Source organism: Ruegeria sp. D4 (assembly GCF_056534475.1).
Window position 1 is genome coordinate 281,713 of record NZ_JBQFPJ010000001.1, and the last position, 111,623, is coordinate 393,335.

Here is a 111,623-nt window from a genome sequence, read left to right on the forward strand (position 1 = left end):
CAATCGCGTTGTCCAGTTGAGGCAGAACCTCCGGCCCTCTGCCTTGTGCCAGCGAATAGGCAGCAGTCTGTGTGGTGACATGCGCTCTATGGACTTCAGTGCCGGGGGTCTGCATCAGATATTGCATGGCAATGTCGTACTGACGTTTCGCTTCCAGCGGGTCATCGAACTGGGCCATGCGGCCCAACAGATAGTGTGGGTAAGCGCGGCGATGATCTGTCCAGCCGCGCGCTTTTCCGATCCGCGCTGCGTTCTCGGCTGCCCGGACCTGTCTGGACGAGCCCTGACCCGGCCCAAGCGCCTTCTGTATCGCAACAATCCACTCGCGCGGCGTTTCCGAAACGGGTTGCTTCGGCAATCTGTCACCGCGTGGGTTCAGGCGGCTCAGAACTCCGGGCAGGGCGGCCGCGACCTGTTCAGGGGTCATGCCGTTGCGCAGTTCGGGCGCGTAGGCGGTGCGCAGGATCAGCATGTCAAAGCCGGTCAGGACGGTGTGGATATTGTCGTCGTTGAAAACCGAATCCGGCAGGTGATACAGGTCATTCAGCGGCCCCAGCGCTTGCGCCAGTTCCTCGTGAAGGCAGTCGCGCATTTCCTGTGGGCTAACGTCGTATGGGATGAAAATCCCCAGACGTTCGCGCTTGCGCAATTCGGTCCAGTTGCTTTTGCGTTTACGCCGGTCGCGGCGGTATTCTTCAAAACTGGATGCGTTTGGCACCACAAAACAGGCGGCATTGGGCAAGATGCTGTGGATTTGTTTCTGACCAACCGCCTCGATGGTAATGTTGGCCTGACCGTCCCTGATCTGACGGATGTCGATCCCGGCTTCACGTTGCAGGCGGGTCAGCAACCTGGTCAGATCGCGTTGCATGCTGGCGGTCGGAGTGCCGGTCAACCGGACAGTGACCGGACCTTCAAAGCGCGTGAACATGGGCAGAACCGCGCCGGATTCCAGTGCGAAATGCAGCGACATAAAATCAGCAGCGATGTTTCCGTTCGAGCGCGCGGGCGGCATCGGATAAGATCTTGTGAACATCTTTGCCGGGGGCAGCACGCTTTCCACCGCTTGCACCCGGGTCGGGGGTTCCGTCGTTTTGACAGACGCACAGCCCGCCAATGCGGCCGCCAGACAAAGAGCAACCCATCGCATCATGGACGCTGATACCTGATAAACGGAGTCTGCTTTCCAATGCGGTCGTAGAGTTTTCGGGCAGTATGATTGAAACCCTGGGTCAACCAGTAGACTGACGGCGCACCTTGGCGATCCGCCTCGTCATAGACCGCCTGGATTAGTGCCCGCCCGACACCCGTGCCGCGCGCTTCGGGGCGTGTGAACAGATCCTGCAGATAGCAAACCTGTTCAACCTTCCAGGCGTGGCGGTGAAACAGGAAATGAGTCAGCCCGATCAGTTGCCCGTCCAGTTCGGCAACGAAACAGGAAAAATCACTTGGGTCATCTCCCAGAAGACGGGAAAAGGTCGTGTCATAGACGTCGTCCGGAACCGATGTTTCGTAGAACGCCAGGTAGTCGCGCCACATGTCGGACCACTGATCCCGGTCCTCGTTACGCAAGGGGCGAACTGTTGGAGCGTCGGGCATCTGTTGCAGATCCTGTCAATTCATGTCGGTCTCGGGGCGCGATGCGCCGGGGCTGGCCGGAGTTATGCTGACATCCGGTCGGACCCAAGGCAACCCGCGATCACCCGATGTTCAGCCATATCGGCGGAATTACCGCTTGCTGCGCGCCATGAAAGCAAGGCGTTCGAACAAATGCACGTCCTGCTCGTTCTTAAGCAGTGCGCCATGCAGCTTGGGCAGAGCGTTGACACCATCACGCTTCAGGTCTTCGGCTGTCAGATCCTCGGCCAGAAGTAGCTTGAGCCAGTCCAGCACTTCCGAGGTCGAAGGTTTTTTCTTCAACCCCTGAGTTTCGCGGATTTCGTAGAACTGGGTCAGGGCCGTGGTCAGCAGCGCGTCCTTGATGCCTGGGTGGTGCACGTCGACGATCCGGCGCATCGTGGCCTCATCCGGAAAGCGGATGTAGTGGAAGAAGCAGCGGCGCAGGAATGCGTCGGGCAGTTCTTTTTCGTTGTTCGAGGTAATGATTACGATCGGCCGGTTTTTGGCGCGGATGGTCTCTCCGGTCTCGTAGACATGGAACTCCATCTTGTCGAGCTCCTGCAGCAGGTCGTTTGGAAACTCGATATCGGCCTTGTCGATCTCATCGATCAGCAGAACGACCTTTTCGTCCGTCTCGAATGCCTGCCACAGCTTGCCCTTGCGGATGTAGTTCGACACGTCGTGCACGCGCTCTTCGCCCAGCTGGCTGTCGCGCAGGCGGCTGACGGCATCGTATTCATACAGACCCTGTTGCGCGCGCGTGGTCGACTTTATGTTCCATTCGATCATTCTCAGACCCAGCGCACCGGCCACCTGCTTGGCCAGTTCGGTCTTGCCAGTACCGGGTTCACCTTTGACCAGCAACGGGCGTTCAAGGGTCACAGCGGCATTGACGGCGATATTGAGGTCGTCTGTGGCAACATATTCGGCTGTACCTTGGAAACGTGTGGTCATTGGGCCCCCGTGTCGTATCGTGCCCGTCATGGGCGGAATTTGCGCCCCTTGGGGTACAGAGGGCGGGCGGGTTTGACAACCCGCGCCGCTGCGTCCGTGCAGGCAAAATTGCAGCCCGGGAAGGCCTGGGAATTGATTCGCCCTCATCCTAAAGTTGCGCTGTTAACAAACTGCCCGGAAAAGGCCCGGAAAACTCCACAGAAAAACAAGGTTTTCCCTTGCAAAGTATCATTATTAGATACTGACATGATGACGGCGCAGCAGTCCGGGTTTTGTGTAGTGACATTCCCTGCGCCGTCGGATAAATGCTGCGCAGAGGGGGTGCCAAATGTCAGGTGAAACGACCGCGACCGACGTTTCTGGCCGTACCGAGGGAGCACAAATGAAACAGGAAGTTTTTCTGCCGGAAGATTATCGACCGGCCGAAGATGAACCGTTCATGAACGACCGCCAGCTTGAATATTTTCGACGCAAGCTGACCGATTGGAAGAATGAACTTTTAGCAGGCAGCCGCGATACCATCGAAGGGTTGCAGGGCAACACGCGTAACATCCCTGATGTCGCCGACCGCGCAAGCGAGGAAACCGACCGCGCGCTGGAACTGCGTACCCGTGATCGTCAGCGCAAGCTGGTGGCTAAGATCGACTCGGCACTGCGCCGGATTGACGAAGGCGAGTACGGGTATTGCGAGATGACGGGCGATCCGATCTCGCTTAAGCGACTGGATGCGCGTCCGATTGCGACCATGACGCTTGAGGCGCAAGAGCGTCACGAGCGCCGCGAAAAAGTCCACCGCGACGATTAACCGCCGGAATATTGCAATTCAAAAACGCCGGGGCCATTGGCTCCGGCGTTTTTTGTGCGGTAAGTCTGATTCATGAATACTCAGGGTTTGAAAATCGCGGTTGTGGGTGCGGGAATCGGCGGCCTTGCCGCTGCCACCGCATTGCGTCAGACCGGAGCTGATGTGGTGGTCCTTGAACAGGCCAGCGACATCAGCGAGGTCGGGGCCGGGTTGCAGATCAGTGCCAACGGCATGGTGGTGCTGAAAGCATTGGGTGCGGTGAGTGGCGCCATCGAATCTGGCCAGCGGTCCTATGGAACGGTTTTGCGTGATTACAAAACCGGCCGCTTCATCAGCCGAATACGGGAACCTTCGGCAGGTCCCACTTATTACTATCACCGGGCGGACCTGATTGAATTGCTGCTGAACTCCGCCCAGGCGGCTGGCGTGGAAATCCGTTTGAACAGCCAAGTTCAGGACATCCGGGAAGACGACGATAGTGTCGAGATCCGGATGGCAAACGGTGATCTGCTGACGGTCGATTGTCTGATCGCGGCAGATGGCGGCCGCAGCGCCATTCGTCCCTATCTGAACGGAGAAGAGATACCAGGTTTTTCCCATCAGGTTGCCTGGCGCGCGACAATCCCCTGGAGTGTCGAGCTGAGCGCACCCAAGGCGCATTTGACGATGGGGCCGGGGCAGCATGTCGTGACTTATCCCCTGCGGGATAAGAGCCTTATGAACATTGTCGCGATCGAGGAACGATCAGACTGGCAACAGGAAGACTGGCGCCTTGCGGGTGATCCGGAGGAATTGCGCCAACGGTTCTCGGATTTTGGCGGAAAAGTGCGTGAGATTCTGGGCGAAGTGCAAGAGACTTTTGTCTGGGCGCTTCACCTTCGGCCGGTTGCACGGAAATGGCAGAATGGACGCATTGCCTTGCTGGGGGATGCCGCCCATCCGACGCTTCCGTTCATGGCGCAGGGCGCCTGTCTCGCACTGGAAGATGCACTGATACTGGCGCGTTCGTTTCAGGCCGACAGTCTGGCGGATGCGCTTAGCAATTATGAAACCGCGCGCGCTGCGCGCGCCAGACAGGTAGTCGAAACGGCAACGGCCAATGCGCGCAACTTTCACCTGCGCGGACCGATGCGCGTAGCAGCACAGATGGCACTGACCGCGATGGGGCCGCGACTGGGGCGGCGGTATGAGTGGATCTACAGCTACGACGCCACGGCGTGACGACTTACAGATCGAAATCGACCCAGACCGGAACGTGGTCGGATGGTTTTTCCTGTCCGCGAACCTCGGCATCGATCCGGCAATCGCGCATCAGGTCGGCCGCTTGCGGGGTCAGCAGAAAATGATCAATGCGAATACCGTCATTCTTGTTCCAGGCCCCGGCCTGATAATCCCAGAATGAATAGTGGCCCGGCCCCTGCGTGCGTGCCCGAAAGGCCTCGGTAAAACCAAGGTTCAGGATCTTGCGAAACGCCGCACGGCTGTCCGGGCGAAACAGGGCGTCCTCGCGCCAGGCGTCCGGACGTTTGGCATCTTCGGCCTGAGGGATGATGTTGTAGTCACCGGCCATCAAGGCGGGCTCTTCACTGGCCAGCAGATCTTTGGCCCGCTCATAAAGCCGGTCCATCCACGCCAGTTTGTAATCGTATTTCGGTCCCGGAACGGGATTGCCGTTCGGCAGATACAAACCGCAAATGCGCACAGCCTTCTTGCCGACGACAGTCGCCTCGATCCAGCGTGCCTGTTCATCCGCATCATGGCCCGGCAATCCGCGGGTCACGTCCTCGAGCGGCAACTTGGACAGGATGGCCACGCCGTTGAAACTTTTCTGGCCGTGGGTCTCGACGTTGTATCCCCGCTCTTCGAACATTTCCCGCGGGAAATTCTCGTCTACCGATTTGATTTCCTGAAGAAGCACCACATCCGGTTGCGCATCGTCCAACCACCGGGGCAGCGCTTCGGCCCGCGCCTTGATGCCATTGATGTTGAATGTGGCGATTTTCATGCGCGGTCCTCCGTGGCTTTGAGCAACCTATCGCCCAGAAAAGGCCCTGCGGCAAGATCATGGGCGGATTTGCGAGGCTCGGCCTCGCCGTTCGAGGTTCTTTAGACAGAAGCAGAGCAGTGACCATGCTTCTTTTGTCTGCAAACACCTTGGGGGGGTGGGTCTTTCCCGGGGTGGGGGTAGAGCCCCCATTTGAGTCGCTACATTGAGAAAGATGTGCCGCAGCCACAGGAGGACGTGGCATTGGGATTATCAATCACAAACCGCGCCCCGATCAGTTCCTGCGAGAAATCGATCACCGCATTTTCAAGAAACGGCAACGAGACCGAGTCCACAATGACCTTCTGGCCTTTTCCTTCGAGAACAAGGTCATCCTCCGTCGGGATATCCAGCGCGATTTCGTATTGAAAACCGGAACATCCGCCGCCTTCCACTGCAACGCGCAGGGCCTGACCCTGATCTGCCGCGCCAATTTCGGCCAGTCGATCAAAAGCGCGTTCTGTAACTGTCGGAGGCAGATTCATGCCGGGCTCCAAAGGTTTATTTCCGCATTACCTTACAATATAGAAATTGCAAGGACAGGCGACAAGGACAAGACTATTGGAGCGAGCGTGTTTTGCCTCGGATCCGGGCCGCGCAAGGGGGCGGCTTGTTCCCGAGGAGGAAAGCAGTTTCCGGTCATGCTTTCAGCGCGACCGGGACAGGATCATTCATGCCAGCGCGTTTCGACGCCTCAAGCACAAGACGCAGGTGTTTGTTGAGCATGAGGGTGACAGCTATCGCACGCGCCTGACCCATTCCATCGAAGTCGCTCAGGTCGCGCGCACGATTGCTGGCGCGTTGCGGCTGAACCCCGAACTGACCGAGGCCGTCGCGCTGGCCCATGACCTGGGGCATACACCGTTCGGGCACACCGGCGAGGACGCATTGCACGCTTTGATGAAACCCTATGGCGGCTTTGATCATAACGCCCAAGCCATTCGGATCGTCACGAGGCTGGAGCGCCATTATGCCGAGTTTGATGGTTGCAACCTGACCTGGGAATGTCTGGAAGGCATCGCAAAGCACAACGGCCCGGTTGTCGGTGACCTGCCGTGGGCACTGGCGGAATGCAATCAGGGTTTCGATCTTGAACTGCACACACATGCAAGTGCCGAGGCGCAGGTTGCAGCGCTGTCGGATGACATTGCCTATAACAACCACGACCTGCTGGATGGCTTGCGCGCAGGTTTGTTTTCGGACGATGAAATCCTGCAACTTCCTATCGTCGGCGATTGCTACTCGGAAGTGGATCAAAAATACCCGGGTCTGGACGCGTACCGTCGTCGGCATGAAGCGCTTCGGCGGGTCTTTGGTGTTATGGTCGCTGATGTCATCGACACATCAACCAAACTGATTGCGGCTTCCGGCGCGCAATCGGTCGAGGATACTCGCAACCTTGGCTATCCGGTTGTGCGGTTCTCGGACGACTTGTGGGCGCGGCTCCGGGAAATCCGGGCCTTCTTGTTTTCGCGCATGTATCGCGCGCCCAGCGTCATGAAAGTGCGGGCCGAGGTCGGCAAAGTTGTCGAAGACCTGTTCCCCATCTACTTGAGCGATCCGAAACAGATGCCCGCGCGCTGGCACGAGGACATCGAAGCCGCCCAAGGTGAAACCGCGTTGGCGCGCATAGTCTCGGACTATATCGCCGGTATGACGGACCGGTTCGCCTTGCAGGATCACGCAAGGCTGACCGGTGTTTCAGCTACGAAGGACTGACTACTCGACCCCGATATAGGCCAGCGCCCAGACCTGTTGCCCGGATTGTGTCTGGGCTAGGTCGGCGTCATCGGTGGGCGGGAATACGATCATAGTGGGGCCATATCCGCCGATCCCCATTGGTGCGCCATCTGCGCGGGTTGCAACAATGGGCTTGTGGGCGGCGATGCTGTCCCACGCAATTTCGGCTTGATAGCCGTCCATGGCCATGGGCCTTGCTGTTCTGCCTTCCGCACCCGCCATCTTCATCACGTCCGACAGAAGCGGCCCTGAAAAGGCAATCTCTCGCTTGTTTCCTTCGCGGCCATAGGTGATTGAAATCTCGGTCTGTTCCAGCGCATCCAGCATTGCGGCATCAAAGCCTGCGCCGCCATCGTGCTGGACCTCGAGGTATCCCAGCAATCCGCCGTCATTTTCGCTGCGCGCGGGCAGGTTTGTCTGGGATACCGCACCGCCCAGGGTCAGCAACACGTGGCCTTGGGGCGAAGGCATATCCGCCCAAACCGGCAGGGATGTTGTCAGCAGCAGGGCAAGGGGCAGGGCAAGGCGCATAATTGGTACTCCTGTTGGTGGTTTTTGCCGACATTAGCCCGGTTCACGTCTAAACCAAGCCTAAACTGATCGCTTCCATTGACCTTGCCGCTTTGCGTGGTAAACCGCCGGGCAAGCAAAAGGACATCCGAAATGAACCTGTTTTCCGAGATCCGCGGCCTCGTTCTGGACGCGCTGGCACAGATGCAGTCCGAAGGCGCTTTGCCAGAAGGGCTGAGCTTTGACAACGTGGCGGTCGAACCGCCGCGTGACGCCGCGCATGGCGACATGGCGACGAATGCAGCGATGGTGTTGGCGAAGCCGGCCAAGATGAAGCCGCGCGACATTGCCGATGTGCTGGCCGGGAAACTGGCGGCGGATGACCGGATCACAAGTGCCGAGGTCGCCGGGCCGGGCTTCCTGAACCTGCGGCTGGCTCCCGCTGTCTGGCAGGGCGTTCTGGCTGCCGTGCTGGAAAAGGGCACAGACTATGGCCGTTCGACCATGGGTCACGGGCAGAAAGTGAACGTGGAATACGTGTCCGCAAACCCCACCGGTCCGCTGCACGTGGGCCATACGCGGGGCGCGGTATTCGGTGACGCTCTGGCAAGCTTGCTGGCCTACTCGGGTCATGATGTGACGCGTGAGTATTACATCAACGACGGCGGCGCGCAGGTCGATGTGCTGGCGCGGTCTGCCTACGAGCGGTATCGAGAAGCCAACGGACTGAGCCCCGAGATCGCTGAAGGGCTGTATCCCGGGGATTACCTGATCCCGATTGGTGAGGCGCTGAAAGACAAATACGGCGACAGCCTGATCGACAAGCCGGAAAGCGAATGGCTGGAAGAGCTGCGCGAGTTCGCAACCGATGCGATGATGGATCTGATCCGGGCCGATCTGAAGGCGCTGGGCGTCGAAATGGACGTGTTCTTCTCGGAGAAGTCGCTCTACGGTACAGGCCGGATCGAGGCGGCGCTGCAATCGCTGACTGACAAGGGCCTGATCTACGAAGGTGTGCTGGAACCACCCAAGGGCAAAAAGCCCGAGGATTGGGAACCGCGCGAGCAGACCCTGTTCAAGTCGACCGAGCATGGCGACGACGTCGATCGCCCGGTCAAGAAATCGGACGGCAGCTGGACCTATTTCGCCCCGGATATCGCCTATCACTATGACAAGGTGAGCCGCGGCTTTGATGCGCTGATCGACGTGTTCGGTGCCGACCACGGTGGCTATGTCAAGCGGATGAAGGCGGCTGTGTCGGCGCTGTCCGACGGCAAAGTGCCGCTGGATATCAAGCTGACCCAGTTGGTGAAACTGTGGAAGAATGGCGAGCCGTTCAAGATGTCAAAACGGGCAGGGAACTTTGTCACACTGCGCGATGTGGTCGATCAGGTTGGGCCAGACGTGACCCGCTTTGTGATGCTGACCCGCAAGAACGACGCGCCGTTGGATTTCGATTTCGACAAGGTGCTGGAACAGAGCCGCGAGAACCCCGTGTTCTACGTCCAATACGCCCATGCCCGGGTCATGAGCGTGCTGCGCCGCGCAGCCGAGGCGGCGATTGCCACGGATGACGCGACCCTTGCCGGGGCGGATTTGGGCAAGAACGACCATGCCTCTGAACTGACGGTCGCCAAAAAACTGGCCGAATGGCCGCGTCTGGTGGAAATCGCCGCGCGTACCAACGAGCCGCACCGGGTTGCCTTCTACCTGTACGAGCTTGCGGGCGACTTCCACGCGCTGTGGAACAAAGGCAATGACGAAACCCAACTGCGCTTTATCCAGGATGGCGATGTTGCCACAAGCCAGTCGAAAATCGCTTTGGCCCGGGCCGTTTCTGTTGTGATTTCAGCGGGCTTGGGTATTCTTGGCGTCACTCCGGCGCAGGAGATGCGGTAACCAACACCGCCCGAACCGCCGGATCGAGGCAGACAAGAAATGACCCGCGCGCCACGTATTAAGGCGCATTCGGGCGGTGAGGCGGAAATGACGAGTTACGATTACTCGGGGCAGTCAGGCCCCGGGCACATGCATTACACGAATCAGGCGCATCCCGAAGATGGCTATGATTTTTCCGACGACATGCAGGACTATGATGCCCCGCACAGTGCGGTTGGACTGGGCCGGATCGTCAATGTGCTTGGTGCGGTCGCCTCTCTGGCGCTGGTCGCCGGTGTCGCTGTCTGGGGTTACAAACTGATCATGCGCGATGTCAGCGGGGTCCCGGTGGTGCGCGCTGTCGAAGGACCGATGCGTATCCAGCCGGAAAACCCGGGTGGAACACCCGCCGATCACCAGGGGCTTGCTGTGAACGCAGTTGCCGCGCAAGGCTCGGCCGCCGCGCCGGCTGATCGCCTGATCCTTGCACCGCGTCCGGTTTCATTGGCGGACGAGGATGCTCCGATGGGCACCTTGAAGCCGACAAAGGCCGTACACCACATCGAAGAGCCGATCTCGGATCAAGAGGCCGCGCGGTTGCGGCAGGGCGCAGTTGACGCGCTGGTTGCCGAGCTGGCCCAGGAAGCTGCCAGTCCCGGTCAGGTGGAAGAGGGAGGCGTGCAATTGGCCTCGCTATCCACGCTAGATGACGAGCCCGCCATTGATCCGGCCGATCTGGCCGCACAATTGCCGGATCCAGAACTGGCGGTTCTGCCCGGCGTTCGCAGATCTCTGCGTCCGGTGGTGAGACCAGCGCGCGCGGTGCATCGCGGTGTGCTTGCGGACAGCCAGACCGAAGCCGCAATCAATGCCGCCGTCAAAGCGGCGGTCGGGTTGGATGTTGATCCGAATGCGCTGCCGAAGGGTACCCGGATGGCCCAGCTGGGGGCCTACGAAAGCGTTGAAGTCGCGCAGGCGGAATGGGGCCGGATGAGCGGGCGCTTTGATGAGTATATGGATGGAAAGCAAAGAGTTATCCAGAAAACCTCAAGTGGCGGTCGGACATTCTATCGCCTGCGCGTTCTGGGGTTCGACGATCTGAGCGACTCGCGTCAGTTCTGCGCGGCGCTCCAGGCACAGGGGGCTGACTGCATCCCGGTTGCAGTACGGTGACATTTGGTGCCGCGATCACCGATGCCGAAGGCCTGCGTCTGACGCCTGATGAAAAGAGCCTGTTCCGTCAGATGAACCCCTTTGGGTTTATTCTGTTTGGCCGCAACATCGACACCGCAGATCAGATCCGTGCCCTGTGCGATGATTTCCGCGAGGCGGTGGGCCGCAACTGCCCCATCACAATCGATCAGGAAGGCGGCCGGGTTCAGCGCTTGCGCTCGCCTTTGGCCAGGGAATGGATGTCCCCACTGGACCACGCCAGCCGCGCTGGCGATCAGGCCGAACGCGCCATGTACCTACGCTATCGTCTGATTGCGAGTGAGCTGTTCGAGTTGGGGATCGACAGCAATTGCGCCCCGATGGTTGACCTGGCCCGCGACGAAACGCACCCGTTTCTGAAGAACCGCTGCTACGGCACTGATCCTGCATCGGTTTCGAAAATTGGCAAAGCCGTGGCGCAGGGGCATCTGGATGGTGGTGTCCTGCCGGTTGTCAAGCATATGCCGGGGCATGGTCTGTCGACATTGGACAGCCACCATGACCTGCCGCATGTGGATCTGGAACAGGCCGAACTAGCACAGGCCGATTTTGCACCGTTTCGCGCGCTGAACGACCTGCCAATGGGGATGACCGCGCATCTGGTCTACGACCGGATCGATCCACAACCGGCAACGATTTCGCCGACGATGATTGGGCTGATCCGCAACAAGATCGGTTTTGATGGCCTGATCATGACCGACGATATCTCGATGAAGGCGCTCAGCGGCGCGCCCGAAGAAATTGCCGGTCAGGCACTGGCCGCAGGGTGCGATGTGGTTCTGCACTGCAACGGGTCTTTCGAAGCCCGCGCCAGTGTGCTTGAAGCCGCCGGAGAGATGACCGGGCAGGCGCAAACTCGCGCTGAACGGGCGCTGGCGATGCGCAAGGTGCCTCGGGAACTTGACATCCCCGCGGCCGAGGCGGAACTATCTGCCCTAATGGGCGGGCAGGTGTATGAACGATAACCTTTTCAGCGAAGACCCGGTCTCGGTCGCGGACCGGCTGGCAGCCGAGGCGCTGATCGTTGACGTCGACGGGTTCGAGGGCCCGTTGGACGTGCTGCTGACCTTGTCGCGGACGCAAAAGGTCGATCTGCGCAAAATCTCGGTTCTGGCGCTGGCGCAGCAATATCTGGCCTTTGTCGAAAAAGCCCGTGCGCTGCGGATCGAACTGGCTGCCGATTATCTGGTCATGGCCGCCTGGCTGGCGTTTTTGAAATCCCGACTGTTGTTGCCCCCTGACCCGGATGATGAAGGCCCCTCGGGCGAGGAACTGGCCGCCCATCTGGCGTTCCAGTTGGAGCGTCTGCAGGCCATGCGCGACGCGGCCGCGCGTCTGATGGCGCGCGACCAGCTTGGGCGCGACTTTTTCAAACGCGGGCAGGGCGAGGATGTCACCCGCATCCGCACCGTGACGTACTCAGCGACGCTGCTGGACCTGATGCAGGGCTATGCGCGTATCCGGACCCGCGACGAGTTCCGCCCGTTTGTGATGGACCGCGACGCCGTATTCACCATGGAGCAGGCGCTTGAGCGGATGCGTCCCCTGATCGCGTTCGCTGGCACCTGGACAGATATGGAGACCTATCTGCCCGAGGGCTGGAATGCCGACCCGATGCGGCGGCGCTCTGCCACGGCGGCAACGTTTGCAGCCTCGCTGGAACTGGTGAAAGAAGGACATATGGAGATCAAGCAGAGCGAAACCTTTGCTCCGATCCATCTGCGCAAGAGGACTGACACTCGTGACTGACGCCCCCGAAGACGAAGGCACCGGCACCCTGTTCGAAGCGCCGCCCCTGGCGGAACAGGAACGTATGGTCGAAGCCGTGCTTTTCGCCAGCGCCGAACCGGTGACCATCGCCGATCTTGAGGCGCGCATGCCTCACGGCAGCAACGCCGCGCAAGCTGTTGAATTGTTGCAGAAACGTTATGAGGGGCGGGGCGTGCGCGTGGTGCGTGTGGGCGAAGCCTGGGCGATCCGTACCGCCCCCGATCTGGGTTTTCTGATGCAGAAGGAAACGGTCGAGACCCGCAAACTCAGCCGTGCCGCGATTGAGACGCTGGCCATTGTGGCCTATCACCAACCCTGTACCCGAGCCGAGATCGAGGAAATTCGCGGCGTTTCGGTATCACGCGGAACCATCGACCAGTTGCTGGAAATGGAATGGATCAGGCTGGGCCGTCGCCGCATGACACCGGGTCGACCGGTGACATTTGTTGTGACACCGGAGTTTCTGGATCATTTCGGGCTTGAGAATGCCCGCGATCTGCCGGGCCTCAAGGAATTGCGCGCCGCCGGTCTGCTCGAGAACAGGCCCCCTCCGGGCACGATCCCGCTGGGTGAAGGGCGCGAAGAAGAGGCGGACGACGAGCAGACCGAGCTGTTCGAGGGCGAGTAGGCAGGACGCCCATTTGTTGCCGCATGGATCGACTAGGTTAAGGGCAGAAAACGGAGTTAAGCAATGAATGCTAATCGGATCATCGACATGATCGTGCGTCAGGTCATGCGCCGGCTTGTCACGCGGGGCGTGGACATGAGCTTTGATATGGCCGACCGGATGACCCGCAAGCCCGGGCAGACAAATGATGCGCCCCGCGACCCGGAGGCCGACCGTCACATGCAGGAAAGCGCCAATCGGCAGGCGCAGGGCATGAAACAGGCTCAGCGCATGACCCGGCAGATGCGCCGGTTCATGAAGTTCTGACCGTTAACCGACTGCTTTGAAATGCTTGGACAGTTTCAACCCCTGTCCTTGATAGTTCGAGGCGATCCCGGCGCCGTATAGCTGCGTCGGCATCTCGGACATTTTTTCGTACACCAGACGCCCGACGACCTGCCCGTGTTCCAGAACGAAGGGCGCTTCGTGGCAACGCACTTCAAGAACGCCGCGCGATCCTTCGCCACCGGCGGCGGCGTGGCCGAAACCAGGGTCGAAGAAGCCGGCATAGTGCACGCGAAACTCTCCGACCATCGCCAAGTATGGGGCCATTTCAGCGGCGTACATAGGTGGGATATGAACCGCCTCGCGACTGACGAGGATGTAGAATGCGCCCGGATCAAGGATGATGCAGCCATTTCGGGTCCGCACTTCTTCCCAGTAATCCTGCGGGTCATATTCACCGATGCGATCCAGGTCAATCACGCCGGTATGGGGTTTGGCCCGATACCCAACCAGATCAGTGTCCGGCAATTGCAGATCGACCGAAAAACCCAGCCCGTCCTGAATCACCGCAGGGCCATCGACCAGCGGCGATTCAGCGTGCAGCGCAGTCAATTCCGCGTCGCTCAGCACGGCCTGACCCTGACGGAAGCGGATCTGGTTCAGGCGCATCCCCGGACGAACGAGAACCGAGAACGAGCGGGGGCAAATCTCAGCATAAAGCGGGCCGGAATACCCCTTCGGAACCCGGTCGAACTCCGTGCCTTCGTCGGTGATGGTTCGGGTCAGCAGGTCCAACCGCCCGGTCGAACTTTTGGCGTTGGCCACGGCGCTGGTGTCGGCAGGCAGGGCCAGCGACTCCATCAGTGGCACCAGATAAACGCATCCCTTTTCCAGAACGGCACCGTCGGTAATGTCGATCCGATGCATCTCGAACTCGGCCAGACGATCCGCGACTGTGCGTCCTTCACCCGCCAGGAACGAAGCGCGCACCCGGTAAGCCACTGTTCCAAGACGCAAATCCAGGCTGGCAGGTTGGATTTGCGCTGGAAGGACATCGGGGTTGGCGGTAATCTCACCGCGCGCAATCATCGCCTCGATCTGCTGGTTCGGGCATACGCCTGTCATTCGGATCCCCCCTGATGCCAGAGCGGGATCTGGCCTGTCTGCCATAAACGTCGGTGTGATTTGGTCGGGCTAGCAGGACTCGAACCTGCGACCTTCCGTCCCCCAGACGGACGCGCTACCAGGCTGCGCCATAGCCCGACGTTGAGGTGTTCATAAAGACTTTCCCGGCAGGGGCAAGAGGAAATCATCGCCTTTTTTCTTATCCTGCCGATCGGTTTTCTATTCTGTTCAACAGTGCGCGCAGTTCATTTGCGACGGGGGCGATTTGCTTCAGCAGGTCCTCGTCAAACTCGGTCCTGTTCCAGGCTTGCGATGCGATACCGCCCAGCAAAGGTGCCTCATCCAGATATTCTGGTTCGGCCTGCCTAGCGGCTTCCGAGCCGTTTGTTGCCGGGGCTTCCGCCGCTTCGGGCCGGGCCGAAACTTCCGGGGTAACGGAATCGCCGTCGCCCAGATCAAGATCAATCTGACCGGATGGCGGGACGGGGGGAGCCGTGAACGGAACGACGGTGCCGTCCTGAGTGACCACATCCGCCTCGGCCGCATCCTCGAGCGGCTGAGACAGCGAGGCCACATGCGCGACACCCTGTTCGCGCAGGATACGCTGAACACCTTTGATGGTGGTCCCATCTTCGTGCAGAAGCTTCTTGATGCCACCCAGCAGCCGCATGTCATTGGGGCGGTAATACCGGCGGCCACCAGCACGTTTGACAGGTTTGACCTGCGTGAAGCGGCTTTCCCAGAACCGCAAAACATGAGCCTGAACGCCCAACCAGTCCGCAACTTCACTGATGGTGCGAAACGCGTCGGGGGACTTGCTCATAATCGTGGCGTCCTGAACTTACTTGCGATTCCCTGCGGCGACGCGATCTTTCATCAGATGCGACGGACGGAAAGTCAGCACGCGGCGCGGCTGAATGGGAACCTCTTCACCGGTTTTGGGGTTGCGGCCGATACGGGCGGTTTTGTCGCGAACGCTGAAGGTACCGAAAGATGAAATCTTCACCTGTTCGCCACGCACCAGTGCGTCGGACATGTGGTTCAGCACGCTTTCGACCAGCTGCGCGCTTTCATTGCGTGAAAGGCCAACTTCACGAAAGACGGCCTCGCTCAGATCCATTCGGGTCAGTGTTTTGTCGCCCATGCCATTTCCCCTGTTGATAACAAAGCATAGGGGTAGGGCAAATTCGCTGTCAATATCAATGAATTGCAAGCGGACATGTAAGCCGAATTGCGCCTGTTACCAGCGCAGGACTACAGCACCCCAGGCGAGACCGCCGCCAATTGCTTCGGTAACGATCAGGTCGCCGGGTTTGATTTGGCCACGCTTCTTGCCGACCGACAGGGCCAGGGGAATCGAGGCTGCAGATGTATTTCCATGATCCTGAACTGTGACAACGACATTTTCCATGGGCAATCCCATCTTCTTGGCCGTGCCCTGAATGATGCGGATATTGGCCTGATGCGGGACGATCCAGTCCACGTCGGCACTGCCAAGCCCGGCTCGCTCAAGCGCGGTGTTCGCTGTTCCGGCCAGCTTTTCGACGGCATGGCGGAACACCTGATTGCCTTGCATCCGCAAATGGCCGGTCGATTGGGTGGATACACCACCATCGACATAGAGCAGATCCTTGTAGCGCCCGTCCGAGTTCAGGTCGGTCGCCAGAATTCCACGGTCCTGCGCCGTGCCTTCACCTTCCTGTGCCTCAAGTATCAGCGCACCGGCGCCATCTCCGAACAGCACACAGGTCGACCGGTCGGTCCAGTCCATGATTCGCGAAAACGTCTCGGCGCCGATCACCATAACCCGCTTTGCCTGACCCGCCAGGATCAACGCGTTCGCATTGCCGAGCGCAAAAACAAAGCCGGCGCAGACAGCCTGCACATCGAAAGCAAAACCACGGGTCATGCCCAGTCCGGCCTGCACCATCGTTGCAGCGGACGGGAAGGTCAGATCGGCGGTCGATGTCGCCAGAACAATAGCATCGATATCATCGGCGGTCAGACCGGCATCATCCAGCGCAGCAGTTGCTGCCTTGATGGCCAGGTCGGATGTCGTCTCATCATCGGCGGCAAAGTGACGGCGTTCGATTCCGGAACGGGTTCGAATCCACTCATCCGTTGTATCCAGCGTTTTTTCGAATTCAGAGTTCGGGACCACGCGTTCCGGCAAATAATGCCCGATACCAACTACAACTGAACGGCCTGCCATTTTGTAGGTACTGCCTTTTTTGTTATTCTTCCGCCTGGGGCGGAGTATGCGCGGCATCTTGTGCAAGCTCGGCTGTGGATGCAACCCGTGCCGCCAATTTTTCAGCGAAACCCGACTCGGCCAGGGTAAACGCCAGTTTGACGGCCGCCGAGACACCCGTGGCATCCGCTCCGCCATGCGATTTCACGACGGTCCCGTTGAGGCCCAGAAACACTCCGCCATTCACCCGACGAGGATCAATGCGTTTCTTCAGACGTTGCAACGAGGTGATCGCAAGAACCGAGGCCAGCCGGGACAGGGGCGAATACTTGAACGCCTCGCGCAGCAGGTCGCCTATCAGGCTGGCTGTGCCTTCTCCGGTCTTGATGGCGACATTGCCGGTAAAGCCATCGGTTACAATGACATCCGCCTTGTCGCCGGGGATATCACTGCCTTCGACGAATCCCACAAATTCGAAATTCGCCTGCTCTGCGAATTCCGTAATCATCGTGTGGGCTTCTTTCAGTTCGGCGCGGCCTTTGTGTTCTTCGGTCCCCACGTTCAGCAGGCCGATACGGGGGCGACCAAGCGCCATGCCATTGCGCGCGTAGGATGCGCCCATCAATGCATATTGCAGCAGATCTTTGGCGTCGGCGCGGACATCCGCACCGACATCCAGCATCACGTTGAAACCCTGCGGGTTGCGCGAAGGCCACAGAATGGCGATGGCCGGACGGTTCACACCGGGCAATTTGCGCAGGCGCATCATCGACAACGCCATCAGCGCGCCGGTATTGCCGCAGGACACCGCGCCATGGGCATCGCCCTCGCGGACCGCTTCCAGCGTCGACCACATCGAGGTCTGCTTGCCGTTGCGCACCACCTGGCTGGGCTTGTCCTCCATCGTGACCACGTCCGGGCAATCACGAAAAACGACGCGCCCTTCAAGGACACGCCGTTTGGCAACCAGTCTGCGCAGCTCTTCTTCCGGCCCGTGCAGGATAAATCCGATGTCCGGGTTCTTACTTGCCGATTTGGCAATACCCGCGACAACGGCAGCGGGCCCTGCATCACCACCCATAGCATCAACCGAGATGATGATCCGGTCGTTTTGCGTGGGCTGATCCGTCATGCCTGGGCCTGCGTCCTGTCAGGCTTAGGCTGCGTCTTCGTCCAGATCGATTTCGTCGGCTTGTGCGACGACTTCGCGATCATCATAGTGGCCGCAGGATGCACAAACGTGGTGCGGGCGCTTCAGCTCACCGCAGTTCGGGCATTCGTTCGGGTTTGCAGCAACCAGAGCGTCGTGTGCGCGACGGTTGTTGCGACGCGACTTGGAAACTTTGTTCTGTTGGACGGCCATGGTCTCAACCTTTGTCTATTAAGGGCCGACAGATTCGCTGTGGCCGGGGTTTCATTCTTCGTTTTCTCGTGGTTTGACGCGCGTTTAGGGGACGAGCCCCGCAATGTCTAACCCAAATTCCGATGAGCGCGCGAAAATACTGCGATTCTCGTCATGTTCAAGCGATTTTTCTGAGCGCCTGCTATGACAGGAAATCGCCCTCGTGTCACTCGTCTTTTTTCATCGCATCGCGCAAACCAGCCAGTCCGGCGAACGGCTTGACGTCCTCATCCGTCATCGCCTGTTTGCCCGGCTCGGTATAGTCAGCTTGCCCCAGTTCCGCGCCGTCCTTGCGCGGGTATTGGGGCAAGGCCAGCGACAGCGCCTCGATCATGATCGCTTGCGGATCGATTTCGGCGCCCAGCGGTTCGGTTTCGTCCCCTTCGGGAATTTCGAACTCTTCTTCGTCCGGGTCACTCCAGTCGGCCAGAAATACTCGTGTGACCGGGAGATCGATCCGGGTTGTCACTGGATCCAGCGAGACGACACAGGGCTGAACGACCGTCGCGCCGAGCTTGCCTCTGACCACCCAGTCTCGCTTTCCCTGCGCGCGTACGTCTCCCTTGAAGCTGAGTTTGCGCAGCCCCAGCAGCCCAAGTTCGTCCTTGATCGCCGCCAAAGATTGGGTCCCGGGGCGCAAATCAAACGGCGTCGGCGTGTTTTGCGGCAGGTCGGCCACCCGCAGAGATGTATGGTTGCTCACTTCATGGCCCTTTCCTGTGTTGAACCGAGGCACCGGTTTCTGTAATCGGATAGAAGCCGCAAGAGGCCAAGGCAAGAGGGTGCAGATGTTGAAGATCGTGAACAGGTTCAATCCGGCGTCGAAGACGCTTGTCTTTGCTGCGTGCCTGGCAACCCTAGGTGCCTGTACGGCGACCTACAAAAACCACGGCTATATTCCACCGGCCGAAGAGCTGGCAGAAATCAAAGTTGGCGTAGACACCCGCGACAGCGTGGCCGAAGCGGTCGGCGCGCCCACCTCGACCGGTGTAGTTCGGGATTCGGGGTACTACTATGTGGCGTCGCGTGTCCGGTTTTACGGCCCCAAGAAGCCCGAAGTGGTATCGCGAGAGTTGCTGGCCATCAGTTTCGACCAGCGGGGTGTTGTGCGAAACATTGAACGTTTTGGCCTGGAGGATGGAATCGTAGTGCCGCTGGAGCGCCGCGTTACCGAATCCAACATCGAGGACCAAGGGCTTATTCGCCAGCTGATCGGTAACATTGGCAACTTCAACCCGGCCAACATCCCGGGGGCAACAAACTAAAGTTCCGCCAAACTTGCGATGGTCACACGACAGTCACACATTGCATGGTATCGATACGGCAAGTCGATTTCGGGTCAGCAACCGCGGATGATGCGACCATGGCACTTTTGCTCGGTAAGGGGCGGTATCGCGCCCGTCTTGCGCAGTCACCGCAGGACGTTGCGGCGGCGCAGCGACTGCGGACACTGGCTTTTGGAACGGGGCAGGCCGATCAGGACGATTTCGATCCGGTCTGCGCGCATATACTGGTTGAAGACGTGCGAAACTGCGGGCAATTGGTTTGCTGCTTCCGCATGCTGACAATGAACAGCGGCGCTGAAATTGGGCGCAGCTATTCCTCGCAATTCTATGACCTTTCGGCGCTTGAAGGTTTCAGCGGGCGGATGGTTGAGATGGGGCGGTTCTGCATACATCCCGACTGTTTCGATCACGACATACTGCGCGTCGCATGGGGGGCCATGACCACTTATGTGGACGAGAACGAGGTCCGGATGCTGTTTGGCTGTTCCTCTTTCGCAGGCACCGAGACGGCTGAGTACCTGGACGCATTCGCCATGCTCAAACATCGCCATCTGGCACCGAAGCGCTGGTTGCCCCGGGTCAAGGCACCGGATGTTTTCCGCTTTGCCGCGCGCCTGCGGCGCAGGCCGGATGTGAAGAAGGCGATGCTGCGGATGCCGCCTCTGTTGCGGACCTATCTGATGATGGGGGGCTGGGTCAGCGATCATGCGGTGGTGGATCGGCACATGAACACGTTGCATGTGTTTACCGGGCTTGAGATCGGAGCGATACCCCCGAGCCGCAAACGTTTGCTGCGAACCGTGGCCGGGTGATTTGAGTATTTTGGAAAAGGTGAAGCGGGGGCGTTGACGCGTCCCGTCAGCCGGTTTAGCTGGCGGGCATGGCGAGAATTCCTTTGTTGCAGATGTCCGGTATTTCCCTGACGTTCGGGGGTGATCCGGTGTTTTCCGGGCTTGATCTTGTGGTCCAGCCCGGTGATCGGGTGGCCCTTGTCGGGCGCAACGGATCAGGCAAATCCACATTGATGAAAGTGATGGCGGGTCTGGTCGAGCCTGATCACGGCGAAATCGTTGTGCCGCCCGGAAAATCGGTTGGGTACATGGAGCAGGACCCGACGATGGAAGGGTTCGCAACGCTGGGCGATTACGCGTCCAGCGGATTGGAGCCGGGCGAACTGTACAAGGTGGAACGCGCCGGTGAGGGGTTGAAGTTCGACCCGTCACGCGCGGTTGAGACCGCCTCGGGCGGCGAGCGGCGGCGGGCGGCGCTGGCCAAGCTGATGGCCGAGGCCCCGGATCTTATGTTGCTGGACGAGCCGACCAACCATTTAGATATCGAAGCGATTGGGTGGCTTGAACGCGAGCTGGGGTCAGCGCGGGCGGCTTTTGTCCTGATCTCGCATGACCGTGCCTTTTTGCGCGCGCTGACGCGGGCGACTTTGTGGATTGATCGCGGGTCGGTGCGGCGGCAGGAACAGGGGTTTGACGCGTTCGAGGTGTGGCGGGACAAGGTCTGGGAGGAGGAAGACCAGCAACGCCACAAGCTGAACCGGCTGATCAAGTCCGAGGCGAAATGGGCAGTTGAGGGCATTAGCGCCAGACGCAAGCGCAACCAGGGTCGTGTGCGTGCCTTGCAGGCGCTGCGGGCGGAGAAAGCAGCGCAGATCAAACGTCAGGGCGCTGCCGCCATGTCATTGGAATCCGGCCCGAAATCCGGCCGAAAGGTGATTGTGGCCGAAGGGCTGGCCAAGAGCTTTGGGGATACGCAGATCGTGCGAAATTTCGATCTGCTGGTTCAGCGCGGTGACCGTGTGGCCTTTGTCGGGCCCAATGGTGTGGGCAAGACGACGCTGTTGAAGATGCTTCTGGGACAAGAGGCGCCGGATGAGGGCGCGGTCAACCTGGGGACCAATCTGGAGATCGCGGTTTTCGATCAGACACGGGCGCAGCTTGATCCCGAAATGACCTTGTGGGACAGCCTGACCGGTGATCCGGACATGCGGGTGTCGGGCAAGGCTGATCAGGTTATGGTCGGCGGCCAGCCCAAGCATGTGGTTGGCTATCTCAAGGAATTTCTGTTCGACGAGCGGCAGGCGAGAGCAGCCGTTAAGTCTTTGTCTGGTGGGGAAAAAGCACGTTTGCTGTTGGCGAAGCTGATGGCAAAATCATCGAATCTGCTGGTGCTGGACGAACCGACCAACGATCTGGATGTCGAGACGCTGGACCTGTTGCAGGAACTGCTGGACGACTATGATGGCACGGTTTTGCTGGTCAGCCATGACCGGGACTTTCTTGATCGCGTGGCCACCACTACCATCGCGATGGAGGGTAATGGGCGCGCCACGGTCTATGCTGGCGGCTGGTCGGATTACATCGCGCAACGCGGCGACGTGACCGATAAGAAAGAAGAAAAATCAAAGCCTTCAAGGGCAAAGGTCAAGCAGGAGACGAAGCCGAAATCGGGACTGTCCTTCTCGGAAAAGCACCGGTTGGACAAGCTTCCGGCCGAGATCACGCGCCTTGAGGCTGAGATTGCCAAGCTGGAAGACCTGATGTCCGACCCGGAGCTGTTTACCCGAGAACCGGTCAAGTTTCAGAAAGCCACCGATGCGCTGGTCGAGCGGCAGGAGAAACTGTCCGCCGCCGAGGAAGAATGGCTGATGCTGGAAGAAAAGGCCGAAGGCACTTAGTACAGTTTTGTACGTCCCGGCATCCCGGGTGCGTTTGATTTGTACCAAATTCCTGCGGCCGTATTCGGTGCATCAGCGCATGCGCAGCGCGCCGTCGATGCGGATGACTTCGCCGTTCAGGTAACCCATCTCGACGATGAATCCAGCCAGACGCCCGTATTCACGCGGATCACCCAGACGGGGCGGGTTGGGCACGTCGGCGGCAAGCTGCTGCTGCACCTCTTCCGGCAACCCGGCCAGCATCGGGGTCATGAAGATACCGGGCGCGATGGTCATGACGCGTATGCCGGTCGAGGCCAGATCACGGGCCATGGGCAGGGTCATGCCCACCACGCCACCTTTGGAGGCAGCATAGGCGGCCTGACCTTTCTGTCCGTCGAAAGCCGCGATCGACGCCGTGTTGATGATCACCCCGCGTGCGCCGTCGGGTTCGGGTTCGTTCCGCGCCATCTCGGTTGCGGCGAGACGTGACACGTTGAAGGTGCCGACCAGATTGATGTCGATGGTTCGCTGGAACGCGTCTAGCGGGTGGGGGCCATCCTTGCCGACCGTCTTGATGCCATAAGCGATACCGGCGCAGTTCACGGCGGCCGTGATCTTGCCCATCTTGTCCGTGGCCAATGCGATGGCAGCAGAGACCGAGGCCTCGTCAGTCACGTCCGTATTCGCAAAGTGCCCATTGATATCCTTTGCCACCTGCGTTCCCCGATCAGCGTCCCGGTCCAGAATCGTGACCTGAGCACCGTTTTCCGCAAAATGGCGGGCAGTGGCTTCGCCCAATCCGGATGCGCCGCCGGTGACGATCGCGGCTGTGGTGGACAATTGCATGGCGGGCTCCTCTGCGGTGATTTGAACGTATGTTCATTTAATGGGAAGAGGCTATGCCTGTCCAGTCGTGTGTGCAGGAAGGTCCGTTTCCGTCTCAATTGGGTAGTTTATCGCCTGACGGGTGGTTTCACTCGGCGGCTGAGACGTCAGGAATGGTTGCTGTAACAACGTCCGAAGCTTTGATCTTGTAGACTGAAGGCGCGAGTTCGCTCTGAGACTGTCGGATGAAGATTTCACCTGTAACCCAAACCGGATCCGCAGATATGTCGACGCCTTCCGGATACTCAACAGAAATTACCTGATCAGGAAGTGGTGCGGTTGGATGCCGGCACGTCTGAGACAACAGAGGCACTAACAGGAAGTCTTTCACGTCCTTGAATTCAAACTCAACGGGATGAGCGTACCCGGCAATGAGAACAAGATCGCCTTCCAGGTCAGAGTTCCCCGGCACGCATTCGGCAATCTGCATCGATAGCATACGATCGCTTAAGTCTCTGGGCAGGCAACTTGGGTTTGACAGGTATTCATCCAAAAACTGAGCGCACTCGACAAGGCGGCCTTCGCGAAGATCTGACCATGAAATCTTTTGTGGCTCGGACTGTGCTGCCAAACCGGTCAGAGAAACAAAGAAGACTGAACAGACCGGAAGCCTAATTGTCATTCTGACCGTGTGAAACAGTGAGCGGGCTTTTGTAATCCGGTTCGGTCAAACCCTGTTTACGCATCGCAATGCCGGTCAGGCATTCCCTGATCGTTCGATTGGCATTCAAAGCCGAAACGTAGGTTGGGTCCATCAACGGAGCCAGTTCGACAATTTCGAACCCAATCACATTTGCCTCGGCGCAGAGACGACGAATTATCGGAAAGATTTCGCGCGGCATCAGGCCGCCAGGTTCGGGCGTTCCCGTGCCGGGGACAAATGCCGGGTCAAAAGTGTCGATGTCGAAAGAGATATAGATAAACTCCGGCCCGTCATTTGCTTCGACAATGACGTCTTCCATAACCGCGTCCCAGCCGCGATGTTCGATCTCGGCCATGGTATGATAGCGGAATTGGTTGGTGCGCATCCACTCAAACGCTTTTTCATCCGGGTAGTATCCGCGCAATGCGACTTGAATGAAGTTTTTGCCCTCGACCAAGTCTTCTTCGATCAACCTGAAAACAGGCATGCCATGGTTGATCAGGTGTCCAAAGCCATACTTTCCGGCATCGTAGTGTGCATCGAAATGAACGACGCCCACATTGCCTTTTCCATAAACGTCCGTCATCGCAGCGACGTTTGGGTACATCAGAGAATGATCACCACCAACAATAAAAGGTATCACATGGCTGCCGTCAGCGTGTTGCACTGCCGCTGCCTGACCAACAAAAGAACGGACCGCATGAATTGTGCGCTCGGTGCTCATGATGTCGTTCGGGGCGTTTCCGTAGTCAACAACTGTCATTTCCTGCAGCGGATCAACCATGACGTGCATATGCGGCTGCCGCGCCCCACGGCCGAGATACAACGAGGAGTTACGAACTGCATTCGGACCGCGCGACGCCCCGCGTGCGCCGGTCCCCATGTCAGTAAAGGCACCCATGATGGCGACGTCAACTTCAGCAGCGGCTAGATCGCCGGGCGTGAATGCTAACGGTTGGTGCAAGAAAGTTGGGAGTTGCATATAGCCTTGACCAGGGAAACGCTGAGGGTCGACAACCCCGGGTTCTCGTCCTTCACGCTCTCCTTCAAAACTTGGCAAAGGAGTGCGCCATGCATTGTAAGTTGGATCTTCAGTGTCCAAAGGAATAACGGGTTGTTCCCCCTCACGGATCGGTGCTTGGGCACCTTCGAATTCATGACCATAAATTTGAGCGTTTGCGGAACTTGCAAAGGCAACGCACAAAATAGCGAGCGTGAATTGGAGACTTTGAAACACCGGAGGCTCCTCCCTTGGTTTTGGCTGAACCGAAACTATCGCCGAAACTGCGGATTTTCGCAAATTCTGGCTCGGGCGTGTCCTTTGCACTGGGATTTAAGGCCTTTTGTCAGCATGTTTTTCCTCCTGCAAATCCAGAGTTTCTTTTCCAGACTTGCGACCTTGTCCACTTAGCTGGCGCTCCGCCCATGGTTAAGCTTGGCGGTCAAACGAAAACGGCCACCGGTCAGATGGCCGCTTCGAAGAATTGTATTTGTCTTCAGCCCAGCTGCACCAGCGCATGACGCTTTTTTCCGGCGCTCAGCTTGATCGGTGAAGACAGCGCGCCTGCGTCGATCATCAGGCCCGCATCCGTCAACGGTGCGTCGTCCAGTTTGGCGCCGTTTTCGGCGATCAGGCGTTTGGCTTCCTTGCCCGATTTTGCCAGGCCGGATTTCACGATGATCTGCACGATGGACATGCCGTCGCCCAGTTCATCCACGCTGAGGGTCAGGGTGGGCAGATCACCTCCGACACCGCCTTTTTCGAAAACCTCGCGGGCGGTGGCTTCTGCCGTCGCGGCGGCGTCGGCCCCATGCAGCAGCGTGGTGACTTCGTTGGCGAGACGGATTTTGGCCTCGTTGATCTCGGACCCGGCCAGCGCGCCCATGCGGTCGCATTCCTCGACAGGGAGTTCCGTGAAGATTTTAAGGAAGCGGCCCACATCTGCGTCGGTGGTGTTGCGCCAGAACTGCCAGAATTCGTAAGCGCTCAGCATGTCGCCGTTCAGCCAGACCGCGCCGCCCTGCGACTTGCCCATCTTGCGGCCATCGCTGGTCGTCAGCAGCGGCGTGGTCAGGCCGTAAATCTCCTGATCCAGAACCCGGCGGGTCAGGTCGATGCCGTTGACGATGTTACCCCACTGGTCCGAGCCGCCCATCTGCAGAACGCAGCCATAGCGGCGGTTCAGTTCAAGGAAGTCGTAGGCCTGCAGGATCATGTAGTTGAATTCGAGGAAGGACAGCGATTGTTCACGATCCAGCCGTGATTTCACCGATTCAAAGCTCAGCATCCGGTTGACTGAGAAATGCCGCCCGATATCGCGCAGGAAATCGAGGTAGTTCAGACTGTCCAGCCATTCGGCATTGTTCAGCATCAGCGCGCCGGTTTCGCTGTCGTCATAGGACAGGTATTTGGCGAAAACCTGCCTCATGCCCGCGATATTGGCGTCGATCTGTTCGGGGCCCAGCAGAGGGCGCTCGTCCGAGCGGAACGAGGGATCGCCCACCTTGGTCGTGCCGCCACCCATCAGGGTAATCGGCTTGTGGCCGGTCTTTTGCAGCCAGCGCAGAACCATGATGTTCATCAAATGGCCCACGTGCAGCGACTGCGCTGTGGCGTCATATCCGATATAGGCAGTTTGCACCCCGCTGATCAGCGCGTCGTCAAGGCCCTGATAATCGGTGCAGTCGGCGAGAAAGCCGCGCTCGATCATCGTGGCGATGAAATCCGATTTGGGGTGGTAGTTCATATCGTGCCCTCGGGGTTGATGTTGCGGGGCACTGTATAGGCGGCGGGATGAGTAAGGGAAAGGCACCTTTTTCGCTGAGATCGATGCCTAAGGGTCTTTCGGTTCAGGTGACTGGTCGACCGGTGGCAGGCTGAACGCGTATATCATTGCGATCAGGTTCAGCACCGCCAGCACGAAAATGGGCGTGACCGGGTCATGCAGATGCGCCACGGCGCCAAGAATGGCGGCGAACACGATGCCGACCAATCCGGCAATCACGTCCCCCAGCGCAACAAGGTAGGGACGTTCCTTTTCCTCGGTCAACTCGATCAGATAGAGGTAGCGACCGTAGATCACGCCATTACCTCCGACGGACAGCAGCAGGATCACCAGCGCGTAGAGCCAGACGTTCTGTGCGTAGCCCAGCATCGTGAACGCCAGCGCCAGAATGGCGGATATCATCGAAATCAGGCACCCTAGCCACATGACCGGCTTGACCGACATGCGCCCGCTGAGCCAGCCCCAGACGACCGAGCCGATCACGACACCTGCGCTGGCGGCCATGACGAAGTAGCTGAGCGAGTGTTTGGTGCCCACATGGTAGGTCGCCGCGTGGATGGTGTAGAACGGCATGGCCAGTTCCACCGAGATGAAGATCATACGGGCGGTCAGAAATTTGCGATACCAGCCCAGGGCCATGCCGGTTTTGAAGCCGGTGGCAAGCTCGGCAAGGGGCTTGGGCTTTTGTGCCGGTGCGGGTTTGGCAGCGTGTTCTTCCTCAAGCAGGCGGACACCGGCAAAGCTGATACCGGCGGCAAACATCGCGACAACACCGCACCACATGACGACGATATGGCGTTGCAGGGGTTCTTCTGAGGCCAGAAGATCCTTGGTGATCCAGACGATCACGATTGCCAGAACGCCCGAGATCGTGGCCTGGGCAAAGACCATCCGGTTGCGCTTGGCCTTGGGAACCGAGACGCCGTAGATCTGGCTGGTGCCGAGGCTGGTGATCCCCTGACACAGGCCCATGATGATCGCGGTAATCAGGAACAATGCGACCACCATGATCTGTGGCAGGTTGGTGGCAAACAACGCCACGACGGCCAGGATGGCCCCGGTCAGGATGTTTGGGATATAGACCGCCACTTTCGCGCGGGTCACGCGGTTGATGAAGGGCGAGACGAAGATTTCAGCGATCAGCCTTGCGCCGGTGACAAACGGCAGCAGCAGGCCTGCAACGAAGGTGGGGGCTCCAAGCGCAAGATAGAGGAATGGCAGAACCAGCCGGGGGTTGACCAGTTGCCCGCCGATCGTCGCCAGCGCGCCTGACCAGAAAATCAGCTGGTAGTTGCGGGCTTCAATCGGATTGGTGCCCTCGGGGGTGTCCGGTCGCTGCATCGGGTAATGACTCGGGTGTTCAGGTTTCGATACGGTTGTAACTTGCCATACTCGGTCACTTTTTCGCAAATCCCCCGAGTGTCGGAGTGCGGTGCCGGGCTGGATATAGATTTGAGGCAACGATTTCGGTTGCCTTGTGATCGGCGAATTTCATGCGGCTTGCTTTGTGCGGCTATACATGGGCAGGTTGAGCCTGACGCCGGGATTTCAGGCGCAGAATGAAGTTGCAGGAGAGACAAGGGTGGGGCAGGCCATCAAGAAAAACGGGTCCGTCAGAGCTTTGGGCGCCATGTCCGGAACTTCTCTGGACGGGGTGGATGCCGCCGTGGTGGTAACGGACGGGCGCGAGATTCTCGGGTTTGGGGAAAGCCTGTACCGCGCGTATTCGGATGAGGAACGCACGCTGTTGCGCAAGGCGCTGGGACGCTGGCACGGCCCCGAGGTCGACGCGGCGGAAGAGTTGGTGACCCGCGCCCATGCCGAGCTTCTGTCAGAGTTCGAAGAGGTGGACGTCATCGGGTTTCACGGACAGACCCTGGCCCATGCGCCGAAAACACAAGGGACGTTGCAGGTTGGCGATGGAGTTGGCCTGTCGCAGGCGCTGGGCTTGCCGGTGGTCTGGGATTTCCGCAGCGACGACGTGGCGATGGGGGGCGAGGGGGCGCCGCTGGCACCGTTCTTTCACTTTGCCTGCGCCAAATGGATTGGCGCGACCCGGCCACTGTGTTTCCTGAACCTTGGCGGGGTCGGCAACCTGACCTATGTGGATCCGGCCTGTGCCGGGCCAGAGACGCCGGGTGCATTGCTGGCTTTTGACACCGGTCCGGCCAACGCGCCGGTTGACGATCTGATGCAGGCGCGCTTGGGTCTGCCAATGGATCGGGACGGGGCCGTGGCGCGGGGCGGTACGGTGGAGACAGGCGCGCTTGAGCTGTTTCTGGCAGAGCCGTTCTTTGCCCGGATGCCGCCGAAATCACTGGATCGCAACGATTTTGCCGAGATGATTGAACTGGTCAGAGAGCTCGGCGATGCGGATGCAGTCGCAACCCTGACCGGAATGTGCGCGGCCGGTGTGGCGCAGGGGTTGGAACATTGCCCGAAACCGCCCGAACGGGTGCTGGTTACGGGCGGCGGACGGCGCAATCCGGTGCTGATGAAGATGCTGAGTGTGTCACTGGACTGTCCGGTCGAACCGGTCGAGGCCGTTGGATTGGATGGCGACATGCTGGAGGCGCAGGCGTTTGCCTATCTCGCGGTGCGCGTCGCGCGGGGGCTGCCGACCTCGTGCCCGGGAACAACCGGGGTCAAGGCGTTGGTGGGGGGCGGGATTGTATCCTCGCCGTCCCGTGGGGTCGCGGTTGGCGGGTAAGGGGCGCTGCCCCTCGGCCTTGCGGCCTCACCCCGGGATATTTGGGGCCAGATGAAGAACGGATCCTAACGGCTAAGGCTTTGGGCGTAGTCCGAGGTGAATTCGGCATAGCCGTTTGACGTGGATTTCAGATGCGCCTGTGTCCAGCGGTGCGGTTCGGGCAACTGATGGAACGGGACGTTCGGAAACGCGTGGTGTTCCGCGTGGTAGGGCATGTTCCAGGCGAGAAAGCGGATCAGCCTGTTGGTGAAGGTGGTGCGTGAGTTTTCCAGCATGTTGGCGACGGGCGGGCAGAGGCCGTGTTCGGCCAACAGGTAGAGACGCAGGAACGGCTGGCCGATCAGAACCGGAAGGATCCATAGCCAGAAGAGGGTTGGGGAAAACAACAGGCTGAGGACCGCGAGGGTGTAGAGGGACAGGAGACAGCGCGCCTCGGCCCGGATTGCGCGATGCTGGCGGGCGGGCAGGTAGGGCGCGTCGATCCTGCCGAAAGCGTTTCGGAACATCACCTGTGCCATGCCGGACCAGTATGGCCAGCCGCTGAGGTAGACCGCAAGGCTGCGCCAGTTGTCCGGGCGGGGCTTGCCGTCGAGCTCGGGGTCATTCTGCGGGTGATTGGTCCATTTGTGGTGGGCCAGGTGGAAAAAGCGAAACCATGTGAAGGGCAGCGCGATGGGAACCGAGACCACGTGGCCGACCGCGTCGTTGAGCCATCCGGTCCGGAACGGGGTTTTGTGGGTGCATTCGTGGCTGAGCGTGAACAGGAAGACAAGAAGAATGCCCTGCGGCAAGAGCAGAACGGGCCAGAACGGGATTTGTGCAGCGATGCCGGCACTGGTTGCAGTCAGAACCCCAAGATAGATCAGAAGATGTTTCAACCCGAAGATGTCCGAGCGCCTTTGCAGACGGTCCTTTGTGTCTGCCGGGATGGAAGAGACGAGTGCGCGGTGATCCATGAGGTCAGCCGCGCAGGATGTCGAAGCCGGGTTCGGCCAGTTCGAAGCCTTCGAACTGAAACCCCGGCGAGACCGTGCAACTGACCAATGTATAGGCGCCGGTGCTGCGGGCGGATTGCCAGTGGTTTTCCGGCACGATCAGTTGCGGCTCACCCTCAGACAGATCGGGGGTGAGCAGGTGATCGGTGGCCGGGCCGTGGCTGGTTGCGCTCAGCGAAAGGACCAACGGCGCGCCGGCGTGGTAAAGCCAGATTTCGGTGGCATCGACACGGTGCCAGTGGCTGCTTTCGTCTTGCTGCAGAAGGAAATAGATGCAGGTTCCAGTGGCGCGGCCTGAATTGCTGGCGCGCCAGGTTTCCCGGAACCAGCCGCCTTCAGGGTGGCGCTGCATTTGCAGGTGATTGATGATCTCTTGTGCGGTCATTTGATCCTCGGATGTTCGGGTCAATTATGCACGGGATGGCGCAATCCGCTATGGCAATCGCAGGCACAGGCCATATGTTTGGCGCATGACCCTGACGATCCCCTTCGACAATTCCTACGCCCGACTGCCGGATACGTTTTTTGCGCGGCAGGCGCCGGTTCCTGTTCGAGCACCGCAGATGATCGCGTTCAATGCCGATCTGGCCAAAGTTCTGCGAATTTCTGCGGGTGATGTGCAGGAAATGGCCGAGACCTTTGCCGGAAACGCCGTGCCTGCAGGGGCCGAACCGTTGGCGCAGCTTTATGCCGGGCATCAGTTCGGGCATTACAATCCGCAACTGGGCGATGGCCGCGCCGTGCTTTTGGGTGAGACGGTCGGCACGGATGGGGTGCGCCGGGACATTCAGTTGAAAGGATCAGGACCGACCCCGTTTTCGCGGCAAGGGGACGGACGCGCCTGGCTGGGGCCGGTGCTGCGCGAATACGTGGTGTCCGAAGCCATGCACGCGCTGGGCATCCCGACGACCCGGGCGCTGGCGGCAGTGGAAACGGGTGAGGTCGTTCTGCGGGAAGGCCCGTTGCCCGGCGCGGTTCTGACCCGGATCGCGCAAAGCCATCTGCGGGTCGGCACGTTTCAGGTCTTTGCCGCGCGCGGGCAGTTGGACAGTTTGAAACGACTGACGGACTATGCGATTGCGCGCCATTATCCCGACGCAGAGGGTCCGATGGGCCTGCTGCGTGCGGTTGTCGACGCGCAGGCGCAACTGATCGCGGGCTGGATGAGTGTGGGGTTTATTCACGGGGTGATGAACACCGACAATTGCTCGGTTGCCGGAGAGACCATCGATTACGGGCCGTGTGCCTTCATGGACAGCTATCATCCGAACACGGTCTACAGTTCGATTGACCGGATGGGGCGGTATGCCTATTCCAACCAGCCCGAGATTGCCGTCTGGAATGTGGCGCAACTGGCCACATCGCTGATCCAGCAGATAGAGGACAAGGAAGCCGCCGTCGAGGAGGCGACGGAGATCGTGCACGCCATGCCCGAGCTGCTGCAGGCGAACTGGTTGCGCCGGTTCCGGGCCAAGATCGGTCTTGCGACGGCAGAGGACGGCGACCTTGAAATGATTTCCGACCTGCTGACACGGATGGCCCAGAACGGCGCCGATTTCACTAATACCTTCCGCGCGCTGGGCAGCGATGCTGCACGGGACCAGTTCACCGAGCGCGAGGCGTTTGACGCCTGGGCCGAAGGATGGCATGCGCGTCTGGCACGCGAGGCAGACCCGAAAAGCGTTATGGCAATGGCCAATCCGGCTTTCATCCCGCGTAATCACCGTGTCGAACAGATGATTCAGTCCGCCGTGAAAGGAGACTACGCGCCGTTTCACCGTCTGAATAAGGTACTGGCGAACCCATACGTGGATCAGCCCGATGCGGCCGGCTTGATGCGGCCCCCGACCGAAAGTGAGGTGGTCCGGGCGACCTTCTGTGGCACGTGAGCGCAGAGGCTAGGGTTTCGCCTGATACGGGTTGATCGTGTCCGGCCAGCGCCGTTGGTACTGGGTGACCAAAAGCAACACATCCGATTCAGGTAGTGCGGTTCGTGCATCGCTGATCATACGCAGGTTCAGGGTGTCGATTTCGTTTGCAGTGACGGGGCGGCCCGGATCATAGTAGACCGTCACCAAAAAGCTGCGCCCCTGTTTTGTCACAGACATGTCCCGCAAGGTTCCGCCGTCTTCGGCGATGGCTTCGCGCAGGGCCCGGCGCGCGGTCGCCAGATGTTCCGGGTTTGCGGTGACATTCGCCAGTTCTCCCAAACCGCCCCGGAACTCGCGAAAATAGGTACCGACAGCCAGCAGACAGAGCACCAGAACGATGATCGAGTCCCCGATCGGAGCGATGGGCGCAAGGGGGCCATCGCGGAACAGGTAGATGGCACCCAGACCCAGTCCGGCGGCGGCGGTGATCATACCATCAAAAAGCGAAGCGCGGGCCTCCAGACGCAGGATCGAACTGTTCTTTCCGGTCTTGCGCCAGGTGAAGTGATGAAAGGCCCAAAGGAAAAGACAGGTGGCCCCGATCATTGCGAAATACACGAACATGGGCGCGAAATTCAGCGGCTCGGGATCAATGCCGCTGAGGTAGCTGTAGATGTTCTTGATTGCGTTTGTGATGGCGAACAGGACAAGCCCCAGCAGTGACAGGGCACGGAAGGTGGAGAAGATGGCCTCGTCCGCCGCATATCCGAAGGGACGCAGCTTGTCGGGTCCTGCGCCGACGCGCTGGCTGATCCGGCGGCCCAGAACGGCAGAGCCGAAACCGATCAATGAAAACAGGCCATCCATCATGATGGCATTGGAGTTTGACAGGATACCGGCCAGAATACCGGCCCCGGCCATGAACAGGTTGCCCCACATGGCCACAAGCAGCGACCGACCTTCGAGGCGTTTCTTCTTGTCTGTGTCCGGCATTGCCATCCCGTTTTACCCCGAAGTAACATCAATCCGCTGCACAAATAGTCAATAGCGTGCATTTCGCCAATGATTTGAACTGCGCGGATATTGCACCGAAAAACAAGCATTCCGGGGTTGCACACGGGAACGGGCGACGCAATCTTAGAAGTCTACGACAACCGGAAGCCCATGACCCGTTCGCCGACCCTTCGACTTGCCAGTTACAACATTCAGAAATGCGTCGGGCTGGACCTTCGGCGTCAACCGCAGCGTATCCTTCAGGTTCTGGAGGGAATGAAAGCGGATATCGTGGTTTTGCAGGAGGCCGACAAACGTCTGCCACCCCGGCCTGCGGCGCTGCCGCATTTCATGCTGGACGAAGCTGGCTGGAACATTGTCGACCTGGGCGGCGCGGGCAGCCTGGGCTGGCACGGGAACGCGGTAATCTGGCGGGGTGACGCCATACAGGTGCGCAGCGCATCCCATCACGAGTTGCCGGGGCTGGAGCCGCGCGGGGCCGTTCAGGTGGAATTCGATACTCAGATCGGTCCGCTTCGGGTTATGGGGATGCATCTGGGCCTGCTGCCCGCATCACGCCGCCAGCAGTTGACGCAACTCAGGCGCAGCGATGCGGGGCAGAACAGTATGCCGACTGTCTGGGCGGGGGATTTCAACGAATGGTCGCGTCAGCCCGTGCTGGATCACCTGGTTCCGGGCATGCGGTTTCTGCCTCCGGTCGCAAGCTTTCCGGCGGCGCAACCCCTGGGCGCGCTGGACCGAATCGCGCTGGGCGGCGGCCTTGAGGCAATGCTGCACGGTGTACATAACGCGCGGCCGGCGCATATTGCGTCGGATCATCTGCCGGTCTGGGCTGACCTGCGGTCTGCAGTCTAGGGCGCACTGGAAAATCACCTGTGGCGCGCGCCGTGCAGACGTACTAAGACAGAAACCCGAACACTTCTGGGGGTCATCATGCCGGATACGATCATCACCCGATGCGAAGCCAAAGGGCTGCGCATGACGGGGCAGCGCCGCACAATTGCCCAGGTGCTGGAGGAAAGCGAAGACCATCCGGATGTCGAAGAACTGTACACGCGCGCCTCGGTCGTTGATTCCGGCATTTCCATTGCCACAGTCTACCGGACCGTCAAATTGTTCGAAGAGGCGGGAATACTGGAGCGGCTGGAATTCGGCGACGGACGCGCGCGGTATGAGGACGCCGAGCGCGATCACCACGATCATCTGATCGACATGCAGTCGGGCGAGGTGATCGAGTTCGTTGATCCCGAGATCGAGGCACTGCAGGAAAAGATTGCCGCCAAGCTGGGCTACAAGCTGAAAGGGCACCGGCTGGAACTGTATGGTGTTCCGCTGGAACAGGACTGACCCATCACGAAAAGCGATTGGTCGCTTCAAATCAATTCATTAAACCTGTCGTAATCCGGCTTGCGACGTCGCGAATGTTCCGGTTTTGGTGACTCACAGGCTCAGATTTTTTCAGCCCACCCAAACGGACACGCGCATGAACAACGTAAACGGCATATTGCTGATCATTGGCTCGATGGCGGCCTTTTCGCTTGAAGACATGTTCATCAAGCATCTGTCGACCAGTGTTTCGACCGGCCAGATCATGATTGTTCTGGGGCTGTTTTGCAGCCTTGTCTTCGTGCTGATGTCGTTGGCCACACGCAAACGCATCCTTGATCCGGTGGCGTGGCAGCCGTTGCCTCTGGCCCGTGCCGCGACCGAAGCGGTGGGGGCACTGACCTTTGTTACCGCCCTGTCGCTTGTCGACCTGTCCACAGTTGCAGCCGTGTTCCAGGCGATGCCGCTTGCGGTGACAATGGGGGCGGCGCTGTTTCTTGGGGAACAGGTAGGCTGGCGGCGGTGGAGCGCGATTGGCGTTGGCTTCATCGGTGTTCTGATGATCATTCGTCCCGGACTTGAAGGTTTCCAGCCCGAGTCCCTGTTTGTCGTGGCAACCGTGATTGCCATTGCGGCGCGGGATCTGATCACGCGGAAACTTGATGTTCGCGTCGCGTCATCTGTTGTGGCGCTGCAGGCCTACATCGCGGTGGCGTTTGCCGGTGCGGTTCTGATGGTGTTTTCGGCTCAACCGGTCATTCCGCTGCAAACGGCGCAGATCGGTCCTTATCTTGGCGCGATCGGGTTTGGCGTTCTGGGATATTATGGCATCGTAACCGCGATGCGGATCGGTGAGGCGTCGGCCCTGACGCCATTCCGGTACACCCGCCTGGTCTTCTCGATTGCCGCAGGGATGCTGATGTTCGGCGAACGTCCCGACCAGATGACACTGGCCGGTGCCATGCTGATCATGGGTTCCGGCCTTTACACCTTTGTTCGCGAGCGCCGTCTGGCGCGTGCCATGGCGGTTGCGGCCTGACGGATCGTCGCAGGTTGGCGCAAACAGGATGCTGTTAGCCCTAAAGGCCACCTGATTAGCGTGTTAGCGATAACATGACCGGTTTACTTTTCACCCGGTGATGGTATGAGGCGTGCAACTGAACGCAGCCACAGGGACGGGCCTTATGAGCACCATCATCGACATCCATGCACGTGAAATTCTGGACAGCCGGGGCAACCCGACGGTCGAAGTGGACGTGATCCTGGAAGACGGCACCATGGGCCGCGCCGCTGTGCCCTCTGGCGCATCAACCGGCGCCTATGAAGCGGTGGAAAAGCGCGATGGCGACAAGTCGCGCTATATGGGCAAGGGCGTTCTGGAAGCCGTCGCCGCCGTGAACGGTGAGATCGCGGAAGAACTGGTGGGCTATGACGCGACCGAGCAGGTGGCGATCGATCAGGCGATGATCGAACTGGACGGGACCGAAAACAAGGGCCGTCTGGGCGCAAACGCAATCCTGGGTGTCTCGCTGGCGACTGCCAAGGCCGCAGCGGATTTCACCACGCAGCCATTGTATCGCTATGTGGGCGGCACTTCGGCCCGTGTTCTGCCTGTACCGATGATGAACATCATCAACGGCGGTGAACATGCAGACAACCCGATAGACATTCAGGAATTCATGATCATGCCCACCTCGGCCGCGAATATCCGCGAAGCCGTGCGCATGGGGTCCGAGGTGTTCCACACGCTGAAACGCGAGTTGTCAGCCGCTGGTCTGGCCACCGGTGTCGGCGATGAGGGCGGCTTTGCCCCCAATATTGCGTCCACCCGCGAGGCTCTGGATTTCATCCTGCAGTCCATCGAAAAGGCAGGCTACAAGCCGGGCGAGGAAATCCACCTGGCGCTGGATTGTGCGGCAACTGAATACTACAGGGACGGCAAATACGTCCTGTCGGGCGAGAATATCTCGCTGACGTCCGAGGAAAATGCCGAGTATCTGGCGGCGCTGGTCAAGGATTACCCGATCATCTCGATCGAAGACGGCATGTCCGAGGATGACTGGGACGGCTGGAAAGCTCTGACCGACATGATCGGCGACAAGGTGCAGTTGGTGGGTGATGATCTGTTTGTAACTAACCCGGCGCGTCTGGCCGAAGGGATCGAGCGCGGTTGTGCCAACTCGATGCTGGTCAAGGTAAACCAGATCGGATCGCTGACCGAGACCCTGCGCGCTGTCGATATGGCGCATCGCGCACGCTACACCAATGTGATGTCGCACCGCTCGGGCGAGACCGAGGACGCAACCATCGCTGATCTGGCGGTTGCAACCAACTGTGGTCAGATCAAAACCGGCTCGCTCGCGCGGTCCGACCGGTTGGCCAAGTACAACCAACTGATCCGGATCGAGGAGTCACTGGGTGAGGTCGCGGAATATGCCGGAGCATCGATCCTGCGCTGAGTCGGAGCCTTTCGGCAAAAATAATAAGAATCCTGACTGAAGATCATTGCGGAGTCAGATGCTTTGGCCCGCGTGTCAAAAAAAACATGTTCCTCCCTCGCCGATTAGGCGGGGGCACGCCATTTCAGTGATTTGCGGTTGGGTGCCTCGGACAAGAGTTCCCGTAGTCGCCCGGTTCATGCCATTCGGCAAACGGCTTGGGAAACATGATTGTTTGACGGGTTCTGGCCGAGTTGTGGGGCGCAGCAGTGTGGTAGAACCGAGCTGACCAGCAATCGGGTCTATCTTCGCCCATCCAGGGCTTGGGAGAACCAGAGCGGCGTCAAACAGGTGCCAGATCGGTTGCTCATTCTATGTGTTCCAAACGATAGGGCTTTTGATGGGGGGCGTTTTCAAGCTGCCGCCTTGCTGTCTGTCACTGGAGCATGTGGTGAAAATCTCAGTTCTCCGTATCGCTTTCAGGTTGTGGCAAAGGGGCGCGTTTTGTCGCGAAAGTGTAAATTTCGGGATGCGAGGACAGAAAATATTCAAAAAATCCGAGACGAAATTAGGAAAACGCTCGAAAAGTCCGATCGCTGGATCGTCTATGGTTATCAATGCTCTAGCAGTGAATATGCTGGTCAAAAGACCGCGAAAACAGACATATCGGCGGAAAATGGCCGAGAATTATATCGTTATGTGTGAACTTGTTCCTAACGGCGGTGTCTCAACATGAGTTATCCTGATTGCATTGCAGAAAGGAGCTCACGATGTCTGTATCAAAATTCCTTCTGATGGTTTCGGCCCTGTCCGTATCCTTCCTTGCGGCCTGCGCAGGACCCGATACCTACCCGATCACAGGGATGCAGGTGTCTCAGGATGACCCGGTTCAGGAAATGTATAACCCCGATGTGATCTTCCGCGGGGAAAGCCGCTAGAGCGTTCTGCTCATCAGCATATAGCGGTCGCGGGCCTTGAAGCCGCTGCGCAGGTAGAGTTTTTGCGCAGCGTCATTGGTGCGATCGACTTCCAGATGCAGGGCCGTCACTCCGGCCTCGGCAAGGGCTTTGGGCAGATCGTGCAGCACTTCGGAAGCGATACCGCGGCCACGCACGGCCGGGCGGATGTAGATTTCATCGACAAAGCCGTCCATGCCGCCGAACTCGACCGACCACCCGAAAGTCAGGATGATATAGCCCAGCGGAGCCCGGCCGGGGCCAATCAGGTATATGCACCCATGCGGGATTCCTTCCAGAAGGGGACGCAGAGCTTCGCGCCGCTGGTCGGCATCCTGTTCAATTCCGGTCTCGGCATGGAATGCGGAAACCAGCGTCATCAGGCGGTCCAGGTCGTCCGGTCGGGCGAGGCGGAGTGCTGCGGTCATAGCCGGGCCAGCCTTTCTGTAAGCAGTGCAAAGAAACCATCAGCGTCCACATCGCCCATGAATGTGGCGTTTGGTGCGCGGTCGGTCACGCCCCACCAATCTGCGACGGTCATGCCCATGGTCAGTTCCGAATGGGTTTCAATCTCGACATTGATGTGACGCCCGCTGAACAAGTCGGGACGGATCAGATAGGCGGTGACGCAGGGATCGTGCAGCGGAGCGCCTTCGCTGCCATATTTGTTTATGTCGAACCGCTCGAAGAAATCAGTCATTTCGGCCACGGCGATGCCGACCTTGTTGCCGAGCGCACGGAAGGCGTCATTTCGGGGTCTGGTGACAAGTGCCTTGTGAGTGACATCCAGCGGCATGACGACGATAGGCCTTCTGGATTTGAACACGATATCAGCAGCTTCCGGATCGACGTGAATGTTGAATTCTGCTGTTGGGGTGATGTTTCCGACCTCAAAATAAGCCCCGCCCATCAGGACAATTTCCTGAACGCGGTCGACAATGTCGGGGGCCTTCTGAAACGCCGTTGCGATATTGGTCAGCGGACCCAGCGGGCAAAGCGTCACGGTACCCGGTGCCTGTGTACGCAGGGTATCGATGATAAAATCGACCGCGTGGCCTTGCGCCAGCGGCATCTGCGGGTCGGGCAGAACCGGGCCGTCCAAGCCGGTTTTACCGTGCACATGTTCCGCAGTGATCAGAGGGCGGTTCAGCGGGCGGTCGCATCCGGCATAAACGGGCACTTCGGTGTGACCAGCCAGTTCGCAGACGATACGCGCATTCTTGGCCGTCAGTTCCAGCGGCACGTTTCCGGCGACGGCGGTGATGCCCAGAACCTCGACCTCTTCGGGGCTGGCCAACGCCAACAGGATGGCGACGGCATCGTCCTGTCCGGGATCGGTGTCGATTATGATCTTGCGGGCGGTCATGCTCTGCCTCCGGGGGTGGTGAAGGTCGGACACTGACAAGCTGAGCGTGTCTTGTCCAGTTGTTTCAGGCCCCGTTTGTTGCGCTTACCGGCGGGAGTTTGCCATTGGCGCGGTGTTCCTCGATTTTCACCTCGTCCCACAGCGCATCCATCTCGGCCAGATCACTTTGGGTGGGCGTCTTACCGCGTTCGGCCAGCCGGGCTTCGACCTTTTCGAAGCGGCGGGTGAACTTGGCGTTTGTGCGGCGCAGGGCGGCCTCGGGTTCGATGCCTAAGTGGCGGCCAAGGTTGACGATCACGAACAGCAGATCACCGAATTCGTCCTCGAGCGCGTCGGCATCCATGCTGTCGCGCGCCTCTTCCAGTTCAGCGGCCTCTTCCGTGATCTTGGCCAACACGTGGCTGGCATCGGGCCAATCAAATCCGACCCGGGCGGCGCGTTTTTGCAGTTTATGGGCACGCAGCAGGGCAGGCAGGTTGGCCGCAACCCCGTCCAACGCGCCTTTCTGTTTCTTGCCTGCACGCTCTGCCGCCTTGATAGTTTCCCAGTCCGCTGTCTGTTGTTCGGCGGATTTATCGCGGGACTCGTCGCCGAACACATGCGGGTGGCGGTCGACCATCTTGTCCGACATGGTGCGCACCACGTCCTGAAAGGTGAAATGTCCGGCTTCTTCGGCCATCTGCGCGTGAAAGACCGATTGGAACAGCAGATCGCCCAACTCGCCCTTCAGCTCGTCATACGCCTCACGTTCGATGGCGTCAGCGACCTCGTAGGCTTCTTCGATCGTGTAGGGGGCGATGGTCGCGAAATCCTGTTCGATATCCCACGGACAGCCCGATTCGGGGTCGCGCAGGCGGCGCATGATTTCCAGCAAGCGCTCGATCCCAGCGTCAGAGTCGGTGATCAGCGGATTTTCAGCCATTGCGAAGCCCCTTGTTCCGGTGTCAGATGCATCCATCCCGCAGCTTGGATCAGGAGTCCACCCCCGATGCCCGTCGTCAACCGAATTGCCGATTTCTCTGCCGATATGGCCGCATGGCGCCAGCACCTGCATAAAATCCCGGAACTGGAGTTCGAATGCCATGAAACTGCCGCTTTTGTTGCGGACCGTCTGCGCGAGTTCGGCGTGGATGAACTGCACGAAGGGATCGCCAAAACCGGCATGGTCGCCATCATCAACGGGCAGGGTGAAGGGCCGACCATTGGCCTGCGTGCGGACATGGATGCGCTGCCGATCACGGAGGAGACGGGTGTCGCCTATGCCTCGACGAATCCGGGCAAGATGCATGCCTGCGGCCATGATGGGCACACGACCATGTTGCTGGGGGCCGCGCGGTATCTGGCCGAGACACGAAATTTCCGGGGGCGGGTTGCGCTGATCTTTCAACCCGCCGAGGAAGAAGGCGGCGGGGCCGGCGTGATGGTGGAAGAAGGCATCATGGACCGGTTTGACATCTCGCAGGTCTATGCGCTGCACAACGCGCCGGGCATTGCCGAAGGGGCGTTCCACACAACGCCCGGCCCGATCATGGCGGCGGTCGACACGTTCGAGGTGCATATACAGGGCAGGGGCGGCCATGGCGCGATGCCGCATGAAACCCGCGATCCGGTGATGGCGGCCTGCGGTATCGCGCAGGCGATCCAGACCATCGTCAGCCGCAATAACTACGCGTTGGATGATCTGGTGGTTTCGGTCACGCAGATTCATACCGGAACCGTGAACAACGTGATTCCCGACACGGCCTATATAAACGGCACCGTGCGCACCTTTGATCCCAATGTGCAGAAGATGGTGATGGAGCGGATGGAGCAGATCGTGCAGGGGCAGGCGGTATCCTACGGTGTCGAAGCGCGGCTGGACTATGACGTCAGTTACCCGGCCACGGTTAACGATGACGCCAAGGCGGTATTTGCGGCTGAAGTCGCCCGCGAGGTTTCCGGCGATGACCGGGTCACGGCCAATAGCGGGCGCGAGATGGGGGCCGAGGATTTTTCCTATATGCTGCAGGCACGTCCCGGCGCATATCTGTTTCTGGGACAGGGTGAAGGTGCAGGATTGCATCACCCGAAATACAACTTCAACGACGACATCGCACCGGTCGGGGCCTCATTCTTTGCCCGGATCGTGGAAAAGGCGCAGCCGCTGGGCTGACAGGGAGAAGACATGGCACTGGAAGACGCAAAAAACCAGGTGGATGAGGCGTTCACCAATCCCGACCTCAAGGGGTTGTCCTACGAGAACACGTTCGGGGGCGCGACCTCGTTCCTGCGGCGGCTGTATACCAAGGACCTGAGCGGAGTTGATATCGCCGTGACAGGCGTACCCTTTGATCAGGCCGTCACCAACCGCCCCGGCACTCGTCTGGGCCCGCGTGCGATCCGCGAGGCCAGCGCACTGCAATCGCCCGATGCGCCTTATGGCTGGCCCTTTGATGCGCTCAGCGAACTGGCCATCGTCGACTATGGCGACATGGCCTATGACTACGCCAACATCCCGGCCTTTCCCGACACGCTGACCGATCATATCCGCACCATTCTGGAGGCGAATGTCGCCTCGGTCACGCTGGGCGGGGACCATTACATCAGCTTCCCTATCCTGAAGGCCTATGCCGAGAAATACGGGCCGATATCGCTGCTGCAATTCGATGCGCACACTGACACCTGGGCCGATGACGACATGTCCCGCGTGGACCACGGCACGATGTTCTACAAGGCGGTGAAATCCGGGATCGTGGACCCGAAGCGCTCGGTTCAGGTGGGGATTCGCACACACAACGAGGATACGCTGGGCGTCAACATCATCGACGCGCGCGAAGTGTATGAGTCCGGCCCTGCCGCCGTGGCGCAGAAGATCAAGGGTATTCTGGGCGACAGTCCCGTTTACCTGAGCTTTGACATTGATGGGCTGGACCCTGCCTTTGCCCCCGGTACCGGGACGCCTGTCTGGGGCGGGCTGACCTCGATCCAGACGCAGATCATTCTGCGCGACATCGCCGGGATCAACATCAAGGGCGGCGATGTGGTCGAGGTTTCGCCTCCGTTCGACACCTCCGGCGCCACTGCGATTGCCGGGGCGCATGTGGCGACGCAGATCATTTGCCTGCTGGGCTGGAACAAGCTGGCTCCGGTTTAACATTTGGTTAGTCATACTTCCGGTATTTGCTTGATTGTATGACCGGGCAGAAGGGACAACAGGCATGGCAGATTTCAACCAACCGATCAGCGGCAATGATCTGGCCCGGTTTTCCGGGCCGAACACGTTCATGCGCCTGCCGCAGGCGGCCTCGCTTGAGGGGCTGGATGTGGCGGTTTTGGGTATTCCAATGGATATCGGCACCTCGTGGCGGTCGGGCACGCGGTTCGGGCCGAAACAGATCCGAAGTGAAAGCGCGATGATCCGGCCCTATAACATGGCGACATTCGCCGCGCCGTTTGACAGTTTGCAGATTGCCGATATCGGCGATCTGGCGATCAATACGTTTTCGCTGGCTGACAGTCTGACGATCATCAAGGACAGCTATGACGGCATTCTGGCGCAGAACGTGACCCCGGTGGCGATGGGGGGCGATCATTCGATCACCCTGCCGATCCTGCGCGCGATTGCGGCAAAGCACGGTTCGGTCGCCCTGGTGCATGTGGATGCCCATGCGGACGTGAATGACGAAATGTTTGGCGAGCGTGAGACCCATGGCACCGTCTTCCGCCGCGCCTACGAAGAGGGGCTGATCGTTCCCGACAAGACCTTTCAGATCGGAATTCGCGGGTCCGGTTACGCCGCCAGCGATTTCACTGAAGCGAAGGGATGGGGTTTCCGCCAATATCCGGCCTGGGAACTGTGGCAGCAGAACCTGACCGAGATCGGCTCGCTTATCCGCAAGTCTGTAGGGGATCATCCGGTTTACATCACCTACGACATTGACAGTCTGGACCCGGCCTATGCGCCCGGCACCGGGACACCCGAGATTGCGGGGCTAACCACACCGCAGGCGCTTCAACTGATCCATGCGCTTGGCGGCATGAATGTCGTGGGCTGCGATCTGGTCGAGGTTTCGCCGCCCTACGATCCGTCCGGCAACACGGCGCTGACAGCGGCGAACCTGTTGTTTGAATTGATCTGCATCCTGCCCGGTGTGACGTCACGATAACCGGGGGCGCATATTGCCCCGCATCGCGATCCGGCTAGGGTTTGTCAAAGGGTTGGGATCGGGATGACAAAGATGGTGCTGTGGCTTTGTGTTGCGCTGTTGGTTGGACTGGCGGCTTTCATTCGGCTGGCTCCGTCCGATCCCGTGACATGGCATGTCGCCCCGGTTGGTAACACGGACCGGGACATGAAAGGCGGCGTGTTGCGTGTGGTTGAAACCGGTCCGGACGGGTTGGCGCGTTTCGATACCATTGCAAGGGCCGCTCCACGGACAACGGTTTTGGCCGGGTCGGTTGGTGATGGAATGGTGACATATGTCACCCGAACACCGACATTAGGGTTTCCCGATTACACAACGGCACAGCAAGACGGAGACATCCTGCGCATTCACGGCAGATTGCGGTTCGGGCGTTCAGATTTTGGGGTAAACCAGGTTCGTGTCGACCGGTGGTTGGCTTTGTTGCAGCCCTGAGGACAGGCACCCCTCCTGCACCTCGCGCCACATGGGGACGTTCAGTGACATCTGGCATTGGGCCATGAACATGCGGCCATCGACTTGCAGGCAGATCATCTCTCCCAGTTCGACGCGGGTGCCGGATTTATCGGTGCAATAACAATCCTGAACCTTGCCGCCGGGGCCGACCACATCGGCCATGGCAGGTGCCGCGCAGAGGGCAAGAACAAGCACGATCCGTTTCATGAATAACAGCTTAGCACAAGGCTTGCCCTTGACCAAAGCCCCCGGATGATAGACACCCCGCGCATGATCCCAGAAGAACGCCTTGAACAGATAACTCAGCGATTCCAGTACCTCGAAGCGGCCATGGCAGATGGCGCGTCGGGCGGTGATATTGCGGCATTGGCCAAGGAATATTCTGACCTCAAGCCGGTGGTTGATCAGATCATGGCCTGGAGACAGCTCGTGGCCGATCTGGCCGAGGCAAAGGTGATGCTGGCCGACCCCGACATGAAGGAACTGGCCGAGGAGGAAATCCCGGCGTTGCAGGCACGTATTCCCGACGCAGAGCACGCGTTACAACTGGCGTTGTTGCCGCGGGACGCAGCGGATGCGCGCCCGGCGATGTTGGAAATCCGCCCCGGTACAGGCGGGGATGAGGCCGCTTTGTTCGCCGGAGACCTGCTGCGCATGTATCAGCGCTATGCCGAAGCGCGGGGTTGGCAGTTCGAGATCATTGAGGAGCAGTCCTCCGATCTGGGCGGGATCAAGGAAGTGGTGGCGCATATCAAGGGTGACAACGTCTTTGCGCGCATGAAATACGAATCCGGTGTGCATCGGGTTCAGCGGGTTCCTGAAACCGAAAGCGGCGGACGAATTCACACCTCGGCGGCGACGGTGGCAGTTTTGCCCGAGGCTGAGGACGTGGATATCCAGATTGACGCGGGTGACATCCGCATCGACACGATGCGGTCTTCGGGGGCTGGTGGTCAGCACGTGAACACCACCGATTCGGCCGTACGGATCACGCACCTGCCCAGCGGCATCGTGGTAACCAGTTCCGAGAAATCCCAGCACCGCAACCGCGAGATTGCGATGCAGGTACTGAAAACGCGGCTTTACGATCTGGAGCGGCAGCGAATCGACAGCGAGCGTTCGGCGGATCGGGCCAGTCAGATCGGCTCGGGCGACCGGTCCGAGCGGATCAGGACCTATAATTTCCCCCAAGGTCGCATGACGGATCACCGTATCAATCTGACTCTGTATAAGCTGGATCAGGTGATGCAGGGCGATCTGGACGAGGTGATCGATGCGCTGACCGCAGATGATCAGGCGCGGCTTCTGGCCGAGATGGCGCAATGACCGGGGCGCAGACTGCGGCGCAGGCGATGGTGGCGGCAACTGCCCGGCTGCGCGCGGCAGGAGTTGAAGATCCGGCGCGGGACGCGCGGCTGTTGCTTGCTCATGCGGCCCGGATCGAAGCCAGCCGGGTCACTCTGATCGCGCCCGAGGAGCTGTCGCCGGATATCGCCGAGCGCTACGACCAGCTGATCTCGCTTCGGGCCATACGGATTCCGGTCTCGCACCTGTTGGGCGAGCGCGAGTTTTACGGCCGTCGGTTTCGCGTCAGCCGTGATGTTCTGGACCCGCGCCCCGAAACGGAAGTATTGATCGAAGCGGCCCTGAGCGAACCTTTTGACCGGGTGTTGGATCTGGGGGTCGGGTCCGGGTGTATTCTGATCACACTGCTGGCCGAGCGGCGCAGCGCAACCGGGGTTGGTGTCGACCTCAGCGAAGCCGCCTGTTTGCAGGCCAGCGCCAATGCGGTGCAACATCAGGTGCAGGCCCGCATCAATGTCTGGCATTCCGACTGGTTTGGGGCAGTTGATGGCATGTTTGACCTGATCGTTTCGAACCCGCCCTATATCTCGCTTTCCGAAATGGAGGAACTTTCCCCCGAAGTACGCGAACATGAACCGCGACTAGCGTTGACAGATGAGGGCGACGGGCTAGATGCGTATCGCCGGATCGCGTCATCGGCCTCGGATTTTCTGTCGCGGGGCGGACGTCTTCTGGTCGAAATCGGACCGACGCAGGCCAACTATGTGTCCGCGTTGTTTGATGCCGCCGGACTGGCGGAAATTCGTGTCATTTCCGATCTGGACGGGCGGGATCGGGTAATTGTCGCAAGAATGCCCGGTTAGGCCCGAAAACTGAGGCTGAAATGCGCCTGCGAAAGTAAAAAAGCTGCGAAATATCCGATAAACCCCTTGTCTGCGCGGGCAGGACATGCTTACTCAGAGTAGTCAGCGAGGCTGGCGCTTTTGCAGCGCACCCCTGACGCCAAGCCCAAAAAAGTCGATGACACGGTACGGGACAAGCCTCTGAGCAGCGTAAGGTACGGGTTGATCGACAGCGAATGACAAGGCTGACGTAAAATAAGATGAGATCTTCAAAATCCCGCTCGCGGGCCAAGAATAACCGCAATCGCCCTTCTGGTGGTAACGTCGTAAACCGGGTTTTCGACAGTTCAGGCCCCGAGGGCAAGGTGCGTGGCACGCCGCAACAAATCATTGATAAGTACAATCAGCTGGCGCGTGACGCTCAGTTGTCCAACGACCGCGTGGCGGCCGAAAATTTCCAGCAGCACGCCGAGCATTATCTGCGCATGCTGAGCGAAGCGCAGCGCGAGATTGATGCGCGCCGCGAAGAGCAGGAGCGCCAGAATCGCGAGCGCCAGGCCGAACGCGATCGCGAACGCGCCGAACGTCAGGAACGTGAAGCTGCCCGCCAGGCAGACCCGGCCGAGGCACCGCAGCCCGACGTGATGGATTTCGGTTCTGAGGAGGCAACGCCGGAATCGGGTCTGGTCGAGACGCCGGAAAGCAAAGAGGATGCGCCGGTCGCCGAAACGCCCGAGAAAAAGGAAAAACCCGCGCGCAAGCCCCGGGGCCGTAAGCCCAAGGCCGCGCCTGCACCTGCTGAAGAAGCGCCTTCAAGTGAAGGCGACGCGCCGGAAGCGGCTGAGTAAGCGCTCGTATCGGTTGAGAAGAAGCCCCGGGTTACGCCCGGGGTTTTTTGTTTCAGCCTTTGGAAACTTCACGCGCCAGCGCGCAGAAGGCTTCCAGAGGGACCTGTTCGGCCCGTTCCGTGGGCTGGATACCAGCAGCCAGCAGACGGTCCTCGATATCCGGGGCCACGCCTTTCAGCGAGGCGCGCAGCATCTTGCGGCGCTGGTTGAAGGCGGCGGCGACCACGCGGGACAGTGTTGCGGCATTTGCCGGGAAACGCGGCTCGGGCAGGGCGGTCAGGTGGACCACTGCGCTTGAAACCTTGGGCGGCGGAGTAAACGCGCCGGGCGGCAGGGACATGGCGATACGCGCCTCGGCCCGCCACTGGGCCAGGATAGCGAGGCGGCCATAGGCCTTGCTTCCGGGTTGGGCGACGATACGCTCGGCCACTTCGCGCTGGAACATAAGGGTCAGGCTTTGCCAGAACGGCGGCCATTCGGGCGGTGTGAGCCACCGCACCAGCAGTTCGGTGCCGACATTGTAGGGCAGGTTGGCCGCGATGCGAATCGGCGGGGTCAGATGGGCCAGAGGGTCGATTTCCAGAGCGTCGCCATTGATCACCTCAAGCTTGCCGGGATAGGCGGCAGCGATGTCGTTCAGGGCGGCGATACAGCGCGTATCTTTTTCGACCGCGACGACCTTGCGCGCGCCTTCGGACAGCAGTCCACGGGTCAGTCCGCCGGGGCCCGGGCCGATTTCCAGCACATCGCATTGGGCCAGATCCCCGGCCTGACGGGCGATCTTCGCGGTCAGGTTCAGGTCGAGCAGAAAGTTCTGACCCAGCGACTTACGGGCCGAGAGCTGATGTGTCGCGATGACCTCGCGCAGAGGGGGGAGGGTGTCGATTGCGCTCATGATCCGACTACCGTGGCGCGGGTTGGTGGGTAAGCGCCAGAGATTTTTTGCCTCCGGCGGGGATATTTTCGACCAGGTGAAGGATCAAGGGGTTTGTGCCATCTGTTGGGCAAGTTTCAGGGCCTCGATCAGGCTTGTGGGATTGGCGATTCCTTTTCCGGCGATGTCCAGTGCGGTGCCGTGGTCAGGCGACGTGCGTATGAAGGGCAGGCCCAGCGTTACGTTTACGCCCTTGTCAAAATCCAGTGTCTTGATCGGGATCAGGGCCTGATCGTGATACATGGCGATTGCGGCATCGTATCGGGCGCGGGCGGCGGCGTGGAACATCGTGTCGGCCGGATGGGGGCCGGTGACGGTGTAGCCGTTGGTTGGCAGGTCTTTCAGAAGCGGCGCGATCCAGTCCAGTTCTTCCATTCCCATTTTGCCGCCTTCGCCAGCATGTGGATTGAGGCCCGCCACCGCGATACGGGGGTGTGCGATGCCGAATTGACGGCGCAGACCGTCAGCCGTGATGGCAATGGTGTCGCGCAACAAATCTGGCGTCAGTTCGGACGGCACGCGGGACAGCGGGATGTGGATCGTGGCGGGCACGACGCGCAGATTGGAACTGGCCAGCATCATCACCGCGCGTTCCTGACCGGCGAGGGCCGCCAGAAACTCGGTATGACCGGGGAAGGAAAACCCGGCCCCGTCGATCAGGGCCTTTTTGTGAATGGGCGCGGTGCACAGGGCCGAAGCCTCGCCCGAGCGCACGAGGTTGACGCCCAGTTCAATGGCATCGATGATCGACGGCGCATTGTCCGGATCGGGATGGCCCGGTCGGTTGGGCGCGGGAAATTCCATGTGCAGCACAGGCAGGGCCTCGGCGCTGACGGCTTGCGCCTGCGATGGTGCGCTTATTTTTCGGATCGGGGTGCCTTTGGGCAGGTGTGCAGCGTCGCCGATATAGAAAAACGGGCAGGCGCCGCGCAATTGGGACCATGCGCCAGCGGCGATTTCAGGGCTGATCCCGGCCGGTTCCCCGCAACTGAGCGCAATAGGGGCGGTCATTGCGAGATGATGGTGGCATCGGCCTTCATCTGTTCCAGAAGACTGTCGGCAAAGGCTTGCAGGCGCTGCTGGGTCAGGGCATTCGCAATGTCCTGGCGCGTCGTGTCCTCGCCCCTGTCCAGAGTGCGGGTGCACAGCATCAGGAACATCAGGGTCTGCCCGTTGTTGCGGGTGAGCGTTGTCGACACCTCGTTGTTGTCCAGCTTGGCCAGTTCCAGCGCAACATCGCGCGGGATTTCCGACGGGGCCGCAGAGACACGATCCAGTGCTGCAGCCGGCTGATCCTTCGCGATGCCATAAAGGTCGTCGCAGGTGTCGATCTCTTCCTTCAGCCTGTTGGCCCGGGCCAGGGTTTCCGCGCTGCGCCCGCCGGGCAGGTAATACGCGGCATAGTCGATCTCGGAATAACGGGGCGCGGCGGTCGAAACCTCGCGAACGCCGCGCATCTGGAACAGGGCGACAGCATTGGGCAGCGACAGCGGCGCGGTGATTTCGCCGTTCTTGAGGCCCAGAAGCACCGGTTGCAGGGCCGGGGGCAGGTCGGTCAGGCCCAGCCATTCCAGCCTGCCGCCATTATCACGGGTAGCGGCGGCTGAGTACTGTGTGGCGGCGGCGGAGAAGGCGTCATAGCCTTCGAGTTTCGAGATTTCGTCAGCCAGGACCTGGGCCTGAGGCAGAGTTTGCGGGGTCACCGGGATGATGATTTCAGACAGCAGAACCTGCAGGCCGCCATTGCCGCCTTGTCCCAGTGCGCGGTTGATCTCGTCTTCCGAAGGGCGGGATTGGGAAAGAAAGCGTGTGCTGATGAACTCGCGCCAAGCCAGCTGGTTGGCGACCAGATCCCGCACGGTTTCGCGATCGACCCCTTCATTTTTGAGGGCATTGAGGAATTCGTCGGACGACAGCTGACCGCGGGATGCGAATTCGTCGATACCGACCTCAATGTCTTCGGGTGTTGCCGTGATGCCGGCATCCCGCAAGGCCTGGTTGCGCAGGCTGTCTTCGATCAAGGCTTCGCGCACCTCTTGGTCTGAACTGCCGGGAACGCCCAGAACGGTCAGCAATTGCTGGCGTTGCTGCAACTCGTACCAGGTGATGATGTCCTGGTTGACGCGGATCGCCGGCGAGAACAGGCTTTGGGCCGAGATCTGCCCGGCTGCGAGCGTGATGACCGCGGCAGCAAGCGCCGGAATGGCCCGCCTGATCCAGCCGGAAAGAATAAACCTTGAGAAACCTGATATCAGCTGCATGATCTTTTGTACTTCTTACCGCCGCCGTCGATGGCGTAACCTGTCAGGGCAACGGTAAACCCGAATTCCGTCGAAGGCTCAATACTTGATGTTGATGTGAAGCGTCGGCTGACGCTCATGTTAACCTGAACACATTCGTTCTGATAGGTCAGCCCAAACCCGTACCGGATCGGTTCGTCTTCGCTGAGGTCATAGCGCGCCTCGGCGCGGGTCAACCAGTTCTCGTCTATTCTGTAGCGCCCGTTCACCCAGAATTCTGAGATTTCGTCATCCACGTTCTCGTCCGGGTCCGGCTCCTGCCAGACATAGCTGCCGACGATTGCATCGTCACCGCGCGCCCATTGGCCACGCAGTTCGGCTTTTGCAAAGCTGAAATCGCCGTTGATCAGGCCGCGCCCGCCAATGGACCAGCCCTTGACCGTGTCTACCTGCCCGGCAATCAGCAAATCGGAAGACGTGCCCTGAAGACCGGATGTCAGGTTGAAGGCCGGGTCGGCATCGGCGCGGAAAACCTGACCTATCGTTGCCAATGCACGTGAGCCATTGATGCCGTACCGCGCCCAGTTGACGCCCACAACGCCGGTCGGTCCGTCTTCACGGCGATCGACTGCGGGAAAGCGGGACAGGGAAAGCAGATCACCCTGATCGAATTCCTGAAATGTACTTTCGTCAATCGGCACGTCATTGGTCGACACATGGGTCCACCCGACCTGAGCGATGGGTTCCAGCACCTGCGAGGCACCGGATGCTTCGCGGCGCTGCATCGGATAGCGCAGCGTCATTGCCGCACGAGGAGTGAGCCGGTTGACGTTATCTGCGAAATTGCTGTCGTGCCGGATGTTGAACCTGTCCACCGATGCACCGAACTGAGCGTCAGCCCGTAATCCGGTGGCGAATATCCAGCTGCGCAGCCACTCGGCGTCAACGGTGGCGCGCGCCACATCGCGCCCGGTGACATCGGCATCGCTGGTACGCTCGTATGCATGGCTGAGAAAAGACAGGCGGACTTCGCCTCCAACACTTTGGGGGAAGTATCGTTTCTGGTAGTTCAAGTCGAAAATCCGCGACGGGATTTCATCCTGATCTTCGCTGTCACGCAGCGTTTTATAGTGGATCAGGCTGGTCCTGAAGGCCGTATCCCGTTTGATCCGCTCAAGCGCGACTTCGCTGCGCAGGCGGTCATAATTGGGCAGGCCGTAATCCGCCAGATAGCCGTCGTCAGACGTGGTGTTGATGCTGAACAGGAACCGGAAGTCGTTCTTCAAGAGAAAAAAGCCATTTGCGAACAGATAGCCGCGATCCTGGTTCGGCTGTATGTCGTCGCGTGTGTAGGCCCCTTCGATGTTGATGCGGCCTGTTTTGAACGCTTGCCGGTACCGGTAGCCCAGCGTTCGTGTGCCCGAAGACAGGTACGGAGTCAGGGTCAGGTCCTTGTGGTCACCGAGCTTGAAGAAATACGGCACCTGAACGCCGGTCCCAAGCTGCGAGGTGGTTCGAATGGACGGTACAAGAAACCCTGTCGCGCGTTCCAGTGTTGGATCCGGCAGGCGCAAATACGGAAAGTAGAAGACAGGGAAATCCAGCACACGGAACTGTGCGCCTTCGAAATACAACTGCCGCTCCAACTGGTCGTGCGTGACCTTGCGGGCGCGAATCTGCCACAGTGGCGCACGACCGTCGGCACAAACATGGCAGGACGTGGCCGAAACCTTGCTGAGCTGCGTGTATCGACCAGCGGCGCGACGCGCCTCGACCGAGGCGATCTGGGTCTGTTGGTCGAACACCATACGTGCGCCGATCAAAAGACCATTCTGGATACCGTTGTCCAGTTCTGCCGAATCGGCCAGAATCGTGGTGCGGCCCTCCTGATCGATCCGGATCGGTCCCTGCAGTTCGAGCGAACCGGTTTCACGATCATAGATGATGCTGCTGGCCGTCAGTTTGATGTCGCCCTGAAACGCCTCGACATTGCCTTCGGCGATCAGCTTGCGATCCGGAGTGATAAAGATCTTGTCTGCGACCAGAAGGGCCGGAAGGTCCTGCGATTCAGCCGCTTGTCCGGCATCTGGTACAGGCGCGGACTGCGCTGTGGCGATAGCTGGCGCGCTGTGGATCAGCGCACCGGACAGCAACAAGGGTAGCAAGTGCCGCATCAGCCGTCCTCCGCGTGCAGCAACAGGCCCAGCGACAAAAGCAGCGCCGCAAAGGGTGGCGCCCAGGCCGAGACGTAGACCGGCAATTGTCCGTTTTCCCCCAGGATTTGTGCAAAATTACGGATGAAATACATGGCAAAGCCCAGTAGTACGGCGGTCAGCACAGCGATGCCTGTGCCGCCGAAACGCACGTGGCGCATGGTAAAGGCGGCGCCGATGAGGACCATCGAGACCAGAAAGAAGGGCCGCGCGAGCTCGGATTGCAGCCAGACCTCATATTGCTTTGTCGAAAACCCGGCCTCTCCCAGATCGTTGATCAGTTGCGGCAGATCATAGACTGAGACCGAGTCCTGCTGACCCAGCGAATCCAGGATGCGTTGCCGGGTCAGAGACGTGGGCAGGTCCAGCCGGTCATGCGTCACCGCATTCAATTCGGGGTTTTCGTCATCTTTCAGGGACCAGATCTTGGCGTCCTGCAGGACCCATCTGCCATCTTCCAGCCGGGCTTCGTCTGCAATGATCTGTTGTGTCGGTTTGCCGTTTTGACCAAAGGTGATGATCGTGACACCAGTCAGATGCAGGATGTCGTCATTCTCGGTGCCCTGCGCATGAATGACCGATTGCCCGTCCTCCGCCCCTTGCCGCAGCCACAGGCCATCACGGCTGATGGACAGGGTAGAACGGCCGTCGTTGCGGTAGCTGTCCGCCAGACGCCGGTATTCTTCGGACGTTGCCGCAGCGATCGGGTTCAACAAGGCCACGGCCAACGCACCGATGATCAGCGCCAGAACAACCGGTGCAGCCAGAGCGCGGATGCCGGATCGCCCGGTTGCACGGGTCACAACCAGTTCTGAACTGCGGGCCAGGCCAATGAACAGGGCAATGGTCGACAGAATAATCAGCAAAGGCAACATCTCGCTGATGGCCGCAGGCGTGTTCAGCAAAGTCAGCTGTAGCAGGCGCCCAAAAGACAGGTTGGAATCGTCAAAACGGCGGATCTGTTCGATCAGATCGATCAGAATCATCAGTGTCAGAAAAATGCCGCCAATGACCAGAAAACTTTGCAGGAATCTGCGGGCAAAATAACGGTCGAGGATCACAACAACGCCCTCATCAGCCCGAAAAAGCAAGGGGCCGGGCCGTATTTGCCGGAACGTGATTTTCTGCGCGACGGCTTGTGCCTGCCGTTTGGTGCCAAGTCTTGTCCCCCGATGCCTGTCGGTTCTTTTTGCGGGACTTTAATGCAAATGACGGCTGGGGAAAACTGCTATCTGGTCAAGCCGCGCGGTGCGGGCTAGGTCTTGGGGAACAGATTTTGAGGAGTTTGCAATGAGCAGTCTGGTTCCGGTCCGTTTTCAGGCCTTCGATGTGGATGCAATGGCGCAGGCCGAGGGGCGCGTGGCGATCATCATCACGTCAGAAGGGAAAATGGGTCCAGCCGCCCGCCGCGCCAATCGCCTGACACGCGGCGCGGTTGCGCGACTGGTTGAAAGCGAGAAGTTCGGCAAGGTCAAAACCGGGGATGTCATCTCGCTGGGCTGGCCGGGTGGGATGGCAGCGGAAGCGCTGGATGTTCTGGTGCTGCCGCGCCGGCCTGAGCGGGCCGAGGCGCGCAAGGGGGGTGCAGCACTGGCCAAGCTGGCAGGGGGCAAGGATCTGCTGGTGATGGCGGCCAATCAGCTGCGGTGCGAAGATCTGGCCATGGGTATCGCGTTGCGCAGTTACGATTTCGACGCGCACAAGACCAAGGACGCGGAGGAACCTGGCACCGTCACCATCAGCCACGGCAAGCATGACGAGGTCGAGGCCGCCTTTGCGCCGCTTTATGCCGTGGCCGACGGCGTGCGGATGACCCGTGACCTGACCAACGAACCTGCCAACGTATTGACCACAAACGAGTTCGCCGATCGTCTGAAAGAGATGGAGGCGCTGGGGCTCGAGGTCGAGGTTCTGGAAGAAGACAAGCTGGCCGAGTTGGGAATGCGCACATTGCTGAGCGTCGGACAGGGGTCCGATAGCCCCTCAAAAGTGGTGGTGATGCAGTGGAACGGGGGCGACAAGGACGATGCGCCGCTGGCGCTGGTCGGCAAGGGCGTCGTGTTCGACACCGGCGGCATTTCGTTGAAGCCCGCCGGTGGCATGGAAGACATGACGATGGACATGGGCGGCGCGGGCGTTGTGGCGGGCACCATGCGGGCGCTGGCAAAACGCAAGGCAAAGGCCAATGTCGTCGGGCTGGTGGGGCTGGTCGAAAACATGCCCTCGGGCAATGCCACGCGGCCCGGTGACGTGATCACCTCGATGAAGGGCGATACGGTCGAGATCATCAACACAGACGCCGAGGGGCGGTTGGTTCTGTGTGATGTCATGTGGTATGCGCAGGAACGGTTCCGGCCCGTTGGCATGGTCGATCTGGCCACGTTGACAGGTGCGATCATCATCGGTCTTGGACATGAAAATGCCGGTGTATTCTCGAACAACGACACGTTCTGCGATGCGTTCCTGAAATCTGCCGGGGCCGAAGATGAGGGCGCGTGGCGGCTGCCGCTGGGCGAGGCCTATGACAAACAGTTGAAATCACGCATTGCGGATATGAAAAACGTGGGCGGACGGCCTGCGGGTTCAATCACTGCGGCGCAGTTCCTGCAACGGTTTGTCAAGGAAGAGACGCCGTGGATTCATCTGGACATTGCCGGTGTTGCCTCGGTTTCAACCGAGACGTCTTACGCTCCCAAGGGGGCCACGGGCTGGGGCGTGCGCGCACTGAGCCGGTTCGTGCAGGATAATTTCGAGTAATCGGATGGGGGCCGTCTATTTCTATCACCTGACCCGGCAGCCTTTGGAGCAGACCCTGTCGGTGCTGCTTGACAAGGCGCGGCAGGCCGGGTGGCGGATTGCCGTGCGGGGGACCGATCCCGCGCGGATGGACTGGCTGGATGAAAAACTGTGGCTGGGTCCCGAGGAGGGGTTCCTGCCGCATGGTCGGGAAGGCGGGCCGCATGATGTGGCACAGCCCATCCTGCTGACCACCACGGCGGATGCCGCAAATGACCCATCCTGTGTGATGGCGGTGGATGGCGCGCCGGTCGAGGCCGACGAGGTTGCCGCGTTGGAACGGGTGTGCATCCTGTTCGATGGCGACGACGAACAGGCCGTTCAGCACGCACGGGGGCAGTGGAAAGCGCTGACCGCAGCAGGATGCTCGGCGCAATACTGGTCCGAGGCGTCGGGGCGGTGGGAAAAGAAGGCTGAGGCCTGATTTTCGAAAACAAGTCAGGAGAGTGACGGATGAAAACCAAGCCTCTGGGCCGTACGGGCATCATGGTGTCGGACCTGTGTCTGGGCACGATGACGTTTGGCACGCAAACTTCAGAACCCGAGGCGCATGCGCAGATCGACCTGGCGTTGGATGCCGGGGTCAACTTTGTGGATGCGGCCGAGATGTACCCGGTGAACCCGGTCTCGAGGGAAACGGTCGGGCGGACCGAGGAAATTCTGGGCAACTGGAATGCCGCAAACCGGTCACGACGGGGCGACTATGTGTTGGCCACCAAGCATTCCGGCGCGGGGTTTGCCCACGCCCGCGACGGCGCTCCAATCACCGGGCAGACCATCCCCGAGGCCATCGAAGGCTCGCTGCGGCGGTTGCAGACGGATTGCATCGATCTCTACCAGTTTCACTGGCCCAATCGCGGCAGCTACATGTTTCGGCAGAACTGGGATTATGCGCCATCGGGGCAGAATACCGTAGAAGTTCTGGAGAACATGCAGGAGTGCCTTACGGCGCTGCAGGCGCAGGTGGACAAGGGCAATATCCGCGCATTCGGCCTATCGAACGAAAGTGCGTGGGGGACGGCACAGTGGCTGCGGCTGGCCGAACAGATGGGCGCGCCACGGGTGGCGTCCGTACAGAACGAGTATTCGCTGCTCTGCCGCCACTTCGACACCGATCTGGGTGAGCTGAGCGTACACGAGGATGTGGGGCTGATGGCCTTTTCCCCTTTGGCCGCAGGGTTCCTGACCGGCAAATACCAAAATGGGGCAGTGCCGGCCGGATCGCGCATGTCGCTGGTGCCGGCAATGGGGGGGCGCAGGTCCGCGCGTGTCTTTGATGCCGTGGCGGCCTACCTCGAGATCGCGGACCGCCACGGGTTGGACCCGGTTCACATGGCGCTGGCCTGGTGCCGGACCCGACCTTTCATGATGTCAGCCATCTTCGGGGCCACGAGCGTCTTGCAGTTGGAGCATATTCTGCGCGGTGCCGATCTTGAATTGTCGACGGACGTTCTGGCCGAGATAAATCAAGCGCACCGGGCCCATCCGATGCCGTTCTAGGGGCGCAGTCCCCGTCGCCAGCAGTGTCTTCCCCGAGGTCTTTCTGAACAATTGACCGGTTTGGTCAGTGATGCGTGGGCTGGGTCCGGTCTTGCCTCAGGTCACGGGCCGAGAGGCCGTGGGCCGTACGGAAGGCGCGGGCAAAGCTGGATTGTGAGGCGAATCCGGTGGCAAGGGCCACATCCATCAGTGGCATGTCCGTGTCGGTGACAAGGCGGCGCGCCTCGGCCAGGCGCAATTGCAGGTAGTGGTCCTGCGGCGTGGTGTTCAGGCGCAGCCGGAATTGTTGTTGCAGGGTACGGGGACTGGTGCCCAGACGGTCGGCGATATAGGCCAGCGGCAGTGGTTCGTCGAGCGAGGATTCCATCAGCGAATTGGCGCGGGCGGTCAGGGCAGAATGGCGATGCGGTGCGCCGGTGCGGCTTTGGGGTTTCGAAGGTTGCGGCGCGCCTTCGTAGAGGAACAGGCCCGAAACCCGCGCGGCGAAGCCGGCGCCATGGCGGGCGGCGATGATGTGAAGCATCATCTCGACCGCGGGAATCGCACCACCCGATGTCAGGCGGCCATCCGATACGGTGAAACGGTCCGGGCGGACGTCGACTTCGGGGAACCGCGCGGCGAAACTGCTGAGGTCTTCCCAGTGCGTTGTGGCAGGGTGGCCGTTTAGCAGACCGGCTTCGGCCAGCAGCCACGGTCCGCCATCGATACCGGCCATAGTGGCGCCGGTGCCGGCAATGCGGCGCAGGCCCGCCAGCAGGCTGGGCGTGGCATGGCGGGCGAGTTGGAACCCGGCGACGACAATCATCAACTCGCAGCTTTGCAGCCGGGCCAGGGGGATCCCGGGCACCTGCAGGGCGCTGGTCAGCATTGCAGGTTCAGCCGTTGCGGTGACGTAATCCCAGTCAAAGGCCGGGCGGTCTGCCAGACGGTTGGCCGCGCGCATTGGATCAACGGCCGAAGCGAAGCTGAGCGTGTTGCATTCGTCCAGCACCAGTACCGCCGTTTTCAGGGCGCGTTGTTCGGGCTGAAGTATGTTTTTTGCGGATTTCATCAAGTTCGATTCGCATTCTGGCAAGTGTTTTCCCAAGGCTGCGTCAGAGTCGGCGGCAACGCAAATCAGAATCCGGGGAAAAGCCTGGGGAAAACCCAAGGTGAAGCCGGGTATAACTTGGGGAAAACGCAATGCCTCTGGAAATGAACCGCGAAGTCTTCATCACCTGTGCTGTCACCGGATCGGGCGGGACGCAGGATCGCAGCCCGCATGTGCCGCGCTCGCCGAAGCAGATCGCCGAAAGTGCGATTGCCGCGGCCAAGGCTGGCGCAGCGGTGGTGCATTGCCACGTACGCGACCCGGAAACTGGCGCACCGTCGCGTGACCTGGCCCTCTATCGCGAGGTCACCGACCGCATTCGCGATGCCGAGGTTGATGCGGTTCTGAACCTGACCGCCGGCATGGGCGGCGACATCGTGTTTGGCGGGATTGAGAACCCGTTCCCTGTCAATGAAGCCGCAACGGACATGATCGGTGCGTCCGAGCGTGTGGCGCATGTTGCGGAGTGTCTGCCCGAAATCTGCACGCTGGACTGCGGCACCATGAACTTTGCCGAAGCCGATTACGTCATGACAAACACGCCCGGCGCGTTGCGCGCGATGGGCAAGATGATGACGGACCTGGGTGTGAAGCCGGAAATCGAAGCGTTTGACACCGGCCATCTGTGGTTTGCCAAGCAACTGGTCAAGGAAGGTATTCTGGAACCCAACGCCCTGGTCCAGCTGTGCATGGGCGTCCCCTGGGGCGCGCCGGACGATCTGAACACATTCATGGCGATGGTGAACAATGTGCCGGATGACTGGACCTTCAGCGCGTTCTCGCTGGGACGGAACGAGATGCCTTTTGTTGCCGCCTCGGTTCTGGCGGGCGGCAATGTACGCGTCGGGCTGGAAGACAATCTGTGGCTGGAGAAAGGCGTGCTTGCCGAGAACTGGCAGTTGGTGGAGCGCGCGGGCAACATCATCGAAAACATGGGTGCACGGGTGATCGGACCGCAGGAAGTGCGTGAAAAGCTGGGGCTGGTCAAACGGGCTCCGGTAGCGAAGTGAGAACGGAGCGATACTTGGGGGCCCAGCCCCCAAACCCCCGGAGTATTTTGAAAAAGATGAAATATGCGCGTTCAACTGGCAGGATGACATGAAAACAGCGGCGATCATTGGTGGTGGTGTAATCGGCGGCGGATGGGCCGCACGGTTTCTGCTGAATGGCTGGGATGTTCGGGTGTTCGACCCGGACCCGGAAGCCGAGCGCAAAATTGGCGAAGTGCTGGACAATGCACGTCGCTCGTTGCCGGGACTCAGCGATGTGCCTTTGCCGGCCAAAGGGGCGCTGAGCTTTCATGAGGATATGGCCGATGCCGTCAGGGGTGCGGACTGGATTCAAGAAAGCGTGCCCGAGCGGCTAGAGCTGAAATTGAAGGTTTACAAGGGGTTGCAGGAGGCGTGTGATCCGGGCGCGATCATTGGGTCCTCGACCAGCGGCTTCAAGCCTTCGGAGTTGCAGGAAGGCGCACTGCGCCCCGAGCAGATCGTCGTGACGCACCCGTTTAATCCGGTGTATCTGCTGCCGTTGATCGAACTGGTGCCGACCGAGAAGAACGCGCCCGAGCTTGTTGCAAAGGCCAAGGAAATGCTGACGTCGGTCGGCTTCTTCCCGCTGCATGTCAAGAAAGAGATCGACGCGCATATAGCAGACCGGTTTCTCGAGGCCGTCTGGCGTGAGGCGCTGTGGCTGGTCAAGGATGGCATTGCGACCACGGAAGAGATCGATGAGGCGATCCGTATGGGCTTTGGCATCCGCTGGGCGCAGATGGGGCTGTTCGAAACCTATCGCGTGGCCGGGGGCGAGGCCGGGATGCGGCATTTCATGGCGCAGTTTGGACCAGCCCTGCAATGGCCCTGGACCAAGCTGATGGACGTGCCGGAATTTACCGATGAACTGGTCGACATGATCGCCGAACAGTCCGATGCGCAATCCGGGATGCACTCAATCCGAGAACTGGAGCGTATCCGCGACAACAACCTTGTCGGGATGATGCGGGCGCTGAAGCTGCAGAATTACGGGGCTGGTGCAGTGCTGAACCAGCATGACGCAATGCTGCGGCCCGGCGCGCTGCCGACGCTGGATCAGGCGGATCTCAGCCAGCCGATCCTGACCCTGTCGCGGGCGGTGCCGCTGGACTGGACCGATTACAACGGTCACATGAACGAGGCCAAATACCTCGAGGCTTTTGCTGCGGCGACCGACCGGTTCATGGAGATCATTGGCTGTGACGCGGATTACATCGCCTCGGGCGGCAGCTATTTCACCGCTGAGAACCACCTTCGCTATATCGACGAAGTCCATGCGGGCGCAAAGATTGAAGTGCGCACGCAGATGCTGTTGGGTCAGGGCAAGAAGCTGCACGTTTTCCACAGCATGTACGAGGGCGACAAGCTGCTGGCAACGGGTGAGAGCTTTTTGCTGCATGTCAGTCTGGAAACCCGCCGCCCCAGCGCGCCTTCGGCCGAAATTGAGGCTGCGATGGCGCGAATTGCCGCCGCGCAGGCTGATCTGCCATACCCCGAAGGTGCGGGTGTGGCCATTCGGAAACCGTCATGACCCGGCGGGTTCTGGTCACGGCCGGCGCCGCGGGCGTCGGTCGTGCCATGGCCGATGCGTTTGACGCGGCAGGCTATGAGGTCTGGGTGACGGATATCGATCAGGCGGCGCTGCAGGCCTTGCCGGATCACTGGACGGCGCATTGGACGGATGTGACCAGCGAGAACGACATGAGCGCCGTCTTTCAGGCGGCCGGTGCAGCAGGCGGTCTGGACGTGCTGTGCGCCAATGCGGGGATCGCAGGGCCGACTGACGCGATCGAGGATATCGATCTGGCCGCGTGGCGGTCCTGTGTCGCGGTCAATCTGGACGGCGCATTTCTGGCAGCCAAACATGCGGTCCCGATGATGAAATCGGCGCGGGCGGGAAGCATAATCCTGACGTCTTCGACGGCCGGACAATATGGGTATCCGTTTCGGGCACCTTACTCAGCGGCGAAATGGGCCGTTATCGGGTTGATGAAGACGCTGGCGATGGAGTTGGGGCCACATGGTATTCGCGCCAATGCAATCTGCCCGGGCGCTGTCGAAGGCCCTCGAATGGAGGGCGTTTTGCAGCGTGAGGCCGCGGCCAAAGGAATGACGCGCGACCAGGTTTACCAGGGCTATGCCGCGGGCACCTCGATGGGCCGATTCGTCGAGGCGCAGGATATCGCCAATATGGCGGTCTTTCTCGCCTCGGATGCGGCAAGGCTGGTGTCGGGGCAGGTGATTGCCGTGGATGGTCACACCGTCAACCCCGACCCCAAAGTCTAAGCGTCAGGCCTGATTTGGGCCACGCAACTGACGAATAGCGCTGCGCACGGCCTGCCAGTCCTGAGCTTCCTGTGTGTTACCGGAAGCTTCGCACTCGCGCATTTTCTGAGCGGCTTCCGCCTCGGCTCGGTCGCCGTGAGCGGTATAGAGGGCGCGTGCGTATTCTGCCGTTTTCAGTGCGTCCATTCTTGTAGTCCTCCGTCTTGTGGTCGGATGTCCCAAACGTTCGCGCGAAGGCACCATAGCACAGGAACTATCAAGCCGCATCACTGCGTCTGAGACGGATCTGAGATCGCTGACCTGAATTGCCGCAGATGATCCGGAAAATCGCGGGCGGTCAGGTCCGCCTCGCGGATCAGGGTATCGAAATGGCGGGTGAAAACCTCGACCCGGTCACGGTCGCGGAAAGCCATGTAATGGCTGCCGGCGTAGAAAACGCACAGAAGGGGGCCGAATATCGTGACTGGTGCGGAATAGAGCCGTTTGGCATCAAACAGATAGATGCGCAATCGTGGATAAAGCAACTCGCAGAGTTCCAGCAGATGATCGATCTGATCCAGCCGGACCTGCAAAGGCAGATCCTGATAGTAGCCCGTGCCATGGGCAAAACTGTGGATTTCATAAAGCGGCATCGCGATCTCATAGTCCGATTGCGCACTGCGCATCCACGCCAGTCGGTCGGCAGACGCACCGATCGCCTGATCTGCCGTACGACCCAGATGGGGGGCGTATTCCCATTCCAGAACGGCACGGGTTTTCAGCATGTCGGGCAGGGTGGCCGGGACATAGCGGATCTTGTATCCCGCCGCCTCCTGATGCCACTCAAAGATACGCTCATCAACCAGGGCGCGGGGGGCTTCGGCCATTGTCAGGGAACTGGCCAGCAGCTCTGCCGCGCTTTCAGGGCGGTTGGAGAGGCTGAGCAGCCAGTCCGCCGAAACACCAAGCGCCGAAGCGCAACTGCCAACTACATGCGCGTTAGGCAGTCGGGCGCCCGCGTCGGCCAAAAGCTGTGAAACTGTGGATCGGTCCACACCGATTCCCCGGGCCAGTGCGCTTTGACTGACACCGCGCTCTTCCATGGCGCGGGCCAGACGCAGACGAAACTGCGCAGCGCGATCTCGTTTGTCGATTTTTTCCTGCATATGATAATAAATATCATGTTTGATGAGTTTTGTTAATCATATTCAGAATTCTCACGCCCCTCTGTTGCCGATAAATCTTGAAACATAACAAGACTATGGGTGACGGAATGGAGACACGGCGCAGATCAGTCGTGAAGGCTGTGGTTTGGAATGCGATGGGGCTGGCAATGATGACGCTGGTCGGGTTGATCGCAACCGGATCGGCGGCAGTTGGCGGTACGCTGGCAATCATCAACACAGCCATCGGACTAACCCTGTATGTGATTTACGAACGTGTCTGGGCCGGCATCACATGGGGGCGTGATGTCTGAGCGTTCCGGTCCCGAGTGGCGCACTTTCGCATTGATTCTTGCCTGTTACGGGGCGTGGTTGCTGACAGTCTTCTTCATGGCGTCCTGGAGCCTTTGGCTGGCCATCCCGGCAATGGGGGTCATAGCGGCACTGCATTCTTCCCTGACTCACGAGGCTTTGCATGGCCATCCGTTTCGAACCAAATGGGTGAACGAGGCGCTAATGGCGCTGCCGCTGACATTGTTCATTCCCTATAACCGGTTCCGGGATATGCATCTTGCGCATCATCGTGATGCGGCACTGACCGACCCCTATGATGACCCCGAAACCAACTATCTGGACCCCAAGGTATGGGAGTCTTTGGCCGGCTGGCAAAAGCTGGTTTACAGCGCCAATAACACACTTTTGGGCCGCATGGTTCTGGGGCCGCTTATTGGCCAGACCGCGTTCTTTCGCGATGAGTTGCGCGGGGCGCTGCGTGGCGATCCGGCCATTTTGCTGGCATGGGCATTGCATCTGCCTGGGGTGGCCATGGTGTTGTGGATTGCTGCTGCGTCTGCCATGCCGGTCTGGGCGTTTGTCATTTCGGCCTATATTGGGCTGGCACTGGTAAAGATCCGCACTTTTCTGGAGCATCGCGCGCATGAGAAATCGCGGGCCCGAACCGTTATCGTCGAAGATCGCGGTCCGTTGGCTTTTCTGTTTCTGAACAACAATCTGCACGTCGTTCATCATATGAACCCGGGCACACCGTGGTATCAGCTGCCTGCGCTTTACCGGAATAACAAGGAACGGTATCTGGCCTGCAACGAGGCCTATGTCTATCGTTCTTACGGACAAATCTTCCGTCAGTATTTCTGGAGCGCCAAAGATCCGGTGGCGCATCCTCTCTGGCCAAAGGGTTGATTTAAGGACAAAAGGGAAGCCATGAGCCTATGGATTCCCGTCACCGTTGCGGCCGCTGCGTTTCAGACCGTGCGGTTCATGCTGCAAAAATCACTGAGCCGCATTCAACTGAGTGCGGCAGGCGCCACATTCGCGCGGTTTGCCTATTCGATGCCGCTGGCCGTCATCGGCCTGATCGTTGCCATGCAATCGACCGGTTTTGCACTGCCACATTTATCCGCGAAGTTCTGGATGTTTGCGGTTCTTGGCGGGACCACTCAGATTCTGGCGACGATCTGCGTCGTAGCTCTGTTTAAACAGCGCAATTTTGCTGTGGGTATCACCTTTAAGAAAACCGAAGTGATTCAGACGGCTATCGTCGGTTTCCTGATCCTTGGCGATCAGGTTTCATCAGGGGCATTAATTGCCATCCTGCTGGGTTTGGCGGCGGTGTTCTTGTTGTCCAAAACACCGGGCGGCGACGGAGAGTGGTGGCGCCACCTGACCAACAAGGCGTCCCAACTGGGGTTGGGATCCGGCGTGCTTTTTGCCTTTTCGTCAGTCAGTTATCGCGGTGCATCGATGCAATTGGGCGATCTGGATGCGTGGTTCCGCGCGCTGGTCACGCTGGCCGCCGTGATCATGTTTCAGTTCCTCAGCATGGGACTGTGGCTGCTATGGCGTGACCGGGCCGAATTGCGGGCCGTTTGGGACACCCGGCGAACCGGTGTTTTTGTCGGGCTGACCAGCTTGTGTGGTTCGTTCTGCTGGTTCTTTGCGTTCACGCTGCAAAATGCGGCCTACGTCAAAGCCTTGGGGCAGGTGGAATTGATCCTCAGCCTGCTGGCTTCGTTGCTGTTTTTCCGCGAAACCATCACCCGGCGTGAGATCGCCGGGATGTCTTTGCTTGGAATATCAATTTTGGCGTTGGTGCTGGCGATCTAGCCCGCGCGGCGTTCATCAAAGCTGAGGGCGATGAAGCTTGGCAGGTGATCGCCCATGCCCACGACTGATGGGCCGTTGTCCTCGTGACGGTTGCGCCCGCGGGGTTTGGGTTCTTTTTCCCGCTTGCCTTCACTTTTTCGGCCTTCTGAAGATCTGGATTTCTTCTCGGGCTTCGGGGTGTCCGGTTTGGGTTCATCTTTGACCGGGTTGTCGATGCGCGGAATATCCTTCTGGATCAGTTTTTCAATCGCATCCAGTGCCTTTTCATCGCGGCCCGAGCAGATCGTGATGGCCTTGCCCTCACGCCCGGCGCGGCCTGTGCGGCCAATGCGGTGGACGTAATCCTCGGCATGGCCCGGTACGTCGAAATTGAACACATGGCTGACCGATGGAATATCCAAGCCGCGTGCCGCCACGTCGGAGGCGACCAGCAGGCGCAGAGAGCCGTCGCGGAAACCGTCCAGTGTTTTCATCCGTTGCGACTGGTCCAGATCGCCATGGATGGCGGCGGCATTGTAGCCGTATTTCTTCAGCGATTTCGCGCAGATATCCACGTCGGTCTTCCGGTTGCAGAAGATGATCGCGTTGGTGCATTTGTCGCCTTCGGAGTCGATCAGCGCACGCAGAACCTTGCGTTTGTTGCTGGCTTCACGGTCGCGGCGACCACCTTTGAACATGACCACGCCCTGCTCGATGGTCTCGGACGCAGTGGCCTGACGGGCAACCTCAATCCGTGCGGGGGCAGACAGGAAAGTGTCGGTAATCCGTTCGATCTCGGACGCCATGGTGGCCGAGAAGAACAGGGTCTGCCGGGTGAACGGCGTCAGCGAGAAGATGCGTTCGATATCGGGGATGAATCCCATGTCCAGCATCCGGTCGGCTTCGTCTACCACCATGATCTGCACTCCGGTCAGCAACAGTTTGCCGCGTTCGAAATGGTCCAGCAGGCGGCCCGGCGTGGCGATCAGAACATCGACCCCCCGATCAATCAGCGCTTCCTGCTCCTTGAAGCTGACACCGCCGATCAGCAGCGCTTTGGTCAGTTTCAGGTGCTTGGAATAGGTGTCGAAGTTTTCCGCCACTTGAGCGGCCAGCTCCCGGGTCGGGCACAGCACCAGCGAGCGCGGCATACGTGCACGCGCGCGGCCACGGGCCAGCAGGGTGATCATCGGCAGGGTAAAGCTGGCGGTTTTGCCAGTACCGGTCTGGGCGATCCCCAACACATCGCGGCCCTCAAGCGCAGGTGGAATCGCGCCTTCCTGGATCGGAGTGGGTGTTTCGTATCCGGCTTCCTCAATAGCCTTGAGGACCTTCGGGTTCAGGTTCAGTTCGTTAAACTTTGTCATATATGTCCGGTTCATGCGGACACTTGACCTGGCCCGCGCGTCTGTAAAATGCCGGGCCCGGATGGCCATGCGCCCCATGCGCATTTCGGCTTGGGCGGGACATAACAAAATCGTAACACCAGGTCAAATGAAGAGCTGTTAATCTGGAGGCGCTAAAGGCGTGTATTCAGTTTTCCGCAACAATTCAATTGGTTCCGGGAAAGTGTTTCGCGACTTTTGCGTCCAGATCAAGGGGACGATGCCGGATCATGCCGTGATCTTCCAGCCGGGTGCGTGTCGCGGGGTCTGCGCCGCTCATCTCGTCAAAAAAGCGGCGCAGCCCTTCCATGCCATCTTCTGCTTCGATCATGCCCAGAAGTTCATTCATGTTCACGCCGCCACGTTCGCGCGCGACATTCGGCGACATGCCGGGCTGATAGGATCCGCGTGCGATCCGGAACGGATAGTGGGCCAGCCAGTGTTCCCAATCGGGCGCATGGCGGTGGCAAAGGTCCATATTGTCCAGTTCCACGCATTCGCGCAGAATTTCCCCGTTTTGGAACAGGTTGTGGATGCGAAAGTTGATCTTCGACATGCCGGTACGAACGAACAGCTTGCCCTGGATGTGGCTGAGGAAACCGCCCAGAACAAATGCGCCGTAGGTGGGATAAAGGGTTTGCACCAGCGTGTCGCGGCCCCGGCCTTTAGGAATAAAGGCCTTGTACAGATCTTTGCCGGTCGCCAGTGCCTCGATCGGGCGGGTGCGGGCGGCGGGAATATCATCTGGAATCTGCGCCAGCAGGTCCGGAACCGGGCGTTTCGGCCACAGGAACTCGTCCAGGTCGATATGGGCCAGCCAGTTCAGATCTGTCTTGCGGTACGTGCAGGTAGCGTTTGCTGTCTGGCGCACCTGGTGTTTGTCCGGGCGGTCCCGCTTTCGCCTTGCCCAGAATGCGGCGTCACAGACCCACACGTCTATCTTTGGATGGGCCCGGAGGGCTTCGAAAGCCTGCGGATTGGGTTCGTCCAGAAAAAGGTACATCCGGTCGAGCCCCAGATCGAGATGATAGGCCGCAAATTCGAGGATATCCGGAGCCGAACCCCGAATTGTGGACACAATGCCCCAGGTTGGTTTTCTTGCCATGCCGTGCCCGGTTTCGCCTTCTTGCCTGCAGGTTAGAGCAGGCAAAGGCTCAGGTCATCATCTCTTTGGTCGCCGTCAGGTTCAGCGCCGGATAGTCGCGGACGACCCGGTCGATGTCCCATTGCAAGCGGGTCAGATAGACAATGTCACCATCGTGGTCATGGGCGATGTGCTGCTTGTTGGCATTCACGAACTTTTCAACTTCGGGCTTGTCGCCGCTGACCCAGCGGGCACTGGTGAACTGCGACGCCTCGAAACGCACGGGCAGGCCATATTCCATCTCGATCCGGCTGGCGAGCACTTCGAATTGCAGCGCGCCAACGACGCCTACGATGAAACCTGAGCCGATCGAGGGTTTGAACACCTTGGCCGCGCCTTCTTCTGCAAACTGCATCAGAGCCTTTTCAAGGTGCTTAGCCTTCATCGGGTCGCCTGCGCGAACACCTTGTAACAACTCCGGAGCGAACGATGGGATGCCGGTCACGCGCAGCGCTTCGCCTTCTGTAAGCGTGTCGCCGATGCGAAGTTGGCCGTGGTTCGGAATGCCGATGATGTCCCCAGCCCAGGCTTCTTCCGCCAATTCGCGATCAGAGGCCAGGAACAGGACGGGGTTCGAGATCGCCATCGGTTTTTTCGATCGCACATGCGTCAGCTTCATGCCGCGCTTGAAATGGCCAGAAGCCATGCGCACGAACGCCACACGGTCGCGGTGCTTTGGGTCCATATTGGCCTGCACCTTGAAGACAAAGCCTGCGACCTTCTTTTCATCAGGCGCGATCTGGCGCGGTTCAGCGGACTGAACCTGCGGCTGCGGTCCGTAAGCACCGATGCCCTCCATCAGTTCCTTCACGCCGAACGAGTTGATCGCCGAGCCGAACCAAATCGGGGTCATGTGGCCTTCCAGTACCGCCTGCGGGTCCAGGGCGGGCAGCAGTTCGCGCGCCATTTCCACCTCTTCCAGCAGCTTTTCCAGCAAGTGTTCGGGCACATGATCGGCCAGTTTGGGGTCGTCCAGCCCGTCGATCTGAATGCTTTCGGCCACCTTGTTGCGGTCGGCCCGGTCCATCAGTTCCAGCCGGTCGCGCAGCATGTCGTAGCAGCCGATAAAGTCGCGCCCGACACCGATAGGCCACGCGGCGGGCGTGACGTCGATGGCCAGCATTTCCTGAATTTCGTCGATAATCTCGAACGTATCGCGGCTTTCGCGGTCCATCTTGTTGCAGAAGGTCAGGATGGGCAGATCGCGCAGGCGACAGACCTCGAACAGTTTCTGCGTCTGGCTTTCAACGCCCTTTGCGCCATCGATCACCATCACGGCGGCGTCCACGGCTGTCAGGGTGCGATAGGTATCCTCTGAGAAGTCCGAGTGACCGGGCGTGTCCACCAGATTGAACCGAAAGTTCCCATAATCGAACGACATCGCAGAGGCGGAAACCGAGATACCGCGATCCTTCTCCATCTGCATGAAGTCCGAACGCGTCCGCCGCGCCTCACCCTTGGCGCGCACCTGGCCAGCCATCTGAATTGCGCCCCCGTACAACAGGAACTTTTCAGTCAGCGTTGTTTTGCCCGCATCCGGGTGCGAGATGATGGCAAATGTCCGGCGCCGGGCAATCTCGGGCGGTAATACGGGTTGGTTCGAGGCGGTATCAAGCATGAGCGCGCGTATAGGCGTGGAATCCTGCCGAGGCAAGACAAAGGGGCTGGTTCGAATCATACCGTTATGGCAATAAGAACATATAGTGAACAAATTTCGGAGAAGATCGATGAATTTGAAAGAGATTGCCGACGAACTGGTTGCCGGTTGCCGCGAAAACCGGGCCAAGGAGAATTTGGAGAAACTCTATGCGCAGGATGCTGTTTCGGTAGAAGCGCATGAAATGGAAGGCATGGGCCGTGAAACCCATGGCCGCGATGCGATCCGGGGCAAGCATGAATGGTGGGAAAGTGCGCACGAGGTGTCCGGAGCATCCGTCAGCGATCCGTTCCCGCACGGCGACGACCGTTTTGCCGTGATCTTTGAAGTGCAGGGCACCGTCAAGGAAAGCGGTGAAAGCTTCGACATGAAAGAGGTAGGCATCTATCACGTCGCCAATGGAAAGATCGTGCGCGAAGAGTTCTTTTACTGACGCGCTTTGACTTCTGGTCTTCCCTGTCTGGCCGGTGCTAGACATGCGGTCAACAACAGATGGGGAGGATCGGATGGATCTGGGAATACGTGGAAAACGCGCACTTGTCTGTGCCAGTAGCAAGGGTTTGGGTCTTGGCTGTGCCGAAGCCCTGGCCGCAGCCGGTGTCGATCTGGTGATGAACGCGCGCGGGGCAGATGCTTTGGAGACCGAAGCCGCCCGGTTGCGAACGGAACATGGCGTTGACGTGCTGACGGTGGCCTGCGACGTGACCTCGGCCGAGGGGCAGAACCAGGTGATAGACGCCGCGCAGGGTGTTGATATTCTTGTGACAAATGCCGGTGGGCCACCGCCCGGATTGTGGTCGGACTGGGATCGGGATGATTTTATCAAGGCGCTGGACAGCAACATGCTGACGCCGATTGCGTTCATGAAGGCACTGCTGCCGGGAATGATGGACAAAGGCTGGGGCCGGGTGGTGAATATTACCTCGCAATCCGTGCGCGCGCCGATCCCGGCGCTGGGTTTGTCGAACGCGGCGCGGACCGGACTGACGGGCTATGTAGCCGGGACGTCCCGACAGGTGGCCCCGCGCGGGGTTAACATCAACAATCTGCTGCCGGGTATTCATGCCACGGATCGCGCGGTGTCGCTGGACGGCGGCGTCGCGACGCAGAAGGGGATTTCAATGGATGAGGCGCGCGCGGAACGCGAGGCGACCATTCCTGCCCGGCGATATGGCACGCGGCAGGAATTCGGCGCGGCATGTGCATTTTTGTGCTCGCAACATGCCGGGTTCATCGTTGGACAGAACATCCTGCTGGATGGCGGCGGCACCAATCTGACGATGTGAGCATGGCGCAGGGGTTTTCACTTAAGGACCAATTGTTCAACGCGGAAAAAACCAGCTATCTTGCGGGTTTATTCTCAGCTTCTGATACTGGTTTTGACGCACCTGCCTTTCAGGCGCGTGTCATGCAGCGGTTGCCAGAACTTGAGTTGAAAGAGCGGATGGCCTGGATTGCCGAGTGCCTGCAACATGCAGCTCCCGGTGAATTGCCTGATGTGGCCCCGGTGATCCTGCGTGCGCTGCCGCCGCCTCTGGATCCGGACAAGACCGATGATGATTTCGGAGATTTCATCTTTGCGCCCTTGGGCGATTGGGTGGTGTCGGCAGGGCTGAACCACCCCAATCTGGCGCTGGATGTACTTGAGGAACTGACGCAGCGGTTCTCGATGGAATGGGCGATCAGACCGTTTTTGAACGCCCACCCGGAACTTGTGATCGAGAGAATGCAGGATTGGTGCTTGCATTCCAGTTATCACGTGCGTCGTCTGGTCAGTGAAGGCACGCGGCCTCGATTGCCTTGGGGGCAGGCGGTGGGGCTGGAGTTGAGCGATCCGGTGCCACTGCTTGACAGGTTGCACGGCGACAACACACGATATGTCACGCGGTCTGTGGCGAACCATCTGAACGATATCACCAAAACGGACCCGGACCTGGCTCTGGATCGATTGCAGACCTGGCAGGCGGAGGGCCGACAGAACGCTGAAGAGCTAAGCTGGATGACCTCTCATGCCCTGCGCGGGCTGGTGAAATCGGGCCATGCAAGGGCAATGAAGATGCTGGGTTATGATCCGGATGCCGAACTGATCGTTGCGGTTGACCTGCATGGGGATGCCCGGATTGGTAAGGCGCTGGAGTTTTCAGTTGATCTGAGAGGTTCAGGCGATCAGCCAGTATTGGTTGATTATATCATTCACTTTCAAAGGCCTGGCGGAAAGATTTCACCCAAGGTTCACAAGCTGAAACAGTCCGTTCTGCGCGATGGCACACTGAGGCTGGCCAAGAAACACAAGCTGAAGGGCGATGCCACCACCTTTCGGTTGGTGCCGGGCATGCACCGGTTGGAGATTCAGGTGAATGGAAAAATACGCGCCGGTGCGGATTTCGAACTGCTGGGCTGAGACGGCAAGAAGCTCTCACGCTTTTGTCAGAATGGCGGTCGCCTGATTGCGCGCCAGCCGGTCTTGCACTAGCTGCTGAACAGGGGCTGAGGAAAGGATTCCGGTGATGAAGCATGAGGCGGTACAGAACTATTATGGCGAAGTCCTGCAAGGCAGTTCGGATTTGCAGACCAACGCATGCTGCACGCCCGATGACATGCCGGATCATCTGAAGAAGATTCTATCCCGGGTGCATGACGAGGTGCTGACACGGTACTACGGCTGCGGCCTGATTGCGCCGCTGGACCTGGAAGGAATGTCGATCCTCGATCTGGGGTGCGGTGCGGGCCGTGACGTTTATGCGTTGTCCGCCATGGTCGGCGAAAAGGGCCGCGTCGTTGGCGTGGACATGACGCCGGAACAGCTGGACGTCGCGCGGGCGCATCAGGACTATCACGCGAATGCGTTCGGATATGCCGCCAGCAATGTGGAATTCCATCACGGCTACATCGAAAAGCTGGACGAACTGAATCTTGAGCCCGGATCGTTCGACATCATCGTGTCCAACTGCGTTATTAATCTGGCCACCGACAAGGATGCTGTTCTGCGTGGCGCGCATCGGCTGCTGAAAGAGGGCGGCGAGATGTATTTCTCGGACGTGTACGCTGACCGCCGTGTTCCTGCCGCCATGGCTGAGGATGAGGTTCTGTACGGCGAGTGCCTGTCCGGGGCTTTGTACTGGAACGACTTCCTGTCAATGGCGCGCAAGGCCGGGTTTGGTGATCCGCGCCGGGTGACGCATCGTCCGCTGACCATTGAAAATCCGGTTCTGGAAGAGCGCGTCGCGCCACTGAAATTTCTTTCGGCCACCTACCGGTTGTTCAAGCTGCCTGATCTGGAACCTGCCTGCGAGGATTACGGTCAGGCCGTGATCTACAAGGGCACGATTCCCAACTCGCCGCATCTGTTTGAGTTGGACGACCACCATGCCATAGAAACCGGCAAGGTTTTCCCGGTTTGCGGCAACACTTGGATGATGCTGAACGACACGCGCTTTGCACGGCATTTCCAGTTCATTGGAGATTTCTCGATCCACTATGGCATCTTCGAAGGTTGCGGGGGCGAAAGTCCGTTCGAAGCCACAGGAGAAGCCGCCTCTGGTGGATGCTGCTGATCCCTTGCGCCTGAGGGGCGGGATTGTTATCCCCGCCCAAGCCCGATGAATTTGATCGGGAAAGGCAACGGGGTTCGTCGGTGACAGTAGAGAAAGCTCCTCCTCCTCGTCTGGAGATTCGCAATCTGGTCGCGCGCTATGACGGTCAGGTCGTGGTGGATAACGTCTCGCTGACGGTGCAGGCAGGGCAGGTAACATGTCTGCTGGGACCGTCCGGCTGTGGTAAGTCCACCACGCTGCGCATGATCGCCGGGGTCGAGATGCAGGACTCGGGCGAGATCTACGTCGACGGCAAGCTGATCTGCGACACGGTTTTCCGTGTCCCGCCGGAACGGCGCGAGATCGGGTTGATGTTCCAGGATTTTGCCCTGTTTCCCCATCTGAGCGTGGCGGACAACGTTGCGTTCGGTTTGAAAGGCCGGAAAGAGGAAAAACGCGCCCGGGTCGAGGAACTGCTGACCAAGGTCGATCTGATGCGGTTCATCGATGGGTATCCGCATCACCTGTCAGGTGGTGAGCAGCAACGCGTGGCGCTGGCCCGCGCGCTGGCACCGCGCCCGCGCATCATGTTGATGGACGAGCCTTTTTCGGGCCTCGACAATCGTTTGCGCGATGGCATCCGAGATGAGACGCTGGCCATCCTCAAGGAAGAAGACGCGGCGGTGGTGCTTGTAACGCACGAGCCCGAAGAGGCGATGCGTATGGCCGATGAGATTGCCCTGATGCGCCGCGGCAAGATCATACAACAGGGCGCGCCGTATAACGTGTATACGCGTCCGGCAGACAAGGCGGCTGTTGCTTTTTTCAGCGATGTCAACGTGTTGCGTTCGCAGGTGAACGGAGCTTTGGCGGAAACGCCTTTCGGGCAGTTTCTGGCGCCGGGTGTCCCGGATGGCACCGATGTCGAGATAGTGTTTCGACCACAGCATGTGCGACTGGACTTCGACCGGGGCGGCAAGGGGCCGCTGCCGACGCACACGGATGGGGTTGCTGCGCGTGGGGTGGTGCAGCGCGCGCGCTTTCTGGGCAATGAAAGCCTTGTCGAGTTTGAGATGGATCATGATGGCTCGACCCTAAAAGCCACTGTTCCGAATGTTTTTGTACCCAGCCCGGGTCGGGTCATGTGGCTGACGGTTCGCCGCAACCGGTGTTTCGTATTCCCAGTCTGAGGGGCTATGGCTCAGTTTAGTGCCAAGTGGTGCGTGAAAGCCGCAGATTGCGGACGTGCATTGCTTGCCGCAGCGTGGGGCTGGGTCTATCAAGGGCGAAACGCGGGGGTAATTCGGGCACATGCGTATTCTTCTGACCAACGATGACGGCATCAATGCGCCGGGATTGATCACGCTTGAGGCGATTGCAGCCGAACTGGCAGGGCCAGGCGGAGAGGTTTGGGTCGTTGCCCCGGCCTTCGAACAGTCTGGCGTTGGTCATTGCATCAGCTATACCCATCCCATGATGATCGCCAAAATGGGCGAGCGTCGCTTTGCCGCCGAAGGCTCGCCCGCTGACTGCGTTCTTGCGGGCCTGCATGATGTGATGAAGAACCAGCGGCCCGATCTGGTTTTGTCCGGCGTCAACCGGGGCAACAACTCGGCCGAGAACACGCTGTATTCCGGGACCATCGGCGGCGCGATGGAGGCGGCATTACAGGGCGTGCCTGCGATTGCCCTGTCGCAATATTTTGGCCCCAGGAATCTGGGCCTTGACGATCCGTTCGAGGCCGCTGGCCGGTTCGGCGCGGATCTTGTCCGGCGCATTCTGGATGCCACACCGCAAGAGCAGGGCGATTACCGGTTGTTCTACAACGTGAATTTCCCACCAGTGCCTGCGAATGAAGTGTTGGGCACCCGTGTCGCAGCGCAGGGGTATCGCCGGGACACATGCTTTTCGGTAGAACCGCACAGCTCGCCCTCGGGGCGGCAGTTCTTGTGGATCAAGGGCGGGTATCAGCATAACCCGACTGCTCCGGGGACCGACGCGGCGGTCAATCTGGAAGGCTACATCTCGGTCACGCCGATGCGGGCAGACCTGACGGCGCATGATACGCTGGAGGCGCTGAAGGCGATCGAATGAGCGGACTGAACCCTGAAACAACCATGCAGTTCCTGTTCGCCCTGCGTAAACGCGGGGTGACGGATGCGCGCGTTCTGGCGGCGATGGAACAGATCGACCGAGGCCGCTTCGTCAAGGGCCTGTTCGCGGAACGCGCCTATGAGGATACACCCCTGCCGATTGCATGTGGTCAGACGATCAGCCAGCCGTCGGTCGTGGGGCTTATGACGCAGGCGCTCGAGGTTCGACCAAGGGACACGGTTCTGGAGATAGGAACCGGCTCCGGCTACCAGGCGGCGATCCTGGCAAAGCTGGCGCGCCGGGTCTACACGGTTGAACGCCACAAGCGCCTGGTGCGCGAAACCGGTGAGTTGTTTCGTGAACTGGGCCTGACAAATGTGACGGCCATGCTGTCGGATGGATCGTATGGTTTGCCCGAACAGGCCCCGTTCGATCGGATCATTGTGACCGCCGCTGCGGAAGACCCGCCCGGGCCGCTCTTGGCGCAGCTTAAAATCGGCGGTATTATGGTGTTGCCGGTGGGCCAGTCGGATGCGGTTCAGACTCTGATCCGGGTCAGGCGAACCGAAACCGGGCTGGACTATGATGAATTGTTGCCTGTCCGTTTTGTGCCCTTGCTGGAAGGGCTTGGGAAGGATGGGGCGTAGTTGATATTTCCGATCTATGCGCCGGAACCCCGGAAAACAGGGGCAGGCGTTGAGGACAGCATGATGAGAGCAGTTTCCAAATCAGCAATGCGCCGGTGCGCCCTTGGAGCGACGGCATTGGTAATCCTTGCCGGGTGCGAGGGGCCATTGGACTATGACCTGCGGGGCAATGTAGGCGGATTTTCGACCGCCGATGCGGCGCTGGCGGCCACGGGCAATCGTCCGGCTCCTGACGCGCGTGGGGTCATCACCTATCCCAACTATCAGGTCGCGGTGGCCCGCGGCGGCGATACCGTCAATGACGTGGCCGCACGTGTTGGGCTGCCTCCGTTGGAACTAGCCCGGTTCAACGGTTTGAATGTCACTGACCCTCTGCGCGATGGCGAAGTTCTGGCGCTGCCGCGTTCGGTTGGCGGCGGCAGCAACGTCGATATTGCAGCCCTGGCCGGGTCCGCCATTGATGAGGCTCCCGAGAGCGGGGGTGTTCAGACCACGACATTGGAGCCGGCAAAGCCTGTATCACCCACACCTGCACCGGTGGGGCCCGAACCGGTTCGGCACAAGGTCAAGCGTGGGGAAACGGCCTATACCATTTCGCGTTTGTATCAGGTGCCGGTGGAGTCCCTGGCGGAGTGGAACGGTCTTGGGTCCGATTTCACTGTGCGCGAGGGCCAGTACCTGCTGATCCCGGTCAAGGATCAGCCAGCGCCACGCAGGTCCGCGGCAGCGGCCACTACTGCAACGAATGTCACGCAGCCGGGGCAGGGATCTCCGACGCCAACACCCCCCAGTGCCACGCAGCCCTTGCCGGACGAAGAGGTTGCGCCATTGGCCGAAGCGCCTGATGTGACGGCGGAAGCGCCGACAAACACCAGCACCGCCGCCTTGTCCTTGCCGGTCAGCGGGACGATCATCCGCACGTTCGACAAGAACAAAAACAAGGGGATCGACATCGCCTCGAGTGCGGGTGCGCCGGTCAAGGCAGCTGATGCCGGGACTGTGGCTGCTGTGACGGAGGACGCAAATCAGGTTCCGATCGTACTGGTGAAGCACAGCAATGATCTGGTCACGATTTATGCCAATGTTGCCGACGTTGCCGTCAAGAAAGGCGACAGGGTCCGGAGAGGACAGCAAATCGCGGCTCTGCGTGGCGGTGACGAGGCCTATGTGCATTTTGAGGTGCGGCAGGGGTTCGAAGCCGTCGATCCTGAGCCTTACCTCAAGTGACGGAAATGGCCCGTTCCGGGCCATGCCTCCGGCGGGAGTATTTTGAAAAAGATGAAGCCGGTCAGTTGTGCGGGTCGTAGTCGCTGAGCCGTTTGCCGGGTTCGTCGGCGAAGATCTCGGGCATTGGCGTGACTGTTTCGATCAGATCGATTCGAAAGACGCGGAAACCGTCTCGCAACTCGCACCAGGCAGTGAGGGTCCATACTCGGCCCCAGTATTCCATGTGCAGCGGGCGGATCACTCGATCGGTCAGGACGCCGTCGATGCGGCGGTAGGACAGGCGCAGTTTCTGGCGTGATTTGATCGCGGCGCGGATCGGGGCCATATGCGCCAGTCCGCGCGCGGCGTCGGCAAAGGGGTAGACGGCGAACTTCCAGCTGTCGGCTTCGGCCACGACCTGAGTGGGCAGCACGGCGTCGATTTTGTCGGCCAGTGATTCAGCAGCGGATTTAAGGTCGGGATCGGCCGCCTCGGCCACAATCGCCATGCCGAGGTTCAGCGCCTCGAGTTCAGCGGGGGTCAGGTTCAACGGAGGCAGGGTGATCTGCTCGCGCACCATATAGCCGACGCCGCGTTCGCCCTCGACCGGAACGCCCGAGGCGACCAGCGTGTCCATGTCGCGATAGATGGTGCGGACCGACACCTCGAGCCGGTCCGCGATGTCCTGCGCGCGGTGCAGTTTGCCGTCGCGCAGGATCTGGATGATGTCGAACAGGCGGTCAGAGCGGCGCATGACGCACCGTCCTGACCTGCCTCAGGCGGTCATGTTCCATAACACATTCTCGTGGCGCATCTGGATGCTTTCGGGGTTGATGGCAGCCATCAGGCCCGCGCAAAAATCCTGCTGCGGGAACTGCGCTGCGGCATCCTTGGCCGCCTTCATGTCTGTCCAGATCACGTAATCCGTCCAGCGGCCATCCTCACCCTGGCTCAGTTGGCGATGGGCAAATCCGGGGGCCGCGCGGACAAATGCCTCGGACGCCTGGCTGAGTTTCACGAACTCTTCCGGGGTGGTTCCGTTGGCAAGGGTAAAGGTGACGATTTCAGCAACATGGGTCATTTGATTCTCCGTTGACCAGGTTTCAATGCCCTCTGCCTAGCCCTTTACAACTGACATAAACCTGTCAGTTGAGAATTGCGAGTCCGCAAAAAACGCGCCACCGGTTCACATTTATGCGCGGAATTGACCTGCCTCACTTTTGCAGAGCGCTTTGCAGGCGTAGACACGGACCCAGTTCACATTTCCGGCGCGTGGCGCCGACGTAAGAGGAGAAAAGACATGCTCAACAATATCGGTCTTCCCGGCCTTCTGCTGATTGCCGTCGTGGTGCTGGTGCTGTTTGGCCGCGGCAAAATCAGCTCGCTGATGGGCGAAGTGGGCAAAGGCATCACCGCGTTCAAGAAAGGCGTCAAGGACGGAACGGAAGAGATTGAACAGGACGCGTCCGAGCTGGCCAAGGATGTCACGCCCGAGACCGAGAAAGACAAGGTCTAAGCGCGGATGTTTGATCTGGGCTGGACCGAGCTTCTTGTCATCGGCATCGTTGCGCTGATCGTGGTGGGGCCCAAAGACCTGCCGGTTCTGTTTCGCAATGTCGGTCGATTCGTCGGCAAGGCGCGCGGTATGGCGCGTGAGTTTTCCAGCGCCATGAACGAAGCGGCGGACCAGGCAGGTGTGAACGAGATCAAGAAGGGTCTGAATGCCGCTGCCAATCCTGTCAACACCGCCATGGACGGGGTAAAGCAGGCCGCGCAGGATATGGCCAAAAGCATGGATCCGACCAAGTTCGACCCGGACAGCGAAACCGGCAAACTGGCTGCTGAAAGGGCGGAACAGGCCAAGAAGATACAGGCCGCAACAGCTCGCGCCGCCGCCGACCGCAAGGCGAAAGAAGCCGCAGACGCGTTGGCCAAGGCAGAAGAGGCGGAAGCGGCGCTGAACACTGAAAGCAAGACATGACCAAGACCGACGAGATCGAAGATACCTCGGCCCCATTGATCGAGCATCTGGCGGAGCTGCGCACCCGGTTGATCCATTGCGTGGTGGCGTTTCTGATCGGTATGATCATCTGCTTTACGGTGGCCACGCCGATCTTCAACTTTCTGACGCAGCCACTGTGCGAGGTATTGACCGAGCGTGGACAGGATTGCGGGCTGATCTTCATATCGCCGCAGGAAGGGTTCTTTGTCGCCATCAAGGTCTCGTTGCTGGGCGGTTTCATGCTGGCTTTTCCCTATATCGGGATGCAGATGTGGCGGTTCGTGGCGCCCGGCCTCTATCGGTCGGAAAAGAACGCCTTTCTGCCATTCATGCTGGCGTCGCCCTTCATGTTTCTGCTGGGGGCAAGCTTTGCCTTCTACGTGGTCACACCTTTGGCCTATGACTTTTTCCTGGGCTTCCAGCAGTTCGGGGCGGAAGGCGAAGCGGTGGCCGACGGAACAAACGCAGCGCCGCTGAGTGTGGTGTTCCAGGGCTCAGCGCAGGAATACCTGAACCTGACGATCAAGTTCATCGTGGCCTTTGGCCTGTGCTTCCAGTTGCCGGTTCTGCTGACCCTGATGGGCAAGGCCGGGCTGGTCAGCGCCGAGGGGCTGGGAGCGGTACGCAAATACGCGGTCGTTGGCATTCTGGTGCTGGCCGCCATCGTGACACCGCCGGACGTGATCACTCAGATCATCCTGTTCGTCGTGGTCTACGGGTTGTACGAGATTTCGATCTTCCTGGTGGCTCGGGTCGAGAAAAAGCGCGAAGAGCAATTGCGCGCCGATGGCTACTATGACGACGAAGAAGAAGCAGACGAAGAGATCGTAAAGGAAGAAGACGCCAGGTAAATCTGCTGAAAGTATTGGATCAGGCGCGCCGGTTTCTGGCGCGCCTTTTTCTTGCCGACCCTTGTTGCGCCCGGGCGAACATGGTTTGACACAGGCAGAGATGACCGGAGGAGCCGATGGACGACCAAGCCCTGAACCGTATCGCCGACGCGCTGGAGCGTATGGTACCTGCACCGCTGGCCGCGCCCGATTTCGCCGTGGCATCGGCATTTGTCTGGCATGTTGAGCCGGATCGCCTGACGCCGGTCGAGCAGGTCAACAGGGTCGATCTGGATCTGCTGGTGGGGATCAACCGCTCTCGCGACACGCTTCTGGACAACACGCGCCGTTTCGCTGCAGGATTCAAGGCCAACAACGCTTTGCTGTGGGGGGCACGGGGAATGGGGAAATCCAGCCTCGTCAAAGCTGTGCACGGCACTTTGCAGGATGAGCATCCGGATCTCAAACTGGTGGAATTGCAGCGCGAAGACATGGGCTCGGTCGCGCGTCTTCTGAACCATCTGCGGACCGCGCCTTACCGGTTCATTCTGTTCTGCGACGACCTGTCGTTCAGCCATGATGACCAACACTACAAGTCGCTAAAGGCGGTGCTGGATGGTGGTATCGAGGGCCGCCCCGAGAACGTGGTGTTCTATGCCACCTCGAACCGTCGCCATTTGATGCCACGTGACATGATCGAGAACGAACGCTCAAGCGCCATCAACCCCTCCGAAGCGGTCGAGGAAAAGGTTTCCCTGTCGGACCGGTTCGGCCTGTGGCTGGGTTTCCATCCCTGTGATCAGGATGAGTATCTGGCGATGATCGACCAATACTGCGCCGCCTACGGCGTTTCGGTCGATGCTCAGATCCTTCGGGCCGAAGCCATTGAATGGCAGGCCACGCGTGGCGCAAGGTCCGGTCGCGTGGCCTGGCAGTTCTTCGTCGATCTGGCCGGGCGCAGCGGCGTTCATATCGCCTGACCCGCTCGCTTCATCTGGCCAAAAATATCCCCGCCGGAGGCATGGCCCGTCAGGGCCATTCCTATAGCAGCGCCAGAATACGCGCGGCCTCGTCCGCTGTGCTGGTCAAGGCTTCGCGGTCTTCACCGGGGTGGAAGCGGGCGCGCACGGCGGTTGGCATTGGCGCAGGATCCACAATGGAAACTCGCGGTCCTGTCCGTTCGGTTTCGGCCGCCCAACTGCGGGCCAGCGCCATCTGCGCGGCCTTGGTTGCGCCGTAGATGCCAAAGAACTTCTCGCCCGCCTTGGGGTCGTCAAAGAACACGGCGTGGCCGGCTTCGCCCAGTAGCGGCGCGATGTATGGGATCAGCACCGAGGTTGCGTTGGCGTTGGTGTTCACCGCCTTGGTCCATTCCTTGGGGTCGATGAAATGCGCAGGTGTCAGGGCCGAGGTGTGGATTGCGGTGTGCAGCCAAAGATCGACCTTGCCCCAGCGCTCGTGAATGCCCCGGCACAGGGTCGCCATGGCGTTAGGATCGGCAATATCCATCGGCGCCAGAGTGGCGCTGCCGCCCTTGGCCTTGATGCGGTCGTCCAGTTCCTCAAGCCCGCCCGTGGTGCGGGCAACGGCAACAATGTGGTGTTCGGGTGCCAACGCTTCGGCCAGAGCGGCACCCAGCCCGCGCGAGGCCCCGGTGATGAGGGCGATTTTGGTCTGATCAGTCATGGTTGCGGTTTGGACCCGTGCGCGCAGGGCGTCAAGTCGCGATCACGAGCCGGGAATGGCAATCCGGTGCGTTTGGCCGCTTTGTCGCAGCATGACGCCGTCTTCATCAATCGCAACAATAGTGCCCGAAGCCACTCGGCTGCCGGTCTTGACTTCTTTTACGCGGCCCGAAGACATCCGCATCAATGCGCGCATATTCGTAGAGGGGCCAAAGACCCCAAGGAGGGAAACAGATCCCTTTTTCAGCGCACCCTTCTGGGTGGCTGCGGCCTTCACTTTGGAGTTCGACATAAGCTCTGGCCGGGCAGGGCCCGGCCCCTGTTATCGGGTGGTGGTTGGCGTGCGCCTACCAAATGCGTTCGACGAACAAAAGCCCGGTCGTACGTGGCGATACGGGCAAGTGATCACGCTGGCAGGAACTGGTTGGATTCACGCAGCGTTCGCCGCCGGGTTGTGAGCGGAAACCCACTCATACATAGCATTCGGGCGGTGGGTTGGTTCGAATCGTGCGGTCGGATCGCTTCAGTTGGCGCCGTTCAGCCAGACGCCAGCTTGGCTGCGTTCCACGACCCGCCGACAACCATCATGTCCTGTTTCTTCTGGCTGACCCGGCTGCTGTTTTCGAGGCTTTCAAGATATTCCTCGCTGACACTTCCGGTTGGGTAATTGCCGTCAAAACACGAGCAGTCGAATTGCTTGATCTCGGGGTTGCCTTCTTTCGCGGCCCAGATCAGGTCATCCAGTTCCTGATAGAAAAGCGCGTCTGCGCCCAGTTCCTGGCGGATTTCCTCAATGGTTTTGCCGTTGGCGATCAGTTCATGCTTGGTCGGCATGTCAATGCCGTAGACATTCGGGTATTTGACCGGGGGCGAGGCGCTGGCGACGTACACCTTTTTGGCGCCGGCCTCGCGGCACATCTGGACGATTTTCTTGATCGTGTTGCCGCGCACGATCGAATCGTCGATCAGCAGAACGTTCTGGTCCTCGAACTCAAGCGGAATGGCATTTAGCTTGCGGCGCACGGATTTCTGCCGTTCCTGCTGGCCAGGCATGATGAATGTGCGCCCGACATAGCGGTTTTTGACCAGACCTTCGCGATAGGGAATGCCGGTGATCTTGGCGGCCTCGAGCGCGACGGGGCGTGCGCTGTCCGGCACGGGGATGATGCGATCAATCTCAAGACCGGCAGCCTCGATCTGGCGGGCCAGCGTTTGGCCCATGCGCATCTGTGTTTTGTAGACCGAGACGCCGTCCAATAGCGAATCCGGCCGTGCAAGGTAGACGTATTCGAAGATACAGGGGGTCAGTTGGCCCTCAACCGCCTGGAACGCGTGCATGTTTCCTTCCAGATCGATCAGGATCGCCTCACCGGGTTTCACGTCACGCAGCTTGTCAAAGCCGTTGATGCCGAATGCCACGTCTTCGGACGCAAAGGCATAGTCGTCGCCATCTCCGTCCACATCGCGTTTGGCAACGGACAAGGGGCGGATTCCATAGGGATCGCGGAACGCCAGCATCCCGACGCCGGCTACCAGACAGATCACCGAATAGGCACCCTGAACCCGCTCCATCGTCATCTTTACGCCGGCAAAGATATTGCGAATGGGCTCGGCATTGCCGTTGACCTTGATGGCATCGGCCACCTTGTCGGCCAGAACATTCAGCAGGATTTCCGAGTCGGATGTGGTGCGCAGGTGGCGGCTGTATTTGCCGGTGACCTTCTCGCGCTGTTCTGCGGTGTTGGTGATGTTGCCGTTATGAACAAGATAGATGCCGTAAGGCGCGTTCACGAAGAACGGTTGCGCCTCGGCCGCGCTGAGCGAACCTGCCGTGGGATAGCGGACATGACCAATACCGGTTTTCCCCAGAAGGGTTTCGGCGTCTTGCGCGTTGAAGACGTCCTTGACCAGCCCGTTCGCCTTCTTTTCACGAAAGTACTCACCGTTATATGTGACGATGCCCGAGGCGTCCTGACCCCGGTGCTGCAGCATCAGCAGCCCGTCATAGATTTCCGCAAAGACATCATGTGTCCTGCTTGCGATCCCCAAAATCCCACACATGTACGGGCTCCAATTCCTATGACGTTCTTGTGGTGAGTGTTCTCAATGGCCGGAACCGGAGTATTTGCCGGATGGTATTTGTACCCGTTGTCGCCAGTTTATAGAACGGCAAAGTCGCGCCATCGCAAAAAGGGCAAGCGCGAAAGAAAACAGATACAGCAAGACCGGCAGCTCCGATTCCATGTCGGTTTGGGTTCCACATAATACCTAACGGCGCGTGTGTCATCTAACGATCACAATCGCGATTTGCCGCAGGCCAATATTTGTCTGAATTCACGCGGAAGATGACATTTTTTCCGACTTATGCTGTCATGCGAACAATGCCGACCGTTAAGGCGGTTTGTTACCGGACTGGATGTTACCTATGTGGCAGCATAAGCCAAAGGCCAAGGAAGCGGCCCCAGCAAAGCGCCGATGTCACCGATGCCGGGGCATGGGACGCGCGCCATGCCAGATCTGCAACGGTGCCGGAGAAGTGGTCAAAAGCCGCGATATCCTTGGCAAACCGATCTCAAGCAGATGCGACGGATGTTTTGGGCTAAAAACGATCCGATGCACGGTCTGCGGCGGCGAGGGGTTTGTCTGAGACCCGCAAACAAAAAAGGCCCGGGCATTGCCGGGCCTGTCTGCAAACTCAACTGATAAGGCGTATCAACCTTCCGAGTTGCCCGCGGTGCAGCTGGCGACCAGTTCTTCATACTGGGTCGTAACCCAACCTAAGGCCGCCTCGGGGTTTTGCTCTTCGATCTTGCCACTGAACTGTTCGAAGACTTTGGCCGAGCGGCTTTCGTCAACGATGGTATAGCTTTGGCCGGTCATCACCGTGTCGTAGACAAAGAAGGCGATGGCCACCAGCAGAATGCCGCGCGCGATGCCGAAGAAAAAACCGAGCGCCTGATCCAGGCCGCCAAGCGCCGAGCGCTGGACCAGCGATGAAAACAGCGGCGTGAAGATGCTGACCACGATCAGTGCGATGGCAAAGACACCCGCAAAGCCGGTGATCACTGACAATTCGCAGCTGTCGCGCAGGAAGTCTCCGACGACCGGGATTTCCTTGACCAGCGGAACGGCCTGTGGTGCGAAGATAAAGGCCAGAACTGCGGCGGCGACCCAACCGGCGATGGCCATAACCTCGCGCATGAAGCCGCGCGAATAGGCCAGAATGCCCGACAGCACGACGATCAGGGCGACTACCCCGTCAATTATTGTAAAACCTTCCATGGCCCTCGCCTGTTCGTTTTCTGCCCCTCGGGGCGCGACTTTAACCTGCTCCGAAGGTTTCGCCAACAAACCCGACCAAATCAGAGGGTCGGGAGAGTGTCAGACCTGCCACAGTGCCGGTTTTGCCACCTGCCGGAGCAATTGCCGCCGTGAAACCAAGTTTTTGCGCTTCTTTCAACCTGTTTTCGGTCTGCGGGGCCGGTCTAAGTGCCCCGGAAAGCGAGATTTCTCCGAAAACGACCGTGTCGGCGGGCAGGGCCGTGTCCTCACGCGCGCTGAGCAGTGCTGCGGCCACGGCCAGATCGGCGGCGGGTTCGCTGACTTTCAGCCCGCCTGCCACGTTCAGGTAAACATCGAGACCGGCAAAGGGGATACCACATCGGGCTTCAAGCACGGCGAGGATCATCGCAAGCCTTCCGCTGTCCCACCCGACGACAGTGCGGCGGGGCTGGGAATGCGGCGAGGGCGCGACGAGGGCCTGCAATTCCACCAGCACGGGCCGGGTGCCTTCGATCCCGGCAAAGACGGCCGAGCCTGGGCTGGGTGTGCCACGTTCCGACAGGAACAGGGCCGAGGGGTTCGTGACCTGTGCCAGCCCTTTGCCGGTCATTTCGAACACTCCGATTTCGTCGGCGGGGCCAAAGCGGTTCTTGACCGCGCGCAGGATGCGGAACTGATGGCCACGCTCGCCTTCGAAATACAGCACCGTGTCGACCATATGCTCGACCACGCGGGGACCGGCGATCTGGCCTTCCTTGGTGACATGGCCAACCATGATGATCGAGACCCCGTGGCGCTTTGCAAAGGTCGTCAGCTCGTGGGCCGCGGCGCGGACCTGTGACACTGAACCGGGGGCGCTGTCGACATTGTCGGCCCACATGGTCTGGATCGAGTCGATGATGGCGAGGCCCGGCTTTTCTGTTTCCAGCGTCGTCAGGATGTCGCGCAGGTTGGTTTCAGCGGCGAGTTGCACGGGGGCGTCTTCCAGCCCCAGACGGCGCGCGCGCATGCGGACCTGCGCGCTGGCTTCTTCGCCCGAGACATAGATCGTCTTAACGCCTGCCCGGGCAAATCTGGCCGCTGCCTGCAACAGCAGGGTGGATTTGCCGATGCCGGGGTCGCCGCCGACCAACAGGGCCGAGGCAGGCACAAGACCGCCGCCCAACACCCGGTCCAGTTCCTCGACGCCGCACAGGGTGCGCGGCGGGGGTGTTTCCTCGGTCGACAGGTCGGAAAGCGCTACGGCCTGTCCACGCTTGCCGCCCAGCGATTTCTTCGCCGGGCCGGCGGAAAGGGGCGCTTCCTGAGTGATGGTGTTCCATTCACCGCAGGCGTCACATCGTCCGGACCAGCGGGAATGCGACGCGCCGCAGGCGTTGCAGGAGAAAGAAGTCGTTTTAGCCATGGCGCAATTCGTGCCCGAGCCGGGACGGTTCTTCAAGCCCTTGCGGGGCTTTCTTCACCGCCGGTGGCGGCCACGACCTCGGGCCCTGCGGGCCGTCGGCCATGGCGGGCGCTGGCGCGCCGGGTGGGTGGCTTATTCGGCGGCCCGGGGCGGTGACATGGCAATGACGCTTGCGGCGCTGGGGTCACTTCCGTCGGGCGGTGTTTGCAATTGGGTCGAAAGTTCAGGCAGAAGCTCGAACAGTTCATCGCGAAGGCGCGCAAGCTGGGATTTGGCGATGGATTCCTCGATCTCGATATCGCGGGTCCACTGGCGCAGCTCGTGCTGGACGGTCTGGGCATCTTCGATTCGTTGACGGAACAGCTCGATCTCTTCCTGACGTTGTTTCAGGAAGGTGCGGGCGCGGGCCACTTTGTCCGCGCCATAGGTCTGTGCCAGTTCGTGGCTGACCTGGCTCATCTGTGCGGCCAGTTCCAGAACCTCGGGTTCGAGCGACTGAAGGTCCGGGTGATCGCGCAGAAAGGCCAGGCGTTCCTTAACCGCGTCGAACTCGGAGGCAAGCGCGAAGGCTCCGCTGCGGTCGGCGGCATGGGCCACCTGATAGGCATCGACCACATCCTGCATGTTCAGGGAAAACTTTCGATGCGTCTTTTCCAGCGCCATCATTCTGGCGTTTGAGGGCAGGTAGAAGGCCAGCATGAGAATCAGTGTAGTCAGGCCGAGCTGGACAAACATGCCCGCATCTATTGTGCCCGATCCGGCAATTCCGGCCTGCACCGACAACCAGGGCCAGACACCGGCGGCCGATAGAGTGGTGGCCAAAACCGCTGCGAGGGCCGACGCGCAGATCAGGAAAAAAGTCAGTCGTAGAAAGGCATTCTGACATTGCAATGTGATAGTATGGATGGCGTCCATGACGTCCCAACTCCTTCTCGCAAACCGGCACTGGCCGGGTCCTGGCGGCGGGGTTCGTCAAACACACAACGTGATCCGCAATGGACCGGCAAGGTACAAAAACAAAACTGCTCGAATTAGGAAGATGATACTCAGTATAATGATTTCAATCAATTAGACCTGAGGATTTCGTGAACTGCATGTCATTTCCGTAACGTGGCCCACGGCGATTGACGCCAGAATACAGCCCGTGAACAGATAAAGACCCCACGCCGTTTCGATGGTCGCGTAGGAGATACCCTTGGTCAGCGTGATGTAAAGCGCGATGAGGAAAATGTCGGCCATGGCCAGCTTGCCGAGGATATTGAGCGCGGGCTGAACGCGGGCATCCAGCAGGTCCCATTGGACCAGCGCGGTGCCGATGGTTTTGACGTAGGGCGCGAAGAGGGCGAAGACGGTGACGATCAGAGCGAGGAAGACGTCGGATCTCCAGAGGGATTGCAGGCCGGTGATGACGCTGATTTCGCTGAGGCCGAAGATCGGCAGTAGACCGGCTCGCATCAGCGGGGCGAACCATGCGATGGGGTAGAGGATCAGGAGGGATAGGGTGGCGAGGCGGAGGGTCATCGCACTAGTCGCGATGCCACGTTTTTTTTTCTTCACGCAACCTGAGCTGAAGGGCTTGGATAACGATCATAAGTGCCTCAATGTCGGGTGCGGCATGGCTTCCGAGGTATGGATACCGAGAAACGTATGGGCGGTCGTACACCCGATCAAGCAGATCTACGTGTATTCCCAGTGTCCGGTACTATTTGGCAAGTTCATCCGCTTCTAGGTGCTCGTTTACCTCAACTAGCTCTTCCGGCAGTTCGACGTTTTGAAGAAGAGCTGAAATCTCGGCCTCAAGGTTAGGGTCGTCAAGGATTTCAAAGAGCTTAGATATACTGTGTGTTTTGCTGTTATCGATGCCGCGACACGCTATCAACCCCTTGAGGCTAGTTTCGAGAGAAACGCCCACTAATTGCGAAAGGGGGCGTAGAATTAGTAGTTTGTCCCAATAGAAGCGATGCCGATTTGCGAACTCTGCTTCCCAAATAATCTTCGCTGCTTGTAAGTATTTCTCAGAAATTTGAGCGAACAAGTGGGGGTTCATTGACTCCCGTTCGTCTAAGAACTTTGTCACCGCACCGCCTCAATCGGCCCCTCGGCACTGCCACTTATGAACTGCTCCACATAAGGATCTCCCGAGGCGTCCATTTGGCCGACCGGGCCGGTCCACTGGATCACGCCGCCGTGCAGCATGGCCACGTTGTCAGCAATTGCGCGGACGGAGCTCATGTCGTGGGTGATGGTCATCGCGGTAGCGCCCATCTCGGTCACGATCTCGCGGATCAGGTCGTTGATGACGCCGGACATGATCGGGTCCAATCCCGTGGTGGGCTCGTCGAAGAAAATGATCTCGGGTTCGGCGGCGATGGCGCGGGCAAGGCCGACGCGTTTTTGCATGCCGCCCGACAGTTCGGCCGGAAAGCGGTCGGCGACGTTGGATTTCAAGCCGACGCGGCGCAGTTTCTCGATGGCGATTTCGCGCGCCTCATCCGCCGGGCGTTTCAGCGAACCGCGCAGAAGGCGGAAGGCGACGTTTTGCCAGACGGGCAGGGAGTCGAACAGAGCAGCCCCCTGAAACAGCATCCCAAAGCGCGCCAGAAACGCATCTCGGTCACCCTTAGTGGCGTCTTTGCCATCGACATAGATCATGCCGCTGTCGGGCTTGATCAGGCCGAGGATGCACTTCAGCGCCACGGACTTGCCGGTGCCCGAACCGCCGATGATGACCATCGAGGTGCCCTTGGGGATCTCAAGGTTCATGCCCTGCAGCACTTGATTGTCGCCAAAGGCTTTTTGTACGTTCTCCATCCGTATCATAGCGAGAAGAACACCCCTGTCAGAACGAAATTTGCGGCGAGGATCAGCACAGCGGCGGCCTCGACCGAGCCTTTGGTGGCGCGTCCCACGCCCTGCGCGCCACGGCCCGAATTCATGCCGTAGTAACATCCCATGATGGCTGCGATCATCCCGAAGGCTGCACCTTTGACCAGCGACGAGACGATGTCGCGGGTTTCAAGGAAATCCACGGTGTTTTTCAGATAGGCCGCCGGGTTGAAGCCCAGGTTTTGCGTGGCGACCGTATAGCCGCCCATGATGCCGATTACGTCGCCAACCGCGACCAGAGCAGGCACGGTGATCAGCGCCGCCAGCACCCGCGGGGCGGTGAGGTATTTCATCGGGTGCGTGGACAGCGTGACCAGCGCGTCGATCTGCTCGGTCACTTTCATCGTCGCGATCTCGGCCGCGATGGACGAAGTTACGCGCGCGGCGATCATCAGGCCAACCAGCACCGGACCAAGCTCGCGCACCATGCCGATCGCAACGATCTGGGGCACGACGGCTTCGGCATTGAAACGCGCGCCGCCCGCGTAGATCTGCAGCGCCAGCGCGCCGCCGGTGAAAATTGCGGTCAGGCCGACAACGGGCAGCGACAGCCAGCCGATATTCAGCAGCGCGATGCCGAATTCGCGCGGGTAAAACGGCGGGCGAAAGATATGAGAGACTGCATCCAACGCGAACAGTCCGACACGGCCGAATGCCGCCAGCATGGTCAGGACGACGCGTCCAAGACCACCCAGAAGGGAAAGGGGGTTCATTCCACGTAGCCCTTGGAGTATCGGTTGCCCAGTGAGGTCAGAATTTCATAGCCAATGGTACCCGCGGCCTCGGCCAGATCATCCACGGTTTGATGTCCGTTCAGAATGCGCAGACGCTCGGGCGCATGCGGCAGGTCGGTGACATCGACGGTGATGAGATCCATCGAGATGCGGCCGACCACGGGGCATGGCTGATTGCCAGAGAACATGTCTATGCCGCCACCGATGGCGCGGTGCAGCCCGTCGGCATAGCCAGCCGCGACGGTTGCAATCCGTGACGGTCGGCGCGCGGTCCAGCTGTTGCCATAGCCAACGGTTTCACCCACGGCCAGATCCCTGATCTGCACAACAGGCAGATCGGCTGTCACGACGGGTTTTGCGGCAGCGAACGGCAGACCGCCATATAGTCCGACGCCCGGACGACAGAAGTCGAAATGGAATTCGGGTCCCAGCAAGATGCCGCCGGTGGCCGCCAATGATCTGGGAGCGGCAACGCCGTCTGTCATCTCGCGGAAGGTGCGCAACTGTTGTTGGTTCATCGGGTGATCCGGCTCGTCCGAACAAGCCAGATGTGACATCACCACGACCGGGTTCAGGGCTTCAGCCTGCGGGCGCAGTGCGGCCCAGTCGGAAGGTTCCAATCCCAGGCGGTTCATGCCGCTGTCGAGCTGAATACCAAAGCCGTGATCCGGCAGTGCCTCGCGATGGCGCTGAAACTGCTGGGGTGAGTTGATCAATGGTGTCAGATCGTGATCCCGCAGCAGATCGGCGTCGCCTTCCATATGGCCGGAGAACACACCAATCATCGGACCGGGGCCGACCGCCTGCCGGACAACGGCGCCTTCTTCGGCGACGGCGACAAAGAACTTCCGGACGCCTTCTTCGGCCAGCGTCGCCGAGACAGGCCCGGCACCCAGGCCATAGGCATCCGCCTTGACCACGGCGCCGGTTTCGACATCCGTTTTTGCGTCGAGCGCCCGCCAATTGCTGGCGAGCGCCTGAAGATTGATCGTCAAACGTGCAGTACTCATGGAACTGTTCATGACATTGGATCGCGGCAGGTCAAGAGGGAATGCTTCAATTCCCCTCGGGTTTATGGGCCTCATAAGCAGCTTCAAGCTCAGATCGCAGGAAATCGGCAAACAACAAAGGCTTGAACCCGGGGGCACCGGTGCCGGGCAGAGGTTCGACAATTGTGCTCACATGCGGGTCAAAGAAGAACGGGACGCTGTATCGTTCACGACCCGAACGGTTGATAACGCGATGCGGTGTGGACAACAGGCGGCCATTCGACATCCGATGCAGCATATCCCCGACATTGACGACAAATGCCCCGGGGCGTGTGGGGACATCGACCCAGTTTCCGGCAGGCGTTCTGACCTGCAATCCACCCACCTGATCCTGCGCCAGCAAGGTCAGGCAACCAAAATCGGTATGGGGTGCCGAGCCGAACAGATCACCAGGGCTGGCTTTGGATTGCGGTGGATAGTGCAGCAACCGCAGCCAGATGGTCGGAGTGTCGAAGGCCGAAAGAGCAGAGAAATCGGTGGCGCCACTGGCCTTTAGGGCAATTCTCATCAACCTGCGCCCCAGATCGGACATGACGCGGACATAGGCCTCCAGCGTGGTCCGAAAACCCGGCAGATCCGGCCACCGGTTCGGGCCTGACAGGTAGATACCGGGATCGGCCTTCGGGTCTTCGCGCATCATCATGAAGCTTGCCGACTGATTGGGTTTGGTCACATCGGCCAGAGTCGAGTTTACATCCGTTGACGTATCGATGGCGATATAGCCGCGGTGGGTTCGGTCAACGGCGATCGCAAGTTTTTCGTCAAGCGGAAGCGCGTGAAACTGTCTTGAGGCTTCGAAGACATCGCTGATCAGATCGGCGTCTATGCCGTGATCTTCGATATAGCCGAAGCCTGTTGTTCCATAAGCAGCCCGAAAATCGGCTGCGATTTCATCCTCGGCGCGCACGCCCAGACGGATGACGGGGATTTCAGTGAATTCTGTCATTGTTCTTTCGCTTTGTTGAGGAAGATTGCAGGGGCAGAAAATGCCCCCGATCTATCCGGCAAAGCGTTTGCGGCGGTACCCGAAGTGGCGTTCAAGCACCACGCGACGGGGTTTATGAACAAGACAAAACAGCATGGCCCGATCCGTGCATATCAGTTTGCCAGGGTCAAGGGATCAATACCCTTCGATCTGTCCGCCCTGTTGCCAGGGTTTGACCAGATTTCCGAAACGGGTGAACTGGGCCTCGAAGGACAGCTCGACCGTGCCGATGGGGCCGTGACGCTGCTTGCCGACGATGACTTCGGCCTTGCCGTGCAGGCGTTCCATGGCCTGCTTCCACTCTTCCATCTTTTCCAACTCGTGATCGCCGGGCTTTTCGCGTTCCTTGTAGTATTCCTCGCGGAACACGAACATCACCACGTCCGCATCCTGTTCGATCGATCCCGATTCCCGCAGGTCGGACAGTTGCGGGCGCTTGTCGTCGCGGTTTTCGACCTGACGGGAAAGCTGAGACAGCGCGATCACCGGGATGTTCAGTTCCTTTGCGATGGCTTTCATGCCCATCGAAATCTCGGCGATCTCGTTGACGCGGTTGTCGGACATGCCGCGGCAAAGTTGCAGATAGTCGATCACCAGCAGGTCCAGCCCATGGGTCCGTTTCAGCCGCCGTGCGCGGGCGGCCAGCTGTGAAATCGGCAGGGCGGGCGTGTCGTCGATGAACAGGGGGCAAGCCTCAAGCTCCTTGGCGGCATCGACGAAGCGGCGGAACTCGGCTTCGGTCATGTCACCTTGGCGGATCTTGTGCGAGGAAATCTCGGACGCTTCGGCCAGAACCCGACCCGCAAGCTGCTCGGCGCTCATCTCCAACGAGAAGAAGCCGACCACTCCACCGTCAACCGCGCCCTCGCTGCCGTCCGACTTCAAGCCACGCTTGTACGCTTTGGCCACATTGAAGGCCACGTTGGTCGCCAGCGATGTTTTTCCCATCGACGGGCGGCCCGCCAAAATGATCAGGTCCGATGGGTGCAGGCCCCCCAGTTGCTTGTCCAGATCGGCCAGACCGGTGGAAATCCCTGCCATGCCGCCACCGCGCTGGTACGCCTCGTTGGTGACATTGACGGCTTCTGTGACCGCCTTGAGGAAGGATTGAAAACCCTGTTCGGTCTGGCCCTGCTCGGACAACTGGTAAAGCTGCTGCTCGGCCTCTACGATCTGTTCTTTCGGCTCGCTTGACACATCGACCCGCGCCGCCTTGTCCGAGATGTCCCGGCCCAGACGGATCAGTTCGCGCCGGATGGCGAGGTCATAGATCATCTGCGCGTAGTCATGCACCGCGAAGGCGCTGATCGAGGCGCCGGCCAGTTTGACCAGATAGGCCGGCCCGCCAAGTTCCTTCAGGCCTTCATCCTCGGCCATGAAAGATTTCAGCGTCACAGGCGAGGCCAGCGCATTCTTGGCGATGCGCGCGGCCGCGACTTCGTAGATGCGGGCGTGGACCGGATCATAGAAATGCTCGGCTCCGATGATCGAGGCTACCCGGTCATAAAGGTCGTTATTTGTCAGGATCGCGCCCAGAAGCTGCTGCTCGGCCTCGATGGAGTGCGGCATTGTTTCGGCGTTCTGAATTTGCGCCGCTGCCTGCTCGATACTGCTGATCTCGTTCATTGCTGTTCTCTTGCCCCTTGGACAGAGGCCATAACGCAGCGCCCTGAGTCGGCGCAAATTGTATGTTTTCTGGGGATAGCCTGTGCATATCTTCCCGCCCCATCATATTGCAGGATGGGGCGGGCATCCGTCAACATGTTGTGGATGGAGTGTCGGGCGTATTCGGCAATGTTTCCGATTGAGAAACGGTTTGCGTCACGTCAGCCCTTATTCGCTTCCTGCCAGCCGCGCGGGTCGTTCAGGAATGCCTCGACCCCATCAAGTGTTTCCTGATCAAACGCTTTTTGCGCCTTGGCCTCGGCCAGAACATCCCACCAGGTACACAGGCTGTGCAGTCGCACCCCATGATCACCCAGGGTTTTTTCGGTTTCGGGGAAGATGCCGTAGTAGAAGATAACGGCAGTATGCCCGCAGGTCGCGCCGGTTTCGCGGATCGCGTCGACGAAGGACAGTTTCGAGCCGCCATCGGTGGTAAGGTCTTCGACCAACAGAACGCGTTCGCCTTCGCTCATGGCGCCTTCGATCCGGGCGTTGCGGCCATAGCCTTTGGGTTTCTTGCGCACATAGGTCATCGGCAGAGCCATACGCTCGGCCACCATTGCGGCAAAAGGAATACCCGCGGTCTCGCCGCCGGCAATGTTGTCGAATGCTTCAAAGCCCGCATCGCGCATCACGGTGACGGTCAGGAAATCCATCAAGGTCGAACGGATGCGAGGGTACGAGATAAGCTTGCGGCAATCGATATAGGTCGGGCTGGGCAAGCCGCTGGCTAGAGTGAACGGCTCGCGTGCGTTGAAATGCACGGCCTTGATCTCCAGCAGCATCCGCGCGGTCAGGCGGGCGATTTCGGTGCTGTCGGGAAATGAACTGGGGATCATGGCGGAACCTCGGGGCTGAAATGACGTTGCGGGCTGATAGCCCGTCCAAAGGGGCGCTGTCGAGAGGGGTTGGCCCAAAAGAAAAGCGGACCCTGAATAAGGTCCGCTTTTGCCCTTGCGGGCTGCTGGACGGGCCTAGGTGGGCTAGGCCTGCCCGGATCAGGGCATTTACGCGAAAGGGACTTCGCTGTGCAACCGGCAAATTGCCGACCGCATAGTGTCAGTCATGCCTGTGCGATAGCCGAAACAGTATGCCCGCAGCCAAGTGGGCCGACCTGAGGAAACACGTTACAGCTCAGCACTTTGTGAGCAATGTGGCAGAAGAAAAAGGGGGGAATCGGCTGCCTGCGCCGCGGATGATGTTACTTGGCATCACGTGATTGTGCGTTGAGTGGTCTTAGGTCACAGGCCCTGAGCTTTGGCGCCTTTCTGGAGGTGCCGGTACAACAGATCAAGGGCGTGGTCCCGTGCGGCAATGCGCACCTTGTCCCGGCCCAGGGCACCAAACTCGACGGTTTCGGTTATGGTGTCCTGGCCTTCGGCCGCCAGACCGAAGCACACACGACCTTCCGGCTTGAATTCAGACCCACCCGGACCGGCAATTCCGGTGACAGAAACAGTCAGCTGAGCGCCCGAATGCTTCAGCGCGCCCTCGGCCATTTCCCGGGCGACCTGCTCTGATACCGCTCCGTGGGCTTCCAGCGTGTCAGCCTGTACGCCAAGCATCTGCTGTTTGGCGGTATTGGTGTAGGTGACAAAGCCGCGTTCCACCACGGCAGAACTGCCGGGAATATCTGTCAGCGCGGCGGCAACAAGGCCGCCAGTGCAGCTTTCGGCTGTGGCGATCATCACCCCCTTTGCCTTGGCCCGATTCAGGATGTCGGTGACGCTCACAGGCCCAATACCCCATGCGAAAAGCCGGCCAGCAGCGCGACGCAGATGGCTGAAAACACACCGGCGATCACGTCATCCAGCATCACGCCCATTGGGTCGCCACGCTGGTCGGCCCAGCCGACAGGGCCGGGCTTGGTGATGTCGAACAGGCGAAACAGCACGAAACCCGCCACCCAACCGGGCCAGAGCGCGGTGATTTCCAGCCCGTGCGCCCAGGCCGGGTAGGAAATTGCCCAGAGGGCGATGAACTGCCCTGCAACCTCGTCAATCACGATTTCCGACGGATCGTGGTCATCCTGACCTGCGGTCATGACCTTTGTGGCCCAGAGCCCTGCGACAAAGACGATCAGAGTAGCCAGGGCCAGCAAGGGGAAGCCACCCAGCGTGTGCAATACCCAGACCATCGGCAGCGCGGCCAGTGACCCCCAGGTGCCGGGGGCGGGGCGCAGATAGCCTACGCCGCCAACGGTTCCAATCAGACGCGCCGCGTTCATGACTTCACCAGACAGGCCGTGGCCAGTGACGCGATGCCCTCACTGCGGCCGGTAAAGCCCAGACGTTCGGACGTGGTCGCCTTGACCGAGACCTGATCGGCCCGCAATCCCATGATGTTCGACATTTCTTCGCGCATCGCGGGCGCGTGAGGGCCGATCTTGGGATATTCGCAAACAAGTGTGCAGTCGACATTCGAGATGCGGTAGCCCATCTGTTCGGCCAGTTCGACCGCGTGCCGCAGAAATATCGCGCTGGCGGCCCCTTTCCATTGCGGATCCGATGGTGGGAAATGCTGACCGATATCTCCCTGCGCCAGCGCGCCATAGATTGCGTCGGTTACGGCGTGCATCCCGACATCGGCATCTGAATGTCCCTGAAGCCCGCGATCATGCGGCACTTTTACACCGCACAGGATCACATGATCTCCATCGCCAAATCGGTGAACGTCGTACCCGTTGCCCAGCCTTACTTCCATGTTCGTTCCCATGATACGTTCCGCCCGGGCAAAATCCTCGGGTCGGGTGATTTTGATGTTGTCTGCGTCGCCGGGCACGATAGCCACGCCTATACCTGCCGCGCGGGCGACTTCAACGTCGTCCATGGCACCGCCGGGGTGTGCGGCATGGGCTGCAACGATGGCGTCATAGTGAAATCCCTGAGGGGTCTGGGCCGCATACAATCCAGTGCGATCCTGTGTGCCCGTGACAGCGAAGCCGTCCCCCGTCCAGAGCGCGTCGGTCACCGCCACCCCCGGTGCCGCGGCGATGTTGTCGTTCAGTGCCGCCAGTACGTCGAGGATGGTGGCGCGGCTGACACAAGGCCGGGCGACATCGTGGATGAGGACGCGCGCCACGGTCTTGTCCGCCAGCGCCTGCAGGCCATTGCGGACAGACCCGGCGCGGTCTGCTCCTCCTGTCGCCAAAATCAGATCGGTACCGTCAAATTCAGCCCGTGCGGCGTGGTCGTCGGGGGAAAGGACCAGAACGATATGGTCAACCAGTCCCCGGAACCTGTCGATTGTCCAGTCGGCCACGCGACGTCCGGACAGAGTGCGCCATTGTTTAGGCGTCCCGCCACCCGCGCGCATTCCGCGTCCGGCGGCGACAATAATGGCGGCGGTGGTCATGAGGTCTGCTCTCCTGCGTTGGGTCATTGTTTAGGATGCGGTGAATGCAGAGGCAATCGCCCGCGTCAATCTGCCAAAAAATTAGGCATGTGATGATTTTGCAGGCTTGTGACATGCGGATTTCTTGGTCATATGCGCAGAATTCGATATTAAATGCGCAACTGCCCAAGGAATAAGCACTTTGACCCTGCATCTTGCTGACAAGCCTTTGTACCCGCCGGTTTTGCTGGCGCCGATGGCCGGAATCACCGATCGCCCGTATCGCGATCTGGTGATGCGCTTTGGCGCGGGCATGGTTGTCAGCGAAATGGTTGCCAGCCAGGAAATGGTGCAGGCAAAACCGGGCGTGCGCGAACGGGCCGAGCTTTCGGCGGATGTCGAAAACACCGCCGTTCAGCTTGCCGGGCGTGAAGCACGCTGGATGGCGGAAGCCGCGCGGCAGGTCGCTGATCGCGGCGCGCGGGTGATCGACATCAACATGGGCTGCCCGGCCAAGAAGGTGACCAACGGGTATTCGGGTTCAGCCCTGCTGAAAACGCCCGACCACGCTCTGACACTGATCGAGGCGGTGGTGGAGGCGGTGGATGTCCCGGTGACGCTGAAGACCCGGCTGGGTTGGGACGACAGCCTGCTGAATGCGCCGGATGTGGCGCGCAGGGCGCAGGATGCCGGTATTCGGATGGTCACGATCCACGGTCGAACACGGTGTCAGTTCTACAAGGGACACGCAAACTGGCAGGCCATCCGTGCGGTGAAAGAGGCAGTGACCATTCCGGTCATAGCAAACGGCGACATCGTCGACACGCAAACCGCACGGACCGCCTTGGATCACTCGGGTGCCGACGGCGTGATGGTCGGACGTGGGGCGCAAGGAAAGCCCTGGTTGCTGGCGCAGTTATGTCACGACCTGTTTGGTGCCGACGCGCCGGACGTTCCGACAGGGCATGATCTGAGCGCGATGGTGCAGGAGCACTATCAGGCCATGCTGGATTACTATGGACCCGACCTTGGTCTGCGCGTCGCGCGCAAGCATCTTGGGTGGTACATGGACGAAGCAGGAACGCCCGTCGGCTTGCGCCGCGCGATACTGACATCGCGTGATACATCCGAAGTTCTGCGTTTGATCGCGGATGCAATCCCGCATCAGGGGGAAGCGGCGGCATGACCTCGGACCAGAGCATTTGGGCCTCATTGCCGGTTCCCGCATTCATCATCGACGGTGACGATCGGATCGCTGATGTCAATTCGGCGGGTGAGGGGTTCCTGAACGCCTCGCGCCGTTCGGTTGTCGGGCATCCGGTGTGGGATCAGATAGCCGTCGACGCCCCCCTGGAGGAGGCGTTTCTGAGAGCACGGCAGAATGGTTCGCCGTTGTTCGTCAATGATGTGGATGTTGGATCGGGCAGCCGTGCTCCGCTGCAATGTGCGCTACAGATCGCGCCGTTGATGGGTCATCCGGGATCAATGATCATGATCCTTTCTCCGCGCGAACTGGCCGGTCGGATGACTCGCGGGAACACGGTGAAATCCGCCGCGCAATCGGCTATCGGAATGGCCGAAATGCTGGCGCATGAGATCAAAAACCCGCTGGCTGGCATCACTGGAGCTGCCCAGTTGCTTAGCATGAATATCTCTCAACAAGATATTGAGTTAACAGACTTAATTGTCGAAGAAAGCCGTAGGATCGTAAAGCTGTTGGAGCAGGTGGAGCAGTTCGGAAACCTGTCGCAGCCGGACTTCCAGCCGGTCAACCTGCATGACGTGCTGGACCGTGCGCGGCGTTCGGCGCTGCTGGGGTTCGGCGCACATATGAAGATTGTCGAGGATTATGATCCGTCGCTGCCGCTGGCTTATGGCGATCAGGACCAGATCCTGCAGGTCATTCTGAACCTTCTGAAAAACGCATCCGAGGCGGCCGGACCGGAAGGCGGGACCATTCGCCTGCGCACCTATTTCGAACATTCATTTCGTCTGCGGCGCAACGATGGGTCCGGCCATTCCCTGCCGCTGCAGATCGAAATCATCGATGACGGCCCCGGCTTGCCCGAAGACATCCTGAGCGACATTTTCGATCCCTTTGTCTCTGGCAGGGAAAACGGCACGGGTCTTGGTCTGGCGCTGGTCAGCAAGATCGTCTCCGACCACGACGGCTGGGTTTCGGCCGAGTCGGTTCCGGGTCGGACGGTTTTTCGCCTGTCACTCAGGCGGGCGCCACGGGACGCGCAATGAAATTGAAACCGGCGGCAAATGGCATAGCAAGGAGAACAGCAGATGGATGGCACAGTTCTGGTCGCAGATGACGACCGCACGATCCGGACGGTTCTGACGCAGGCACTGACCCGTGCGGGATGCAAGGTGCACGCAACTTCTTCTTTGACGACGCTGATGCGCTGGGTCGGAGAGGGCAAAGGCGATGTGGTCATCTCGGACGTGGTCATGCCGGACGGCAATGGGCTTGAGATGCTGCCGAAGATCGCGCAGGACAGGCCGGGATTGCCGGTTATCGTGATCTCGGCCCAGAACACGATCATGACGGCAATTCAGGCGGCTGAGGCCGACGCTTATGACTATCTGCCGAAACCCTTTGATCTGCCCGATCTGATGAAAAGAACGGCCCGGGCGCTGGATCAGAAGCAACGCCCGCAGTCTGGTGCGCCGGAATTGGTTCGGGATCGCCCGGAGGAATTGCCTCTGGTCGGGCGTACGCCGGTTATGCAGGCGCTGTACCGGCTGGTGGCGCGGGTCATGAACACCGATCTGCCGGTTATGATTTCCGGTGAAAGTGGAACCGGCAAGTCTCTGATTGCGAAAGCAATACATGACTTCTCGGATCGTCGGACATTGCCTTTTGTTTCCGTCACCGCGTCTGAGTTGCGGGATCTGGAAGGACCTGCCCGCGTCATGGCGCGGGTTCGGGGTGGCACCCTGCTGATCGACGAAATCGCAGATATCGAAGACGACATTCAGGCCCGGATCGTGCGGATGATGGACAGCCCGGGCGATCATCTGCCGCGCTTCATGGCAACCAGCCAGTCGGACCTGACCGAAGCAATGGAAAGCGGACGCGTGCGCCAGGATTTGTATTATCGTCTGTGTGGCGCGACGATCCACGTTCCGGCCCTGCGCGAAAGAATGGACGACATTACTTTGCTGGCCGATCATTTTCTGGCACGGGAAGAGCGTGAGACCGGCACGAAACGCTGGCTCAGCGCCGAAGCGGTTGAACTGGTGCGCCGTTATTCGTGGCCCGGGAATGTGCGGCAACTGGAAAACGCGGTGCGCCGCCTTGGATTGACCAGTCAGGCGGACGAGATATCCAAAACCGAAGTCGAAATGGTTCTGGGCAGCCAGCCCGAGGCGGAACCGGTTCTGGGGGGCGGAGAGCGTGAGAAACTGTCGGCCTCGGTCGCGCGGCATCTGCGGCGGTATTTCGACCTTCATGGCAACATGTTGCCACCTCCGGGACTGTACCAGCGTATCCTGCGCGAAGTTGAGGCGCCGTTGATCGAAATCGCGTTGGACGCAACCGGCGGAAATCAGGCAAAATGTTCGGATTTACTAGGGATTAACCGAAATACGCTGCGAAAAAAGATCATCGACCTCGATATTGAGGTGACACGCCGTCGAAAACTGATGTAATATCGCCACACAAACCGTGGCATTCGGGTTTCTACCTGACAAGGACCACGACATTTGGCGGTAAGCCGCGCAAGCGGCACATCAGGATGAGGGCAGGCGGTGGCAACCCGGGCACAGAGCGGGCCAATACCATCGATTAATCGATGGCGAAAATCCCGAAAACTGCGCAATTTCGGCACCTTGGGGCTGGTTCTTCTGGGGCCAGCACTGGCGCTTGCCACCTATCTTGTCATTGGTCCGTTCGATCTGGGTTCGGCCGCGCCGACATTGCGCCTGATCCTGTTGGCCGACCTTGTCTATGTGCTGGTCGTGGCCGCACTTGTACTGAGTCAGGTCGGCAGTCTGATCGCGGCCCGACGCGCCAAGTCAGCAGGTTCCCGTTTGCATTTGCGCCTGATCGGCGCGTTCACGCTGCTGGCGCTGGTGCCGACTGTGACCGTGGCGATTTTTGCCGGACTGACCGTGAATATCGGTCTGGAGGGTTGGTTTTCGGATCGTGTGCGCGAAGTTGTCGGGTCGTCGCTCAGTGCGGCCGAAGCCTATGAACAGGAACACCGTCAGGGCCTGACACAGGACGCGACCGTTTTGGCCCGGTTTTTGGATAATGCTCGGTCTCTGGATTATTATATTTCTGACGCTGAGTTGCGCGAGGTTCTGGCCCAGGGCCAGTCGCAGATTCAGCGTGGACTGCGTGAAGCTTATGTCATTGACGGTAGCGGCGATATCCGGGCCCGGGGCGACAGGTCTTACCTGTTCAACTACGAAGAACCCACGGCTGAGCAACTGGCGAACGCGACCCACCGGGGCCTGCTGATCATCGCGGACTGGCAAAACAGCGAATTCAGGGCGCTGGTCCCTCTGCGGGCGTATCTGGACCGTTACCTTTATGTCAGCCGTGACGTGGACGGGCAATTGCTGACCCTTTTGGATGACACCAAGGAAACAGCGCAGTTCTATCAGCAGCTTGAAAGCGAACGGGGCAGGGTGCTGTTTGAATTCGGCTTGTTGTATCTGGGTTTCGCGGTGATCCTGATCCTGGCGGCGATGTCGTTGGGCATGTGGTTTGCTGAACGCTTGTCTCGCCCGGTGGGCCGCCTGACCACAGCAGCGCAGCGTGTTGGCGCGGGTGACCTGAGCGTTCAGGTTATTGAAGAGGCCAGCGATGACGAGATCGCGATGCTGGGTCGGTATTTCAACCAGATGACCCGCCAGTTGAAAGGCCAGCGGGACACGCTGTTGGAAAACACTCGCCATATCGAACACCGTCGGCGCCTATTCGATTCAGTGCTCAGTTCTGTAACCTCAGGGGTCGTCGGAGTTGATCCTGACGGGTGCGTTACATTTGTGAACCGATCCGCCCAGCGTCTGCTGGACTGGTCGCGGGGCGAAGAACTTTTGGCGATCGGTATCGCGGTACCCGAGTTCCTGCCTTTGTTCGAGAACCTTAAGGAAAGCGGGCAAGAGGCTGTTCAGGAAGAGATAAAAGTCACCCGCAAGGGCCAGTTGGAGAACCTTCTGGTCCGCATGGCTACTCGGCGCGGTGAGGATGGCGGGTTGGAAGGTTATGTGGTTGCCTTTGACGACGTGACCGACCTGGTCAGCGCGCAGCGGATGGCAGCCTGGGGCGACGTGGCGCGCCGGATCGCGCATGAGATCAAAAACCCTCTGACCCCGATTCAGTTGAGCGCCGAGAGGATCAAGCGAAAGTTCTCGCGCAAGCTGGACGAGGAGGACAGCAGCAGCCTGGAATCGATGACGGATGTCATTGTCCGGCAGACGAACGACCTGCGGCGCATTGTTGACGAATTCTCGAAGTTCGCTCGCATGCCTGAACCGGAACGGCGCGAGGAAAACATCGTTGATCTGGTGCGCGAGGCTGTTCTGCTCCAGCAGGCCGGGCAGCCGGATGTGCAGATCGATGCAGATCTGCCCAACCGCGCGATTCCGGCGGATGTGGATGCGACGATGTTGAATCAGGCCCTGACCAACCTTATCAAGAACGCCGGCGAAGCCATTGGAACCTTGAAGGAAAAAGGTGCACCTGAAAACCTGAAACCGCAGATCAAGGTTAAGGTGTCGACAGATGATGCTGGGACGCAGATCACCATCGCGGACAACGGGGTCGGACTGCCGGAAGACCGGGCGCGTCTGTTTGAACCCTATGTGACCACCCGCGACGAGGGCACCGGCCTTGGCCTGCCCATCGTGAAGAAGATCATCGAAGAACATGGCGGAGCGCTGACTTTGGAAGACGCGCCCGTATTTGACGGACAGGACCATTTTGGCGCAATGGCCGTGATCCGGTTACCTGGGGGCAGTGATTCCCCGTCAGTCGCGCCACAGAAGCAGGCTATTAAAACCAACAAACTGAAAGCAGGCCAAAGATGAGCGACATTCTGATCGTAGATGACGAACGCGATATTCGCGAGCTGGTGTCCGACATTCTGGAGGACGAAGGCTATTCAACCCGACTTGCTGGCAATTCGGACGATTGCATGGCGTCGATCAACGCTGAACCTCCGGGTCTTTTGATCCTCGACATTTGGCTCAAGGACAGCCGAATGGACGGGATCGACATCCTGAAAGCGGTAAAGCGCGACAACCCGGACGTGCCCGTTGTGATTATTTCCGGTCACGGGAATATCGAGATTGCCGTAGCAGCCATCAAACAGGGCGCTTACGACTTTATCGAAAAGCCATTCAACATTGACCAGTTGATGGTGGTGATCCGGCGCGCGATGGAAACCTCGCGTTTGCGTCGCGAAAACGCGTCGCTCAAGCGCAAGGAAGTCAGCTGCTCGGACATGATCGGCAAATCGGCATCGTTCCGTGCGATGCAGGGCCAGTTGGACAAGGTGACGAAGTCCAATGGCCGCGTGATGCTGAGCGGCCCTGCCGGGTCGGGCAAGGAAATCGCGGCACGCTATATCCACGCACATTCCAATCGTGCCAATGCGCCTTTCGTGACCGTGAATTGCGCCGGGGTCGAGCCCGAGCGGATGGAAGAGGTGCTGTTTGGCCGCGAGACATCGGAACGCGGTGTTGAATCAGGCCTGCTTGAGGAAGCCCATGGCGGCGTGATCTTCTTTGATGAGGTCGCCGATATGCCATTGGGCACGCAGTCCAAGATTCTGCGGGTTCTGGTGGATCAGCAGTTTCAGCGGGTTGGCGGAACCGACAAGGTCCGGGTTGATCTACGCGTCATATCTTCGACCAATCGGGACTTGGAGGAAGAGATCACCGCTGAACGGTTCCGGGAAGAGTTGTATCACCGCCTGAATGTTGTTCCGATTGCGGTGCCGTCTCTAGAAGACCGGCGTGAGGACATTCCGGTATTGGCGCAGCACTTTATCGAAATGTGCAACGAAGCGCAGGGCTTGCCCGTTCGCGAATTGTCGGACGAGGCAATTGCACTGCTGCAGACCATGACATGGCCGGGCAATGTGCGTCAGCTCAAAAACCTGATCGAACGTGTGCTGATCCTGGGGGATGGAACCGGCCCGATCGAGGCGCGGGAACTGCCCAACGACGAGGAAAAGGCCGAAGATTCTGGTCGCGTGGTTCTGTCCGGCGCGCTGGCAACATTGCCGCTGCGCGAGGCGCGCGAGGCGTTCGAGCGGGAGTATCTGCTGACACAGATTAACCGTTTCGGCGGCAATATCAGTCGCACCGCCAGTTTCGTCGGGATGGAGCGCAGTGCGCTGCACCGCAAGCTGAAGTCGCTTGGCGTGGTCACATCGAACAAATCCGGCGCGCGTGTCGCGCAACTGGATGAACCGGAACCGGCGGAATAACCCGCCGGTTCAGCCGGTGTGGCCCGGCGTTATGATCTGAAACGACCCGTCGTCGAACTTCACGAAACAGGACTCGGTGCTTAGCGGCGGCAGGGTTGTCGTACGGGTCAGCGATACCCGGGATTTCACCGCTTGTTTGCAAGGTGGCAGGCTGACCGGGCGAAAACCCTTTTTGGCCATGCATTGCGCCTCGACCGTGTTGCGCAGGTCCTGATTCACATCAACTGTATAGACGCGTCCGGGTTCCCACCATCCGGGTGAACGGTAGCAGTGGCCGCGACCATCGCAATAGGTGCGCCCCGGCCAATAGACGGGTGGGCTTTGGCGGACCTGGTTGGCAACAGGCACTTCATTCAGGGCCTTTACCTGGCATTGCGTGGTCTCCTGCTGCAATCGCGCCACGCTGGCACCTTCGCGGTAATAGAGTGACAGAGGCCCGCAAGAAGACAGCAAGAACAAAGGAATAAAGGCGCGTAGCATTGTTTTCATGCGCATATCTTGCCTCACTCCCTGTTCCATGACAATTCAATTGACCGCTTTGGGGGCATCTGTCATTCAAAGATTTCAGGCAGAAGGGCCAGGAACATGAAGGTCATCATTTGCGGTGCGGGTCAGGTCGGCTGGCAAATTGCACGGCACCTTTCGGGCGAACTGAACGACGTGACAGTGGTGGACAACAATCCTGATCTGGTGCGACGCGCGACCGAAACGCTGGACGTGCAGGGTATCGCAGGCTTCGCCAGCTATCCGGATGTGTTGGAACGGGCCGGGGCCCGCGATGCAGACATGATCATCGCCGCGACCCACTCGGATGAGGTGAACATGGTCACCTGCCAGATGGCGCATTCGGTGTTTTCGATACCGCGAAAAATCGCTCGTCTTCGGTCCAAATCCTATCTGACAGCGATTCATGCGGACCTGTTTCGCCGGGACCATCTTCCCATCGACGTGGTGATCAGCCCGGAACGCGAGGTCGCCGCCGCCGCCATGCGCCGCCTGTCGGCCCCGGCGGCTTTTGACACCGAGATTTTCATGGATGGCAAGGCGCAATTGCTGGGCATCCGAGTGGATGAAGATTGTCCGATCATCAACACGCCGCTCAGACAGCTGACCGACCTGTTTTCGACGCTCAGCTCGATCGTAGTCGGTGTACGCCGGGACGGCACGCTGTTTGCACCGGAATCCGAGGATCAGCTGTTTATAGGTGACGAATGCTATGTCTTCACCAGCGTCAACGACGTCGAGCGCACGATGGACGTGTTCGGCAAAGCACAAAAGAAACAGGACCGAGTCGTCATTGTGGGTGGCGGCAATGTCGGCCTTGAAGTGGCTCGCACGCTGGAAGAACGCGAAAGCCGCGTGCGCGCCAAGATCATCGAACGCGACCGCCGATGCGCCGAACTGGCCGCAGAAGCGCTGGAGCGGACGATTGTTCTGAACGGCGACGGGCTGGATGCGGCATTGCTGCGGGAGGCTGGCATTGAACGGGCCGACGCGATGCTGGCCGTCACGGATGACGACCGTGCCAATCTGTTGGCCGCGGTACGTGCCAAGGCCGAGGGTTGCGCGATGGCGATCGCGCTGATCAACGATCCCAGCATGGTGGCGCTCATGGGGCCATTAGGGATCGACGCCTATATCAACCCGCGCGCGACCACCGTCAGCTCGATCCTGCGCCATATCCGTCACGGCCGGGTGCGGCAGGTCTATTCCATCGGCGATGCCGAGGCCGAAGTGATCGAGGCCGAAGTGCTGTCAACCTCTCCCATGGCGGGGCAGAGACTGCGCGACATCGATTTCCCCGAAGGCGTTCTGGTCGGCGCGGTGCGCAAGGGCGACGAGTTGCTGCGCCCGACCGGCAGCCTGCGGATTGATGAAAAGGATGTGGTGGCCATCTTTGCCATGGCCAAGGACGTGCCCGAGGTCGAGCGCTTGATGCAGGTTTCGATCGATTTCTTCTGATGGCACACGCGCGGACACAACGGATCGGGCTTTTGCGGCGTTTGCCGCTGTTTCTGTTGATTTGGGGAATAACCGCGTTCTCGATGTGGGTGCCCGCAGTCTACGCGCTGGTATTGGATGACCACGACACGTCGCGATCGTTCTTCTACTCGGGCCTGCTTGGACTGTTTCTTGTGGCGAGCATAGCGCTGGCCTCGTCCAACAGGATACCTCGGCGCGGCACATTGGGGCAGTTGGCCGTTCTGCTGGGCTGTTTTACCGTTCTGCCCGTGTTTTTGGCGATCCCGTTTCACGATGCGCTTGGCAACACCACCTTCCTGAACGCGTATTTTGATATGGTCAGTGCGATGACCACGACTGGCGCAGACCTGTTTCCCAACCCCGACCGCCTGACTGCACCGCTGCATTTGTGGCGGGCGTTCGTTGGCTGGATGGGTGGTTTGCTGATGTGGATTTCCGCAGCGGCGATTCTGGCACCGTTGTCCTTGGGCGGGTTCGAGATTACCGCGCAGGGTCAGCCGGGGCGACCGGTTTCCGGTGTTGCGCAAAGCGAGAAAGTTGACCCAAGGGGGCGCCTGTTGCGCGTGGCGCGAACCCTGACACCCGTCTATGCAGGGCTGACTGCGGTGGTCTGGATATTGCTGCTGATTGCCGGTGAAGTTGGCCTGACCGCCGTAAGCCACGCGATGTCGGTCATGGCGACCTCGGGCATTTCCCCGGTGGGCGGGATGGAAGGAGCCCAGGCAGGTCTGACCGGTGAGGCGATCCTGTTCCTGTTCCTGTTCTTTGCATTGTCAAGGCTGACGTTTTCGGCAGATACGGCGACCTCGGGCTACTCCCGGCTGGATAAGGACCCCGAATTCCGCATCGGATTGTTGATCGTGGTTGCCGTAGCAGCCCTGCTTTTCTTTCGCGTGCTGGCTGGTGTGAACGAAATCGACGGCCAGATGTCGGTGCTTCAGGGCCTTAAGGTGATATGGGGCATGACATTTACAGCCTTGTCTTTTCTGACAACGGCAGGATTCGAAAGCAGCAACTGGGACGATGCGCAACAGCTTTCGGGGCTGGGAACGCCGGGTCTGATCCTGATGGGGCTGGCCCTGATCGGGGGCGGGGTCGCCACCACGGCCGGCGGTGTCAAGCTGTTGCGTGTGTTTGCGCTTTACCTCAATGGCGCGCGCGAGATCGACCGGCTGATCTATCCGTCATCGGTCAGCGGCGTTGGCGGCGGGAACCGGCGCATTCAAACCAATGGCGCCTTCATCGCCTGGATCTTCTTGATGATGTTCGCGCTTACGGCGGCGGTGTTCAATCTGTTGCTCGCCGCCATGGGGGCCGGGTTCGAACAGGCAATGGTTCTGACTGTTGCCGCGCTGAGTACGACCGGCCCACTGATTGAACTGGCAACTGACGTTCCGATCCGGCTGATCGATATGACTGCAGGTGCAAAACTGACGATGTGCGCAGCAATGGTAATCGGCCGGCTTGAAACACTGGCGATCATTGCCTTGATCACCCCGGCCCTCTGGCGGGACTGACGTCGGGTCAGCAAAAGGAATTAGTGCCTGATTTTTAATCTGGAATATCTGTGAACTCCGCTCCATACTCACCCGGAGGGAGCGCGTTGGTCCGCAGCGCGTAGCAAGAACAATGGCGAGATTATAAAAATATGGCTTCGGACAGACAGAATCTTCAGGACGCGTTCCTGAATAATGTACGGAAAGCAAAGGTTCCGGTCACGATTTTCCTGATCAACGGTGTGAAATTGCAGGGTGTGATCACCTGGTTCGACAATTTCTGCGTATTGTTGCGCCGCGACGGACAGTCGCAGCTTGTCTACAAGCACGCGATTTCGACGATCATGCCGTCGCAGCCGATCAGCCTGTATGAGGGCGAAGACGCCTCTTGATGGAACATGAGAGGGCGCGCACCCGGGCCTGGGTGCTGCATCCCGAAATCAAATCAGATGAACAGCGCCGCGTCCCGGGACCGGCGCTGGAAGAAGCGGTGGCACTAGCCGCTGCTTTGCCCGATCTGGATGTGGTCGGGTCGGAAATCGTTCGCCTGCAACGGGCCCAGCCGGGGCTTTTTTTCGGAAGCGGCAAAATCGAAGAGCTAGGCGAGCGACTGCACGAGCACGATATCGAACTGGTTCTGATCGATGGCCCGGTGACGCCGGTTCAGCAACGCAATCTTGAGAAAGCGTGGAAGGTCAAGATCCTTGACCGGACCGGATTGATCCTGGAGATCTTCAGCGATCGGGCACGCACCCGCGAAGGTGTGTTGCAGGTCGAGATGGCCGCGCTCAGCTACCAGCGGACGCGGCTTGTTCGGGCCTGGACCCACCTGGAACGCCAGCGGGGCGGCTTGGGGTTTGTCGGTGGACCGGGCGAAACCCAGATCGAGGCCGACCGGCGTGCGATTGACGAACAGCTTGTGCGCCTGCGCCGCCAGTTGCAGAAGGTGGTCAAGACCCGCACGCTGCACCGCGCCGCGCGGGCCAAGGTTCCGTATCCGATTGTCGCGCTGATTGGCTATACCAACGCCGGAAAATCGACCCTGTTCAACCGCCTGACGGGTGCGGAAGTCATGGCCAAGGACATGTTGTTCGCTACGCTGGACCCGACCATGCGGCGGGTCGAGTTGCCCGACGGCCCCGAGGTGATCCTGTCGGATACCGTTGGTTTTATCTCGAACCTGCCCACCGAACTGGTCGCCGCATTTCGCGCCACGCTGGAGGAGGTGCTGGGTGCCGATCTGGTCGTGCATGTCCGCGATATCAGCCACGAGGACACGGACGCACAGGCACAGGATGTCGAGGCCATTCTGACCTCGCTGGGGGTCGATGATGAACGGCCCCGGCTGGAGGTCTGGAACAAGATCGACCTGATGACTGACGACGAACGTAAGGCCGCTTTGGCGCGTGCAGAACGTGATGCTTCGATCTTTGCCATCTCGGCAGTGACCGGCGAAGGCGTCGAGGCGCTGCTGGCCGAGATTGCAACCAAATTGCAGGGCGTGCGGCATAAGGAAACTTTGACGCTGGGGTTTGCCGATGGCGGCAAGCGCGCGTGGCTGTTTCGGCAGGATGTGGTCCGGTCCGAGCAACAGACCGAAAACGGGTTCGAGATCACGGTGCTTTGGACCGCGAAGCAAGCGGCGCAATTTGCTGCTCTTTGATCCGGGGTCTGGTTTTGACGAAGGAAGACAGCAAGAAGGTCTATTTGAGTGGGCACATCGCTGTGCCTGCCGAAAGGCTTGAACAGGTCCGTGCCGCGCTTTCAGAACATATCGCGCTGACGCGCGCCGAACCCGGTTGTGTCACCTTCGAGGTCGCTGAGGATCCGGGCATCCCCGGTCAGTTCAACGTTCATGAGGTCTTTGAAAACCGGGCTGCGTTCGACGCACATCAGGAACGCATGAAAGCCTCGCGCTGGTTCATGGTTACAGAAGGCATTCCACGCAAGTATTCGATTACCTCGGAATAACCCGGTCTGGACTTGTGCCTATCGCCCTTCGATTTGACGCTGATAGTCATCGGCGTCGAACCAATCCAGTGAAGACTGGACTTCATGATCGGCCGTCAGTTCCCATTCTTCCCAGCCGCGGGTGACGACATGGTTTCCGGTTTGCGCATGGTGCCCTTCCAGCGTCCAGACAAAAATCGCGTGATTTCCGGCCCAACGCAGCATATCGCACCTGACTTCCAGATCGGGAAATTCTGCGAAAAGGCCACGCGCCATTTCAGCAATCGCCGCGCGACCTACGATCGGGTCTCCCCGGTTGATTGAAATCTGGCCGTCTGATGCAAAAAAACTGGCGACGGCATCTGCGTCGCCCGAACTCCATGCAATCGCATAGTCGCGCGCGAGATTGTTCAGCCTGTCCTGAATACTGGCCATCTGTGCCCCCGGTCCCAAATAGTCCGCCCGCAGATCGTAGGCGAAAACACCCGTTTGCGTCCACGTCCGCGCAAAAAAGGGGCAAGGTCTTGCCGACGAGGGGTATTAACGCGGGATCAGGTGGGTGACACCGACGGCCGCGGCACGGGCCAGGTCGATGTCCAGAGACATTGGTAGATACTCTCCGCGCCGCCACAGTTGCGCCTGATCGTCGTAATAGCGTGACAGAAAATGGCCCGATTGACCCGTGGCGGTAATAAAGACCGAACTGTCTGGGTCGGCGAAGTCATAGACGCCGCGATAGCCTGCGCCATGTACGTTCTGGAACGGGTCGAGCCCTTCGCCCGAGGTTCGGCCGCGCAGCAGGGTGTTGTCTCCGCCGCTGGTCGATTGACGAATGTTCACGAAATAGCGCAGCACCGGAACCGAACCCAGAACCGGGTGGTCATGGGTGGCCTGATGCGCGTCGCCCCAGCGCAGGGATTCCAGGGCGCTGCCGTAATTCTCGGCAATCCAGATCAGCGCATCGTCCAGCGCCAGTCTTGCCATGTCGGTGCAGGTCTCAACCGGCGCACTTTGACGGACGTCGCACCAGACCGAGGCCCCGTCGATATCGCGGTAGACCCTTTCGATAAACAGCGGTTCGACATGTTTGAACTCGCTGGCCAGCGGGCCAAGTTCATCCGCGATCAGCCGGTTCTGCAGCGCGCGCAGCCATGCCGCATAGATCAGCGGTTCCGGCAGATGCTCGTTCATTTCGCCGTTCCACTCGGCCAGCAGGGCCAAGGCGATCTGGCGCTGACGTTCCGCTGTGCCGACAGGAGCGGATTCCCCGGTGAACCACAGGTCCGCTCCAATCAGGGGTAACAGAGACCGGGCGGTGAAACTTACGGTGTCGAGCTGCGCCTCGATAAAGCTGTCGCGGGTGTGCACTTCGCGCGACTGCATCAGGCGTTCCCAGCGATGGACCCGCTGGGTGTCGCCCCATTCATACGACACGTGCTGAGGGAAGGGGCGGTCTATGATCTTGTTGTTGGTGTTACCCAGAACGCCGCCCCTTGGGGCCACGAACTCTGGGTTGTCGGCATAAGGCATGCGGCCTTGCCAGCGGTTCTCGGCCAGCCAGCCGGGGGTCGGAATGCGGCCCTTGCTTTGGTTGCGCAGGTCGCGTTGTGGCATGGCGCCAATCAACTTCATGGCGATCGTGTCCTTGTCCACCAGTGACAGGTTTTGCGACGGCGAGATGAAATCTTCGGCCGCCGTGATGGCCTGCTGCACCGTATCCGCGTTCATCAGCGCCATCGAAGCGGTCATCGACGTGTCACGCGGGCTAAGCGCCGTCCACGCAAGCGAGGCCACATGTCCCTTTGGTGTGATCGTTTCCAGATCGTAGTGAGTGCCGGGCAGCACCGGGCCGTTTTCCGTCCAGCGCAGGGTCAGAGTGATGGGCGGCTGGTCTTTGATCTCGATGATCGACGGGCGGGTCTGGAATGTTTTGTATCCGTCCGGTGTCAGGTATTCTTCGGGGTTTTCCGGGTTCAGTTGTTCGATATGGACATCCTGATCGTCCAGATAAGATGAGGTCAGGCCCCAGCCCAACCGGTCGCTGCGCCCGGTCATGATGGCGGGAATGCCGGGAATACTCGCGCCGATCACGCCGCCTTTGGCCAGCCCCAGTCGTGCCAGATACCACACGCCGGGTGCGGTAAAGCCAAGATGTGGGTCGTTCGCAAGCAGGGTTCCGCCACTGGCAGACCGCGATGGCGCGGCGCTCCAGGCATTCGACGCACCGGCAAGGCCGCGTTTTGGAAAGGGCGAAAGCGGGTTGTCAGGCATCGACGTTCCCCGCGCGTATCGGGGCAGGCCGGGGAACAGGCCGGCATATTCGGGCAATGCGGCGATCCCCGGGCCGGGAACGTCGGGCAGTATGTCCGCCAGTCGGTCCGGGTTATTCAGCATCAGTGATGTACGTGCGCGCAGCACCTCGTCCTGCAAATGGCCCGACAGTTGCAGGCCCATCAGTTTGATTACGGCGATGCTGTCCCCCGGTTGCCAGGGGGAGACAGGGGCGTTGAACAGGAACATCTCGGGTGCGCCGCGCCCAAGGGCCTTGTCGTTGATTTCATTCAACCGGGCGTTCACGCCAGCGGCGTAGGCTTTCAGCGCGGCTTTGGTGTAGTCGTCCTGAACCTCGACAGAACGATGGGCCAGTCCATAAAGGTCGAGACGGCGCAGCAGCTTGTCGATATTGACAGTTCGAGCACCGAAAATTTCCGACAGACGCCCCTGCGCGGTGCGGCGCATAACGGTCATCTGCCAAAGACGATCTTGCGCATGCACATATCCGAGGCCGAAGAACACATCCGGATCATTTTCGGCCAGAATATGCGGCACGTTTGATGTGTCGCGCACGATTTCAACCGGGCTGGTCAGGCCACTGACCTTAAGGGTCTGATTGTATTCGGGCAAAGACTGGCTGGCGAGGAAATAGACCAGTGCAACTGCCGCCACCGCCAGCAGGACAAGACCCGACGTGATGCGCACCAGCCAGCGAAATACAAGACCCATCCTTGCCCCACAGTTTATTGGTATTCGTTTGCGGCGAGAGTAGTGGAAGGCGATCCCAACCGAAAGAGGAGCCGAACAACAATTTCCGTGTCGTCAACGCAAAAAACGTAAGCCCCGCCACTGCTGAACGACACGTGGCGGGGCTCCGCAGGAGGGGG

116 protein-coding genes and 1 tRNA gene (1 of these 117 running past the window's edge) are annotated in these 111,623 nt (G+C 59.8%); 58 read left to right on the forward strand and 59 right to left on the reverse strand.

The genetic code is table 11. From position 1 onward, the window contains the following. The 3 genes from ACR0MI_RS01405 to ACR0MI_RS01415 all read right to left on the reverse strand — a co-directional run. Positions 1–1,153, reverse strand: the 5' portion of a protein-coding gene (locus tag ACR0MI_RS01405) for a DUF2927 domain-containing protein (RefSeq protein WP_480853447.1). It extends 215 nt beyond the left edge of the window; only the first 1,153 of its 1,368 coding nucleotides appear in the window; its start codon is at positions 1,151–1,153; its stop codon lies beyond the left edge, outside the window. Next, positions 1,150–1,599, reverse strand: a complete 450-nt coding sequence (locus ACR0MI_RS01410) for a GNAT family N-acetyltransferase (RefSeq protein WP_170610465.1) — start codon at positions 1,597–1,599, stop codon at positions 1,150–1,152. Before ACR0MI_RS01410 ends, ACR0MI_RS01405 begins: the two co-directional genes overlap by 4 nt. A gap of 129 nt (positions 1,600–1,728) precedes the next feature. Beyond that, on the reverse strand, positions 1,729–2,574 hold the full coding sequence (locus ACR0MI_RS01415; protein ID WP_170610468.1) for an AAA family ATPase: 846 nt from the start codon (positions 2,572–2,574) through the stop codon (positions 1,729–1,731). A gap of 382 nt (positions 2,575–2,956) precedes the next feature. On the opposite strand from ACR0MI_RS01415, the gene dksA reads away from it, so the two are divergent. Together dksA and ACR0MI_RS01425 are read left to right on the forward strand one after the other, a co-directional pair. Then, positions 2,957–3,379: an RNA polymerase-binding protein DksA gene (gene dksA / locus ACR0MI_RS01420; protein ID WP_170610471.1), complete on the forward strand. Its 423-nt coding sequence runs from the start codon at positions 2,957–2,959 to the stop codon at positions 3,377–3,379. Between the two features lie 72 nt (positions 3,380–3,451). Next, positions 3,452–4,600: an FAD-dependent monooxygenase gene (locus tag ACR0MI_RS01425; protein ID WP_170619151.1), complete on the forward strand. Its 1,149-nt coding sequence runs from the start codon at positions 3,452–3,454 to the stop codon at positions 4,598–4,600. 4 nt (positions 4,601–4,604) lie between these two features. On the opposite strand, the gene xth is transcribed toward ACR0MI_RS01425, so the two are convergent. Both xth and ACR0MI_RS01435 read right to left on the reverse strand, forming a co-directional pair. Continuing rightward, complete coding sequence (gene xth, locus ACR0MI_RS01430; RefSeq protein WP_170610476.1) at positions 4,605–5,384, reverse strand: exodeoxyribonuclease III; 780 nt, start codon at positions 5,382–5,384, stop codon at positions 4,605–4,607. 200 nt (positions 5,385–5,584) lie between these two features. Next, positions 5,585–5,908 (reverse strand): HesB/IscA family protein, encoded by a 324-nt coding sequence (locus tag ACR0MI_RS01435; protein ID WP_170610479.1) that lies wholly within the window; start codon positions 5,906–5,908, stop codon positions 5,585–5,587. Between the two features lie 76 nt (positions 5,909–5,984). Here ACR0MI_RS01435 and ACR0MI_RS01440 point away from each other — a divergent pair, with 76 nt between their 5' ends. Then, positions 5,985–7,142, forward strand: a complete 1,158-nt coding sequence (locus tag ACR0MI_RS01440) for a deoxyguanosinetriphosphate triphosphohydrolase (RefSeq protein ID WP_170610482.1) — start codon at positions 5,985–5,987, stop codon at positions 7,140–7,142. Here the strand turns inward: ACR0MI_RS01440 and ACR0MI_RS01445 are convergent, their stop codons facing one another. Beyond that, entirely contained in the window at positions 7,143–7,694 is a 552-nt protein-coding gene (locus ACR0MI_RS01445; protein WP_170610485.1) for a molybdopterin-binding protein, read from the reverse strand. A 132-nt stretch (positions 7,695–7,826) separates the two neighbouring features. Here ACR0MI_RS01445 and argS point away from each other — a divergent pair, with 132 nt between their 5' ends. From argS to ACR0MI_RS01475, 6 genes are all read left to right on the forward strand, one after another. Next, positions 7,827–9,572 (forward strand): arginine--tRNA ligase, encoded by a 1,746-nt coding sequence (gene argS / locus ACR0MI_RS01450; protein ID WP_170610489.1) that lies wholly within the window; start codon positions 7,827–7,829, stop codon positions 9,570–9,572. A gap of 39 nt (positions 9,573–9,611) precedes the next feature. Next, entirely contained in the window at positions 9,612–10,724 is a 1,113-nt protein-coding gene (locus tag ACR0MI_RS01455) for an SPOR domain-containing protein (RefSeq protein WP_480440385.1), read from the forward strand. Beyond that, a complete protein-coding gene (gene nagZ, locus ACR0MI_RS01460; RefSeq protein ID WP_480853452.1) occupies positions 10,721–11,728 on the forward strand; it encodes a beta-N-acetylhexosaminidase in 1,008 nt (335 codons plus the stop codon). Before ACR0MI_RS01455 ends, nagZ begins: the two co-directional genes overlap by 4 nt. Continuing rightward, entirely contained in the window at positions 11,718–12,512 is a 795-nt protein-coding gene (locus tag ACR0MI_RS01465; RefSeq protein ID WP_170610495.1) for a segregation and condensation protein A, read from the forward strand. Before nagZ ends, ACR0MI_RS01465 begins: the two co-directional genes overlap by 11 nt. After that, complete coding sequence (scpB, locus tag ACR0MI_RS01470; protein ID WP_170610498.1) at positions 12,505–13,161, forward strand: SMC-Scp complex subunit ScpB; 657 nt, start codon at positions 12,505–12,507, stop codon at positions 13,159–13,161. Before ACR0MI_RS01465 ends, scpB begins: the two co-directional genes overlap by 8 nt. 63 nt (positions 13,162–13,224) lie before the next feature. After that, positions 13,225–13,467 (forward strand): hypothetical protein, encoded by a 243-nt coding sequence (locus ACR0MI_RS01475; protein WP_170610500.1) that lies wholly within the window; start codon positions 13,225–13,227, stop codon positions 13,465–13,467. Between the two features lie 3 nt (positions 13,468–13,470). Here the strand turns inward: ACR0MI_RS01475 and ACR0MI_RS01480 are convergent, their stop codons facing one another. The 8 genes from ACR0MI_RS01480 to ACR0MI_RS01515 all read right to left on the reverse strand — a co-directional run bounded on the left by ACR0MI_RS01480 (position 13,471) and on the right by ACR0MI_RS01515 (position 18,846). After that, positions 13,471–14,550 carry a 2'-deoxycytidine 5'-triphosphate deaminase gene (locus ACR0MI_RS01480; protein ID WP_170610504.1) on the reverse strand — a complete coding sequence of 360 codons (1,080 nt, stop codon included), beginning with the start codon at positions 14,548–14,550 and terminating at the stop codon, positions 13,471–13,473. A 61-nt stretch (positions 14,551–14,611) separates the two neighbouring features. Further along, positions 14,612–14,688, reverse strand: a tRNA-Pro gene (locus ACR0MI_RS01485). A gap of 61 nt (positions 14,689–14,749) precedes the next feature. Continuing rightward, positions 14,750–15,373 carry a MerR family transcriptional regulator gene (locus tag ACR0MI_RS01490; protein WP_170610507.1) on the reverse strand — a complete coding sequence of 208 codons (624 nt, stop codon included), beginning with the start codon at positions 15,371–15,373 and terminating at the stop codon, positions 14,750–14,752. Between the two features lie 18 nt (positions 15,374–15,391). Continuing rightward, positions 15,392–15,694 carry an integration host factor subunit alpha gene (ihfA, locus tag ACR0MI_RS01495; RefSeq protein ID WP_008755922.1) on the reverse strand — a complete coding sequence of 101 codons (303 nt, stop codon included), beginning with the start codon at positions 15,692–15,694 and terminating at the stop codon, positions 15,392–15,394. 96 nt (positions 15,695–15,790) lie between these two features. Next, entirely contained in the window at positions 15,791–16,762 is a 972-nt protein-coding gene (locus tag ACR0MI_RS01500) for a beta-ketoacyl-ACP synthase III (RefSeq protein ID WP_170610510.1), read from the reverse strand. Between the two features lie 22 nt (positions 16,763–16,784). Then, a complete protein-coding gene (plsX, locus tag ACR0MI_RS01505; protein ID WP_170610513.1) occupies positions 16,785–17,873 on the reverse strand; it encodes a phosphate acyltransferase PlsX in 1,089 nt (362 codons plus the stop codon). 24 nt (positions 17,874–17,897) lie between these two features. Continuing rightward, a complete protein-coding gene (gene rpmF / locus ACR0MI_RS01510) occupies positions 17,898–18,104 on the reverse strand; it encodes a 50S ribosomal protein L32 (RefSeq protein WP_008756996.1) in 207 nt (68 codons plus the stop codon). Between the two features lie 205 nt (positions 18,105–18,309). Next, positions 18,310–18,846, reverse strand: a complete 537-nt coding sequence (locus ACR0MI_RS01515; protein ID WP_170610515.1) for a DUF177 domain-containing protein — start codon at positions 18,844–18,846, stop codon at positions 18,310–18,312. An 85-nt stretch (positions 18,847–18,931) separates the two neighbouring features. Between ACR0MI_RS01515 and ACR0MI_RS01520 the strand changes: the two genes are divergently transcribed. The 3 genes from ACR0MI_RS01520 to ACR0MI_RS01530 all read left to right on the forward strand — a co-directional run bounded on the left by ACR0MI_RS01520 (position 18,932) and on the right by ACR0MI_RS01530 (position 22,118). Beyond that, entirely contained in the window at positions 18,932–19,408 is a 477-nt protein-coding gene (locus tag ACR0MI_RS01520) for an outer membrane protein assembly factor BamE (RefSeq protein ID WP_170610518.1), read from the forward strand. A gap of 98 nt (positions 19,409–19,506) precedes the next feature. Then, positions 19,507–20,241 (forward strand): GNAT family N-acyltransferase, encoded by a 735-nt coding sequence (locus ACR0MI_RS01525; protein ID WP_170619152.1) that lies wholly within the window; start codon positions 19,507–19,509, stop codon positions 20,239–20,241. Positions 20,242–20,309: 68 nt separating this feature from the next. After that, positions 20,310–22,118 carry an ABC-F family ATP-binding cassette domain-containing protein gene (locus ACR0MI_RS01530; protein WP_480552922.1) on the forward strand — a complete coding sequence of 603 codons (1,809 nt, stop codon included), beginning with the start codon at positions 20,310–20,312 and terminating at the stop codon, positions 22,116–22,118. 72 nt (positions 22,119–22,190) lie between these two features. Here ACR0MI_RS01530 and ACR0MI_RS01535 read toward each other — a convergent pair whose 3' ends face one another. The 5 genes from ACR0MI_RS01535 to ACR0MI_RS01555 form a co-directional block, all read right to left on the reverse strand. After that, positions 22,191–22,946: a 3-hydroxyacyl-CoA dehydrogenase gene (locus tag ACR0MI_RS01535; protein ID WP_170610524.1), complete on the reverse strand. Its 756-nt coding sequence runs from the start codon at positions 22,944–22,946 to the stop codon at positions 22,191–22,193. A 127-nt stretch (positions 22,947–23,073) separates the two neighbouring features. Further along, a complete protein-coding gene (locus ACR0MI_RS01540; RefSeq protein WP_170610527.1) occupies positions 23,074–23,415 on the reverse strand; it encodes a DUF3299 domain-containing protein in 342 nt (113 codons plus the stop codon). Between the two features lie 181 nt (positions 23,416–23,596). Continuing rightward, on the reverse strand, positions 23,597–24,865 hold the full coding sequence (locus tag ACR0MI_RS01545) for an agmatinase family protein (protein ID WP_480440379.1): 1,269 nt from the start codon (positions 24,863–24,865) through the stop codon (positions 23,597–23,599). A gap of 259 nt (positions 24,866–25,124) precedes the next feature. Beyond that, the gene (gene tyrS, locus ACR0MI_RS01550) at positions 25,125–26,375 is read right to left on the reverse strand and encodes a tyrosine--tRNA ligase (RefSeq protein ID WP_170610530.1); all 1,251 of its coding nucleotides are present in this window, start codon (positions 26,373–26,375) and stop codon (positions 25,125–25,127) included. Between the two features lie 87 nt (positions 26,376–26,462). After that, positions 26,463–27,755 carry an MFS transporter gene (locus ACR0MI_RS01555; protein ID WP_170610532.1) on the reverse strand — a complete coding sequence of 431 codons (1,293 nt, stop codon included), beginning with the start codon at positions 27,753–27,755 and terminating at the stop codon, positions 26,463–26,465. Positions 27,756–27,996: 241 nt separating this feature from the next. Between ACR0MI_RS01555 and ACR0MI_RS01560 the strand changes: the two genes are divergently transcribed. Beyond that, a complete protein-coding gene (locus tag ACR0MI_RS01560; protein ID WP_480853687.1) occupies positions 27,997–29,124 on the forward strand; it encodes an anhydro-N-acetylmuramic acid kinase in 1,128 nt (375 codons plus the stop codon). 65 nt (positions 29,125–29,189) lie between these two features. Here ACR0MI_RS01560 and ACR0MI_RS01565 read toward each other — a convergent pair whose 3' ends face one another. Then, on the reverse strand, positions 29,190–30,080 hold the full coding sequence (locus ACR0MI_RS01565; protein WP_170816577.1) for a fatty acid desaturase: 891 nt from the start codon (positions 30,078–30,080) through the stop codon (positions 29,190–29,192). Between the two features lie 4 nt (positions 30,081–30,084). Further along, on the reverse strand, positions 30,085–30,504 hold the full coding sequence (locus tag ACR0MI_RS01570; RefSeq protein ID WP_170610541.1) for a cupin domain-containing protein: 420 nt from the start codon (positions 30,502–30,504) through the stop codon (positions 30,085–30,087). Between the two features lie 85 nt (positions 30,505–30,589). On the opposite strand from ACR0MI_RS01570, the gene ACR0MI_RS01575 reads away from it, so the two are divergent. Beyond that, complete coding sequence (locus ACR0MI_RS01575; RefSeq protein WP_170816576.1) at positions 30,590–32,008, forward strand: protein adenylyltransferase SelO; 1,419 nt, start codon at positions 30,590–30,592, stop codon at positions 32,006–32,008. Between the two features lie 9 nt (positions 32,009–32,017). Here ACR0MI_RS01575 and ACR0MI_RS01580 read toward each other — a convergent pair whose 3' ends face one another. Further along, positions 32,018–32,983, reverse strand: a complete 966-nt coding sequence (locus ACR0MI_RS01580) for a cation transporter (RefSeq protein ID WP_170610546.1) — start codon at positions 32,981–32,983, stop codon at positions 32,018–32,020. Positions 32,984–33,154: 171 nt separating this feature from the next. Between ACR0MI_RS01580 and ACR0MI_RS01585 the strand changes: the two genes are divergently transcribed. From ACR0MI_RS01585 to ACR0MI_RS01610, 6 genes are all read left to right on the forward strand, one after another. Then, a complete protein-coding gene (locus tag ACR0MI_RS01585) occupies positions 33,155–33,859 on the forward strand; it encodes an endonuclease/exonuclease/phosphatase family protein (RefSeq protein ID WP_170610549.1) in 705 nt (234 codons plus the stop codon). 78 nt (positions 33,860–33,937) lie between these two features. Then, positions 33,938–34,351 (forward strand): Fur family transcriptional regulator, encoded by a 414-nt coding sequence (locus ACR0MI_RS01590; protein ID WP_170816575.1) that lies wholly within the window; start codon positions 33,938–33,940, stop codon positions 34,349–34,351. A 136-nt stretch (positions 34,352–34,487) separates the two neighbouring features. After that, positions 34,488–35,369 (forward strand): DMT family transporter, encoded by an 882-nt coding sequence (locus ACR0MI_RS01595; protein ID WP_170610554.1) that lies wholly within the window; start codon positions 34,488–34,490, stop codon positions 35,367–35,369. Positions 35,370–35,514: 145 nt separating this feature from the next. Continuing rightward, complete coding sequence (gene eno, locus ACR0MI_RS01600; protein ID WP_170610557.1) at positions 35,515–36,789, forward strand: phosphopyruvate hydratase; 1,275 nt, start codon at positions 35,515–35,517, stop codon at positions 36,787–36,789. A 210-nt stretch (positions 36,790–36,999) separates the two neighbouring features. Then, positions 37,000–37,473, forward strand: a complete 474-nt coding sequence (locus ACR0MI_RS01605) for a hypothetical protein (RefSeq protein WP_170816574.1) — start codon at positions 37,000–37,002, stop codon at positions 37,471–37,473. Between the two features lie 65 nt (positions 37,474–37,538). Continuing rightward, positions 37,539–37,706 carry a hypothetical protein gene (locus tag ACR0MI_RS01610; protein WP_170610563.1) on the forward strand — a complete coding sequence of 56 codons (168 nt, stop codon included), beginning with the start codon at positions 37,539–37,541 and terminating at the stop codon, positions 37,704–37,706. On the opposite strand, the gene ACR0MI_RS01615 is transcribed toward ACR0MI_RS01610, so the two are convergent. The 3 genes from ACR0MI_RS01615 to mazG all read right to left on the reverse strand — a co-directional run bounded on the left by ACR0MI_RS01615 (position 37,703) and on the right by mazG (position 40,012). After that, positions 37,703–38,152: a GNAT family N-acetyltransferase gene (locus ACR0MI_RS01615; RefSeq protein ID WP_170610566.1), complete on the reverse strand. Its 450-nt coding sequence runs from the start codon at positions 38,150–38,152 to the stop codon at positions 37,703–37,705. The genes ACR0MI_RS01610 and ACR0MI_RS01615 overlap by 4 nt on opposite strands. Next, entirely contained in the window at positions 38,149–39,090 is a 942-nt protein-coding gene (locus ACR0MI_RS01620; RefSeq protein WP_170610570.1) for a nucleoside hydrolase, read from the reverse strand. The genes ACR0MI_RS01615 and ACR0MI_RS01620 overlap by 4 nt, the downstream gene beginning before the upstream one ends. Before the next feature lie 64 nt (positions 39,091–39,154). Continuing rightward, positions 39,155–40,012: a nucleoside triphosphate pyrophosphohydrolase gene (gene mazG / locus ACR0MI_RS01625; RefSeq protein WP_170610572.1), complete on the reverse strand. Its 858-nt coding sequence runs from the start codon at positions 40,010–40,012 to the stop codon at positions 39,155–39,157. Between the two features lie 66 nt (positions 40,013–40,078). On the opposite strand from mazG, the gene ACR0MI_RS01630 reads away from it, so the two are divergent. From ACR0MI_RS01630 to ACR0MI_RS01645, 4 genes are all read left to right on the forward strand, one after another. Next, complete coding sequence (locus ACR0MI_RS01630) at positions 40,079–41,242, forward strand: M20 aminoacylase family protein (protein ID WP_170610575.1); 1,164 nt, start codon at positions 40,079–40,081, stop codon at positions 41,240–41,242. A gap of 12 nt (positions 41,243–41,254) precedes the next feature. Continuing rightward, on the forward strand, positions 41,255–42,223 hold the full coding sequence (gene speB / locus ACR0MI_RS01635) for an agmatinase (RefSeq protein WP_170610578.1): 969 nt from the start codon (positions 41,255–41,257) through the stop codon (positions 42,221–42,223). 64 nt (positions 42,224–42,287) lie between these two features. Then, positions 42,288–43,235 (forward strand): agmatinase, encoded by a 948-nt coding sequence (gene speB / locus ACR0MI_RS01640; protein ID WP_170610581.1) that lies wholly within the window; start codon positions 42,288–42,290, stop codon positions 43,233–43,235. Between the two features lie 63 nt (positions 43,236–43,298). Continuing rightward, the gene (locus ACR0MI_RS01645; protein WP_170610584.1) at positions 43,299–43,706 is read left to right on the forward strand and encodes a DUF1499 domain-containing protein; all 408 of its coding nucleotides are present in this window, start codon (positions 43,299–43,301) and stop codon (positions 43,704–43,706) included. Here ACR0MI_RS01645 and ACR0MI_RS01650 read toward each other — a convergent pair. Continuing rightward, entirely contained in the window at positions 43,647–43,934 is a 288-nt protein-coding gene (locus ACR0MI_RS01650; protein WP_170610587.1) for a hypothetical protein, read from the reverse strand. The two genes, ACR0MI_RS01645 and ACR0MI_RS01650, sit on opposite strands and share 60 nt — an antisense overlap. A 63-nt stretch (positions 43,935–43,997) precedes the next feature. Here ACR0MI_RS01650 and prfA point away from each other — a divergent pair, with 63 nt between their 5' ends. The 3 genes from prfA (at position 43,998) to ACR0MI_RS01665 (ending at position 46,722) form a co-directional block, all read left to right on the forward strand. Then, positions 43,998–45,053, forward strand: coding sequence for a peptide chain release factor 1 (gene prfA, locus ACR0MI_RS01655; RefSeq protein WP_170610590.1), 1,056 nt, complete (start codon positions 43,998–44,000; stop codon positions 45,051–45,053). Further along, positions 45,050–45,895, forward strand: a complete 846-nt coding sequence (gene prmC / locus ACR0MI_RS01660) for a peptide chain release factor N(5)-glutamine methyltransferase (RefSeq protein WP_170610593.1) — start codon at positions 45,050–45,052, stop codon at positions 45,893–45,895. The genes prfA and prmC overlap by 4 nt, the downstream gene beginning before the upstream one ends. 239 nt (positions 45,896–46,134) lie before the next feature. After that, the gene (locus ACR0MI_RS01665; protein WP_170610596.1) at positions 46,135–46,722 is read left to right on the forward strand and encodes a DUF4167 domain-containing protein; all 588 of its coding nucleotides are present in this window, start codon (positions 46,135–46,137) and stop codon (positions 46,720–46,722) included. Between the two features lie 52 nt (positions 46,723–46,774). On the opposite strand, the gene rsmA is transcribed toward ACR0MI_RS01665, so the two are convergent. The 5 genes from rsmA to lptG all read right to left on the reverse strand — a co-directional run bounded on the left by rsmA (position 46,775) and on the right by lptG (position 53,170). Next, a complete protein-coding gene (gene rsmA / locus ACR0MI_RS01670) occupies positions 46,775–47,617 on the reverse strand; it encodes a 16S rRNA (adenine(1518)-N(6)/adenine(1519)-N(6))-dimethyltransferase RsmA (RefSeq protein WP_170610598.1) in 843 nt (280 codons plus the stop codon). A gap of 84 nt (positions 47,618–47,701) precedes the next feature. Further along, positions 47,702–48,667: a 4-hydroxythreonine-4-phosphate dehydrogenase PdxA gene (gene pdxA / locus ACR0MI_RS01675; RefSeq protein WP_170610600.1), complete on the reverse strand. Its 966-nt coding sequence runs from the start codon at positions 48,665–48,667 to the stop codon at positions 47,702–47,704. After that, positions 48,664–49,917 (reverse strand): peptidylprolyl isomerase, encoded by a 1,254-nt coding sequence (locus ACR0MI_RS01680; protein ID WP_170610603.1) that lies wholly within the window; start codon positions 49,915–49,917, stop codon positions 48,664–48,666. The genes pdxA and ACR0MI_RS01680 overlap by 4 nt, the downstream gene beginning before the upstream one ends. Beyond that, positions 49,908–52,070 (reverse strand): LPS assembly protein LptD, encoded by a 2,163-nt coding sequence (locus ACR0MI_RS01685; protein ID WP_170610606.1) that lies wholly within the window; start codon positions 52,068–52,070, stop codon positions 49,908–49,910. Before ACR0MI_RS01685 ends, ACR0MI_RS01680 begins: the two co-directional genes overlap by 10 nt. Continuing rightward, complete coding sequence (gene lptG / locus ACR0MI_RS01690) at positions 52,070–53,170, reverse strand: LPS export ABC transporter permease LptG (RefSeq protein ID WP_170610609.1); 1,101 nt, start codon at positions 53,168–53,170, stop codon at positions 52,070–52,072. Before lptG ends, ACR0MI_RS01685 begins: the two co-directional genes overlap by 1 nt. Before the next feature lie 229 nt (positions 53,171–53,399). Between lptG and ACR0MI_RS01695 the strand changes: the two genes are divergently transcribed. Genes ACR0MI_RS01695 through ACR0MI_RS01705 form a run of 3 tightly spaced genes read left to right on the forward strand, consistent with a single transcriptional unit; the run spans position 53,400 to position 56,405 of the window. Continuing rightward, complete coding sequence (locus ACR0MI_RS01695) at positions 53,400–54,866, forward strand: leucyl aminopeptidase (RefSeq protein ID WP_170610612.1); 1,467 nt, start codon at positions 53,400–53,402, stop codon at positions 54,864–54,866. A 4-nt stretch (positions 54,867–54,870) separates the two neighbouring features. Then, on the forward strand, positions 54,871–55,329 hold the full coding sequence (locus ACR0MI_RS01700) for a DNA polymerase III subunit chi (RefSeq protein WP_170610615.1): 459 nt from the start codon (positions 54,871–54,873) through the stop codon (positions 55,327–55,329). A 29-nt stretch (positions 55,330–55,358) separates the two neighbouring features. Further along, complete coding sequence (locus tag ACR0MI_RS01705) at positions 55,359–56,405, forward strand: aldo/keto reductase (RefSeq protein ID WP_170610618.1); 1,047 nt, start codon at positions 55,359–55,361, stop codon at positions 56,403–56,405. Between the two features lie 64 nt (positions 56,406–56,469). Here the strand turns inward: ACR0MI_RS01705 and ACR0MI_RS01710 are convergent, their stop codons facing one another. Continuing rightward, positions 56,470–57,456 (reverse strand): GlxA family transcriptional regulator, encoded by a 987-nt coding sequence (locus ACR0MI_RS01710; protein ID WP_170610620.1) that lies wholly within the window; start codon positions 57,454–57,456, stop codon positions 56,470–56,472. Between the two features lie 131 nt (positions 57,457–57,587). Here ACR0MI_RS01710 and bcoG point away from each other — a divergent pair, with 131 nt between their 5' ends. From bcoG to ACR0MI_RS01725, 3 genes are all read left to right on the forward strand, one after another. Beyond that, positions 57,588–58,505, forward strand: coding sequence for a 3-dehydrocarnitine:acetyl-CoA trimethylamine transferase BcoG (gene bcoG / locus ACR0MI_RS01715; RefSeq protein ID WP_170619157.1), 918 nt, complete (start codon positions 57,588–57,590; stop codon positions 58,503–58,505). 88 nt (positions 58,506–58,593) lie between these two features. Beyond that, on the forward strand, positions 58,594–60,057 hold the full coding sequence (locus tag ACR0MI_RS01720) for a carnitine 3-dehydrogenase (RefSeq protein WP_170816573.1): 1,464 nt from the start codon (positions 58,594–58,596) through the stop codon (positions 60,055–60,057). Next, positions 60,054–60,812, forward strand: a complete 759-nt coding sequence (locus tag ACR0MI_RS01725) for an SDR family oxidoreductase (RefSeq protein WP_170610629.1) — start codon at positions 60,054–60,056, stop codon at positions 60,810–60,812. The genes ACR0MI_RS01720 and ACR0MI_RS01725 overlap by 4 nt, the downstream gene beginning before the upstream one ends. A 3-nt stretch (positions 60,813–60,815) precedes the next feature. Here ACR0MI_RS01725 and ACR0MI_RS01730 read toward each other — a convergent pair whose 3' ends face one another. Both ACR0MI_RS01730 and ACR0MI_RS01735 read right to left on the reverse strand, forming a co-directional pair. After that, a complete protein-coding gene (locus ACR0MI_RS01730; RefSeq protein ID WP_170610632.1) occupies positions 60,816–60,998 on the reverse strand; it encodes a hypothetical protein in 183 nt (60 codons plus the stop codon). An 80-nt stretch (positions 60,999–61,078) separates the two neighbouring features. Next, positions 61,079–61,957 (reverse strand): helix-turn-helix domain-containing protein, encoded by an 879-nt coding sequence (locus ACR0MI_RS01735; protein WP_170610635.1) that lies wholly within the window; start codon positions 61,955–61,957, stop codon positions 61,079–61,081. A 107-nt stretch (positions 61,958–62,064) separates the two neighbouring features. Between ACR0MI_RS01735 and ACR0MI_RS01740 the strand changes: the two genes are divergently transcribed. Genes ACR0MI_RS01740 through ACR0MI_RS01750 form a run of 3 tightly spaced genes read left to right on the forward strand, consistent with a single transcriptional unit; the run spans position 62,065 to position 64,078 of the window. Beyond that, a complete protein-coding gene (locus tag ACR0MI_RS01740) occupies positions 62,065–62,268 on the forward strand; it encodes a DUF2061 domain-containing protein (RefSeq protein ID WP_170610965.1) in 204 nt (67 codons plus the stop codon). Then, positions 62,261–63,154 (forward strand): fatty acid desaturase, encoded by an 894-nt coding sequence (locus tag ACR0MI_RS01745; protein WP_170610637.1) that lies wholly within the window; start codon positions 62,261–62,263, stop codon positions 63,152–63,154. The genes ACR0MI_RS01740 and ACR0MI_RS01745 overlap by 8 nt, the downstream gene beginning before the upstream one ends. Before the next feature lie 21 nt (positions 63,155–63,175). After that, the gene (locus ACR0MI_RS01750; RefSeq protein ID WP_170619158.1) at positions 63,176–64,078 is read left to right on the forward strand and encodes an EamA family transporter; all 903 of its coding nucleotides are present in this window, start codon (positions 63,176–63,178) and stop codon (positions 64,076–64,078) included. On the opposite strand, the gene ACR0MI_RS01755 is transcribed toward ACR0MI_RS01750, so the two are convergent. The 3 genes from ACR0MI_RS01755 to ACR0MI_RS01765 form a co-directional block, all read right to left on the reverse strand. Beyond that, positions 64,075–65,424 carry a DEAD/DEAH box helicase gene (locus tag ACR0MI_RS01755; RefSeq protein WP_170619159.1) on the reverse strand — a complete coding sequence of 450 codons (1,350 nt, stop codon included), beginning with the start codon at positions 65,422–65,424 and terminating at the stop codon, positions 64,075–64,077. The two genes, ACR0MI_RS01750 and ACR0MI_RS01755, sit on opposite strands and share 4 nt — an antisense overlap. A gap of 184 nt (positions 65,425–65,608) precedes the next feature. After that, positions 65,609–66,547 (reverse strand): glycosyltransferase family 2 protein, encoded by a 939-nt coding sequence (locus ACR0MI_RS01760; protein ID WP_170610646.1) that lies wholly within the window; start codon positions 66,545–66,547, stop codon positions 65,609–65,611. A 49-nt stretch (positions 66,548–66,596) separates the two neighbouring features. Further along, a complete protein-coding gene (locus tag ACR0MI_RS01765) occupies positions 66,597–68,204 on the reverse strand; it encodes a peptide chain release factor 3 (protein ID WP_170610649.1) in 1,608 nt (535 codons plus the stop codon). A 109-nt stretch (positions 68,205–68,313) separates the two neighbouring features. Here ACR0MI_RS01765 and ACR0MI_RS01770 point away from each other — a divergent pair, with 109 nt between their 5' ends. The 8 genes from ACR0MI_RS01770 (at position 68,314) to ACR0MI_RS01805 (ending at position 75,744) form a co-directional block, all read left to right on the forward strand. After that, complete coding sequence (locus tag ACR0MI_RS01770) at positions 68,314–68,676, forward strand: nuclear transport factor 2 family protein (RefSeq protein ID WP_170610651.1); 363 nt, start codon at positions 68,314–68,316, stop codon at positions 68,674–68,676. A gap of 73 nt (positions 68,677–68,749) precedes the next feature. Then, positions 68,750–69,529 carry an SDR family oxidoreductase gene (locus ACR0MI_RS01775; RefSeq protein ID WP_170610654.1) on the forward strand — a complete coding sequence of 260 codons (780 nt, stop codon included), beginning with the start codon at positions 68,750–68,752 and terminating at the stop codon, positions 69,527–69,529. 2 nt (positions 69,530–69,531) lie between these two features. Further along, on the forward strand, positions 69,532–70,644 hold the full coding sequence (locus tag ACR0MI_RS01780; protein WP_170610658.1) for a hypothetical protein: 1,113 nt from the start codon (positions 69,532–69,534) through the stop codon (positions 70,642–70,644). 106 nt (positions 70,645–70,750) lie between these two features. Next, the gene (locus ACR0MI_RS01785) at positions 70,751–71,797 is read left to right on the forward strand and encodes a methyltransferase domain-containing protein (RefSeq protein ID WP_170610661.1); all 1,047 of its coding nucleotides are present in this window, start codon (positions 70,751–70,753) and stop codon (positions 71,795–71,797) included. Positions 71,798–71,877: 80 nt separating this feature from the next. Then, on the forward strand, positions 71,878–72,966 hold the full coding sequence (locus ACR0MI_RS01790) for an ABC transporter ATP-binding protein (protein ID WP_170610664.1): 1,089 nt from the start codon (positions 71,878–71,880) through the stop codon (positions 72,964–72,966). Positions 72,967–73,087: 121 nt separating this feature from the next. Then, the gene (gene surE, locus ACR0MI_RS01795; RefSeq protein WP_170610667.1) at positions 73,088–73,870 is read left to right on the forward strand and encodes a 5'/3'-nucleotidase SurE; all 783 of its coding nucleotides are present in this window, start codon (positions 73,088–73,090) and stop codon (positions 73,868–73,870) included. Beyond that, a complete protein-coding gene (locus ACR0MI_RS01800; protein ID WP_170610670.1) occupies positions 73,867–74,517 on the forward strand; it encodes a protein-L-isoaspartate(D-aspartate) O-methyltransferase in 651 nt (216 codons plus the stop codon). The genes surE and ACR0MI_RS01800 overlap by 4 nt, the downstream gene beginning before the upstream one ends. 63 nt (positions 74,518–74,580) lie before the next feature. Further along, on the forward strand, positions 74,581–75,744 hold the full coding sequence (locus tag ACR0MI_RS01805) for a M23 family metallopeptidase (RefSeq protein WP_170610969.1): 1,164 nt from the start codon (positions 74,581–74,583) through the stop codon (positions 75,742–75,744). A 61-nt stretch (positions 75,745–75,805) separates the two neighbouring features. Here ACR0MI_RS01805 and ACR0MI_RS01810 read toward each other — a convergent pair whose 3' ends face one another. Continuing rightward, a complete protein-coding gene (locus ACR0MI_RS01810; protein ID WP_170610673.1) occupies positions 75,806–76,477 on the reverse strand; it encodes a helix-turn-helix transcriptional regulator in 672 nt (223 codons plus the stop codon). Between the two features lie 21 nt (positions 76,478–76,498). Then, entirely contained in the window at positions 76,499–76,804 is a 306-nt protein-coding gene (locus ACR0MI_RS01815) for a hypothetical protein (protein ID WP_170610676.1), read from the reverse strand. Positions 76,805–77,023: 219 nt separating this feature from the next. Here ACR0MI_RS01815 and ACR0MI_RS01820 point away from each other — a divergent pair, with 219 nt between their 5' ends. The 4 genes from ACR0MI_RS01820 (at position 77,024) to ACR0MI_RS01835 (ending at position 79,535) form a co-directional block, all read left to right on the forward strand. Further along, positions 77,024–77,239, forward strand: coding sequence for a twin-arginine translocase TatA/TatE family subunit (locus ACR0MI_RS01820; RefSeq protein ID WP_170610679.1), 216 nt, complete (start codon positions 77,024–77,026; stop codon positions 77,237–77,239). A 6-nt stretch (positions 77,240–77,245) separates the two neighbouring features. Then, a complete protein-coding gene (tatB, locus tag ACR0MI_RS01825; RefSeq protein ID WP_170610681.1) occupies positions 77,246–77,704 on the forward strand; it encodes a Sec-independent protein translocase protein TatB in 459 nt (152 codons plus the stop codon). Further along, the gene (gene tatC, locus ACR0MI_RS01830; RefSeq protein ID WP_170610684.1) at positions 77,701–78,576 is read left to right on the forward strand and encodes a twin-arginine translocase subunit TatC; all 876 of its coding nucleotides are present in this window, start codon (positions 77,701–77,703) and stop codon (positions 78,574–78,576) included. The genes tatB and tatC overlap by 4 nt, the downstream gene beginning before the upstream one ends. A 116-nt stretch (positions 78,577–78,692) precedes the next feature. Then, a complete protein-coding gene (locus ACR0MI_RS01835; RefSeq protein WP_170816571.1) occupies positions 78,693–79,535 on the forward strand; it encodes an ATP-binding protein in 843 nt (280 codons plus the stop codon). 61 nt (positions 79,536–79,596) lie between these two features. Here the strand turns inward: ACR0MI_RS01835 and ACR0MI_RS01840 are convergent, their stop codons facing one another. From ACR0MI_RS01840 to ACR0MI_RS01920, 17 genes are all read right to left on the reverse strand, one after another. Next, positions 79,597–80,241 (reverse strand): SDR family NAD(P)-dependent oxidoreductase, encoded by a 645-nt coding sequence (locus ACR0MI_RS01840; RefSeq protein WP_480853480.1) that lies wholly within the window; start codon positions 80,239–80,241, stop codon positions 79,597–79,599. 42 nt (positions 80,242–80,283) lie between these two features. After that, complete coding sequence (locus tag ACR0MI_RS01845) at positions 80,284–80,532, reverse strand: hypothetical protein (protein ID WP_170610692.1); 249 nt, start codon at positions 80,530–80,532, stop codon at positions 80,284–80,286. A 245-nt stretch (positions 80,533–80,777) separates the two neighbouring features. Next, positions 80,778–82,301: an amidophosphoribosyltransferase gene (purF, locus tag ACR0MI_RS01850; RefSeq protein ID WP_170610695.1), complete on the reverse strand. Its 1,524-nt coding sequence runs from the start codon at positions 82,299–82,301 to the stop codon at positions 80,778–80,780. A 651-nt stretch (positions 82,302–82,952) separates the two neighbouring features. After that, positions 82,953–83,522, reverse strand: coding sequence for a CvpA family protein (locus tag ACR0MI_RS01855; RefSeq protein WP_170610697.1), 570 nt, complete (start codon positions 83,520–83,522; stop codon positions 82,953–82,955). 40 nt (positions 83,523–83,562) lie between these two features. Next, positions 83,563–84,927 (reverse strand): DNA repair protein RadA, encoded by a 1,365-nt coding sequence (gene radA / locus ACR0MI_RS01860; RefSeq protein ID WP_170816570.1) that lies wholly within the window; start codon positions 84,925–84,927, stop codon positions 83,563–83,565. A gap of 132 nt (positions 84,928–85,059) precedes the next feature. Then, positions 85,060–85,842, reverse strand: a complete 783-nt coding sequence (locus tag ACR0MI_RS01865) for a kinetochore Spc7 family protein (protein WP_170610702.1) — start codon at positions 85,840–85,842, stop codon at positions 85,060–85,062. A gap of 153 nt (positions 85,843–85,995) precedes the next feature. Beyond that, on the reverse strand, positions 85,996–86,448 hold the full coding sequence (locus tag ACR0MI_RS01870; protein WP_170610704.1) for a paraquat-inducible protein A: 453 nt from the start codon (positions 86,446–86,448) through the stop codon (positions 85,996–85,998). A 181-nt stretch (positions 86,449–86,629) separates the two neighbouring features. Then, positions 86,630–87,004, reverse strand: a complete 375-nt coding sequence (locus ACR0MI_RS01875) for a HEPN domain-containing protein (protein ID WP_480853484.1) — start codon at positions 87,002–87,004, stop codon at positions 86,630–86,632. Beyond that, positions 87,001–87,747: an ABC transporter ATP-binding protein gene (locus tag ACR0MI_RS01880; RefSeq protein ID WP_170610710.1), complete on the reverse strand. Its 747-nt coding sequence runs from the start codon at positions 87,745–87,747 to the stop codon at positions 87,001–87,003. Before ACR0MI_RS01880 ends, ACR0MI_RS01875 begins: the two co-directional genes overlap by 4 nt. After that, positions 87,744–88,526, reverse strand: a complete 783-nt coding sequence (locus ACR0MI_RS01885; protein WP_170610714.1) for an MlaE family ABC transporter permease — start codon at positions 88,524–88,526, stop codon at positions 87,744–87,746. The genes ACR0MI_RS01880 and ACR0MI_RS01885 overlap by 4 nt, the downstream gene beginning before the upstream one ends. Then, entirely contained in the window at positions 88,523–89,557 is a 1,035-nt protein-coding gene (gene alr / locus ACR0MI_RS01890; protein ID WP_170610717.1) for an alanine racemase, read from the reverse strand. The genes ACR0MI_RS01885 and alr overlap by 4 nt, the downstream gene beginning before the upstream one ends. Positions 89,558–89,603: 46 nt before the next feature. Further along, positions 89,604–90,542 carry an isopenicillin N synthase family oxygenase gene (locus ACR0MI_RS01895; RefSeq protein ID WP_170610719.1) on the reverse strand — a complete coding sequence of 313 codons (939 nt, stop codon included), beginning with the start codon at positions 90,540–90,542 and terminating at the stop codon, positions 89,604–89,606. A gap of 174 nt (positions 90,543–90,716) precedes the next feature. After that, a complete protein-coding gene (locus ACR0MI_RS01900; RefSeq protein ID WP_170610722.1) occupies positions 90,717–92,207 on the reverse strand; it encodes a replicative DNA helicase in 1,491 nt (496 codons plus the stop codon). Between the two features lie 200 nt (positions 92,208–92,407). Next, positions 92,408–93,085, reverse strand: coding sequence for an orotate phosphoribosyltransferase (locus ACR0MI_RS01905; RefSeq protein ID WP_170610725.1), 678 nt, complete (start codon positions 93,083–93,085; stop codon positions 92,408–92,410). Positions 93,086–93,487: 402 nt separating this feature from the next. Continuing rightward, positions 93,488–93,979 carry a CinA family protein gene (locus ACR0MI_RS01910; protein ID WP_170610727.1) on the reverse strand — a complete coding sequence of 164 codons (492 nt, stop codon included), beginning with the start codon at positions 93,977–93,979 and terminating at the stop codon, positions 93,488–93,490. Next, positions 93,976–94,473 carry a phosphatidylglycerophosphatase A family protein gene (locus ACR0MI_RS01915; RefSeq protein WP_170610730.1) on the reverse strand — a complete coding sequence of 166 codons (498 nt, stop codon included), beginning with the start codon at positions 94,471–94,473 and terminating at the stop codon, positions 93,976–93,978. The genes ACR0MI_RS01910 and ACR0MI_RS01915 overlap by 4 nt, the downstream gene beginning before the upstream one ends. Further along, entirely contained in the window at positions 94,470–95,600 is a 1,131-nt protein-coding gene (locus tag ACR0MI_RS01920) for a bifunctional 2-C-methyl-D-erythritol 4-phosphate cytidylyltransferase/2-C-methyl-D-erythritol 2,4-cyclodiphosphate synthase (protein WP_170610733.1), read from the reverse strand. The genes ACR0MI_RS01915 and ACR0MI_RS01920 overlap by 4 nt, the downstream gene beginning before the upstream one ends. A 181-nt stretch (positions 95,601–95,781) precedes the next feature. On the opposite strand from ACR0MI_RS01920, the gene dusB reads away from it, so the two are divergent. From dusB to ntrX, 5 genes are all read left to right on the forward strand, one after another. After that, on the forward strand, positions 95,782–96,765 hold the full coding sequence (gene dusB / locus ACR0MI_RS01925) for a tRNA dihydrouridine synthase DusB (protein ID WP_170610736.1): 984 nt from the start codon (positions 95,782–95,784) through the stop codon (positions 96,763–96,765). Continuing rightward, entirely contained in the window at positions 96,762–97,829 is a 1,068-nt protein-coding gene (locus ACR0MI_RS01930) for an ATP-binding protein (protein WP_170610739.1), read from the forward strand. The genes dusB and ACR0MI_RS01930 overlap by 4 nt, the downstream gene beginning before the upstream one ends. 42 nt (positions 97,830–97,871) lie before the next feature. After that, complete coding sequence (locus tag ACR0MI_RS01935) at positions 97,872–99,239, forward strand: response regulator (protein ID WP_170610742.1); 1,368 nt, start codon at positions 97,872–97,874, stop codon at positions 99,237–99,239. Positions 99,240–99,338: 99 nt separating this feature from the next. Then, positions 99,339–101,627 (forward strand): sensor histidine kinase, encoded by a 2,289-nt coding sequence (locus tag ACR0MI_RS01940; RefSeq protein WP_170610746.1) that lies wholly within the window; start codon positions 99,339–99,341, stop codon positions 101,625–101,627. Next, a complete protein-coding gene (gene ntrX / locus ACR0MI_RS01945; RefSeq protein WP_170610749.1) occupies positions 101,624–103,033 on the forward strand; it encodes a nitrogen assimilation response regulator NtrX in 1,410 nt (469 codons plus the stop codon). The genes ACR0MI_RS01940 and ntrX overlap by 4 nt, the downstream gene beginning before the upstream one ends. A gap of 9 nt (positions 103,034–103,042) precedes the next feature. Here the strand turns inward: ntrX and ACR0MI_RS01950 are convergent, their stop codons facing one another. Beyond that, positions 103,043–103,522, reverse strand: a complete 480-nt coding sequence (locus ACR0MI_RS01950; RefSeq protein ID WP_170619163.1) for a hypothetical protein — start codon at positions 103,520–103,522, stop codon at positions 103,043–103,045. A 96-nt stretch (positions 103,523–103,618) separates the two neighbouring features. Here ACR0MI_RS01950 and trkA point away from each other — a divergent pair, with 96 nt between their 5' ends. The 5 genes from trkA (at position 103,619) to ACR0MI_RS01975 (ending at position 108,483) form a co-directional block, all read left to right on the forward strand. Further along, complete coding sequence (trkA, locus tag ACR0MI_RS01955; protein WP_170610754.1) at positions 103,619–104,995, forward strand: Trk system potassium transporter TrkA; 1,377 nt, start codon at positions 103,619–103,621, stop codon at positions 104,993–104,995. Further along, positions 104,995–106,533, forward strand: coding sequence for a TrkH family potassium uptake protein (locus ACR0MI_RS01960; RefSeq protein WP_170610757.1), 1,539 nt, complete (start codon positions 104,995–104,997; stop codon positions 106,531–106,533). Before trkA ends, ACR0MI_RS01960 begins: the two co-directional genes overlap by 1 nt. 131 nt (positions 106,534–106,664) lie before the next feature. Next, entirely contained in the window at positions 106,665–106,904 is a 240-nt protein-coding gene (hfq, locus tag ACR0MI_RS01965) for an RNA chaperone Hfq (protein WP_010440340.1), read from the forward strand. Continuing rightward, positions 106,904–108,175 carry a GTPase HflX gene (gene hflX / locus ACR0MI_RS01970; RefSeq protein ID WP_170610760.1) on the forward strand — a complete coding sequence of 424 codons (1,272 nt, stop codon included), beginning with the start codon at positions 106,904–106,906 and terminating at the stop codon, positions 108,173–108,175. The genes hfq and hflX overlap by 1 nt, the downstream gene beginning before the upstream one ends. A 14-nt stretch (positions 108,176–108,189) precedes the next feature. Beyond that, positions 108,190–108,483, forward strand: a complete 294-nt coding sequence (locus ACR0MI_RS01975; protein ID WP_170610763.1) for a putative quinol monooxygenase — start codon at positions 108,190–108,192, stop codon at positions 108,481–108,483. Between the two features lie 18 nt (positions 108,484–108,501). Here the strand turns inward: ACR0MI_RS01975 and ACR0MI_RS01980 are convergent, their stop codons facing one another. After that, positions 108,502–108,897: a nuclear transport factor 2 family protein gene (locus ACR0MI_RS01980; RefSeq protein WP_170610766.1), complete on the reverse strand. Its 396-nt coding sequence runs from the start codon at positions 108,895–108,897 to the stop codon at positions 108,502–108,504. A gap of 105 nt (positions 108,898–109,002) precedes the next feature. After that, on the reverse strand, positions 109,003–111,465 hold the full coding sequence (locus ACR0MI_RS01985; protein ID WP_170610768.1) for a penicillin acylase family protein: 2,463 nt from the start codon (positions 111,463–111,465) through the stop codon (positions 109,003–109,005). Positions 111,466–111,623: the final 158 nt, after the last annotated feature.

Coding starts and splice junctions, on each gene's coding strand:
- ACR0MI_RS01410 (WP_170610465.1), bottom strand. CDS start 1,599: ATGCCCGACGCTCCAACAGTTCGCCCCTTGCGTAACGAGGACCGGGAT.
- ACR0MI_RS01415 (WP_170610468.1), bottom strand. CDS start 2,574: ATGACCACACGTTTCCAAGGTACAGCCGAATATGTTGCCACAGACGAC.
- dksA (WP_170610471.1), top strand. CDS start 2,957: ATGAAACAGGAAGTTTTTCTGCCGGAAGATTATCGACCGGCCGAAGAT.
- ACR0MI_RS01425 (WP_170619151.1), top strand. CDS start 3,452: ATGAATACTCAGGGTTTGAAAATCGCGGTTGTGGGTGCGGGAATCGGC.
- xth (WP_170610476.1), bottom strand. CDS start 5,384: ATGAAAATCGCCACATTCAACATCAATGGCATCAAGGCGCGGGCCGAA.
- ACR0MI_RS01435 (WP_170610479.1), bottom strand. CDS start 5,908: ATGAATCTGCCTCCGACAGTTACAGAACGCGCTTTTGATCGACTGGCC.
- ACR0MI_RS01445 (WP_170610485.1), bottom strand. CDS start 7,694: ATGCGCCTTGCCCTGCCCCTTGCCCTGCTGCTGACAACATCCCTGCCG.
- argS (WP_170610489.1), top strand. CDS start 7,827: ATGAACCTGTTTTCCGAGATCCGCGGCCTCGTTCTGGACGCGCTGGCA.
- ACR0MI_RS01455 (WP_480440385.1), top strand. CDS start 9,612: ATGACCCGCGCGCCACGTATTAAGGCGCATTCGGGCGGTGAGGCGGAA.
- ACR0MI_RS01465 (WP_170610495.1), top strand. CDS start 11,718: ATGAACGATAACCTTTTCAGCGAAGACCCGGTCTCGGTCGCGGACCGG.
- ACR0MI_RS01475 (WP_170610500.1), top strand. CDS start 13,225: ATGAATGCTAATCGGATCATCGACATGATCGTGCGTCAGGTCATGCGC.
- ACR0MI_RS01480 (WP_170610504.1), bottom strand. CDS start 14,550: ATGACAGGCGTATGCCCGAACCAGCAGATCGAGGCGATGATTGCGCGC.
- ACR0MI_RS01490 (WP_170610507.1), bottom strand. CDS start 15,373: ATGAGCAAGTCCCCCGACGCGTTTCGCACCATCAGTGAAGTTGCGGAC.
- ihfA (WP_008755922.1), bottom strand. CDS start 15,694: ATGGGCGACAAAACACTGACCCGAATGGATCTGAGCGAGGCCGTCTTT.
- ACR0MI_RS01500 (WP_170610510.1), bottom strand. CDS start 16,762: ATGGCAGGCCGTTCAGTTGTAGTTGGTATCGGGCATTATTTGCCGGAA.
- plsX (WP_170610513.1), bottom strand. CDS start 17,873: ATGACGGATCAGCCCACGCAAAACGACCGGATCATCATCTCGGTTGAT.
- rpmF (WP_008756996.1), bottom strand. CDS start 18,104: ATGGCCGTCCAACAGAACAAAGTTTCCAAGTCGCGTCGCAACAACCGT.
- ACR0MI_RS01520 (WP_170610518.1), top strand. CDS start 18,932: ATGTTGAAGATCGTGAACAGGTTCAATCCGGCGTCGAAGACGCTTGTC.
- ACR0MI_RS01525 (WP_170619152.1), top strand. CDS start 19,507: ATGGCACTTTTGCTCGGTAAGGGGCGGTATCGCGCCCGTCTTGCGCAG.
- ACR0MI_RS01530 (WP_480552922.1), top strand. CDS start 20,310: ATGGCGAGAATTCCTTTGTTGCAGATGTCCGGTATTTCCCTGACGTTC.
- ACR0MI_RS01535 (WP_170610524.1), bottom strand. CDS start 22,946: ATGCAATTGTCCACCACAGCCGCGATCGTCACCGGCGGCGCATCCGGA.
- ACR0MI_RS01540 (WP_170610527.1), bottom strand. CDS start 23,415: ATGCAGATTGCCGAATGCGTGCCGGGGAACTCTGACCTGGAAGGCGAT.
- tyrS (WP_170610530.1), bottom strand. CDS start 26,375: ATGAACTACCACCCCAAATCGGATTTCATCGCCACGATGATCGAGCGC.
- ACR0MI_RS01555 (WP_170610532.1), bottom strand. CDS start 27,755: ATGCAGCGACCGGACACCCCCGAGGGCACCAATCCGATTGAAGCCCGC.
- ACR0MI_RS01565 (WP_170816577.1), bottom strand. CDS start 30,080: ATGGATCACCGCGCACTCGTCTCTTCCATCCCGGCAGACACAAAGGAC.
- ACR0MI_RS01570 (WP_170610541.1), bottom strand. CDS start 30,504: ATGACCGCACAAGAGATCATCAATCACCTGCAAATGCAGCGCCACCCT.
- ACR0MI_RS01575 (WP_170816576.1), top strand. CDS start 30,590: ATGACCCTGACGATCCCCTTCGACAATTCCTACGCCCGACTGCCGGAT.
- ACR0MI_RS01580 (WP_170610546.1), bottom strand. CDS start 32,983: ATGCCGGACACAGACAAGAAGAAACGCCTCGAAGGTCGGTCGCTGCTT.
- ACR0MI_RS01585 (WP_170610549.1), top strand. CDS start 33,155: ATGACCCGTTCGCCGACCCTTCGACTTGCCAGTTACAACATTCAGAAA.
- ACR0MI_RS01590 (WP_170816575.1), top strand. CDS start 33,938: ATGCCGGATACGATCATCACCCGATGCGAAGCCAAAGGGCTGCGCATG.
- ACR0MI_RS01595 (WP_170610554.1), top strand. CDS start 34,488: ATGAACAACGTAAACGGCATATTGCTGATCATTGGCTCGATGGCGGCC.
- eno (WP_170610557.1), top strand. CDS start 35,515: ATGAGCACCATCATCGACATCCATGCACGTGAAATTCTGGACAGCCGG.
- ACR0MI_RS01610 (WP_170610563.1), top strand. CDS start 37,539: ATGTCTGTATCAAAATTCCTTCTGATGGTTTCGGCCCTGTCCGTATCC.
- ACR0MI_RS01615 (WP_170610566.1), bottom strand. CDS start 38,152: ATGACCGCAGCACTCCGCCTCGCCCGACCGGACGACCTGGACCGCCTG.
- ACR0MI_RS01620 (WP_170610570.1), bottom strand. CDS start 39,090: ATGACCGCCCGCAAGATCATAATCGACACCGATCCCGGACAGGACGAT.
- mazG (WP_170610572.1), bottom strand. CDS start 40,012: ATGGCTGAAAATCCGCTGATCACCGACTCTGACGCTGGGATCGAGCGC.
- ACR0MI_RS01630 (WP_170610575.1), top strand. CDS start 40,079: ATGCCCGTCGTCAACCGAATTGCCGATTTCTCTGCCGATATGGCCGCA.
- speB (WP_170610578.1), top strand. CDS start 41,255: ATGGCACTGGAAGACGCAAAAAACCAGGTGGATGAGGCGTTCACCAAT.
- speB (WP_170610581.1), top strand. CDS start 42,288: ATGGCAGATTTCAACCAACCGATCAGCGGCAATGATCTGGCCCGGTTT.
- ACR0MI_RS01645 (WP_170610584.1), top strand. CDS start 43,299: ATGACAAAGATGGTGCTGTGGCTTTGTGTTGCGCTGTTGGTTGGACTG.
- ACR0MI_RS01650 (WP_170610587.1), bottom strand. CDS start 43,934: ATGAAACGGATCGTGCTTGTTCTTGCCCTCTGCGCGGCACCTGCCATG.
- prfA (WP_170610590.1), top strand. CDS start 43,998: ATGATCCCAGAAGAACGCCTTGAACAGATAACTCAGCGATTCCAGTAC.
- prmC (WP_170610593.1), top strand. CDS start 45,050: ATGACCGGGGCGCAGACTGCGGCGCAGGCGATGGTGGCGGCAACTGCC.
- ACR0MI_RS01665 (WP_170610596.1), top strand. CDS start 46,135: ATGAGATCTTCAAAATCCCGCTCGCGGGCCAAGAATAACCGCAATCGC.
- rsmA (WP_170610598.1), bottom strand. CDS start 47,617: ATGAGCGCAATCGACACCCTCCCCCCTCTGCGCGAGGTCATCGCGACA.
- pdxA (WP_170610600.1), bottom strand. CDS start 48,667: ATGACCGCCCCTATTGCGCTCAGTTGCGGGGAACCGGCCGGGATCAGC.
- ACR0MI_RS01680 (WP_170610603.1), bottom strand. CDS start 49,917: ATGCAGCTGATATCAGGTTTCTCAAGGTTTATTCTTTCCGGCTGGATC.
- ACR0MI_RS01685 (WP_170610606.1), bottom strand. CDS start 52,070: ATGCGGCACTTGCTACCCTTGTTGCTGTCCGGTGCGCTGATCCACAGC.
- ACR0MI_RS01695 (WP_170610612.1), top strand. CDS start 53,400: ATGAGCAGTCTGGTTCCGGTCCGTTTTCAGGCCTTCGATGTGGATGCA.
- ACR0MI_RS01700 (WP_170610615.1), top strand. CDS start 54,871: ATGGGGGCCGTCTATTTCTATCACCTGACCCGGCAGCCTTTGGAGCAG.
- ACR0MI_RS01705 (WP_170610618.1), top strand. CDS start 55,359: ATGAAAACCAAGCCTCTGGGCCGTACGGGCATCATGGTGTCGGACCTG.
- ACR0MI_RS01710 (WP_170610620.1), bottom strand. CDS start 57,456: ATGAAATCCGCAAAAAACATACTTCAGCCCGAACAACGCGCCCTGAAA.
- bcoG (WP_170619157.1), top strand. CDS start 57,588: ATGCCTCTGGAAATGAACCGCGAAGTCTTCATCACCTGTGCTGTCACC.
- ACR0MI_RS01720 (WP_170816573.1), top strand. CDS start 58,594: ATGAAAACAGCGGCGATCATTGGTGGTGGTGTAATCGGCGGCGGATGG.
- ACR0MI_RS01725 (WP_170610629.1), top strand. CDS start 60,054: ATGACCCGGCGGGTTCTGGTCACGGCCGGCGCCGCGGGCGTCGGTCGT.
- ACR0MI_RS01730 (WP_170610632.1), bottom strand. CDS start 60,998: ATGGACGCACTGAAAACGGCAGAATACGCACGCGCCCTCTATACCGCT.
- ACR0MI_RS01735 (WP_170610635.1), bottom strand. CDS start 61,957: ATGCAGGAAAAAATCGACAAACGAGATCGCGCTGCGCAGTTTCGTCTG.
- ACR0MI_RS01740 (WP_170610965.1), top strand. CDS start 62,065: ATGGAGACACGGCGCAGATCAGTCGTGAAGGCTGTGGTTTGGAATGCG.
- ACR0MI_RS01745 (WP_170610637.1), top strand. CDS start 62,261: ATGTCTGAGCGTTCCGGTCCCGAGTGGCGCACTTTCGCATTGATTCTT.
- ACR0MI_RS01750 (WP_170619158.1), top strand. CDS start 63,176: ATGAGCCTATGGATTCCCGTCACCGTTGCGGCCGCTGCGTTTCAGACC.
- ACR0MI_RS01755 (WP_170619159.1), bottom strand. CDS start 65,424: ATGACAAAGTTTAACGAACTGAACCTGAACCCGAAGGTCCTCAAGGCT.
- ACR0MI_RS01760 (WP_170610646.1), bottom strand. CDS start 66,547: ATGGCAAGAAAACCAACCTGGGGCATTGTGTCCACAATTCGGGGTTCG.
- ACR0MI_RS01765 (WP_170610649.1), bottom strand. CDS start 68,204: ATGCTTGATACCGCCTCGAACCAACCCGTATTACCGCCCGAGATTGCC.
- ACR0MI_RS01770 (WP_170610651.1), top strand. CDS start 68,314: ATGAATTTGAAAGAGATTGCCGACGAACTGGTTGCCGGTTGCCGCGAA.
- ACR0MI_RS01775 (WP_170610654.1), top strand. CDS start 68,750: ATGGATCTGGGAATACGTGGAAAACGCGCACTTGTCTGTGCCAGTAGC.
- ACR0MI_RS01780 (WP_170610658.1), top strand. CDS start 69,532: ATGGCGCAGGGGTTTTCACTTAAGGACCAATTGTTCAACGCGGAAAAA.
- ACR0MI_RS01785 (WP_170610661.1), top strand. CDS start 70,751: ATGAAGCATGAGGCGGTACAGAACTATTATGGCGAAGTCCTGCAAGGC.
- surE (WP_170610667.1), top strand. CDS start 73,088: ATGCGTATTCTTCTGACCAACGATGACGGCATCAATGCGCCGGGATTG.
- ACR0MI_RS01800 (WP_170610670.1), top strand. CDS start 73,867: ATGAGCGGACTGAACCCTGAAACAACCATGCAGTTCCTGTTCGCCCTG.
- ACR0MI_RS01805 (WP_170610969.1), top strand. CDS start 74,581: ATGAGAGCAGTTTCCAAATCAGCAATGCGCCGGTGCGCCCTTGGAGCG.
- ACR0MI_RS01810 (WP_170610673.1), bottom strand. CDS start 76,477: ATGCGCCGCTCTGACCGCCTGTTCGACATCATCCAGATCCTGCGCGAC.
- ACR0MI_RS01815 (WP_170610676.1), bottom strand. CDS start 76,804: ATGACCCATGTTGCTGAAATCGTCACCTTTACCCTTGCCAACGGAACC.
- ACR0MI_RS01820 (WP_170610679.1), top strand. CDS start 77,024: ATGCTCAACAATATCGGTCTTCCCGGCCTTCTGCTGATTGCCGTCGTG.
- tatB (WP_170610681.1), top strand. CDS start 77,246: ATGTTTGATCTGGGCTGGACCGAGCTTCTTGTCATCGGCATCGTTGCG.
- tatC (WP_170610684.1), top strand. CDS start 77,701: ATGACCAAGACCGACGAGATCGAAGATACCTCGGCCCCATTGATCGAG.
- ACR0MI_RS01835 (WP_170816571.1), top strand. CDS start 78,693: ATGGACGACCAAGCCCTGAACCGTATCGCCGACGCGCTGGAGCGTATG.
- ACR0MI_RS01840 (WP_480853480.1), bottom strand. CDS start 80,241: ATGACTGATCAGACCAAAATCGCCCTCATCACCGGGGCCTCGCGCGGG.
- ACR0MI_RS01845 (WP_170610692.1), bottom strand. CDS start 80,532: ATGTCGAACTCCAAAGTGAAGGCCGCAGCCACCCAGAAGGGTGCGCTG.
- purF (WP_170610695.1), bottom strand. CDS start 82,301: ATGTGTGGGATTTTGGGGATCGCAAGCAGGACACATGATGTCTTTGCG.
- ACR0MI_RS01855 (WP_170610697.1), bottom strand. CDS start 83,522: ATGGAAGGTTTTACAATAATTGACGGGGTAGTCGCCCTGATCGTCGTG.
- radA (WP_170816570.1), bottom strand. CDS start 84,927: ATGGCTAAAACGACTTCTTTCTCCTGCAACGCCTGCGGCGCGTCGCAT.
- ACR0MI_RS01865 (WP_170610702.1), bottom strand. CDS start 85,842: ATGGACGCCATCCATACTATCACATTGCAATGTCAGAATGCCTTTCTA.
- ACR0MI_RS01870 (WP_170610704.1), bottom strand. CDS start 86,448: ATGACCCTCCGCCTCGCCACCCTATCCCTCCTGATCCTCTACCCCATC.
- ACR0MI_RS01880 (WP_170610710.1), bottom strand. CDS start 87,747: ATGATACGGATGGAGAACGTACAAAAAGCCTTTGGCGACAATCAAGTG.
- ACR0MI_RS01885 (WP_170610714.1), bottom strand. CDS start 88,526: ATGAACCCCCTTTCCCTTCTGGGTGGTCTTGGACGCGTCGTCCTGACC.
- alr (WP_170610717.1), bottom strand. CDS start 89,557: ATGAGTACTGCACGTTTGACGATCAATCTTCAGGCGCTCGCCAGCAAT.
- ACR0MI_RS01895 (WP_170610719.1), bottom strand. CDS start 90,542: ATGACAGAATTCACTGAAATCCCCGTCATCCGTCTGGGCGTGCGCGCC.
- ACR0MI_RS01900 (WP_170610722.1), bottom strand. CDS start 92,207: ATGAACGAGATCAGCAGTATCGAGCAGGCAGCGGCGCAAATTCAGAAC.
- ACR0MI_RS01905 (WP_170610725.1), bottom strand. CDS start 93,085: ATGATCCCCAGTTCATTTCCCGACAGCACCGAAATCGCCCGCCTGACC.
- ACR0MI_RS01915 (WP_170610730.1), bottom strand. CDS start 94,473: ATGAACGCGGCGCGTCTGATTGGAACCGTTGGCGGCGTAGGCTATCTG.
- ACR0MI_RS01920 (WP_170610733.1), bottom strand. CDS start 95,600: ATGACCACCGCCGCCATTATTGTCGCCGCCGGACGCGGAATGCGCGCG.
- ACR0MI_RS01930 (WP_170610739.1), top strand. CDS start 96,762: ATGACCTCGGACCAGAGCATTTGGGCCTCATTGCCGGTTCCCGCATTC.
- ACR0MI_RS01935 (WP_170610742.1), top strand. CDS start 97,872: ATGGATGGCACAGTTCTGGTCGCAGATGACGACCGCACGATCCGGACG.
- ntrX (WP_170610749.1), top strand. CDS start 101,624: ATGAGCGACATTCTGATCGTAGATGACGAACGCGATATTCGCGAGCTG.
- ACR0MI_RS01950 (WP_170619163.1), bottom strand. CDS start 103,522: ATGAAAACAATGCTACGCGCCTTTATTCCTTTGTTCTTGCTGTCTTCT.
- trkA (WP_170610754.1), top strand. CDS start 103,619: ATGAAGGTCATCATTTGCGGTGCGGGTCAGGTCGGCTGGCAAATTGCA.
- ACR0MI_RS01960 (WP_170610757.1), top strand. CDS start 104,995: ATGGCACACGCGCGGACACAACGGATCGGGCTTTTGCGGCGTTTGCCG.
- hfq (WP_010440340.1), top strand. CDS start 106,665: ATGGCTTCGGACAGACAGAATCTTCAGGACGCGTTCCTGAATAATGTA.
- hflX (WP_170610760.1), top strand. CDS start 106,904: ATGGAACATGAGAGGGCGCGCACCCGGGCCTGGGTGCTGCATCCCGAA.
- ACR0MI_RS01980 (WP_170610766.1), bottom strand. CDS start 108,897: ATGGCCAGTATTCAGGACAGGCTGAACAATCTCGCGCGCGACTATGCG.
- ACR0MI_RS01985 (WP_170610768.1), bottom strand. CDS start 111,465: ATGGGTCTTGTATTTCGCTGGCTGGTGCGCATCACGTCGGGTCTTGTC.